At 68.2% G+C, this 110607-nt stretch carries 107 protein-coding genes (2 of these 107 running past the window's edge); 49 read left to right on the top strand and 58 right to left on the bottom strand.

The window, feature by feature from the left end; translation table 11 throughout:
- Positions 1-255 carry the 5' portion of a putative quinol monooxygenase gene (locus tag ACI766_RS07885; protein ID WP_003098690.1) on the bottom strand. 48 nt of this gene lie to the left of the window's left edge, so 255 of the gene's 303 nt are visible here — the first part of the coding sequence; the start codon lies at positions 253-255; its stop codon lies off the left edge, out of view.
- A gap of 59 nt (positions 256-314) precedes the next feature.
- Between ACI766_RS07885 and ACI766_RS07880 the strand changes: the two genes are divergently transcribed.
- The 7 genes from ACI766_RS07880 to ACI766_RS07850 all read left to right on the top strand — a co-directional run bounded on the left by ACI766_RS07880 (position 315) and on the right by ACI766_RS07850 (position 8621).
- Positions 315-728 carry a VOC family protein gene (locus ACI766_RS07880; RefSeq protein ID WP_003098688.1) on the top strand — a complete coding sequence of 138 codons (414 nt, stop codon included), beginning with the start codon at positions 315-317 and terminating at the stop codon, positions 726-728.
- Between the two features lie 227 nt (positions 729-955).
- Positions 956-3103 carry a transcriptional regulator NosR gene (nosR, locus tag ACI766_RS07875; RefSeq protein WP_087823943.1) on the top strand — a complete coding sequence of 716 codons (2148 nt, stop codon included), beginning with the start codon at positions 956-958 and terminating at the stop codon, positions 3101-3103.
- A gap of 42 nt (positions 3104-3145) precedes the next feature.
- Positions 3146-5056, top strand: a complete 1911-nt coding sequence (nosZ, locus tag ACI766_RS07870) for a TAT-dependent nitrous-oxide reductase (protein WP_003098686.1) — start codon at positions 3146-3148, stop codon at positions 5054-5056.
- Positions 5053-6339 carry a nitrous oxide reductase family maturation protein NosD gene (locus ACI766_RS07865; protein ID WP_003117558.1) on the top strand — a complete coding sequence of 429 codons (1287 nt, stop codon included), beginning with the start codon at positions 5053-5055 and terminating at the stop codon, positions 6337-6339. Before nosZ ends, ACI766_RS07865 begins: the two co-directional genes overlap by 4 nt.
- Positions 6336-7250 (top strand): ABC transporter ATP-binding protein, encoded by a 915-nt coding sequence (locus ACI766_RS07860; RefSeq protein ID WP_003098683.1) that lies wholly within the window; start codon positions 6336-6338, stop codon positions 7248-7250. Before ACI766_RS07865 ends, ACI766_RS07860 begins: the two co-directional genes overlap by 4 nt.
- Complete coding sequence (locus ACI766_RS07855) at positions 7241-8068, top strand: ABC transporter permease (RefSeq protein ID WP_003098680.1); 828 nt, start codon at positions 7241-7243, stop codon at positions 8066-8068. Before ACI766_RS07860 ends, ACI766_RS07855 begins: the two co-directional genes overlap by 10 nt.
- A 16-nt stretch (positions 8069-8084) precedes the next feature.
- Positions 8085-8621 (top strand): nitrous oxide reductase accessory protein NosL, encoded by a 537-nt coding sequence (locus ACI766_RS07850; protein ID WP_003091829.1) that lies wholly within the window; start codon positions 8085-8087, stop codon positions 8619-8621.
- 82 nt (positions 8622-8703) lie between these two features.
- Here ACI766_RS07850 and fpr read toward each other — a convergent pair whose 3' ends face one another.
- Positions 8704-9480 (bottom strand): ferredoxin-NADP reductase, encoded by a 777-nt coding sequence (fpr, locus tag ACI766_RS07845; RefSeq protein ID WP_003091832.1) that lies wholly within the window; start codon positions 9478-9480, stop codon positions 8704-8706.
- Between the two features lie 273 nt (positions 9481-9753).
- On the opposite strand from fpr, the gene ACI766_RS07840 reads away from it, so the two are divergent.
- The gene (locus ACI766_RS07840; RefSeq protein ID WP_003091833.1) at positions 9754-10680 is read left to right on the top strand and encodes a LysR family transcriptional regulator; all 927 of its coding nucleotides are present in this window, start codon (positions 9754-9756) and stop codon (positions 10678-10680) included.
- Between the two features lies 1 nt (position 10681).
- On the opposite strand, the gene ACI766_RS07835 is transcribed toward ACI766_RS07840, so the two are convergent.
- The 5 genes from ACI766_RS07835 to ACI766_RS07815 form a co-directional block, all read right to left on the bottom strand.
- Entirely contained in the window at positions 10682-11023 is a 342-nt protein-coding gene (locus ACI766_RS07835; RefSeq protein WP_003098676.1) for a YceK/YidQ family lipoprotein, read from the bottom strand.
- Between the two features lie 53 nt (positions 11024-11076).
- Entirely contained in the window at positions 11077-12210 is a 1134-nt protein-coding gene (locus ACI766_RS07830; protein ID WP_003098675.1) for an ABC transporter permease, read from the bottom strand.
- Positions 12207-13379 carry an ABC transporter permease gene (locus ACI766_RS07825; protein WP_003098671.1) on the bottom strand — a complete coding sequence of 391 codons (1173 nt, stop codon included), beginning with the start codon at positions 13377-13379 and terminating at the stop codon, positions 12207-12209. The genes ACI766_RS07830 and ACI766_RS07825 overlap by 4 nt, the downstream gene beginning before the upstream one ends.
- Before the next feature lie 3 nt (positions 13380-13382).
- Positions 13383-14354, bottom strand: coding sequence for an HlyD family secretion protein (locus ACI766_RS07820; protein WP_003091837.1), 972 nt, complete (start codon positions 14352-14354; stop codon positions 13383-13385).
- A gap of 100 nt (positions 14355-14454) precedes the next feature.
- Entirely contained in the window at positions 14455-14940 is a 486-nt protein-coding gene (locus tag ACI766_RS07815) for a phosphate-starvation-inducible protein PsiE (protein ID WP_003091838.1), read from the bottom strand.
- A 174-nt stretch (positions 14941-15114) separates the two neighbouring features.
- On the opposite strand from ACI766_RS07815, the gene ACI766_RS07810 reads away from it, so the two are divergent.
- A complete protein-coding gene (locus ACI766_RS07810; protein WP_003091839.1) occupies positions 15115-15402 on the top strand; it encodes a DUF3509 domain-containing protein in 288 nt (95 codons plus the stop codon).
- Here ACI766_RS07810 and ACI766_RS07805 read toward each other — a convergent pair.
- The 9 genes from ACI766_RS07805 to ACI766_RS07765 form a co-directional block, all read right to left on the bottom strand.
- On the bottom strand, positions 15395-16750 hold the full coding sequence (locus ACI766_RS07805; protein WP_015502553.1) for a TolC family outer membrane protein: 1356 nt from the start codon (positions 16748-16750) through the stop codon (positions 15395-15397). The genes ACI766_RS07810 and ACI766_RS07805 overlap by 8 nt on opposite strands.
- Positions 16747-18078, bottom strand: coding sequence for an HlyD family type I secretion periplasmic adaptor subunit (locus ACI766_RS07800; RefSeq protein ID WP_003098666.1), 1332 nt, complete (start codon positions 18076-18078; stop codon positions 16747-16749). The genes ACI766_RS07805 and ACI766_RS07800 overlap by 4 nt, the downstream gene beginning before the upstream one ends.
- Entirely contained in the window at positions 18075-19865 is a 1791-nt protein-coding gene (locus tag ACI766_RS07795; RefSeq protein WP_003453185.1) for a type I secretion system permease/ATPase, read from the bottom strand. The genes ACI766_RS07800 and ACI766_RS07795 overlap by 4 nt, the downstream gene beginning before the upstream one ends.
- 217 nt (positions 19866-20082) lie before the next feature.
- The gene (gene hasA / locus ACI766_RS07790) at positions 20083-20700 is read right to left on the bottom strand and encodes a heme acquisition protein HasA (RefSeq protein ID WP_003091842.1); all 618 of its coding nucleotides are present in this window, start codon (positions 20698-20700) and stop codon (positions 20083-20085) included.
- A gap of 85 nt (positions 20701-20785) precedes the next feature.
- Positions 20786-23461 carry a heme uptake receptor HasR gene (gene hasR / locus ACI766_RS07785; protein WP_017001280.1) on the bottom strand — a complete coding sequence of 892 codons (2676 nt, stop codon included), beginning with the start codon at positions 23459-23461 and terminating at the stop codon, positions 20786-20788.
- Positions 23462-23670: 209 nt separating this feature from the next.
- Positions 23671-24657, bottom strand: a complete 987-nt coding sequence (locus ACI766_RS07780; protein WP_023121977.1) for a FecR family protein — start codon at positions 24655-24657, stop codon at positions 23671-23673.
- Between the two features lie 64 nt (positions 24658-24721).
- On the bottom strand, positions 24722-25237 hold the full coding sequence (locus ACI766_RS07775) for an RNA polymerase sigma factor (protein WP_003453324.1): 516 nt from the start codon (positions 25235-25237) through the stop codon (positions 24722-24724).
- Positions 25238-25313: 76 nt separating this feature from the next.
- Positions 25314-25532: a hypothetical protein gene (locus ACI766_RS07770; protein ID WP_003091846.1), complete on the bottom strand. Its 219-nt coding sequence runs from the start codon at positions 25530-25532 to the stop codon at positions 25314-25316.
- Between the two features lie 119 nt (positions 25533-25651).
- A complete protein-coding gene (locus tag ACI766_RS07765) occupies positions 25652-25921 on the bottom strand; it encodes a DUF2790 domain-containing protein (RefSeq protein ID WP_003091850.1) in 270 nt (89 codons plus the stop codon).
- 209 nt (positions 25922-26130) lie between these two features.
- Here ACI766_RS07765 and ACI766_RS07760 point away from each other — a divergent pair, with 209 nt between their 5' ends.
- From ACI766_RS07760 to ACI766_RS07750, 3 genes are all read left to right on the top strand, one after another.
- Positions 26131-26397, top strand: a complete 267-nt coding sequence (locus ACI766_RS07760) for a YebG family protein (RefSeq protein ID WP_003091854.1) — start codon at positions 26131-26133, stop codon at positions 26395-26397.
- 35 nt (positions 26398-26432) lie between these two features.
- Positions 26433-27017, top strand: a complete 585-nt coding sequence (locus ACI766_RS07755) for a hypothetical protein (protein ID WP_003122204.1) — start codon at positions 26433-26435, stop codon at positions 27015-27017.
- Between the two features lie 93 nt (positions 27018-27110).
- On the top strand, positions 27111-27509 hold the full coding sequence (locus ACI766_RS07750; RefSeq protein WP_003453327.1) for a DUF2809 domain-containing protein: 399 nt from the start codon (positions 27111-27113) through the stop codon (positions 27507-27509).
- Here ACI766_RS07750 and ACI766_RS07745 read toward each other — a convergent pair whose 3' ends face one another.
- From ACI766_RS07745 to ACI766_RS07730, 4 genes are all read right to left on the bottom strand, one after another.
- Positions 27510-28622, bottom strand: a complete 1113-nt coding sequence (locus ACI766_RS07745; protein WP_003138213.1) for a dihydrolipoamide acetyltransferase family protein — start codon at positions 28620-28622, stop codon at positions 27510-27512. It abuts the gene before it with no gap.
- A gap of 17 nt (positions 28623-28639) precedes the next feature.
- Positions 28640-29641: an alpha-ketoacid dehydrogenase subunit beta gene (locus ACI766_RS07740; RefSeq protein WP_003106981.1), complete on the bottom strand. Its 1002-nt coding sequence runs from the start codon at positions 29639-29641 to the stop codon at positions 28640-28642.
- Positions 29634-30731 (bottom strand): pyruvate dehydrogenase (acetyl-transferring) E1 component subunit alpha, encoded by a 1098-nt coding sequence (gene pdhA / locus ACI766_RS07735; RefSeq protein WP_003106978.1) that lies wholly within the window; start codon positions 30729-30731, stop codon positions 29634-29636. Before pdhA ends, ACI766_RS07740 begins: the two co-directional genes overlap by 8 nt.
- 141 nt (positions 30732-30872) lie before the next feature.
- Complete coding sequence (locus tag ACI766_RS07730) at positions 30873-31898, bottom strand: Leu/Phe/Val dehydrogenase (protein WP_003091859.1); 1026 nt, start codon at positions 31896-31898, stop codon at positions 30873-30875.
- A gap of 245 nt (positions 31899-32143) precedes the next feature.
- On the opposite strand from ACI766_RS07730, the gene ACI766_RS07725 reads away from it, so the two are divergent.
- Positions 32144-32956, top strand: coding sequence for a SirB1 family protein (locus tag ACI766_RS07725; RefSeq protein WP_003162663.1), 813 nt, complete (start codon positions 32144-32146; stop codon positions 32954-32956).
- Positions 32957-32962: 6 nt separating this feature from the next.
- Here ACI766_RS07725 and ACI766_RS07720 read toward each other — a convergent pair whose 3' ends face one another.
- The 3 genes from ACI766_RS07720 to ACI766_RS07710 all read right to left on the bottom strand — a co-directional run bounded on the left by ACI766_RS07720 (position 32963) and on the right by ACI766_RS07710 (position 38780).
- Positions 32963-35446, bottom strand: coding sequence for a LuxR C-terminal-related transcriptional regulator (locus ACI766_RS07720; protein ID WP_003453331.1), 2484 nt, complete (start codon positions 35444-35446; stop codon positions 32963-32965).
- Between the two features lie 149 nt (positions 35447-35595).
- On the bottom strand, positions 35596-36966 hold the full coding sequence (locus tag ACI766_RS07715) for a DUF1329 domain-containing protein (protein ID WP_003111022.1): 1371 nt from the start codon (positions 36964-36966) through the stop codon (positions 35596-35598).
- A gap of 56 nt (positions 36967-37022) precedes the next feature.
- Entirely contained in the window at positions 37023-38780 is a 1758-nt protein-coding gene (locus ACI766_RS07710; protein ID WP_003102337.1) for a DUF1302 domain-containing protein, read from the bottom strand.
- Positions 38781-39064: 284 nt separating this feature from the next.
- On the opposite strand from ACI766_RS07710, the gene ACI766_RS07705 reads away from it, so the two are divergent.
- From ACI766_RS07705 to ACI766_RS07695, 3 genes are all read left to right on the top strand, one after another.
- Positions 39065-39808: an AraC family transcriptional regulator gene (locus ACI766_RS07705; protein WP_003119583.1), complete on the top strand. Its 744-nt coding sequence runs from the start codon at positions 39065-39067 to the stop codon at positions 39806-39808.
- 90 nt (positions 39809-39898) lie between these two features.
- Positions 39899-41305, top strand: coding sequence for an NAD(P)/FAD-dependent oxidoreductase (locus ACI766_RS07700; protein ID WP_003102335.1), 1407 nt, complete (start codon positions 39899-39901; stop codon positions 41303-41305).
- A gap of 34 nt (positions 41306-41339) precedes the next feature.
- Positions 41340-41684, top strand: a complete 345-nt coding sequence (locus ACI766_RS07695; RefSeq protein ID WP_003091873.1) for a cupin domain-containing protein — start codon at positions 41340-41342, stop codon at positions 41682-41684.
- A gap of 19 nt (positions 41685-41703) precedes the next feature.
- Here the strand turns inward: ACI766_RS07695 and ACI766_RS07690 are convergent, their stop codons facing one another.
- The 7 genes from ACI766_RS07690 to ACI766_RS07660 form a co-directional block, all read right to left on the bottom strand.
- A complete protein-coding gene (locus ACI766_RS07690; RefSeq protein WP_003091874.1) occupies positions 41704-42474 on the bottom strand; it encodes a crotonase/enoyl-CoA hydratase family protein in 771 nt (256 codons plus the stop codon).
- A gap of 105 nt (positions 42475-42579) precedes the next feature.
- Complete coding sequence (locus ACI766_RS07685; RefSeq protein ID WP_003111019.1) at positions 42580-43491, bottom strand: SDR family oxidoreductase; 912 nt, start codon at positions 43489-43491, stop codon at positions 42580-42582.
- A 115-nt stretch (positions 43492-43606) separates the two neighbouring features.
- Positions 43607-43900 (bottom strand): hypothetical protein, encoded by a 294-nt coding sequence (locus ACI766_RS07680; RefSeq protein ID WP_003114489.1) that lies wholly within the window; start codon positions 43898-43900, stop codon positions 43607-43609.
- Between the two features lie 98 nt (positions 43901-43998).
- Positions 43999-44895, bottom strand: a complete 897-nt coding sequence (locus tag ACI766_RS07675) for an alpha/beta fold hydrolase (protein WP_003102328.1) — start codon at positions 44893-44895, stop codon at positions 43999-44001.
- A complete protein-coding gene (locus tag ACI766_RS07670) occupies positions 44892-45671 on the bottom strand; it encodes a class II aldolase/adducin family protein (RefSeq protein ID WP_023121975.1) in 780 nt (259 codons plus the stop codon). The genes ACI766_RS07675 and ACI766_RS07670 overlap by 4 nt, the downstream gene beginning before the upstream one ends.
- Positions 45672-45799: 128 nt before the next feature.
- Positions 45800-46486, bottom strand: a complete 687-nt coding sequence (locus tag ACI766_RS07665; protein WP_003102323.1) for an LrgB family protein — start codon at positions 46484-46486, stop codon at positions 45800-45802.
- The gene (locus tag ACI766_RS07660; RefSeq protein WP_003091885.1) at positions 46473-46862 is read right to left on the bottom strand and encodes a CidA/LrgA family protein; all 390 of its coding nucleotides are present in this window, start codon (positions 46860-46862) and stop codon (positions 46473-46475) included. The genes ACI766_RS07665 and ACI766_RS07660 overlap by 14 nt, the downstream gene beginning before the upstream one ends.
- A gap of 95 nt (positions 46863-46957) precedes the next feature.
- Here ACI766_RS07660 and ACI766_RS07655 point away from each other — a divergent pair, with 95 nt between their 5' ends.
- Entirely contained in the window at positions 46958-47851 is an 894-nt protein-coding gene (locus tag ACI766_RS07655; RefSeq protein WP_003114492.1) for a LysR family transcriptional regulator, read from the top strand.
- Positions 47852-48354: 503 nt separating this feature from the next.
- On the opposite strand, the gene ACI766_RS07650 is transcribed toward ACI766_RS07655, so the two are convergent.
- The gene (locus ACI766_RS07650; protein WP_003102319.1) at positions 48355-48807 is read right to left on the bottom strand and encodes a flavodoxin; all 453 of its coding nucleotides are present in this window, start codon (positions 48805-48807) and stop codon (positions 48355-48357) included.
- Positions 48808-49086: 279 nt separating this feature from the next.
- Here ACI766_RS07650 and ACI766_RS07645 point away from each other — a divergent pair, with 279 nt between their 5' ends.
- The 6 genes from ACI766_RS07645 to ACI766_RS07620 all read left to right on the top strand — a co-directional run bounded on the left by ACI766_RS07645 (position 49087) and on the right by ACI766_RS07620 (position 52240).
- Positions 49087-49644: an antibiotic biosynthesis monooxygenase gene (locus ACI766_RS07645; protein ID WP_003102317.1), complete on the top strand. Its 558-nt coding sequence runs from the start codon at positions 49087-49089 to the stop codon at positions 49642-49644.
- Positions 49645-49754: 110 nt separating this feature from the next.
- The gene (gene folM / locus ACI766_RS07640) at positions 49755-50459 is read left to right on the top strand and encodes a dihydromonapterin reductase (protein ID WP_003091895.1); all 705 of its coding nucleotides are present in this window, start codon (positions 49755-49757) and stop codon (positions 50457-50459) included.
- Between the two features lie 17 nt (positions 50460-50476).
- Entirely contained in the window at positions 50477-51037 is a 561-nt protein-coding gene (gene folE, locus ACI766_RS07635; RefSeq protein WP_003091896.1) for a GTP cyclohydrolase I FolE, read from the top strand.
- Between the two features lies 1 nt (position 51038).
- Positions 51039-51410, top strand: a complete 372-nt coding sequence (folX, locus tag ACI766_RS07630) for a dihydroneopterin triphosphate 2'-epimerase (RefSeq protein ID WP_003091897.1) — start codon at positions 51039-51041, stop codon at positions 51408-51410.
- Between the two features lie 128 nt (positions 51411-51538).
- A complete protein-coding gene (locus tag ACI766_RS07625) occupies positions 51539-51850 on the top strand; it encodes a DUF1244 domain-containing protein (RefSeq protein ID WP_003091898.1) in 312 nt (103 codons plus the stop codon).
- 51 nt (positions 51851-51901) lie between these two features.
- Entirely contained in the window at positions 51902-52240 is a 339-nt protein-coding gene (locus ACI766_RS07620; RefSeq protein WP_003091899.1) for a HopJ type III effector protein, read from the top strand.
- 179 nt (positions 52241-52419) lie between these two features.
- Here ACI766_RS07620 and ACI766_RS07615 read toward each other — a convergent pair whose 3' ends face one another.
- From ACI766_RS07615 to ACI766_RS07570, 10 genes are all read right to left on the bottom strand, one after another.
- Positions 52420-52635 carry a TOBE domain-containing protein gene (locus ACI766_RS07615; RefSeq protein ID WP_003091900.1) on the bottom strand — a complete coding sequence of 72 codons (216 nt, stop codon included), beginning with the start codon at positions 52633-52635 and terminating at the stop codon, positions 52420-52422.
- A 40-nt stretch (positions 52636-52675) separates the two neighbouring features.
- Positions 52676-53500 (bottom strand): aliphatic sulfonates ABC transporter ATP-binding protein, encoded by an 825-nt coding sequence (gene ssuB / locus ACI766_RS07610; protein WP_003102311.1) that lies wholly within the window; start codon positions 53498-53500, stop codon positions 52676-52678.
- The gene (ssuC, locus tag ACI766_RS07605; protein ID WP_003102309.1) at positions 53497-54285 is read right to left on the bottom strand and encodes an aliphatic sulfonate ABC transporter permease SsuC; all 789 of its coding nucleotides are present in this window, start codon (positions 54283-54285) and stop codon (positions 53497-53499) included. Before ssuC ends, ssuB begins: the two co-directional genes overlap by 4 nt.
- Before the next feature lie 20 nt (positions 54286-54305).
- Positions 54306-55454 carry an FMNH2-dependent alkanesulfonate monooxygenase gene (ssuD, locus tag ACI766_RS07600; RefSeq protein ID WP_003091910.1) on the bottom strand — a complete coding sequence of 383 codons (1149 nt, stop codon included), beginning with the start codon at positions 55452-55454 and terminating at the stop codon, positions 54306-54308.
- A gap of 77 nt (positions 55455-55531) precedes the next feature.
- Positions 55532-56503, bottom strand: coding sequence for a sulfonate ABC transporter substrate-binding protein (locus tag ACI766_RS07595; RefSeq protein WP_003091913.1), 972 nt, complete (start codon positions 56501-56503; stop codon positions 55532-55534).
- A 118-nt stretch (positions 56504-56621) separates the two neighbouring features.
- On the bottom strand, positions 56622-57215 hold the full coding sequence (gene ssuE, locus ACI766_RS07590) for an NADPH-dependent FMN reductase (RefSeq protein ID WP_003091915.1): 594 nt from the start codon (positions 57213-57215) through the stop codon (positions 56622-56624).
- Between the two features lie 152 nt (positions 57216-57367).
- On the bottom strand, positions 57368-58117 hold the full coding sequence (locus tag ACI766_RS07585; RefSeq protein WP_031640504.1) for an ABC transporter ATP-binding protein: 750 nt from the start codon (positions 58115-58117) through the stop codon (positions 57368-57370).
- The gene (locus ACI766_RS07580) at positions 58114-58938 is read right to left on the bottom strand and encodes an ABC transporter permease (RefSeq protein ID WP_003102304.1); all 825 of its coding nucleotides are present in this window, start codon (positions 58936-58938) and stop codon (positions 58114-58116) included. The genes ACI766_RS07585 and ACI766_RS07580 overlap by 4 nt, the downstream gene beginning before the upstream one ends.
- 3 nt (positions 58939-58941) lie before the next feature.
- Positions 58942-59943 (bottom strand): aliphatic sulfonate ABC transporter substrate-binding protein, encoded by a 1002-nt coding sequence (locus ACI766_RS07575; RefSeq protein ID WP_003117540.1) that lies wholly within the window; start codon positions 59941-59943, stop codon positions 58942-58944.
- A gap of 250 nt (positions 59944-60193) precedes the next feature.
- On the bottom strand, positions 60194-60832 hold the full coding sequence (locus ACI766_RS07570; RefSeq protein WP_003091927.1) for a peroxiredoxin: 639 nt from the start codon (positions 60830-60832) through the stop codon (positions 60194-60196).
- 205 nt (positions 60833-61037) lie between these two features.
- Here ACI766_RS07570 and ACI766_RS07565 point away from each other — a divergent pair, with 205 nt between their 5' ends.
- Positions 61038-61247 carry a DUF6316 family protein gene (locus tag ACI766_RS07565; RefSeq protein WP_003102301.1) on the top strand — a complete coding sequence of 70 codons (210 nt, stop codon included), beginning with the start codon at positions 61038-61040 and terminating at the stop codon, positions 61245-61247.
- 202 nt (positions 61248-61449) lie between these two features.
- On the top strand, positions 61450-63021 hold the full coding sequence (locus ACI766_RS07560) for a malate:quinone oxidoreductase (protein WP_003102300.1): 1572 nt from the start codon (positions 61450-61452) through the stop codon (positions 63019-63021).
- Positions 63022-63244: 223 nt separating this feature from the next.
- Here ACI766_RS07560 and ACI766_RS07555 read toward each other — a convergent pair whose 3' ends face one another.
- The 4 genes from ACI766_RS07555 to ACI766_RS07540 all read right to left on the bottom strand — a co-directional run bounded on the left by ACI766_RS07555 (position 63245) and on the right by ACI766_RS07540 (position 67011).
- Positions 63245-63910, bottom strand: coding sequence for a YceH family protein (locus ACI766_RS07555; RefSeq protein ID WP_003091932.1), 666 nt, complete (start codon positions 63908-63910; stop codon positions 63245-63247).
- Positions 63911-64038: 128 nt separating this feature from the next.
- The gene (locus ACI766_RS07550; RefSeq protein WP_003102299.1) at positions 64039-65223 is read right to left on the bottom strand and encodes a thiolase family protein; all 1185 of its coding nucleotides are present in this window, start codon (positions 65221-65223) and stop codon (positions 64039-64041) included.
- Positions 65224-65375: 152 nt separating this feature from the next.
- A complete protein-coding gene (gene pap / locus ACI766_RS07545; RefSeq protein ID WP_003102298.1) occupies positions 65376-66866 on the bottom strand; it encodes a polyphosphate:AMP phosphotransferase in 1491 nt (496 codons plus the stop codon).
- Between the two features lie 25 nt (positions 66867-66891).
- Positions 66892-67011, bottom strand: a complete 120-nt coding sequence (locus ACI766_RS07540) for a hypothetical protein (protein ID WP_003091936.1) — start codon at positions 67009-67011, stop codon at positions 66892-66894.
- Here ACI766_RS07540 and mnmC point away from each other — a divergent pair.
- Complete coding sequence (gene mnmC / locus ACI766_RS07535; RefSeq protein WP_023085996.1) at positions 67010-68974, top strand: bifunctional tRNA (5-methylaminomethyl-2-thiouridine)(34)-methyltransferase MnmD/FAD-dependent 5-carboxymethylaminomethyl-2-thiouridine(34) oxidoreductase MnmC; 1965 nt, start codon at positions 67010-67012, stop codon at positions 68972-68974. The two genes, ACI766_RS07540 and mnmC, sit on opposite strands and share 2 nt — an antisense overlap.
- 100 nt (positions 68975-69074) lie before the next feature.
- Complete coding sequence (locus tag ACI766_RS07530) at positions 69075-69827, top strand: sulfite exporter TauE/SafE family protein (protein WP_003117537.1); 753 nt, start codon at positions 69075-69077, stop codon at positions 69825-69827.
- A 210-nt stretch (positions 69828-70037) separates the two neighbouring features.
- Here the strand turns inward: ACI766_RS07530 and ACI766_RS07525 are convergent, their stop codons facing one another.
- Complete coding sequence (locus ACI766_RS07525) at positions 70038-70511, bottom strand: MarR family winged helix-turn-helix transcriptional regulator (protein ID WP_003091943.1); 474 nt, start codon at positions 70509-70511, stop codon at positions 70038-70040.
- A gap of 142 nt (positions 70512-70653) precedes the next feature.
- On the opposite strand from ACI766_RS07525, the gene ACI766_RS07520 reads away from it, so the two are divergent.
- The 5 genes from ACI766_RS07520 (at position 70654) to ACI766_RS07500 (ending at position 78591) form a co-directional block, all read left to right on the top strand.
- Positions 70654-72423: an N-acetylglutaminylglutamine amidotransferase gene (locus tag ACI766_RS07520; RefSeq protein ID WP_003106635.1), complete on the top strand. Its 1770-nt coding sequence runs from the start codon at positions 70654-70656 to the stop codon at positions 72421-72423.
- A 40-nt stretch (positions 72424-72463) separates the two neighbouring features.
- Positions 72464-74221, top strand: coding sequence for an N-acetylglutaminylglutamine synthetase (ngg, locus tag ACI766_RS07515; RefSeq protein ID WP_003111433.1), 1758 nt, complete (start codon positions 72464-72466; stop codon positions 74219-74221).
- Positions 74218-75414, top strand: a complete 1197-nt coding sequence (locus tag ACI766_RS07510; RefSeq protein WP_003111432.1) for an osmoprotectant NAGGN system M42 family peptidase — start codon at positions 74218-74220, stop codon at positions 75412-75414. Before ngg ends, ACI766_RS07510 begins: the two co-directional genes overlap by 4 nt.
- 138 nt (positions 75415-75552) lie before the next feature.
- A complete protein-coding gene (locus tag ACI766_RS07505) occupies positions 75553-78309 on the top strand; it encodes a hybrid sensor histidine kinase/response regulator (RefSeq protein ID WP_014602640.1) in 2757 nt (918 codons plus the stop codon).
- A 51-nt stretch (positions 78310-78360) separates the two neighbouring features.
- Positions 78361-78591, top strand: a complete 231-nt coding sequence (locus ACI766_RS07500; protein WP_003091959.1) for a YheU family protein — start codon at positions 78361-78363, stop codon at positions 78589-78591.
- 357 nt (positions 78592-78948) lie between these two features.
- Here ACI766_RS07500 and ACI766_RS07495 read toward each other — a convergent pair whose 3' ends face one another.
- Complete coding sequence (locus ACI766_RS07495) at positions 78949-80274, bottom strand: phospholipase (RefSeq protein WP_003117534.1); 1326 nt, start codon at positions 80272-80274, stop codon at positions 78949-78951.
- 216 nt (positions 80275-80490) lie between these two features.
- Between ACI766_RS07495 and ACI766_RS07490 the strand changes: the two genes are divergently transcribed.
- Positions 80491-82206 carry an MFS transporter gene (locus ACI766_RS07490; protein ID WP_003103747.1) on the top strand — a complete coding sequence of 572 codons (1716 nt, stop codon included), beginning with the start codon at positions 80491-80493 and terminating at the stop codon, positions 82204-82206.
- Positions 82207-82327: 121 nt separating this feature from the next.
- Here the strand turns inward: ACI766_RS07490 and ACI766_RS07485 are convergent, their stop codons facing one another.
- On the bottom strand, positions 82328-83668 hold the full coding sequence (locus ACI766_RS07485; RefSeq protein WP_016852586.1) for a DEAD/DEAH box helicase: 1341 nt from the start codon (positions 83666-83668) through the stop codon (positions 82328-82330).
- Between the two features lie 185 nt (positions 83669-83853).
- Between ACI766_RS07485 and ACI766_RS07480 the strand changes: the two genes are divergently transcribed.
- From ACI766_RS07480 to ACI766_RS07465, 4 genes are all read left to right on the top strand, one after another.
- Positions 83854-85221: an MFS transporter gene (locus ACI766_RS07480; protein ID WP_412828493.1), complete on the top strand. Its 1368-nt coding sequence runs from the start codon at positions 83854-83856 to the stop codon at positions 85219-85221.
- 167 nt (positions 85222-85388) lie between these two features.
- Positions 85389-86717 carry a mechanosensitive ion channel family protein gene (locus tag ACI766_RS07475; RefSeq protein ID WP_003103754.1) on the top strand — a complete coding sequence of 443 codons (1329 nt, stop codon included), beginning with the start codon at positions 85389-85391 and terminating at the stop codon, positions 86715-86717.
- 19 nt (positions 86718-86736) lie between these two features.
- Positions 86737-87279, top strand: a complete 543-nt coding sequence (locus ACI766_RS07470) for a dihydrofolate reductase family protein (protein ID WP_003160806.1) — start codon at positions 86737-86739, stop codon at positions 87277-87279.
- Positions 87276-87734, top strand: coding sequence for an NUDIX hydrolase (locus ACI766_RS07465; protein WP_003113894.1), 459 nt, complete (start codon positions 87276-87278; stop codon positions 87732-87734). The genes ACI766_RS07470 and ACI766_RS07465 overlap by 4 nt, the downstream gene beginning before the upstream one ends.
- A 121-nt stretch (positions 87735-87855) precedes the next feature.
- Here ACI766_RS07465 and ACI766_RS07460 read toward each other — a convergent pair whose 3' ends face one another.
- Positions 87856-89550 (bottom strand): NAD-dependent malic enzyme, encoded by a 1695-nt coding sequence (locus ACI766_RS07460; RefSeq protein ID WP_003103761.1) that lies wholly within the window; start codon positions 89548-89550, stop codon positions 87856-87858.
- 456 nt (positions 89551-90006) lie between these two features.
- On the opposite strand from ACI766_RS07460, the gene ACI766_RS07455 reads away from it, so the two are divergent.
- Positions 90007-90603, top strand: coding sequence for a C40 family peptidase (locus tag ACI766_RS07455; protein WP_003103763.1), 597 nt, complete (start codon positions 90007-90009; stop codon positions 90601-90603).
- 20 nt (positions 90604-90623) lie between these two features.
- Here ACI766_RS07455 and rarD read toward each other — a convergent pair whose 3' ends face one another.
- From rarD to apbC, 9 genes are all read right to left on the bottom strand, one after another.
- Positions 90624-91523, bottom strand: a complete 900-nt coding sequence (gene rarD / locus ACI766_RS07450; protein ID WP_003091995.1) for an EamA family transporter RarD — start codon at positions 91521-91523, stop codon at positions 90624-90626.
- Entirely contained in the window at positions 91520-92380 is an 861-nt protein-coding gene (locus ACI766_RS07445; RefSeq protein WP_003092000.1) for a carboxylate/amino acid/amine transporter, read from the bottom strand. The genes rarD and ACI766_RS07445 overlap by 4 nt, the downstream gene beginning before the upstream one ends.
- 93 nt (positions 92381-92473) lie before the next feature.
- Positions 92474-93280: a cyclohexadienyl dehydratase gene (gene pheC / locus ACI766_RS07440; RefSeq protein ID WP_003092003.1), complete on the bottom strand. Its 807-nt coding sequence runs from the start codon at positions 93278-93280 to the stop codon at positions 92474-92476.
- 154 nt (positions 93281-93434) lie between these two features.
- Positions 93435-94040 (bottom strand): acyl-homoserine-lactone synthase, encoded by a 606-nt coding sequence (gene rhlI, locus ACI766_RS07435; protein ID WP_003111059.1) that lies wholly within the window; start codon positions 94038-94040, stop codon positions 93435-93437.
- Between the two features lie 179 nt (positions 94041-94219).
- A complete protein-coding gene (gene rhlR, locus ACI766_RS07430) occupies positions 94220-94945 on the bottom strand; it encodes a transcriptional regulator RhlR (RefSeq protein ID WP_003119559.1) in 726 nt (241 codons plus the stop codon).
- 124 nt (positions 94946-95069) lie between these two features.
- Positions 95070-96350 carry a glycosyltransferase gene (locus tag ACI766_RS07425; RefSeq protein WP_087823859.1) on the bottom strand — a complete coding sequence of 427 codons (1281 nt, stop codon included), beginning with the start codon at positions 96348-96350 and terminating at the stop codon, positions 95070-95072.
- A gap of 65 nt (positions 96351-96415) precedes the next feature.
- Positions 96416-97303, bottom strand: a complete 888-nt coding sequence (rhlA, locus tag ACI766_RS07420; protein WP_003092013.1) for a 3-(3-hydroxydecanoyloxy)decanoate synthase — start codon at positions 97301-97303, stop codon at positions 96416-96418.
- Positions 97304-97726: 423 nt separating this feature from the next.
- Positions 97727-98293 carry a dCTP deaminase gene (gene dcd / locus ACI766_RS07415; protein ID WP_003092017.1) on the bottom strand — a complete coding sequence of 189 codons (567 nt, stop codon included), beginning with the start codon at positions 98291-98293 and terminating at the stop codon, positions 97727-97729.
- A 100-nt stretch (positions 98294-98393) separates the two neighbouring features.
- Positions 98394-99488: an iron-sulfur cluster carrier protein ApbC gene (gene apbC / locus ACI766_RS07410; protein ID WP_003092020.1), complete on the bottom strand. Its 1095-nt coding sequence runs from the start codon at positions 99486-99488 to the stop codon at positions 98394-98396.
- A gap of 130 nt (positions 99489-99618) precedes the next feature.
- Between apbC and metG the strand changes: the two genes are divergently transcribed.
- From metG to nth, 11 genes are all read left to right on the top strand, one after another.
- A complete protein-coding gene (gene metG / locus ACI766_RS07405) occupies positions 99619-101652 on the top strand; it encodes a methionine--tRNA ligase (RefSeq protein WP_087823857.1) in 2034 nt (677 codons plus the stop codon).
- Positions 101653-101685: 33 nt separating this feature from the next.
- On the top strand, positions 101686-102486 hold the full coding sequence (locus tag ACI766_RS07400) for a DUF4349 domain-containing protein (RefSeq protein ID WP_003103776.1): 801 nt from the start codon (positions 101686-101688) through the stop codon (positions 102484-102486).
- A gap of 86 nt (positions 102487-102572) precedes the next feature.
- The gene (gene tse3, locus ACI766_RS07395; RefSeq protein WP_003092026.1) at positions 102573-103799 is read left to right on the top strand and encodes a type VI secretion system effector muramidase Tse3; all 1227 of its coding nucleotides are present in this window, start codon (positions 102573-102575) and stop codon (positions 103797-103799) included.
- Positions 103796-104233: a T6SS effector muramidase immunity protein Tsi3 gene (gene tsi3, locus ACI766_RS07390; RefSeq protein WP_003117529.1), complete on the top strand. Its 438-nt coding sequence runs from the start codon at positions 103796-103798 to the stop codon at positions 104231-104233. The genes tse3 and tsi3 overlap by 4 nt, the downstream gene beginning before the upstream one ends.
- Positions 104234-104369: 136 nt before the next feature.
- The gene (rsxA, locus tag ACI766_RS07385; protein ID WP_003092041.1) at positions 104370-104954 is read left to right on the top strand and encodes an electron transport complex subunit RsxA; all 585 of its coding nucleotides are present in this window, start codon (positions 104370-104372) and stop codon (positions 104952-104954) included.
- Positions 104951-105517 carry an electron transport complex subunit RsxB gene (gene rsxB, locus ACI766_RS07380; protein WP_003103780.1) on the top strand — a complete coding sequence of 189 codons (567 nt, stop codon included), beginning with the start codon at positions 104951-104953 and terminating at the stop codon, positions 105515-105517. The genes rsxA and rsxB overlap by 4 nt, the downstream gene beginning before the upstream one ends.
- Complete coding sequence (gene rsxC, locus ACI766_RS07375) at positions 105514-107838, top strand: electron transport complex subunit RsxC (RefSeq protein WP_023104608.1); 2325 nt, start codon at positions 105514-105516, stop codon at positions 107836-107838. The genes rsxB and rsxC overlap by 4 nt, the downstream gene beginning before the upstream one ends.
- Before the next feature lie 2 nt (positions 107839-107840).
- Positions 107841-108875 (top strand): RnfABCDGE type electron transport complex subunit D, encoded by a 1035-nt coding sequence (locus ACI766_RS07370; protein WP_023104609.1) that lies wholly within the window; start codon positions 107841-107843, stop codon positions 108873-108875.
- A complete protein-coding gene (gene rsxG / locus ACI766_RS07365; RefSeq protein ID WP_003092047.1) occupies positions 108875-109519 on the top strand; it encodes an electron transport complex subunit RsxG in 645 nt (214 codons plus the stop codon). Before ACI766_RS07370 ends, rsxG begins: the two co-directional genes overlap by 1 nt.
- The gene (locus ACI766_RS07360) at positions 109512-110228 is read left to right on the top strand and encodes an electron transport complex subunit E (protein WP_003092049.1); all 717 of its coding nucleotides are present in this window, start codon (positions 109512-109514) and stop codon (positions 110226-110228) included. Before rsxG ends, ACI766_RS07360 begins: the two co-directional genes overlap by 8 nt.
- Positions 110225-110607, top strand: partial view of an endonuclease III gene (gene nth / locus ACI766_RS07355; RefSeq protein ID WP_003092050.1) — the 5' portion only. It continues 256 nt past the right edge of the window; only the first 383 of its 639 coding nucleotides appear in the window; the start codon lies at positions 110225-110227; the stop codon falls past the right edge of the window. Before ACI766_RS07360 ends, nth begins: the two co-directional genes overlap by 4 nt.

Below are 110607 nucleotides of genomic sequence, written 5' to 3'. Positions count from 1 at the left end.
TTCGAGGATCAGCGGCTCGACCAACGGTCGGCTGTCGCGGAAATGCGCGGTGCGGGTGTGCGCCTCGTAGGCCGCGTCATCGCGATAGACCTCGTAGAGATAGACCAGGTCAGGGTCCTGTCGGTCGCGGGAAACGTCGAACACCAGGCAGCCGGGCTCGGTGGACACGGAAGCGGCGGCGTTGACCTGGATGGCATCGATGAAAGCCTCGGCGCAGCCGGGCCTGAGGCGGGTCTTGATAAAGATGCAGTACACGGAAACTTCCTTTTGTTTTAGATTTATAAAATTATTGTATACAAAAAGGAAGCAAACCCATGTCCGACCGCCCTGCCCGCCCCTCCCGCCTCAACGGCCTGCGTCACCTCGCCCTGCTGGTGCCCAACCTGGAAGAATGCGAGCGCTTCTATGTCGACGTACTGGGCATGGAAGTGCTGAACCGCGCCAACGAAGACCTGGTGTATCTCACCTGCGGCAACGACAACCTTTCCCTTGGCCGCGCCCACGCTGCCAGCAACGGCCTGCAGACCATGGATCACTACGGCTTCGTCGTCGACAGCGTGGAGGAACTGGAGGCCTGGTACCGTTACCTGAAGGCGCTGGGCGTGACCCTGCTCGACCAACCCTTCGACCACGGCGACGGCGCGCGCAGCTTCCACCTGCTCGACCCGGCGGGCAACAAGGTGCAGCCGCTGTACCATCCAGCGGTATCCGGGCAACGCCTGGCCTGAGCCTCGGGCAGCCCTCTCCCCTCTCCCTGAAGGGAGAGGGGCGACTCGGTACACTGAGTGCCAGCAACCTCGCTTGTTCCTCATCTCCACTTCTTGACTTTCATCAAGCGCGTTCCGCCCCCGCTCCTCCTAGCATCCGGCAACGGAAGCGATTCCACCGCCAGGCGCAGACCCCACAGCAGCGCGGCGTCCCTTTTTTCGCCGGTAGCCAGTAGTAGATGGAACCTATGCGCGCCCTTCGTTTTTCCGCCGGATCGTGGCGGTGTGTCTTCGCCTGGATGCTCCTGCTGGTCGGCCTCGCCGCCCAGGGTGCCGAACTCAGCGAGTTGGAGCGCCTGCGCATCGCCCAGGTATTCCCCGCGGTCGAGCGGATCGGCGACCCCGAAGGCGACTACGGCGTACGCCGCCTGAGCAAGGGCGAGGAAACCCTCGGCTACGCCTTCCAGACCCTCAGCGTCACCGACATCCCGGCCTACTCCGGCAAGCCGATCAACCTGCAGGTGATCCTCGATCCGCAGGCGGTTATCCGCGACGCCTACGTCCTCGAACACCACGAACCGATCCTGCTGATCGGCATCCCGGAAGAGAAGCTGCACGCCTTCAGCGCCAGGTACGACGGCGTGCGCGCCGACCAGCGGGTGGTGGTCGGCCGCTCCAGCGACCCGCAGGCGGTTACCGTCGACGCGGTGAGCGGCGCCACGGTGACAGTGATGGTGGTCAACGAGATCGTCATGCGCGCCGCACATACGGTGGCGGTTTCCCTCGGCCTGATCGAGGACCGCGGCAATGTGCGGCCCAAGCAGGCGCAGGTGCGCCAGCAACCGGCAGCGACGGCGAGCTGGAGCGAATTGCTCGGCAACGGCGCGATCCGCCGCCTGCAGTTGAGTCGCGGGCAGATCGACGACGCCTTCAAGGGCAGCGAGGCCGAAGGCATCGGCGAAGCCGACGCGGCGCACCGCGACGAGCCGTTCATCGATCTCTACAGCGCCCTGCTCAACCCTCCCGCGGTGGGCCGCAGCCTGCTCGGCGACAACCAGTACCGCGAACTGATGGCGTCGCTGAAGCCAGGCGAATACGCCTTCGTCGTGCTCGGCGACGGCGAGTATTCCTTCAAGGGTTCCGGCTACGTGCGCGGTGGCATCTTCGATCGGGTCCAACTGCGCCAGTTCGGCGACATCATCAGCTTCCGCGACCTCGACTACCAGCGCCTGTCGGACGTCTACGCCGAAGGCATGCCGGAGTTCCGCGAGATGGCGATCTTCGTCGCCCGCGCCAGCCAGCGTTTCGATCCGGGCTCGCCCTGGACCCTGGAGTTGCTCGTGCGGCGCCAGACCGGCCCGGTGGCGGGGGTATTCACCAGCTTCGAGCTGGCCTGCCAGACGCCCGAGGAATACCTGGAGCGGCCGCAGCCAACGGCCGAGGAACTGGCCGCCCTGGAAGAGGCTGCCCGGCCGCTGTGGCTGCGGGTCTGGTACCAGAAGAGTTTCCAGATCGGGGTCCTCTGTACCGCCCTCGTCCTGCTCCTGGCGATCCTCTTCCTCCAGGACCGCCTGGTGCGACGGCCGCGCCTGATGCAGCGACTGCGCACCGGCTACCTGGCGTTCACCCTGGTCTACCTGGGCTGGTACAGCCTCGGCCAGCTATCGGTGGTCAACGTGCTGACCTTCGTCCACGCGCTGTTCGAAGGCTTCCGCTGGGAGCTGTTCCTCAGCGACCCGCTGCTGTTCATCCTCTGGACCTTCACCGCAGCCAGCCTGCTGCTCTGGGGCCGCGGCGTGTTCTGCGGCTGGCTGTGCCCGTTCGGTGCGCTACAGGAACTGCTCAACGAACTCGCGCGCAAGCTCCGCGTGCCGCAGTTCCAGGTGCCGTTCGCCGTGCACGAGCGGCTCTGGGCGATCAAGTACATCATCCTGCTGGTGCTCTTCGGTCTCTCCCTGGAATCCCTGGCGCTGGCCGAGCAGGCCGCGGAGGTGGAGCCGTTCAAGACCGCCATCACCCTCGGCTTCGACCGCCAGTGGTGGTTCGTCGCCTACGCCGTCGCGCTGCTGGTGGTCAACCTGTTCACCCGCAAGGTCTATTGCCGCTACCTCTGCCCGCTGGGCGCGGCCCTGGCGATCCCGGCCAAGGCGCGCCTGTTCGACTGGCTCAAGCGCCGCGCGGAATGCGGCAGGCCCTGCCAGCTCTGTGCCCGCGAATGCGAGATCCAGGCGATCCATCCCGACGGCCGCATCGAGGCCAACGAATGCCACTACTGCCTCGACTGCCAGATGACCTACCACGACCAGGACAAGTGCCCGCCGCTGGTGAACAAGCGCAAGAAGCGCGCGAAGAGCGCGCCGGCGGACAACGCGCGGATACCCGCGGAGAACCTCTGACCTGGCTCCCTTTCCCCTGACTGCCCTTGAGGACGACACGAGATGAGCGACGACACGAAAAGCCCCCACGAAGAAACCCACGGCCTGAACCGCCGCGGCTTCCTCGGCGCCTCGGCGCTGACCGGAGCCGCCGCCCTGGTTGGCGCCAGCGCCCTGGGCAGCGCGGTGGTCGGCCGCGAGGCCCGGGCCGCGGGCAAGGGCGAGCGCAGCAAGGCCGAGGTCGCCCCCGGCGAACTGGATGAGTACTACGGGTTCTGGAGCGGCGGACATTCCGGCGAAGTACGCGTGCTCGGCGTGCCGTCGATGCGCGAGCTGATGCGCATACCGGTGTTCAACGTCGACTCGGCCACCGGCTGGGGCCTGACCAACGAGAGCAAGCGGGTCCTCGGCGACAGCGCGCGCTTCCTCAACGGCGACTGCCACCATCCGCACATCTCGATGACCGACGGCAAGTACGACGGCAAGTACCTGTTCATCAACGACAAGGCCAACAGCCGGGTCGCGCGCATCCGCCTGGACGTCATGAAATGCGACCGCATCGTCACCATTCCCAACGTCCAGGCGATCCACGGCCTGCGCCTGCAAAAGGTGCCGCATACCCGCTACGTGTTCTGCAACGCCGAGTTCATCATCCCCCATCCCAACGACGGCTCGACCTTCGACCTGTCCGGCGACAACGCCTTCACCCTGTACAACGCCATCGACGCCGAGACCATGGAAGTGGCCTGGCAGGTGATCGTCGACGGCAACCTCGACAACACCGACATGGACTACAGCGGCAGGTTCGCCGCCTCCACCTGCTACAACTCGGAGAAGGCCGTCGACCTCGGCGGCATGATGCGCAACGAGCGCGACTGGGTGGTGGTGTTCGACATCCCGCGCATCGAGGCCGAGATCAAGGCGAAGCGCTTCGTCACCCTCGGCGACTCGAAGGTGCCGGTGGTCGACGGCCGGCGCAAGGACGGCAAGGACAGCCCGGTGACCCGCTACATCCCGGTACCGAAGAACCCCCACGGGCTGAACACCTCGCCGGACGGCAAGTACTTCATCGCCAACGGCAAGCTCTCGCCGACCTGCACCATGATCGCCATCGAGCGCCTCGGCGACCTGTTCGCCGGCAAGCTGGCCGACCCGCGCGACGTGGTGGTGGGCGAGCCGGAACTGGGCCTCGGCCCGCTGCACACCACTTTCGATGGCCGAGGCAACGCCTATACCACGCTGTTCATCGACAGCCAGTTGGTGAAGTGGAACCTGGCCGACGCGGTGCGCGCCTACAAGGGCGAGAAGGTCGACTACATCCGCCAGAAGCTCGACGTGCAGTACCAGCCGGGGCACAACCACGCCACCCTGTGCGAGACCAGCGAAGCCGACGGCAAGTGGATCGTGGTGCTCAGCAAGTTCTCCAAGGACCGCTTCCTGCCCACCGGTCCGCTGCACCCGGAGAACGACCAGTTGATCGACATTTCCGGCGAGGAAATGAAGCTGGTCCACGACGGTCCGACCTTCGCCGAACCGCACGATTGCATCCTCGCCCGCCGCGACCAGATCAAGACCCGCAAGATCTGGGACCGCAAGGACCCGTTCTTCGCCGAGACGGTCAAGCGCGCGGAAAAGGACGGCATCGACCTGATGAAGGACAACAAGGTCATCCGCGAGGGCAACAAGGTCCGCGTCTACATGGTCTCGATGGCGCCCTCCTTCGGCCTCACCGAGTTCAAGGTGAAGCAGGGCGACGAAGTCACCGTGACCATCACCAACCTCGACGAGATCGAGGACGTGACCCACGGCTTCGTCATGGTCAACCACGGCGTCTGCATGGAGATCAGCCCGCAACAGACCTCGTCGATCACCTTCGTCGCCGATAAGCCCGGGGTGCACTGGTACTACTGCAGCTGGTTCTGCCACGCCCTGCACATGGAAATGTGCGGGCGGATGCTGGTGGAAAAGGCTTGATCCACGCAGCGCGGTCGCTGGCCGGGCGCCGGGCGGGGCCGCTCCTCGCCCTGCTCCTGCTCGGCCTCGCCACGGCCCGCGCGGAGCCGGTCGACGGCCTGCCGCTGCGGGCCGACGGCGATGGCCGCTGGAGCCTGGCGGCGGGCCGCTACGCCGGCAACTTCGTCATCGACCGGCCGCTGCACCTGCGCTGCGAGGCCGGCGCCGAACTGGACGGCGGCGGCCACGGCAGCCTGCTGACCCTGACCAGCCCCGGGATCACCGTCGAGGGCTGCCGGCTGCGCAACTGGGGGCGCAACCTGACCGAACTCGACGCCGCGATCTTCGTCGGCAAGGCCGCCAGCGGCGCCGTGATCCGCGGCAACGACCTGCGCGGCGCGGGCTTCGGCGTCTGGCTTGACGCCACGGCGGGCGCGCAGGTGCTCGACAACCGCATCGAGGGCGACGAAAGCGTGCGCTCCCAGGATCGCGGCAACGGTATCCACCTCTATGCGGTGAAGGACGCCCTGGTCCGCGGCAACCGGGTCAGCCACACCCGCGACGGGGTCTACATCGACACTTCCAACGACAGCAGCATCGAAGCCAACCGCTTCGAGGAGCTGCGCTACGGCGTGCACTACATGTTCACCCACAACAGCCGGGTGACCGACAACCTGACCCGGCGCACCCGCACCGGCTACGCGCTGATGCAGAGCCGCAAGCTGACCGTGACCGGCAACCGCTCCATCGACGACGAGAACTACGGCATCCTGATGAACTACATCACCTACTCGACCCTGGCCGGCAACCGCGTCGAGGGCGTGCGCAGCGGCAGCACCGGCGACGCGATGATTTCCGGCGCCGAGGGCAAGGCGCTGTTCATCTACAACTCGCTGTTCAACCGCATCGAAGGCAACAGCTTCGCCGACAGCGCCCTGGGCATCCACCTCACCGCCGGCTCGGAGGACAATCGCATCGCCGGCAACGCCTTCATAGGCAACCGCCAGCAGGTCAAGTACGTCGCCAGCCGCGAGCAGGAGTGGTCCGCCGACGGCCGCGGCAACTACTGGAGCGACTACCTGGGCTGGGACCGCGACGACGACGGTCTCGGCGACGTCGCCTACGAGCCCAACGACAACGTCGACCGGCTGATCTGGCTGTACCCGCAGGTACGCCTGCTGTTGAACAGCCCGAGCATCGAGCTGCTGCGCTGGGTCCAGCGCGCCTTCCCGGTGGTGCGCTCGCCCGGCGTGCGCGACAGCCATCCGCTGATGCGGATGCCCGCCGCGGAGCCGAGGCCATGAGCCTGGTCGAGATCGACGGCGCGACCCTGCGCTACGGCGCCCTCACCGCCCTGAGCGGGCTCGACCTGCGCCTGGAGCCCGGCGAGGTGCTCGGCCTGCTCGGCCACAACGGCGCCGGCAAGACCACCACCATCAAGCTGGTCCTCGGCCTGTTGGCCCCCAGCGAAGGCCGCGTGCGGGTCCTCGGCCACGATGCAAGAAGCCTGGAGGCGCGCCGCCAGCTCGGCTACCTGCCGGAGAACGTGACCTTCTACCCGCAGCTCAGCGGCGCGGAAACCCTGCGCCACTTCGCCCGCCTCAAGGGCGTGGCGCCGGCCGAAGCCGCGCGCCTGCTGGAACAGGTCGGCCTCGGCCATGCCGCCAGGCGGCGCCTGAAAACCTACTCGAAGGGCATGCGCCAGCGCCTCGGCCTCGCCCAGGCGCTGCTCGGCGAACCGCGCCTGCTGCTGCTCGACGAACCGACGGTGGGCCTCGACCCGCTGGCCACCGTCGAGCTTTACCAATTGCTCGACCGCCTGCGCGGCCAGGGCACCGGGATCGTCCTCTGCTCCCATGTGCTGCCCGGCGTCGAGACGCATATCGACCGCGCCGCGATTCTCGCCGGCGGCCGCCTGCAAGTGGCCGGCAGCCTCGCCGAACTGCGCCGCAAGGCGGCTCTGCCGACCCGCGTGCGCCTGGCCAGCCCGCATAACCCGCAGTGGCTCGAACGCTGGCACCGGGCCGGCCTGGCGGCGCGGAGACTGGACGGCCAGCGCATCGAGGTACTGCTGGACGATGCCGAGCGCGACGGCGTACTGGAAGCGCTGCTGGCCGCGCGCGAGTTCGACCTGGAGATCCTGCCGCCGTCGCTGGAGGACCTCTATCGCCACCACATGTCCCCCGCCCCCGCCGGAGCCACGCCATGCCCGTAGTCTGGACCATCGCCCGCAAGGAACTGGCCGACGGCCTGCGCAATCGCTGGCTGCTGGCGATCAGCCTGCTGTTCGCCCTGCTCTCGGTGGGCATCGCCTGGTTCGGCGCCGCCGCGGCCGGCCAGGTCGGCTTCACCTCGGTGCCGGCGACGGTCGCCAGCCTGACCAGCCTGGCCACCTTCCTGATGCCGCTGATCGCCCTGCTGCTGGCCTACGACGCCATCGTCGGCGAGGAGGAAGGCGGCACCCTGCTGCTGCTCCTGACCTACCCGCTGGGGCGCGGCCAGTTGCTGCTCGGCAAGTTCCTCGGTCACGGCCTGATCCTCGCCCTGGCCACCCTGATCGGCTTCGGCAGCGCGGCGCTGGCGATCCTCGCGCTGGTGCCGGAGGTCGAGGCGGCCATCCTGCTGGGCGCCTTCGGCCGCTTCATGGGTTCCTCGCTGCTGCTCGGCTGCGTGTTCCTCGCCCTGGCCTACGCCCTGAGCAGCCGCGCCAGCGAGAAATCCAGCGCCGCCGGGCAGGCGCTCGGCCTGTGGTTCTTCTTCGTCCTGCTGTTCGACCTGGCCCTGCTGGCGATCCTGGTCCTCAGCCAGGGTCACCTGAGCCCGCGGCTGCTGCCCTGGCTGTTGCTGCTCAACCCGACCGACCTCTACCGGCTGATCAACCTGTCCGGCTTCGACGCAGCCGCCGCCGGCGGGGTGGTTCCCCTGGCCAGCGACCTGCCGGTGTCCGCCAGCGCCCTCTGGCTGGCCCTGGCCCTCTGGGCCTGCGCTGCCCTGGCGCTGGCCCACGGCCTGTTCCGCCGCCGCCCCATCTGACTCACGAGGTTCCGCCATGCAACGTCATACCCTCCCCCTGCGCCCTCTGCTCGGCACGCTCCTGCTCGGCCTGCTGCTGGCCGGCTGCGATGCGTCGCGGGACGACGCCACGGCACTCGGCCCGGTGCCGATCGCCAGCGGCGACGAATGCCACGTCTGCGGCATGCTCATCGAGGAAATGCCCGGTCCCAAGGGCGAGGCGGTGCTTCCCGGCGCGGTGCGCAAGTTCTGCTCCACCGCCGAACTGTTCGGCTGGTGGCTGCAACCGGAAAACCGCCAGGGCCAGGCGCGCCTGTATGTCCACGACATGAGCCAGGCCGACTGGCGGCACCCCGACGATGCCCGCCTGATCGACGCCACCCGCGCCTACTACGTGGTCGGCATCCAGCGGCCGGGCGGCATGGGCGCCACCCTCGCCTCGTTCGCCGACGAAGAGGCCGCGACGCGCCTGGCGGCCGAGGAAGGCGGCCGGGTACTGCGCTTCGACGAGATCGACCAGGCGGTGCTGCAAGGCGTGGGCGGCGACCACCCGCACCGGCACCCGGCGCACTGAGCGGGGGCCGGAAAGCAGAAAGCCCCTGCCGCGGATACGGCAGGGGCTTTCTTCGCCTGGCGCGACGAGGCGCGGCGGAGGCCTACTTCTCGACGAAGGCGCGCTCGATCAGGTAGTCGCCCGGCTCGCCCATGCGCGGCGAGATCTTCAGGCCGAAGCTGTCGAGCACGGCGCTGGTCTCTTCCAGCATGCTCGGGCTGCCGCAGATCATCGCACGGTCGTCCTGCGGGTTCATCGGCGGCAGGCCGATGTCCTCGAACAGCTTGCCGCTGCGCATCAGGTCGGTCTGGCGGCCCTGGTTGCGGAACGGCTCGCGGGTCACCAGCGGGTAGTAGATCAGCTTCTCTTTCACCTGGTCGCCGAAGTACTCGTGTTCCGGCAGGACCTTGGTGATGAAGTCGGCGTAGGCCAGTTCGCTGACCCAGCGCACGCCGTGGACCAGGATCACCTTCTCGTAGCGCTCGTAGGTTTCCGGGTCCTGGATCACGCTGAGGAAGGGCGCCATACCGGTGCCGGTGCTGAGCAGGTAGAGGTGCTTGCCGGGCAGCAGGTCGTCGTGCACCAGGGTGCCGGTCGGCTTGCGGCTGACCATCAGCTCGTCGCCTTCCTTCAGGTGCTGCAGGCGCGAGGTCAGCGGGCCGTCCGGGACCTTGATGCTGAAGAACTCCAGGTGCTCTTCGTAGTTCGGGCTGGCAATGCTGTAGGCGCGCATCAGCGGACGACCGTCGACTTCCAGGCCGATCATCACGAACTGGCCGGTCTTGAAGCGCAGACCCGGGTTGCGGGTGGTCTTGAAGCTGAACAGGGTGTCGTTCCAGTGGTGCACGCTGAGAACGCGCTCGGTGTACAGATTGCTCATCAAAGACTCCTAGGAAAACGCGGGCGCACACCAACAGCAGCAGACGTGACGCAGTTGCGCGGCATTTTATCGGTTGCCAAAATATCCGCAAAATGAATTGTCTGGATAATGCTTATCCAGAATATGGATATGGGATAACACGATATCGGTCGGCCGCCGGCCGCCGAGGGCTCCCATCGCTCCCGCGGACGGGGCGCAAGGATAACCGAGCCAACCCCGCCGACGGAACGGCAAAATGTCGCGGGGCCTTTCGCTCTAGACGAGGAAGCCTGGATGAAATTCACCCTCCGCCAGCTCGAGGTGTTCGTCGCCGTGGCCCAGCAGGAGAGCGTCTCCCGTGCCGCCGAGGGGCTGTCGCTGTCGCAGTCGGCGACCAGCACCTCGCTCGGCGAGCTGGAGCGGCAGTTCGACTGCAAGCTGTTCGACCGCGCCGGCAAGCGCCTGACCCTCAATGCCCTCGGCCGCCAACTGCTGCCGCAGGCGGTGGCGCTGCTCGACCGCGGCGAGGAAATCGAGAACCTGCTCAACGGCAAGACCGCCTTCGGCTCCCTCGACCTCGGTGCCACCCTGACCATCGGCAACTACCTGGCCACGCTGCTGATCGGCGCCTTCATGCAGCGCCAGCCGGACTGCCGGGTGCGCCTGCACGTGCACAACACCGCCCAGGTGGTGCAGCAGGTCGCCCACTACGAGCTGGACCTGGGCCTGATCGAGGGCGACTGCCGGCATCCGGACATCGAGGTGCAACCCTGGATGGAGGACGAACTGGTGGTGTTCTGCGCCCCCCAGCATCCGCTGGCGCGGCGGGGCGGCGCCGACCTGGAACGGCTGACGCGGGAGGCCTGGATCCTCCGCGAGCAGGGCTCCGGCACCCGCCTGACCTTCGACCAGGCCATGCGTCATCACCCGCGGCCGCTGAACATCCGCCTGGAGCTGGAGCACACCGAGGCGATCAAGCGTGCCGTGGAGTCCGGCCTGGGCATCGGCTGCATTTCCCGCCTGGCCCTGCGCGACGCTTTCCGCCGCGGCAGCCTGGTGCCGGTGGAAACGCCCGGCCTGGACCTGCGCCGGCAGTTCTACTTCATCTGGCACAAGCAGAAGTACCAGACCGCGACCATGCGCGAGTTCCTCGACCTGTGCCGTAGCGAGACCGCCGGGATCAGCCGCAGCGACGAGATCGTGCTGCCGCTGATTCCCTGACTCAGTTGGCCAGGGACAGGTTGCCGTCGCGGTACTGGCGGTACGAGGTATAGGGCAGCGCGAGGGTGTCGATCACCCCGGACAGCGCGAAGTCGAGGGCCAGCACCTCGAGGATGCCGTCGGCTTGCGCCGGCGCCACCGGCGACCCGGTCTTCACGTTGAGCCGGCAGAAGGTGTAGCTGACCCCGCTGTACACCCGCGGCAGGCTGGTGCAGGCGGTCGCCTTCAGGCGCAGGTCGTGGGCGGCGCTGGCGTCGTCGCGCACCAGCGTGTTGACGGAACCGCACCCGCCGAGCGTGGCGAGCCCCAGAAGCACCAGCAAAGAAAGCCCCGAACGAAACATTCCTTCATCTCCCTGTGCGAACGCCAGCCGAGTATGGCCGGCCTTGCGCCGCTTCACCAACCCTTGACGTTGTCCCAGCGCCAGTTGCGGTACTGGTACAGCAGCGTACCCAGCAACGCATAGGTGGCGGCCATGCCCAGCAGCACCAGGGCATGGTCGCTGACTTCGCGCAGCGGCAGGTCCATCTGGTTCATCTCGGCGATGGCGCGAATCGCCCAGGTCGAGGGGATCGCGTCGGCCAGCCAGCGTACCCAGTCCGGCATGGCCTGTTCCGGCCAGCTGTAGCCGGCCATGTAGAACAGCGGCAGGGTGATGAAGGTCATGGTCAGGTACACCGATTCCTCGGTGGGCAGCAGCTCGGCGATGAACTCGCTGAGGGCGATCACCGCGATCAGGAACGGCAGGACGATCCCCAGCAGCATGAAGAACGAGGCCGACTGGCGATAGCCCAGCAGGTGCGGCCAGATCACGTAGAAGAGCATCGCCAGCACGGTCCAGATCAGCAGTTGCGCGCTGTAGCGGCCGAAGCGGGTCGACAGCGGCTGGCGCATGTAGCGCGGGGTGCCGCCGCGCAGCATGATGTTGCCGCGGGTGCAGCCGAGCAGCAGGCTGTGTTGCAGGATCAGCGACAGCAACCCCGGAAGGACGATGGCGGCGAAGCTGATGCCGGGGTTGAACAGGTCGGTCAATTGCCCTACCAGCGGGCTCAGCACCACCTGCGCCTGGGTCGCGGTGAAGCCTTCGCGTTCCAGCAGGGCAGCGTTGTAGCGGTTGGTCAGCGCGCTGTAGACCGCCGAGATGTCCTGCTGGATCTGGCCGTTGGCCATGCGGTTGGTGGCATCGCCGAAGTACGGGATCACCAGCGCCTCGCCGCGCAGCAGGCGCTTCTCGAAGTTCAGCGGGATCACGATGATCGCATACAGCTCGCGCCAGGCCAGGTCGCGCTTGGCCTGCGGCAGGCTGTCGTAGCCGACCACGGCGACCTTCGGCGCCGAATCGAGCAGCCGGACCAGCTCGCGCGACACGTCGCTGTGGTCCTCGTCGACCACCGCCACCGGCAGGTCGAGGGCGGTGTGGTTCATGTACGGCAGCGAGGTGATGCACACCGAGGCCACGACCATCAGCCACATCGGCTTGGACAGCATGGCCTTCAGGGTTTCCCGGAGGATCTGCAGGTAGTTCTTCATATCGGGCTCAGGTCCAGGCGGCTGCGCAGGCGCATCTTGGCGATCATGTAGGCGATCAGCGGGTACAGCGCCAGCTTGGCGCAGGTGTAGAGCGCCGAACTGGGCGGCGCCTGGCGCAGGAACTGGTCGAACAGGCCGTGCAGGGTGTGGGTCAGCGGCTCGGCCTCGGCGATCACCCGCGCCAGGGTCGGCATCGCCAGTTCCGGGATCAGCACTCCCGAGTAGGTCTGGGCAACGCCGATCAGCATGCCCACCAGCGAATAGGCGGTGAAGCGGTTGGCGGTGAAGACGAACAGCACCAACCCGACGCTCTGCGCGGCAATCACGTAGAACAGCGTGATCATCAGCATCGCCAGCGGGCTGCCGTTGATGCGCGCGCCGGAGAACGCCACCAGCAGGAAGATTTCCAGCATCAGCAGCGCGGTGAACAGCAGTGTGTAGGGCGCCAGTTTGCCCACCAGGCGTACGCCGAGGGCCTTGGCCCGCAGGATGTGCGGCGAGGAGGCGCGCAGTTCCGGCGCCTCGCGGGCCAGCACATGGACCATGGTGACGATCACGAACAGCTGTAGCAGGTGCACGATGGCGGCGAACTGCTGGTAATAGATGTAGTTGCCGCTGGCATTGAACAGGCTGTCGTAGGACACGCTGATGCTCGCCAGGTGCGGCAGCGCCGCCGGCATCCCGGCGGCCAGGCGCGGACGCAATTCGCCGTTGAGGCTGGCGACCAGCGCCGAGAAGTCCTGGGTGGCGGCATAGCCGGCCGAATACAGCAGCGCGTTGTAGTACAGCTCGGCCTTCGGCGCGCGCCCGCCGAGCACGTCGGCCTCGAAGTCCGGCGGGATGTAGAGCAAGGCGTAGGCATCGGCCCGACGGATCGCGTCGAGCCCCTCCTGGACGCCGGCGGGAACGGTGATCACCTGGGCGTGGGAGGTCGCGTCGAGTTCGCGGATCAACTTGCGCGACAGTTGGCTATGGTCCTTGTCGATCACCGCCAGCGGCATGTCCAGCAGGGTACCGGCCTGGTAGACGCCGCTGATCACGCCGAACAGCAGCAGCGGCCAGCACCAGCCGAGCCAGTGGATGGTCCAGCTGCGGCAGGCGATCCGTGTCTCGGTGTTGAACGCCTGGACGAAACGGCTGGCGTTGCGCTTCAGCGCGGCCCACGCCATCGCTCAGTTCGTCCAGCGCCACAGCGCGCTCATGCCCGGGCGCAGGCCGGGTGTCGGCTGCAACGGGTAGAAGCGGGTCTCGAAGGTCTTCAGGTCGAAATCGCCGGTGGCGCGGGTCGCGCGCCTGGTCGAGAAATCGCCCAGCGGGGCGATGTAGCGCAGCTCGGTCTCGACCTCGGCGCCGCCCAGGCCGGGCACCTGCATGACGATGCGGTCGCCCTTGCGCACCTTGGCCAGGATGTCCTCGCGCAGGTTGAAGACGAAGTAGCTGTCGTCCAGCCGCACCAGCGTCAGCAGCGGACTGTAGGCGTTGATCAGTTCGCCCTGTTCGGCGGGGATCGGCCCGACCTCGCCGTTGACCGGCGCGCGCACCTGCAGGTCGTCGATCTGCGCCTGTAGCTCGGCGATCTGCGCGTCGGCCCGGCGCACCGCGGCCTGCAACGCCTGGCGGCGCTCCTCGCGGTCGCCCTTGAGGCCTTCGTCGAGATTGGCCCGCGCCTCGGCGACGCGGTCGCGGGCGACATCGCGCTCACGCCGCGAGAGGTCGAACTGGGTCCGCGAGAGGAAGCCGCGCTCGACCATCTGCTGGTTGCGCTGGAAATCCGACTCGGCGTTGCGCAACTCGGCCTCGGCCTGTGCCAGGCTGGCCTTGAGCGCGCGGATGCTCTCCTCGCGGGTACCGTGGAGCGACTCGTCGAGCTGCGCCTGGGCCTGGTTGCGCGCCGCGTGCAGGGCATCGAGCTGGGCTTCCAGCTCGGGGCTGTCGAGGCTGATCAGCAGGTCGCCCTGCTTCACCTCGTCGCCGCGCCGCACGTGCAGCACCTGGACCCGGCCCTTGGCCTTGGAGGAAACGATGACGTTGGTGGCGTCCGCCTCGCCCTGCAACAGCAGGGGCGGATTGTGCAGGCGCAGGTAGAGGGTGATGGCGACGATCGCGAGGATCAGCAGCGGGGTAAAGAGTTTCCATCCCTTCATGGGGCAGGCTTCCTGAACACGACCGGGCGATGGTAGTACATTGCCAGGCCGTTGCGCTGGCCGGAAGCGCGCCGGAGACCGGCTCCGGCGCGGCGACGAATCAGGCTTCCCCTTCGGCGTCCTCGCTCGCCACCCGCCGCGCGGCGGCGCCGTCGGACTTCGCCGAAGGGAAGCGCGCCGAGGCGAAGCGCACCACCAGGATCGCCAGCGCCAGCAGCAGCAACGCCACCGAGACCAGGATGATGCCATCGTCCGGCGTATGGTTGTGCTGGATGTCGGCGATCATCAGGCGGGTCAGCGCGGTCATCGCCACGTAGATCAGGAAGCGTACCGGCATGTGGTTGGTCTTGAAGTAGATACCGACCATCGCGCCCAACTCGAGGTAGATGAACAGCAGGAGGATGTCGTCGATCGACGCATGCCCCTTGTTCACCATCCCCAGGAAAGCCGCGCCCGCCGCCCAGAACACCGTGGCGCCGATGGCGAACAGGGCCAGGTAGTGGAACGCCTCCACCAGCAGGTTGCCGAGGCTCTCCGCCTGGTGGTGCATACTTGCGCGCAGGCGCTCGGCCCAATTCTGTTTCATAGCTTCTCCCGACAAAGACGACGGCCACCTGGCCCGAAGCGTGCAAGGCCCAGGCCAAGGCACGTGCGCAGATAGACGTCCGCACGTCGGCGCAGGGTACAGCCCGGCGGTGACAAAGAACTTTCCGGGCGGCACCCAGTCCCAACCAGCACGACAGCATTCAGGTGGTCCGCCATGACCGACAGCAGCCCTTTCCAGCTCCTCACCGAGGCCTTCCAGGCCGAGTACCGGGTCAACCTCAGCCTGGAGCGGCCGGACGGCAGCATCGTCCTCACCCTCTCCAACGAACGCGGGGTCGCCGCCAAGCGCCTGATCCGACCGGCGCAACTGCATGACCTGGAGCAGTTGCAGCGGATGATCGAGAGCATCCGTTTCGGCATCGCCATCGAAAACGGCACCAGCGCGCCGCAACTGTTGCAGGCGATGACCCAAGGCAAGGCACGCTGGCCGATAGCTATCTGATGGCAGCGGCGACCTGCGCGCGTCCTTCGCCGGCGCCGAAATAGGCGGCCAGCACCGCCAGGTCGCGGTCTTCCAGCACCCCCGCCAACTGGCGCAGGCGCAGCCAGGCGTTGAGGTAGGCGTAGCGCGCTTCCGCCAGGTCGCGGCGGGCGCCGTAGAACTGCTGTTCGGCGTCCAGCACGTCGCGATTGACCCGCTCCCCGCCGGCGACGCTGCGCCGCGTCGCCGTCACCTGTTCGCGCGCCGCCGCCACCGCCATCTCATAGGCACGCACCTTGGCCAGGCTGCTGGCGGTCAGGTCGAACTGGCTGTGCAGGTCATTGATCACACTGGCCACCTGGGCATCCAGCTCGGCCTGGGCCTGAGCGTACTTGTCGCCGGCCTGGCGGGTCGCCGCCGACACCCGCCCGCCCTCGAACAGCGGCAGGCTGAGACGCAGGCCGACACTGTCGGTGTCGTATTTCTGCTCGTAGGTGCTTTCCGAAGCCGAGTGCGTCTTGCTGCTGCTGGCGTAGAGGCTGAGCCTGGGCAGGTGGCCGGCACGATTGCGCTCCACCTCGTAGGCCGCCGCCTCCAGCGCATAGCGCTGGGCGCCCAGCTCGGCGCTGCGTTGCAGGGCCACCTGGCGCCAGCCCTCGAAGGTCGCCGGTTGCAGGCGCAACGCCGGGAAACGCTCGATGGGCGCGGCCAGTTCGCGATCCTCCAGTGCCTGCCCGAGCATCGCTTCCAGCGTACGCCGCGCCGCCGCCGCACGATCGCCGGCGGCGATCTCCTCGGCGCGGGTCAGGCTCAGCCGGGCGCGGGTCTCCAGCAGGTCGGTGCGGGTGCCCTCGCCTTCCTCGAAGGCACGCTGGTTGAACGCCAGCTGGGTTTCCAGGGCGCGCCGCTGGGCCTCGGCCAGGACCACCTGCTCGCGGGCGAACAGGGTTTCGCTGTAGGCGGCGAACAGGCGCACCGCCAGTTCCTGGCTGCGCCCGCGGAACTGTTCGTCGGCGAACAGCGCCTGGGCCTCGCCCTGGCGGTAGCGCGCGTAGGCCTCGTAGTCGAACAGCGGCTGCTCCAGGCTGAGGGTCGAGGCGTAGCTGCGATAGTCGCGCTCGACGCGGGCGTCGCCCTGGCTGACGGTGGAGTCGTTGCGCGCCTTGTTGTAGTCGTAGCGCAGGCTCGGCAGCAGGCCGGCACGGCCGATGGCGCGGTTTTCGCTGCCGGCGCGGCGCTCGTGGAGCGCCGCCTGGAAGGTCGGGTCGTGGCGCACCGCCAGTTGGTAGGCGTCCAGCAGGCCCAGCGCCTGGGCCGAGGAGGCCGAAAGCAGCGCGGAGGACAGCAGGCAGGCTCGCAGGCGATTCATTCTTCCCCCAGCGCCAGGTGGGTACGGTCGGCCAGCGGCTTGAACAGGTAGTTCAGCAGCGAGCGCTCGCCGCTGCGGACGAAGGCCTCCACCGGCATCCCCGGGCGGATCTCCAGGCCGGCCAGGCGACGTACGCCCTCCTCGCCTACGCGGATGCGCACCCGGTAGTACGGCGCCTCGCTGCGCTCGTCCAGCAGGCGGTCGGCCGAGACCAGGGTCACTTCGCCCTCCACCCGCGGCGTAGTGCTCTGGTTGAAGGCGCTGAACATCAGCTCCACCGGCAGGCCGACGCGGACCTTGTCGACCATCTCCACCGGCAGCCGAGCGTCCACCAGCAGCGGCTGGCGCTCCGGGAGGATTTCCATCAGTTGCTGGCCGGGCGCGATCACGCCGCCCTCGGTGAACACTTCCTGGCCGACCACCAGGCCGGCGACCGGCGCCCGTACCTCGCTGTTGGCCAGGTCGAAGCGCGCGCTGGCCAGGCGATTGCGCAACTCCTCGGCGCGCACCTGGGCGTCGGCCAGGCTGGCGCGCACCTCTTCCTGGAACTTCTCCCGCCGCTGGGCCATGCGCAGGCGCAGTTCGAGGATCTGCCGGCGGGTACTGCCGAGGCTGCCGAGGTCGCCGGCGATCTCGCCGTTGACCTGGGCCAGCAGGCGCTCGCTGTCGAGCAGGCGGTTGCGCGGCACGTAGCCCTCGCTGGCCAGTTGGCGCAGGCCGCGCAACTGTTCCTCGAGGGCGGCGCGCTGCTGCTCCTTGCTGCGCAGCGCGGCTTGCAGGCCGTCCAGTTGCGCCTGGCTGCCGGCGACCGTCTCGGCGAGACCATCGAGTTCCAGGCGCAGCGCCCGCCGACGGCTGTCGTGCAACTGCCGCTGCTGTTCCAGCAAGGTCGGCAGGCGCGGGTCGTCCAGCGCCAGCAGCTCGGCGGGAAACTCGATCCGCGCCTTTTCATCGCGCTCGGCGCTCAGCCGCGCCAGACTCGCCAGCGCCGCCAGGTACTGGGCGAACAGGCCATCGGCCTGGGCCCGGGCCTGGGTAGCGTCCATCTCCAGCAGCACCTGTCCTGCCTCAACCCGCTCGCCTTCGTGCACGCGGATGTGCCTGACCAGGCCGCCGGTAGGGTGCTGCACGGCCTTGCGGCTACCGGCCACCATCACCGTGCCGGAGACCCCGACACCCTTGTCCAGCGGGGCCAACCCGGCCCACAGGAGAAAGCCGACGAAGCCGAGCAGCACCAGCCCCCAGCCGAGCCGGGAAAAACGCTTCTCGTCCAGTTCCAGCGCCGCGCCGCCGGCGCCGACTTCGCGCAACCGCGCCTGCCCGCTCATCGCGCCGCTCCTCCCGGCACACCGCCGACCGGCATCCCCGGTCCCGGCCGGTAGCCGAAACCGAACGCCGGCGTCGGCCGTGTCGGCGCCGGGGCCGCAGCGGCCGGCGGCGAGGCGCTGGCAAGCACCTCGGCGGTCGCGCCGAAACGCTGCAGGCGCCCGCCATGCAGCAACAACAGCTTGTCGGTCAGCGCCAGCACCGCCGGCTTGTGGGTGACCAGCACCAGGCTGCTGCCGTGCCGGCGCATCGCCGCGATGGCCTCGGCCAGGGCCGCCTCACCCGCCTCGTCGAGGCTGGCATTGGGTTCGTCGAGCACGATCAGCGCCGGTCGCCCGTACAGCGCGCGGGCCAGGCCGATGCGCTGGCGCTGGCCGCCGGAGAGTCCGGCGCCGCCGTCGCCAAGGCGCGTGTCGTAGCCCTGCGGGAGGCGCAGCACCAGGTCGTGCACGCCGGCCAGGCGCGCCGCCGCCACCACCTTCTCGGCATCCACCTCGGCGAAGCGCGCGATGTTCTCGGCGATGCTGCCGGCGAACAGTTGCACGTCCTGGGCCAGGTAGCCGATGTGCGGCCCCAGTGCCGCCGCACTCCACTGCCGCAGGTCGGCGCCGTCCAGGCGCACCGCGCCGGACAGCGGCTGCCAGGCGCCCACCAGCAAGCGCGCCAGGGTCGACTTGCCGGAACCGGACGGCCCGATCACGCCGAGCGCTTCGCCAGGCTCCAGGGCGAAACCGAGGTCCTGCAACAATGCCTGCTCGCGTCCCGGCGCGGCCGCGCAGAGCCGCTCGACGCGCAACGCGCCGCGCGGCGCCGGTAGCGGCATGCCCAGGGCGGCCGGCGGATTCTCCTCGAGCAGCCGCGCCAGTCGCTGGTAGGCCTGCCGCGCGCCGCTCCACTGGCGCCAGACCGCGATCAACTGGTCGATGGGGCTGAGCACGCGGCCCATCAGGATCGAGCCGGCGATCATCATCCCCGGGGTGATCAGGCCTTCCACCGCCAGCCAGGCGCCGAGGCCGAGCACCAGCGACTGCAGGGCCAGGCGCACGCCCTTGGAAGTCGCGCCGATCGCCGCGCTGCGCTCGCTGCCGAGGTTCTGCCGGGCAAGGAAGGCCTGGTGCTGGGCGAACCAGCGCGCGCGCATGGCCGGCAACATGCCCATTGCCGCCAGGGTTTCCGCCTGGCGCAGGTTGGCCGAGGCCTGCTGGGTGGCGAGGATCGACAGTTGCCCGGCCTCGGCCAGCGGTTCGCGCGAGCGGCTTTCGTTGACCCAGGCAAGCAGCACCAGCAGCAGCGCCCCAACCAGGGCGAGCAGGCCGAGCCAGGGACTGAAGAGGAAGATCACCAGCAGGTAGAGCGGGAACCAGGGCGCGTCGAAGAAGGCGAACAGGGCGTTGCCGGTGAGGAACTGGCGCAGGCTGGTCAGGTCGTTCAGCGCCTGCCCGACGGCCTGCTCGCCGCGCTCCAGGCTGGCGCGGAACGAGGCGTCGTAGATGCGCTGGTTGAGTTGCATGTCGAGCTGGCCGCCGAGGCGGATCACCACCAGGCTGCGCACCCACTCCAGGGCGCCGAGCAGCAGGTAGAGGCCGAGCACCATGAGGGTCAGCATCAGCAGGGTCATGTGGTTGCCGGACCCGAGCACCCGGTCGTAGACCTGCAGCATGTACAGCGACGGCGCCAGCATCAGCAGGTTGATCACCGCGGTGAACAGCGCGACGCTGCGCAGCGCCGGGCGGAAGCGGCCGAGGGTGGCGAGGATTTCATTGCGCGGCGAGGCCGGCCGGAGCTTCATCGGAGTCGGGTCCTGTGGGTGTCCGGGCCGCGAGCGGGCCCGGAGGACATTGCGGCAGTCTCCGCTTGCCGGGCACGGCCGGCGGAGGAACAATCCGGGGGCCGCCGTCGCCACGGGTGCGAGGCGCAGCGACGGCGGTTCGTGCGCCGGAGAGGAGCGCCAACTCCTCTCCGGCCTTTAGCGCAAGCAGTCCACGAACGCTATCGTGGACAGTTGCTCAGGCCGCCAGGGCCAGGTCGTGCGGCAGTTCCTGCACGCCGACCACGCCGATTTCCGCCGCTGCCGCAGCCGGGGTGGCATGGGCGACGCCGGCCGCGGCCAACTGGTCGAAGGTGGAGTTGATCGACAGGCTCGGGTCGACCGCTTTCAGCAACGCGTCGATCTGCCCCTGCAGGGCGCTGCTGTCACCGCTCATCAGGCCGTAGACCACCTTGTGCACGGTGCCGTCGCGGCCCTGGGCGATCGGCGAATCCAGGCCCAGGTTGCTGAAGCTCACCTCCTGGCTGTCCAGGGCGTAGCCACCGCTGGAGGCGCCGCCGGTCAGGGTGTCGCCGAGGGCGATGCTGTCCAGCTTGCCCCACAGGGTGTGGCTGGGGTTGCTGAAAAGGGTGTAGTGGAGGTCGCCGCCGGCGATGAAGGCCGCGTCGCTGGCGGTGCTCTTCAGCGCGTACTGGCTGCCGTCGAACGGACCGGGGTTGAAGCCGCCGGTATTGCTGCCGTCCACCACCTGGCCCGGACGATGGTTGACGTCGCCGAAGTAGGCCGACCAGTCCGCCAGGTAATCCGCTACGGTCCAGCCGCTGTAGGTGGTGCTGTAGGAAATCGAAATGCTCATGCCAAAACTCCAATTCAACGAGTGGTGAATGCCGGAGCGCACGGATGCCCGCTCCGGTTTTGCCCTTCACTGGGCAAAACGGGGGTCAGAACTGGTATTCGAGGGTGCCTTGCAGGGTCCGCCCGCGACCGAGGGTGAAGGCCAGCACGTCGCCCAGCGGCACCAGGTAGGCGCGGTCGGTGACGTTCTCCATGGCCAGGCGCAGGGTCAGTTCATCGCTCACCCGGTAGCTGCCGTACAGGTCGTAGACGGTGTATTCCTTCCAGTCCGCCGGGTACACGCCGGCCTGCGACACCGTGGCGCCGCCGGCCACCGAGTAGCCTTCGCTGTAGCGGGCACGGGCGCCGACGTCCAGCCTGCGGTCGAAGAAGCGCATGCCCAGGGTCAGCGAGCCGCGGTCCATCGGCATGTGTTCGGCGGAGCCGAGCACCGCGCTGCAATGGGTGGCGGCGTTGGCCTGCTCGTCCGGCCGCATGTCGATCACCGGCGGGCGGCGACCGCTGCCCTTCACCGTCTGGGTGACGCCGCCGAGCCAGGCGGTCTTCGAACAGAAGTCGTTGCTGCCGATCATGTGCGTGTAGGAGAGCTGCCCGTAGGCCAGCCCGGCATCGTAGTCGAGCTGGTACTCGACGCCACGGAAGCGCGTGCTGTCGAGGTTGTTGACGTAGGCGCTGTTGCCGATCCCGGCCATGCCGTAGCCCGGCGGCTGCATGCCCATGCCCATGAAGATGAAGTCGTCGACCCGGGTGTCGAAGTAGGCGACCTTCATGCCCAGGCGGTCGTCGCTGAACCAGAGGTTCTCCTTCAGCACGTTGAAACCGACTTCCCAGGCCTTCGAGCGCTCCGGACTGAGGAACGGGTTGGGGTACATGTTTTCCGCGCCGCCGCCGTGGGGGCGGCCGGTGATCAGGCTCTCGGTCACCGCCGGCGGGCGCCAGCCCTTGCCGTAGGTGGCGAACAACTGCAACCAGTCGACGCCGGGCTTGACCGACAGGCCGAAGGTCGGCGAGAAGCGCCCCTCCTCGCGGTCGACGGCGTATTGCAGCGGCATGTCGGTCTGCCGGGTGGTGCCAAGGATGAAGGTGCGCGCGTTGAAGCCGGTGTCGCCGCGCAGGCGGTAGCGGTCGTAACGCAGCCCGGCGTTGAGGTTGAGCCAGTCGTCGTAGTCGTAGTCGAGACGGGCGAACAGGCTACCGAGGGCGCGGTCGCCCTTGGGGGTCATGCCTTCGGCCGCAGGGAAGCCGACCGCCGAGGTGCTCGCCCGCGGCTGGCTGGAGTCCGGCCGCACCTTGTCGTAGAAGAACTCCAGGCCATAGTTGGCGCGCAGCGTGGAGAGATCGTCGAGAGCGAAGGTCGAGGTGTTCTGCGCCTGCGCGCCGTAGGTGTCGGTCTGGTAGGTGATCGAGTAGCCGGGGGTGATACCGCGTTGCAGGGTCTGCTGGCGGTTGCGGTTGTCGACGTAGTAGAGCTTGGCCTTGAAGTCCACCAGCGGGTTGTCCGGCGCGTAGCCGTAGTCGATGGCGAAGTTCTGCGCACGCACGTCGCTGCTGCCGAGCTTTTCCCAGAGCGCCTGGTTCTCGGTGTTGAGCATGTTGGCGTCGTCGTAGGACACCTGGGTGGTCAGGTAGCTGAACTGCAGGCGCTGGTCCTGCGGCAGGGCGACGCCAAGCTTGGCCAGTCGCGAGCGCATCACATAGCCGGAGTAGGCCACCGGCGAATGCTTGACCCGCTGCCCGGCCTCGGGATTGAACCAGGCGCCGGTGCGCAGCTCGCCAATGCTGCCCTTGGTCCCCGGGTCGTAGTCGCCCAGGTGGCGCTCGCTGGCGGCGACCAGCATGTCCCAGACCTCGGTGCCGATGGCGAAGGCCGCGCTGCCGATGAAGTGGGTGCCATTGGCGTCGCCGCCCAGGCCGCTGGTGAGGCGCACCCGGCCACCGACCTGCTTGCCCGGCCTGACCAGGTCGCGGGCCTCCAGGGTGCGGAAGTTGGCGATCCCGCCGATCACCCCGGCGCCGCCCATGGCCGAGCTGGCGCCCTTGTCGATGACCACCTCGCTGAGCAGCTCGGGATCGACGTAGAGCGTCCCGTTGCGCTGCTGGTGGCCGCTCTGCTGGTAGTTCTGGCGCATGCCGTCGACCGACATGTTGACCCGCCCGTAGTCCTGGATGCCACGGATGTTCACCGACAGGCCGGGGTCCTGCTGGCTCACCGAGGAGTACACCCCGGGGGTTTCCTCGAGCATGTCGGCGGCATGCCGCGGCGGGTTGCGCTCGATCTGCTCGCGGCCGATCACGCTGACCGAATGCGGCGTCTGGTAGACCCAGTCGTCCGGACGCGCGGCGGAGATCACCGAGGGCGACATCTGCACCAGGTCGTCCTGGCTGACGCGGATCAGGCTCAATTGGTCCTTGCCGGAGAAGCGGTATTCCACCGGGCTGCCCTGGAGCATCTGGCTCAGGCCGTCGGCCAGCACGTATTCGCCGTGCACCGCCGCGCTGCCGAGACCGGCGAAACGCTGGCTGTCGAAGAACACCTGAACCCCGGCCTGCTCGGCGAATCGCAGCAGGGCGCGGTTCAGCGGTTGTGCCGGGATGTCCAGCCGGACCCGGCGCAGCGCGGTCTGCTGCTGGCTCGCCGAGTCCGCCCCGTCTTGCGCATGCAGCGGTAGCGCGGCCGTTCCCAGCAGGACCAGGCCCAGCCCCAGGGCCAGTTGCGCCCCCTTGCGACCGCCTCGCACGGCACTCCATCCACGATGTTTCATGACAGCGCCTACACTCCATCGTTTTGTGTAATAAGAATCAGTCTCGTTAAGAGAACGATGGAGGCAGGGAAAGTCAGTAACGGAAATCGAGAAAATTTTTCGCCGGCGGGATCCACGGCTCGAAAATGCGCTTCCCGGCCCCTGCCGGAACAAGCGCGCGGGGCGACTGCCCGGCCCGTGGTCGAGGCTCTCGGAAGCGATCGCGCCGCTCAGTACAGCAGCGTCACTCCCGCCAGGCCCAGGCTGCGCACTCCCAGCTCATCGCTGATCGACTGCAACGAGGCCTCCAGGTCGGCGACCCGGAATACGCCGCTGACCCGCCGCTGCGCCAACGCACCGGGAGCCACCAGCAAATGCCCCGGCCGGTAGCGATTGAGCCGCGCCACCACCTCGCCCAGCGGCTGCTCGTCGAAGACCAGCAGGCCGCGCCGCCAACTGGTCAGGTCGTCGAGGCGACCGCCCAGCGGCGCCTCGACGCCGCCCTCCGCGCTGTAGCGCAGGCTCTCGCCCTCGCCCAGCTCGCGGCGCCCGACGGTCCCCGTGCGCGGATGCGCCAGGGCCACCGCGACGCGGTGTTCGAGCACCCCGACCTGGACGCTGCCGTCCTCGTTGCGGCTGACCAGGAACCGAGTACCCAGCGCGCGAGTGCTGCCGCCGGCGCTTTCCACCACGAAGGGCCGTGTCTCCCGCCCCGCGCGGGGGGCGGCGCGGAAGATCGCGCTGCCTTCGAGCAGGCGCACCCGTCGCTCGCGGCTGTCGTAGGCGACATCGATGGCACTCTGTGCGTCCAGCTCGACCTCGCTGCCATCCACCAGCCGCAGGATGCGTACCTCGCCCTTGCCGGTAGAGTGGTCGGCCAGCCAGGTCACGCCGGCGTCGCGTTCGCTCCAGGCGCTGCCCAGGGCCAGCAGCACCGCCGCCGCCGCGGCCCAGCCGCGCCAGCCCTTGCGCCGCCCCCCGGCGCGGCGCGGCGCGCTGGCGACCGGCGTCTGAACCATCGTCCGCGGTTCGGTCAGCGATCCCAGCTGTTTCCAGGTCCGTTGCGCCAGCGCCAGCGCGGCCGGGTGCCGGGGGTCGGCCGCCAGCCAGCCGTCCAGCGCTTCGCGCCGGGACCGGTCGAGGTCGCCGCCGTCCAGGCGGATCGCCCATTCGGCGGCCTGCTGGCGGATCTGCTGTTGTTCCTGGGGGCTGTTCACGTGCGGCTCTCGTTGGTCGTTATAGAGGTTCAGACGCGCGAACCGGCAAGACTCGGTAATCCATTCAGCGGGACTCCTCGAGTGCCTGCATCACATGGGCCAGGGCGCGGGCCAGGTGCTTCTGCACCGAGCTATCGGAGATTTCCAGGCGTCTCGCCACCTCGGCATGGGTCAGCCCCTCCAGACGGTTGAGACGGAAGATCTCACGGGTGCGCGGCGGCAGTTCGGCGACTATCTCGCGCAGGCGGGCAAGCGCATCGGCATCCACCGCGGACTCCTCGGGGCCGGGCTGGTCGGCGACGAACCCGGCGAGGTCGTCGTTGGGCCGGGTCTCGGTGCGGCGCCGCCGTTCCTGCCGGTAATGGTCGATGGTGAGGTTGTGCGCGGTGCGGTAGAGATAGGCGTCGACATGCTCGATCGGCTCCTTGTGCCGCTGCTCGGCCAGGCGCAGGAAGCTTTCCTGCGCCAGGTCCGCCGCCAGGTGTGGATCACGGGTCTTGCGCAACAGATACGACTGCAACTGCCGGGCATGCCTGAGAAACAGTGCCTTGAGATCCTGCTCCGCCAACGGCGCATCCACCCACGTCCTTTCAGAAGGACAGCAGCATATTTTTTATGATAATGATTTTCAATCGTATTATTGTGAGATGCCGGGCTCAGCCGAACACCGAGCCGCCGCCGAGGTAGGCCAGGCCCGCGCCAAGGGCCGCCAGCGCCAGCGGCGGGCGCATCGGCGCGTCGTTGATGGCGAAGGCCAGTTGCGCCAGCGGAAACAGCAGCAGGCAGAGCAATGCGCAGGGGATCGAACGGCGGCCGCCGCTGGCCACGGACCAGACGTAGCCGATGAGCAGGAGGGCGAAACCGAGGTCTTGCATGCCGGGCATCCTTGCGGGGCGGAAGGTATGCGCCGCGCAACGGGCGGCAGGCGCGCAACCTTAGCAGAAGCGCGGGAGCCGAGGAAAACCCGGCGCGGCCCGTGCCGCACCGGGTTCGCTCAATTGCCGCTGCAGCCGCTGCCCCAGGCCTTGTACTCGACGGTATGCCGCTCGCCCTGCGAGTCCTCGTAGACCAGGCGCGCCGGGACGATCCCACAGGCGCTCCACAGGTCGGTCTTGTAGATCACCCGGGCGATGTCCAGGCGCCCTTCCACGTAGTGCTGGCGGAGCGATTTCGAGTCCGGGTTGGGTCCGTAGGGCTGCTGCTGCGCCTGGGCCAGCGGCGCCAAGCCGAGCAGCGCGACAAGTGCCAACGGGATCACTCTCATGAGGATGTCTCCTTGGTAGAACGTTCAGCCTGAAACTACGCTGCGGAGACTGTCAGGCTCATGAGCCCGGCGTGACATTTCTGTCAGACGACGACCGCCCCGGCAATGCGCCGGCAATCCTGGCGCTATCCACGGACGGCAAGACGCCATATACTGGATGGATAACCAGTCAAAGCAACCTTGCGACTCAGAAGGCACAGAGGTGATGAATGGCCGTCGAAGTGGTGTACCGCAGCAGCCGGGATCAGGAGCGTTTGTTCATGGACAAGGCTGAAGCCGATCGTTACGACAAGATGCTGGAGCTGGCGGAAACGCTGGCCGAGGTGCTGCAGAAGGCGGTGCCGTCGCTGAAGGAGGAACAGGTGGAAGAACTCGGCATCTTCATGGCGAAGAACCGCGACGCCTTCGCCCGCGCCTTCAAGAACCAGCCGGACGCCCTCAACGAACTGTTCGAGGAAAACGCCGCGGACGAATGAGCCGCCGCTGCAAGCAAAGCGCAAGGAGCCGAAACATGCCGCGACAACTTGCCGGCCTGCTGTGCGTCCTCCTCGGCCTCGCCGGTGCCCCTGCCCTCGCCTGCCCGTTCCGGGCCACGGACGCCGAGACACCGGCAGCCTCTGCCGGCGCCGCGCAGGTCCTGGCCCTGGGCGGCGCCGGCAGGCTGCAACTCGACCTGCAACGGGCCCCCGCCACCCTGCTGCACAGCGGCGACCTGCTGATCGCCCGTTACGCCGAGGGTCACTACCTCGCCCACCGCCTGCTCGAAGGCAACGAGATGGGCGCGGACGAGGGCGAACGGCTCGACCTCCCGCGACAGGTTCGCCTGCTGTTCGGAGCCCTGCCGCTGGACGGCCTGCCCGACGCCGAGCGCGAGCGTCTCCAGGCGCAGCGCCAGGCCCTCGGCCTGTGCGACCGGCGCGCCAGCGCCAGCCGCTACCGCGTAGCCGGCACCGAGGTCTATCGCCTGCGCGGCAGCCAGGCCGGCAAGCCCTACCACGCGCTCTACCTGCTCGACGGTCCCCAGGTGCACTACCTCGACAGCTCCGGCAGCGACGCCTTCGTCGAACAACTGCTCGCCAGCCTGCGACGCCGCTGAGTCCGCGCGGCGCTTGTCCGACCCGCGCCCGGCTTGCCGGAAACTGGCGCTTGCCGTACAACGCCCGGCAGCCCCATCGACCAGGAAGGTCCCATGCCCGCTCTCCCCGCCTCCCCCGTCCGCTCCCGACGCTGGCGCCTGGACCGGCGCAGCCTGCTGCTGGCAATGCTGCTGTTCGGCCTGCTGGTCCTGCTCGCCACCCTGGGCCGGCATTGGGGCTGGATACGCAGCTTCGGCGGCGACCTGCTGGCGGTGGTCTGGCTCTACTACCTGATGGGCAGCGCGCTCAGGGCGCCGGCCGCCTGGCTGGCATCCGCCGCCTTTGCCGTCGGCGCGCTGCTGGAACTGGGCCAGTACCTGGCGGCGCAACTGCATTGGCAATTTTCCAGTCCCGTGCTGCGCATCGTTCTCGGTAGCTCCGCCGACGGCTTCGACCTGCTCGCCTATGCCCTCGGCGCGCTGCTGGCATGGTGGCTGGAGCGCCGGCGCTGATCAGCCGTCGGGCTGCTCCAGGGCGTTCACCAGTACCTTGAGGAAACGCGCCGCCTCGCCACCGGTGGCGGCGCGGTGATCGAAGCTCAGCGAGAGCGGCAGGATCGGGTGGATCGCCATCTCGCCGCGCCAGGCCACTACTTCGTCGCGGATGCCGCCGGCGCCGAGGATGGCCACCTGCGGCGGCACCACCACGGGGTTGGCGTAGCGGCCGAACAGGGTGCCGAAGTTGGATAGGGTCAGGGTCGCGCCGAGCATTTCCGCCGGCGGGATCGAGCGTGCCTGGACGTCTTCGCGCAGGCGCCGCATACCGGCGCGCAGGTCCTCCGCCGAACGCGCACCGACGTCGCGCAGCACCGGCACGAACAGGCCGTCCGGGGTGTCCACGGCGATCCCCAGGTCGAGCCGCTCATGCAGTTTCAGCGACAACGAGGCGCCATCGAACCAGGCGTTGAGGGTCGGCTCGGCGCGACAGGCCTCGGCCAGCGCCTGGGCCAGGCGGATCAACGGGTCGCGTGCGGTCTTCCAGCGATGCAGGTCGGCGTCGCCGTAGATCGTCACCGGCACCACCTCGGCATGCGAGCGCGCCATGTTCAGCGCCATGCTCCGCCGTACCCCGCGCAAGCGCTCGCCGCCGAAGCGTTCGCGGGCGCCCTGGGCGGCGGCCTCGACGTCGGCGCGGGTGATCAGGCCATCCGGGCCGGAGCCGCTCAGGCCGGCCAGTTCGACGCCCTGCTGGCGGGCGAACTGGCGCACCGCCGGGGTCGCGCGCGGTGCCAGGTGTTCGCGGGTGGACGGTGCGGCGCCGATGAAGAAACGGTCCTCCAGGGCGCTACCGCCGCCCTCCAGGCGCCCCACCACGGTACCGGCGTCCGCCTCCTCGCCCTCGAAGCCCACCAGCGGTTCGCCGACGTGGAGGATGTCGCCCTCGGCGCCGAACAGCTTGCCCACCACCCCATCGTAGGGCGCAGGGATGTCCACCAGCGCCTTGGCGGTTTCCACCGAGACCAGGCGCTGGTCGGCGCGCACGCTGTCGCCGGCCTTGACGTGCCATTCGACGATTTCCGCTTCCTGCAGGCCCTCGCCCAGGTCGGGCAGCTTGAAGTGCTTCATGGTCGTCTCCCCTTGGCTCAGGCGTAGCCGAGCACGGTGTCGCAGGCCGCCAGGATGTCCTCCACGGCGGGCATGTACAGCGCTTCCAGGCGGTACAGCGGCGGCGGGATATCGGCCGCGGCGACCCGCTGGATCGGCGCCCGCAGGTCGAACAGGACACGCTCGTAGAGGCTCGCGGCGATTTCCCCGCCGAGGCCGCCACTCTTCGGCGCCTCATGGACGATCACGCAGCGACCGGTCTTGCGCACCGAGGCTTCGAGGGTGTCGAGGTCGAGCGGCTTGAGGCAGGCGACGTCGATCACTTCGGCCTCGATGCCGCGCTGCGCCAGGCGCTCGGCGGCCTGCTGGGTCTCGTGGACGCTGGCGCCCCAGCTGACCAGGGTCAGGTCGCCGCCTTCGCGAAGGGTGAAGCAACTGTCCAGCGGCAGGCGCCGGGCGTCGTCCGCCAGCGGCTGCGGGTTCATCCGGTAGAGCCGGGTCGGCTCGAGGAAGATCACCGGATCGGGATCGTCGATCGCCGCCAGGAGCAGGCCGTAGGCCCGCGCCGGCGACGACGGCACCAGCACGCGGACGCCGGGGATGTGCGCGAACATCGCCTCGGTCGCCTCGCTGTGGTGCTCCGGCGCGCGGATCCCCGCGCCCATCGGCGTGCGCAGCACCAACGGGCAGGCCAGGCGGCCGCGGGTGCGATTGCGCAGGCGGCTGGCATGGGACACCAGTTGCTCCATGGCGGCGTAGATGAAGCCCATGAACTGGATCTCCATCACCGGCTTCAGGCCCTGGGCGGCCATGCCGATGGACAGCCCGGCGATCATGTTCTCCGCCAGCGGCGTATCCAGCACCCGCTTGAAGCCGAAGCGCTCGCGCAGGCCGAGGGTGGCGCGAAACACCCCGCCGTTGACCCCGACGTCTTCGCCCAGCACCACCACCGTCTCGTCCTCGGCCATGGCCCGGTGCAACGCCAGGTTGACCGCCTCCAGAAGGGCCAGGCGTTTCGCTTCGCCGTTGCGCTCATTCATGTTCGGCCCCTCCCTGCCGCCGCGCGGCGCGCTCCAGCAATTGCTCGCGCTGCTCCTCCAGGACCGCCGGCCAGCGCGCGTAGACATGCTCGAACAGTGCCTGCGGCGCCTGCGCGGCGAACGTCTCGAAACGCTCCACCGCCTCCTGCACCCGCGCCTGGCACTCGCCCACCAGCGCCTGCTCGCGCTCCTCGTCCCACTGGCCGCGGCCGGCGAGGAAGGCGCGCAGGCGCTTGATCGGCTCCTCGCGCCAGGCCTGGTTGACCTCCTCGGCGGAACGGTAGCGGCTGGCGTCGTCGGCCGTGGTGTGGTCGCACAGGCGATAGCTGATGCACTCCAGCAGGGTCGGCCCCTTGCCCTGGCGCGCGCGCTCCAGGGCCGCGCGGACGCGTTCGGCGACCGCCAGCACGTCGTTGCCGTCCACCTGTTCGCCGGGGAAGCCGGCACCCACCGCCTTCTCCGCCAGGGTCGGCGCGCCGCACTGGATGCGCCGCGGCACCGAGATCGCCCACTGGTTGTTGTTGACCACGAAGAGCACCGGCAACTGCCAGGCGCCCGCCACGTTCAGCGCCTCGAGGAAATCGCCCTTGCTGGTGGCGCCGTCGCCGCAGGTGGTCACCGCCACCCGGTGTTCGCCGCGGATGCGGAACGCCGAGGCGACCCCGCAGGCATGCAGGGCCTGGGTGGCGATCGGCACGCAAATGGGAAAGTCCTGCGCCGCCAGCGGTTCGGCGTAGTCGCTGCCGCGCTCGTCGCCGCCCCAGTAGAGGAGGATGTCCTCCATGCGCACGCCGCGCATCAATTGCACGGCGGTATCGCGGTAATACGGCACCAGCACGTCCTCGGCGCGCATCTGGCTGCCGATGGCCACTCCGATGGCTTCCTGGCCGAGGGTTGGCGCATAGGTGCCGATCCGCCCGGTACGCTGGAGGGCCACCGCCTTCTGGTCGAACAGGCGGGTCAGGAGCATCTGCCGGTAGAGGCCGACCAGCGCATCGCTGTCGCCGGCCCAGGCGGGCAACTCGCCGAGGGGCCGACCGTCGCTGTCGAGGTAGCGGGTGAAAGGCGGGTCGATCCGGTTGTGAACCATCGCAAACCTCCTCCGCACGCCGGGTAGGCGTGCCGCTCAGGGTCGCGCCGCGGGTGGCGGCGTGCACGCGCGGCGCGGCGGGGGTGGCCCGCACTGCCGCTGGCGAGGCCCGCTGGCGGCCTCGCCGGAAACGCCGGCCCGTCACTGCGGGCCGTAGAGAATCCGTTCCGCCAGACGGTCGGCGATCCGCGCCGGCGACTGGTGGTCGGCCTGGGCATGGGCATAGATCTCGGTGAGCCGCGCGGGAATCCGCGCCAGGTGCGCGGTGATGCTGTGCGGGTCGGCGCCGCGGTGCTTGAGGGCGACGTAGATCAGGCCGCCGGAGTTGATCACGTAGTCCGGCGCATAGAGGATGCCGCGCGCCTCCAGCTCGTCGGCGACCTCCGGCCGCTCCAACTGGTTGTTCGCCGCCCCGGCCACCGCCGCGCAGCGCAACTGGCTGACGCTCTGGCTGGTGAGCACGCCGCCCAGGCCGCAGGGCGCGAGGATGTCGCAAGGGGTGGAGAGCAATGCCTCCGGCGCCAGCGGATGGGCACCGAGCTGCTCGACGGCCAGTTGCACCCGGCCGGGATCGAGGTCGCAGACCAGCAGCTCGGCGCCGACCGCCGCCAGTTGCTCGGCCAATGCGTAGCCGACGTGGCCGAGCCCCTGCACCGCGACCCGCAGGCCTTCCAGGTCGTCGCTGCCGAGGCGCGCCTGGGCGCTGGCGCGAATCCCGGCGAACACGCCGAGGGCGGTATGCGGCGAGGGGTCGCCGGCCTGGGTGGTGCTGGTGACGTGGCGGGTCTGCTGGGCGATGCAGTCCATGTCGGCGCTGGAGGTACCGCTGTCCACCGCAGTGATGTAGCGTCCGCCGAGGCTTTCGATGAAGCGCCCGAAGGCCTCGAACAGCGCGCCGCGATTGTCCAGGTGCGGCGGGCGGATGATCACCGCCTTGCCGCCGCCCTGCTCCAGCCCGGCCAGGGCCGCCTTGTAGCTCATGCCCTGGGCCAGGCGGATGGCGTCGCCGATGGCGGCTTCGTCGTTGGGGTAAGGCAGGTAGCGACAACCACCCAGCGCCGGGCCGAGTCGCGTGCTGTGGATGGCGATAATGGCCTTGAGTCCCGTGGCCGGGTCTTGGGCGAGGTGGAGACCCTCGAGCCGGGCCGCGTCCATCATGTCGAACATGCTGGGGCTCCCCTGCTTGCTGCTTGTTGTCCGGGCCGGGCCGTTGCCGCCCGGCACCTTCAGTATAGGCAGGCGTCGGCGAAACGCCCGCAAGGCCGACGACCAGGCGGCGGCGCTCGCCGAGCCGGGTACTGGACGAAGCTTCGGCGGACGGTTACAACCTTGGGGTCCGCCCGCTCGAAACCGGCCCCGGCGTGCTCCGAACGGCCCGTCCGCAGCGATCCAGGCGCACCAGGAGGAAAGCCATGGACCCGCGTCAAGCCTGCCTCGATTGTCTCGCCCAGGAACCGCCAGCGCTGTTCGAGGCGGCCCTGTGGATCGCCGCGGAGCACCTCCCGGCGTATTCGCCCGCCCACGCCCTGCGCGAGCTCGACGAACTCGTCCGGCAGATCGGCGCCAGCCTGGACGACCGCGCCTCGGCCAGCGAGCGCGCCCAGGGGTTGCTGCGGCGAATGAGCGAACAGGGTTTCTGCGAAGACGACGACTTCCCCCTGCAACCGCGCTCGGCCCTGCTCCCGCTGGTGCTGCAGCGGCGCCAGGGACAGCCGTTGTCGCTGGCGCTGGTGGCCATGGAACTGGCGCGGCGGCTGGACATTCCGCTGGTCGGAGTGAACTTCCCGGGACGCTTCCTGCTGCGCGTGCCGCAGGCCGACCATCTGCTCGACCCGGCCACCGGGCGACGCCTCTATACCCCCGACTGCCGCGAACTGCTGCTGCGCCTGCAAGGGCCGAAGAGCGAACTGCAGGCCGCCTACCTGAAGCAGGCCTCTCCCGGGGAAATCCTCCAGCGTCTGTCGCGCAACCTGCGACAACTGCACAGCGCCGCCGGCGAGCCGCTGGCCGCGCTGAAGGATGCCCAGCGGGTGATCGAACTCGGCCCGGTGGGCGCCGCCGACCACGAGGCCCGCGCCGGCCTCTATCGGCAACTGGATTGCCCGCAGGCGGAACGCTACGACCTGGAACGCGCGCTCTTGCTCAGCGACGATCCCACCGAGCAACTGCGCCTCGGCCAGCGCCTGGGCGAACTCGCCCCGCCGACCGGCCGCGCCCTGCACTGAGGCCGCTCAGGCGAGCAGGCCGAGGGCCTTGGCCCTCGCCACCGCCTGGGTCCGACGGGCCACCCCGAGCTTGCCGTTGATCCGCCGGGCGTGGGTCTTCACCGTGTGCAGGGAAATGAACAGTTGCTCGCCGATCTCCTGGTTGGAGCAGCCCTGGGCGATCAGGCCGAGCACCGCCAGCTCCCGACAACTGAGCGGACTGAGCCCCTCCTCTTCTTCCCCCGGCAGGGCGGCGAACAGTTGCGGCTGGCGATCCCGCAGTCGCCGCTGCGGCAGTTGCAGGCCTAGCCGCTCCGCCAGCTCCAGGCCGCTGCGCAGGGTCTGCTGGGCCTGGGGCAATTGTCCGGAGAGGAACTGGCACTCGGCGATACCCATGCGCACTTCGCAAAGCAGCGTCTGCCGCCCCTGCGCCTCGAGAATGGCGAGCAGCCCGCGCAGCCGCGCTTCGGCGGCGGCTGCCTCGCCGCTGTAGAGTTCGGCCAGTGCCAATTGGTGCTCTACCCGCGCTTCCAACTCCGGTTCGGAGGGCGGCGACAGGCGCGCCCGTCCCGGCTGGAAGTAGGCGCGGACCCGCAGCAGGATCTCCCGCGCCTGCGCCGGCCTTCCCTGCTGCAGGGTCAGGGCGGAGCTGACCAGCAGCAGCGCGCCGCGATACAGCGGATCGGGGACATGGCGCTGCTGCATCAGCCGCTCGACCTCCAGCAGGCGGTTGAACGCCGCGTCCAGGTCGCCCTGCCCGGCTTCCAGCAAGGCCAGTCCCAGGTAGCCGTAGAGCGCCCAGGGATCGAGATTCTCCCGTGCCTGCTCCAGCCCCAGCCGATACCAGTGCCCGGCGTCGACCTCGCGGCCCTGCTGCAGGCACAGGCGCGCGCGGCGCAGGGCGATCCGGCCGAGCATCGGGCTGCCCTGCTGGCCGAGGTCCTCCAGGTAGCGCTGGGCGCGATCGAGGACGCCTTCCGCGCGCAGCAGTTCGCCGCGCTGCTCCAGCCACTGCGCCCGCTCCAGTTCGATCAGCGCCTCGAAGATCAGGCTGTCGTGCTCGCGCGCCAGGCGCAAAGCATCGCGGCCGATCAACCGCGCCTGGTCCATCCGCCCCTCGATCATCGCCAGTTGCATCAGCGCCGAGCGGCAGATCAGTCCCTGCGACCAGGCGTCCTCCGGCAGTTGCTCCAGCGCCTCGCGCAGGTAGTCGGCGGCGCCGCGCTCGCCGCGGCAGTGCAGGAGGATCCCGAACAAGCCCTGCCATTGCGCCAGCAGCACCCGCTGGCGGGACGCCGAGGGCATCGGCAGGAAGCGCGCCAACTGGCCGATGCAGTCCTCGGCTTCGGCCAGGCGTCCGGCGTAGAGCAGCGTCCAGGCATTCAGGATCACCAGGCGCGGCGTGCTGGCCAGCAGCGCCGCCGGCAGTTCGTCGCGCAGGGCCAGGACCATGCCGATGTTGTGGCCGTGCAGCAATTGCTCCTCGGTGAGCTTCTGCAACAATCCGGCGGCGGTTTCCGGTTCGTCGGCGGCCAGCGCCTGGTCGACCGCCTCGCGGGTCTCGCCGTGTTCGGCGAACCATTCGCAGGCTTCCCGGTGGAAGTCCCGCTGCGGGCGCTGTGGCGCTTCGCGCCAGGCCTCGCGGATCGCCGGCGGCAGGCTGTAGCGCTGGTTCGCATCGGCCAGCAGGGGGAAGCCCCGCGCCAACAGGTCGTCCAGCCCGTGGGGCAGCTCCTCGAACAGCCGGCGGAACAGCTCCGGACCGACTTGCGGCAGCCAGGCCAGGGCACGCGCGGCGTCGGCCAGCGGCGGCGGCAGCTCGTCGAGCAACTCGTGCTGGAGGTATTCCTGCAACAACGGTCCGGCCGTCTCTTCGCCGACCAGCAGGCGCAAGCGCAACGCGGCGCACCAACCGCCGCTGCGTTCCAGCAGTGTCCCGGCCGTAGCGGCATCGGCGCTGCGCCCGTGCAGGCGGAGCAGTTCGGCGACCTCGTCGGCATCGAACGCCAGCAGGCCGCCGTCGACCTCCAGCAACTCCCCTTCCAGCAGCAACCGCGCCAGGTTGCACTGCGGCCGCCGCCGGCTCGCCAGCCACCAGCCCACCCGTGGCGAGGCCGCGCTCAACAGGCGATCGAGGCAGGCGTCGAGGGCGGGGTCGGGATGCCGTGGGTAATCGTCGAGCAGCAGCCACAGCGCGGAAGCGTTGCGCAGCCGCCGGCACAGCTGCGCTTCGTCGCTGTCCTCGGCCAAGCCGAGAGCGCCGGCCAGGCGGCGGCGGAAGGTCGCGGGGTCCAGCGCTTCCCCGCCCAGCGCCAGCCAGACCACCTGCACGCCAGGCGGCGCCCGCCGTGCGCATTCTCCGAGGAGGACGGTCTTGCCGCTGCCGGCGGGCGCGCAGAGCAGTCGCAGGCGGCATTCGCCGCGCAGCAGCGGCTGGTGCAAACGGGGCCGCGGCAGGTGCTGCGGCGGCAGCCGCGGCAAGGCGGCGGGCAGCTCGGTCGGCTCGGTCATGGCAGTGCTCTTGTTCTGTCGAAGCGCCTTGCCGGGAGCCTAGACCGCGCCTGCCCCGCTGCTGAACGATGATTGCGCCGGGTGATGGGCCGTCATAACGCACGAGCGCGTCGGCACAAGCCGACGCGCTCGTCGCGACTGGCCGGGACTCAGCGTACCCCGGCGTTGCGCAGGGCGGCCGGCGTGTAGTCGGCGGACGAGGCCTTGAAGCCGAACTCGTAGCCGCGCTTCTCCTCGTTGTTCATGCCCAGCGCCAGGTAGCGACCGGCGATCACGTCGTAGAGCGCCTCCAGGGTGTAGCCGGCGACCTTCTGGTCGTAGTGGTACTGCGCGTGGCCCTCGCCGACCCGCCAGAGCTGGCCGCGACCGTCGTAGTGGTCGACCAGGGCGATCTGCCAGCTGTCCTCGTCGATGTACATGTGGCGCTTGGCGTAGATGTGCCGCTCGCCCGGCTTCACCGTGCCGACCACTTCCCACACCCGGTGCAGCTCGTAGCGGGTCAGGTCCTGGTTGATGTGCCCGGCCTTGATGATGTCGCCGTACTTCAGGGTCGGGTCGTTGAGCTTGTAGGCGTTGTAGGGGATGTACATCTCGCGCTTGCCGACCAGCTTCCAGTCGTAGCGGTCCGGGGCGCCGGAGAACATGTCGAAGTTATCCGAGGTGCGCAGGCCGTCGGCGGCGGTGCCCGGGCCATCATAGGCCACCTGCGGGGCGCGCCGCACGCGGCGCTGGCCGGCGTTGTAGACCCAGGCCAGGCGCGGCTCCTTGACCTGGTCGAGGGTCTCGTGGACCAGCAGCACGTTGCCCGCCAGGCGCGCCGGCGCGGTCACCTGCTGCTTGAAGAAGGTGAGGATGTTGGCCGCCTTGCTCTGGTCGAGGTCGGGCATGTTCTGCGGGAATGCCACCGACTCCTCGAAGCGGATCGGCGTGAAGCTGCCGTTGGTCTGCGGGGTGGCCTGGACGATGGTGCGCTTGAGGTTGCCGCCGCGGTAGCGGGTGATGTGGTTCCAGAGCACTTCGACACCGTTCTTCGGGATGGGGAAGGCGTAGTAGCGGCTCTTCTCGAAATTCGACAGGCCGTTGCCGTCGTTGATCGGCTGCACGTTCAGCGCGCTCTGCCTGACCGCCTCGTCGATCTCGGCCGGCAGGGCCACCGTGCGATGGGTCTTGTACACCGGGATCCGGTAGGTTTCCGGGTAGCGCTTGAACATCGCCAACTGGCCGTCGGAGAGCTTGTCCTTGTATTGCTCGACGTTCTGCGCGGTGATGGTGAACAGCGGCTTCTCGTCGGCAAAGGGATCGGAAAGGAAGCCCTTGCCATCGACCTTGCCGGCGCTGGCCGCGAGGCCGCCGGTCCAGGCCGGGATGCTGCCGTCGGCGTTGCCTTCCTTCTGCGCGCCGATGGGGGTCAGGCTGCTGCCGAGCTTGGCGGCCTCGTCGGGCGAAACCGCCGCCGTCACCGAACCGGCCAGCAGGCTGAGGGCCAGCGCCCCGGAGGACAGGAGTCGTGCTGTTTTCATGCGTCGTTATCCTTGTTCGTATCCGCGAAAGCGGCCGCCCCGAGGGGCGGCGGACCTCAGAAGTTCACCCCGAAGCTCACCGCGAGGAAGTCGCGGTCGTTGATCGGGTTGTAGTTGCCGCCGAAGAAGTCGGTGTAGCTGATGCTGGCGGTATAGGTGTTCTGGTAGTCGGCATCGAGGCCGACGCTGACGGCCTTGGCGCCCTCGCTGAAGTTCGGCCCGTAGCCCTCGACGTCGTGCGACCAGGCCAGGTTCGGCTTCAGGTTGACCCCGGCGAACACGTTGGGATATTCGAGGATCCCGCGCAGGCGATAGCCCCACGAGTTGCGGGTGTAGAAGCCGTGGCTGTTGCACTCCTGCGGGTTGGCCACGTTGAGCGCGCCGGTGCACAAGGCGTTGTTCGGCAGTTCGCCGATGCCATAGATGGCGTCGCGGCCGTAGCGCAGGTCGTCGCCGTCGACCCCGCTGAGGTGGTTGTAGCCGACTTCGCCGACCACGGTCAGGCGGTCGGCCGCCAGTACCCGGTCGAAGAACTGGGTGACGGTCACCTGTGCCTGGGTCACCGGCTTGCGCACGTAGCCGTTGATCACCTCGCCGGCGCGCGGGGTGGCGAAGCCGCTGTCGTAGATCGGGTTGCCGAACAGGGTGGTCGGGTAGATCGCGGCGATCGACATGTCGGTGCTGTTGATTTGTAGCGGCATGTTCGGCCGGTAGCTCAGCTCGCCGGCCACCGAGGTGCTGCCGATGTTGGTCTGGAAGCTCAGGCCGTAGAGGCGGATGTCCTCGGGATAGTCGATGAAGTAATAGCCGGTGGAGCGCCCGGTGACCGGGTCGGAGGTGGCCAGGCCGTTGCCGGCGATCACGCTGTAGTACGGGTTGCGACTGTGGTAGTTCATCGCGTACAGGCCGAACTCGGTGTCGTTCAGCTCCGCCGCGTACCAGCGCAGGGCCAGGCCCCACTGGCCGCTGTCGCGGGCATCGCGATCGCCGGCGCGCGGCAGGTAGCGGTAGCCGTTGGCCGGGTTCGGGTCGAAGTCGCTGCCGGCGTAGACCATCCGCTCGCAGCCATCGGCGACCACGTCGGTGGTAGAGAAGAAGGTGCCGCAGTTGTCGATCACCGTCTGGTCCCACTCCAACTGGTAGAAGCCTTCGACGGTCAGCGCGTCGCTGATGCCCTGGGACAGGTAGAGCATGTTCACCGGGATCAGGCCTTCCTTGATCTCCGCGCCGGGCCGGCGGAACGCGGCGACGTCCATCGGGTTGATGCTGTTGATCGAGTTCTGGATGAACGTGCTCTCGCCCCAGCTCACCACCTGCTTGCCGACCCGCACGCTGCCGGGCAGGTCGCCGATGCTGTAGTTGTGGTAGAGGAAGGCATCGAGCAGCTGCGCCCCGGAGGACTTGGCGCCCTCCTTGCGATTGTGGTCGTCGATGTCGTAGAGCAGGCGGTGTTCGTCCTTCAGCTCGAAGTCGTACCAGTACTTGCCACGGAAGAACGCGCCGGTGTCGCCGTACTTGAGTTCGAGATCGTGGATGCCCTTGAAGATCTTCGAGAAGGTTTCGCCCTTCTTGAAGTTGAGCCGGCCGTCGTCGGAGGTCTGCGACGAGGCGTGGCCGCCGTTGCGGGTGCCGATGTAGTCCTTGTCGGCGGAACGCATGGACCAGCTGGCCCCCACCGACAGCGACGAGTCGAATTGCCCTTCGATCTCCCCGATGTTGAATGACACGGCCGAGGCCTGGGTGGCGCAACCCAGGGCTGTGGCCGCAGCGAGTGCGTGCAGAGGGAAGATTCCGCGCCTTTTTGTTGTTGTCATGCGGCTCTCCTGACAGGGTCGAGGTGGCTACACCCTACCCAGCGGCCCGAACGGCGGTAAGCGCACCAAGGAGGTATTCCGGCTGTCGCCCGAAAGAGTGAACAGGGGCCCTGGAAAGCGCCTCGGCGAACGCCATATGCAGGATGGATACGCCGTCATCCAGTGCATGGATGACAGCGCGGCACTGTTCCGCCGGCGGCGGCGATGGCATCCTTCGCTGCATGCAGCCCGAACAGACCATTCCCGCCGACCGCGATCTCGCCGACGCCACCCGCGAGACGGTCATGCGTTATCACCTCAGCTGGAAGCACCGCGACATCGACGCGGTGATGGCGCTCTATCATCCCGAGGTCGAATACAACGACTTCTTCCAGAACCGCCGGATGCGCCTGGCCGATCTCCGCGAGTACGTCGAGGCGACCATGCCCAAGGGCCCCGACGAGTCGCTGGAGCACACCGACCGTATCCGCTTCGACGGCGATACCGCCTTCATCCAGTACCGCCTGCGGGTGACCCTCAGCGGCCGCCTGGCTTCGTTCCGCGCCAGCGAGGCGATCACCGTGCGCGACGGCCTGATCTGGCGCATCAACGAATACGCCTCGCTGGTCCACGAAAGCGGCGGCGGAGCCCAGGCCGGCGGCGACGGCCGGCCGCCGGCCAGCCGCCTGGGGCTTTCGGCCAAGCAGCTGAGCCTGCTGGCACGCGACCTGGAGCACTACTTCCAGCAGGCCCAGCCCTATCTCGATCCGGACCTGGACCTGACCCAGGTGGCCAATGCCACCGGCTATACGCGCAACCAGATTTCCTACCTGCTCAACCAGGTGCTCGGCCTGAGCTTCTACCAGTACGTCAACCAGACCCGCCTGCAACACCTGCTCGGCCAGCTTTCCGGCGAGCTGCCCGGACGGGTCGACGAACTGGCCTTCGCCGCCGGCTTCAATTCGCTGTCGGCCTTCTACCGCTGCTTCCGCCAGCACACCGGCCAGTCTCCGCGCGAATACCTGAAGCGCCTGTCGTCGCGCCGCTGAGATTTCCCAGCGGACCCGCGCGCACGACAGGCGCACGGCATCTTCCTACTCTCGCCGCATTCCCCCTTCCCTCTCGCTATGGAGCCCTCTATGTCGGCCTGGCGCCACCTCAGCCTGTGGATGAATCAACTGGACGATCCGCTCGAAGCGCGCCCGTCCCTGGAAGAATCCCTCGAGGTCGACGTGGCCATCGTCGGCGCCGGCTACACCGGCCTCTGGACCGCCTATTACCTGAAGCGCCGGGCGCCGCAGTTGCGCGTCGCCATCGTCGAGGCAGAAACCGCCGGCTTCGGCGCCTCGGGGCGCAACGGCGGCTGGCTGATGGGCAACCTGCTCGGCGAGGACGGCCTGCTCGCCGGCTTGCCGCCGGAGCGGCGCCGGGCCGGCTACGACCTGCTGCACGGGATTCCCGACGAAGTCGCGCGGGTGCTGCAAGAGGAAGGCATCGACTGCGACTACCGCAAGGGCGGCGTGCTCTACTGCGCGGCGCGCTACCCGGAACAGGAACGCCGCCTGCGCGCCTATCTGCATGATCTCTATGCCGAAGGCCTGGACGAAAGCGACTACCGCTGGCTGACGCCGCAGGAACTCGACCAGCAGTTGCGCATCCCCGGCAGCTACGGGGCGATCCATTCGCCGCACTGCGCCACCATCCAGCCGGCCAGGCTCGCGCGCGGCCTGGCCCGCGCGGTGGAGCGCCTGGGCGTGCGGCTGTTCGAGAAGAGCCGGGTGCTGCACTGGCAACGCGGCCTGCTGCGCACCGAGCGCGGCGAACTGCGCGCCGAATGGATCGTACCGGCAGTGGAAGGCTACGCCGCCAGCCTGCCGCCGCTGGGCCACTACCAGTTGCCGGTGCAGAGTCTGCTGGTGGCCACCGAGCCGCTGCCGTCGTCGGTCTGGGCGGAGATCGGCCTGGAGCGCGGCCAGGCCTTCAGCGAATTCAGCCGCCAGGTCACCTACGGCCAGCGCACCGCCGACGACCGCCTGGCCTTCGGCGCGCGGGGCGGCTACCGCTTCGGCGGCAAGCTGCGCAGCGACTTCAGCCTCGACGACGAGGAAGTCGGCCTGCGTCGCTACCTGTTCGGCGAACTCTTCCCGCTGCTCAAGGACGCCAGGATCAGCCACACCTGGGGCGGCAACCTCGGCATGGCCCGGCGCTTCCGCCCGCACATGTTGCTCGACCGCGCCAGTGGCATCGCCCTCTCCGGCGGCTACGGCGGCGAAGGGGTCGGCGCCAGCAACCTCGGCGGCCGCACCCTGGCCGCGCTGATCCTCGGTGAGGACAGCGAGCTGCTGCGGCAGCCCTGGGTGCTGGGCGAGCGTCCGCTGGACAGCCTGGCCCGCTGGGAACCGGAACCCTGCCGCTGGCTCGGCTACAACGCGATCATCCGCAGTTTCGTCCATGAGGACCGGGTCCTTGCCGACCCGCACAGCGCGCCCTGGCGCCGAAGCCTGGCGCAAACCCTCGCGGCCGGCATGGAAAGCCTGATGCGCTGAGAATCCCCTCCACCTCCCACAGAGGAAAAACCGCATGGCCCTGACCCTTCTGAAAAATACCGCCGGCGCCGATCTTGGCGCCGCCAGCCCGGTCGCGGTGCCCCTTGGCGAGCCGGTCGCGCAGACCCGCGCCTACGCCGTGGAGCGCACCGACCAGGTGGAAACCGGCATCTGGGAATGCACCCCCGGACGCTGGCGGCGGCAGATCGTCGAGCAGGAGTTCTGCCACTTCCTGCAAGGCCGCTGCACCTTCACCCCGGACGGCGGCGAGACCATCCGCATCGAGGCCGGCGATGCCTTGCTGCTGCCGGAGAACAGTCTCGGCGTGTGGGATGTGCAGGAAACCGTGCGCAAGAGCTACGTGATCATCCACCGCTAGCCCGGGCGGCGCGACGGCGTCACTCGAAGCGCCCGTGGCGCCCCTCGCCGTCCTTGAAGCGCTGCGCGCCCTCCAGGGTCTCGCCGCTCTCGATCACCGCCAGCCCGCCCTGGAATTCGTTGGCCAGGGCCACGTCGAAGGACAGTTCCCACTGCGCGTATACGCTGGCGCGATCGGCGAGCATGCAGGTCTGCGGGAAGGCGGCGAGTTCCGCCGCCAGCTCCTCGGCCTCGGCTCGCGCCGAACCGCTCGGCACCACCCGGTTGGCCAGGCCGATCTGCAACGCTTCGTCGGCCTTCACCGGACGCCCGGTGAGGATCAGGTCGAGCGCCCGGCCCTGCCCGACGATCCGCGGCAGGCGCACGCTGCCGCCATCGATCAGCGGCACCCCGAAACGCCGGCAGAACACTCCGCAGATGGCGTCCTCGGCCATCACCCGCAGGTCGGCGAGCAGCGCCAGCTCCAGCCCGCCGGCCACCGCATAGCCTTCGATGGCGGCGATCAGCGGCTTGCCGAGCTGCATGCGGCTCGGCCCCATCGGCCCGTCGCCCTCCGCCTCCAGACGATTGCGCCGCTCGCCATCCTCGGCTACCGCCGCCAGGTCGGCGCCGGCGCAGAAATTGCCGCCGCTGCCGGTGAGTACCGCGACCCGCGCCGTATCGTCCGCTTCGAACTCGCGCAGGGCGTCGGCCAGGGCCTGGGCGGTCGGCCGGTCCACCGCATTGCGCCGCTCCGGGCGAGCGATGACCAGGGTGGTGACCGGGCCGTTGCGTTCGACGATGACACTCATGACAGACTCCCTGCGGAAAAAGCGAAAAAAGACACCGGCCGGATGGCAGAAGACCGGCGTCAGCCGGTCTTCACCTTAGTCCTTTTCCCGCATCCGCCGGGCGTCTCAGAGCGCGTGCTTCTGCAGGTTGGCCATCATTTCACGGAGCGCCTCGACGTTGTCCGCCGGGTGCGCGGCGTTCTCGAAGTCGCAGATCTGCTGCCAGTGCGCGGCCACGTCCTCGGCGTCGAAGCCGGCCTTCGGATCGAAGCCGAAGCCCAGGCTGCGTTCCCAGCGTACCTTGCCGATCCAGCCACCGCCGACCTCATAGAGCCCCGAGGTATCCTCGCAGGCCGAGCTGCCGAGGTAGACCACCAGCGGGCTGACCAGCTCCGGCTTGAGCTGCTCGAAGACCTGCGGCGGGATCAGCCCCTCGGTCATCCGCGTACCGCCGGTGGGGGCGATGGCGTTGACCAGGATATTGTTCTTGCGCCCTTCCAGGGCCAGGGTGCGGGTCAGGCCGTAGAGGCCGAGCTTGGCCATGCCGTAGTTGCTCTGGCCGAAGTTGCCGTAGATGCCCGAGGTCGAGGAGGTGAACACCACCCGCCCGTAGGCCTGCTCGCGCAAGTGCGGCCAGGCGGCGCGAGTGACCTTGTAGGCGCCTTCGACATGCACCTGGTAGACCAGGTCCCAGTCGGCGTCCTCCATCTTGTGGAAGGTCTTGTCACGCAGGATGCCGGCATTGTTGACCACCACGTCGACGCGACCGAAGGCGTCCAGCGCGTTCTCCACGATCCTGCCGCCGTCCGTGACCGAGTCGTGGTTGGCCACCGCGGTGCCGCCGGCGGCACGGATCTCCGCCACCACCTTGTCCGCCGCCGAGGCACTGGCGCCTTCGCCATGGGTGCTGCCGCCGAGGTCGTTGACCACCACCCTGGCGCCATGCTTCGCGAACAGCAGGGCGTGGGCGCGGCCAAGGCCGCCGCCGGCTCCGGTGACGATCACGACTTGGTCGTCGAAACGCAGGGCATCGCTCATGTTCGGGACTCCAGGGCAGTAGGAAGGATTGCCCGAGTGTCGGCCAGCCCGCCGGCGGGGACAAGGCTTCGCGCCGCCATGAATGGCGCCCGATAAGGCAGCGGGATGTTCCGCTTCAGTCGAACGGAATGTACAGCCGGCCACGCGGGCCGAGCTTGAACAGCCACCAGTCGTAGTTGTGCCGGACCACCACCAGCAGCAGGCTGCCGAGCAACGCGAGGCCGGCGCCGACGGCGTACCAGCGACTGCCTTCCTGCCAGCACAGGTAGCCGAGCCCGAGCGCCAGCAGCAGGCCGAGTTCGGCGAGGACCATCCCGGACTGGCGGATGAACGGTTGCGCCTGCACCATCTGGCGGAACAACCAGGAGCCCTCGTCGAACGCGCGCAAGGGAGAAACGGGATCGTGCATGGAGACCTCCATGGGTGACGAAACGCCTCGTCCAGCGAGGCGCCAGCACCCTAGCCCCGATCCTTGCGCGATGGCACTTGCTGCAATCTCAAACTCGCTTAAGAAAACTCTGAATCATCCAGTCGGGCGCGAAACGCCAGGTAATGTTCGAGCACCGCCGCCGGCGCTTCGATCTGCGGATAATGGCCGATGCCATCGAGCAGCACGCAGTCGGCATCGGCGACCAGTTGCCGGTAGCGCTCGACCATGTGCGCCCCGGAGATCGGGTCGACGGCGCCGTCGATCACCCGCAACGGCACCCCGCCGTGCTGCAACGCCGCCACCCAGCGCTCACGCTGCTCGCGGCGGTCGACGATGTAGCGGATCAGGCGATGCATCACCCGCTGCCCCTGGTTGCTTTCGATCAGGCTCCAGAAGGCATCCAGCTCGGTCTCGCCGGGCTGGCTGCGCGGGCCGAAGACCTTGGCGAAGTTGCGCGCCAGGGCGCGGCGGTCGAACAGCCGGCCGAACAGCCCGCCCAACGGGCTCAGCAACAGCTTCTGGCTGAGCACCGGGCGGTGCGTTTCCGGGAACAGCCCACCATTGAGGAACACGCAGGAGGCGAGCCGCAGCCGGCCTTCGTGATGGCGGGCGAGCAGTTCCTGGGCGACGCTGTCGCCGTAGTCGTGGGCCAGCACGTGCAGCGGCTCGTCGATTCCCAGGCGGCCGAGCAGCGCCTGTTGCAGGTCGGCCTGCTCCAGCAGGCTGTAGCGATGGGCGCGCGGCTTGGCCGAATCGCCGAAGCCGAGCAGGTCGCAGACCAGCACGCGGTAGCGCTGCGCCAGCGGCTCCCAGAGGTAGTGCCAGTCCCAGGCGGCGCTGGGAAAACCGTGGATCAGCAGCAACGGCCGACCCTGCCCGGCTTCCCAGTAGCGGATCGGGAAGCCCTTGAAATCCAGGGTGCGGCCGCGCCTCCGCCAGGCCTCCAGTGGAATGCCGGGCAGCGCCGCGGTCACTGGCGGTAGCCCGGGTTCTGCTGGTCGAGCTTGCGCAGCAGCGCCGGCCAGGCGAGCTGGCCGCCCATGCCGGTCTTGCTGCGCATCACCCCGGCGATCATGTCGCGCGCGCCGGCGAGGATCTGCCCCGGGATGTGGATCAGCTCGGCGCCGCCGCTCTGCGCCATCACCTGTACCTCGCAGGCGCGTTGCAGGGTGAACATCATGAGGAAGGTATCGGCGATGGAACCGCCGCAGGTGAGCAGGCCGTGGTTGGGCAGGATCAGGAAATTGCTGGCCCCCAGGTCGGCCTGCAGGCGGGCCTTTTCCTCATGGTTCAGGGCGACGCCCTCGTAGGCGTGGTAGGACAGGCTGGAGAGCACGAACAACGATTGCTGCGACAGCGGCAACAGGCCCTGCTTCTGGCAGGACACCGCGATCCCCGCGGCGGTATGGGTGTGCAGCACGCACTCGACGTCGTGGCGGACCTCGTGCACCGCGCTATGGATGGTGTAGCCGGCCGGGTTGATCTCGTAGGGGCTGTCCATCAGCTTCTTGCCGCTGGCATCCACCTTCACCAGGCTGGAGGCGGTGATCTCGTGGAACATCAGGCCGAACGGGTTGATCAGGAAGTCCTCGGTGCCCGGCACCTTGGCCGAGATGTGGGTGAAGATCAGGTCGTCCCAACCGTACAGGGCGACCAGCCGGTAGCAGGCAGCGAGATCGACGCGGGTCTGCCATTCGGCGGCGGAGACCTGGGCTTGCACATCGGCGGGCAGGGAGTGAACGGCGGTCACGGCGGCATCCTCTTTTGTCGTTATCGGATGCCCGCAGTCTAGCCCCGCCCTCCTCCGGCGACTGTCGCCGGGCTTACACTCGCGCGCCGGCTGAATGGCGGAGGATTCAGCCGGCCTATGCGCGCAGGCTACAGGCAGTGGGCGACCAGGGGCGCGACCAGCAGGTTGAACAGCCCGGTGAGAACCATCAGCAGACCGGCCGCCGAACCTTCCTCGCCGCCGAACTCGTAGGCCCGACTGGTGCCGGCGCCGTGCGCGCCGACGCCGAACAGCGCGCCGCGGGCCAGCGGCGTGCGCAAGCGCAGGACGCGCAGCAGGGTGCCGCCGATCACCGCGCCGAACACCCCGGTGATCATCACGAAGGCGGCGGTCAGTTCCGGCACGCCACCCAGGTCGTGGGACATCTCCATGGCGAACGGCGTGGTGATCGAGCGCGGCAGCAACGACAGCGTGACCTGGCCGTCCAGCGCCAGGGCCTGGGCCAGCGCCCAGGAGCTGCCGATGGCCACCGCGGTGCCGGCGAACATCCCGGCCAGCAGCGCCGGCCAGTGGCGCATCAGCAGCTCGCGCTGCTGCCAGATCGGGATGGCGAAGGCCACCGTCGCCGGACCGAGCAGCGCCACCAGCCAATTGGTGTCGCGGGCGTAGTCGGCGTAGCGGGTATGGGTGGGAATCGCCAGGGCGTAGAGCAGCACCGGGACGAACACGATGGGCGACAGCCAGTACCACTTCACCCGGCGGTACAGCTGGCGGCTCAGCAGGTAGCCGCCGACGGTCGCCGCCAACCAGAACAGGGCTTGCTTATCGAGACTCATGGCGCGCCCTCCAGCGGCACATCCACTCCACCGACACCGCGGTGACCAGCATCACCAGCAGGGTGCTGAGCATGATCACCAGGAGGATGCGCCAGCCCTCGCTGCGTAGCAGCGCGCCGTAGTCGAGCAGGCTCATCAGCGCCGGGATGAAGAACAGCAACATCTCCGCCAGCAACAGGCCGGCCCCGGCCTGCAGCCAGGCCGGACGCAGCAGGCCGCTGGCGAACAGCAGCAACAGCGCCGCCAGGCCGACCACCCCGCCCGGCAGCGGCAGGCCGATGGCCTTCGCCAGCCAGCCGCCAGCCCACCAGAAGGCGATGAGTACCGCCAGTTCGGCGGCAAGGCGGGACAGACGGCGGACGAGCGGGGGCAACATGGGAAAGGCCTTGGCTGGGAAATCGGGGATGGAGAAAGGATAAGGCCCGGCCTATCATCCCCAAAGCGAATTGTCCGCATGAGAGCCATTCCAGAATGGAATTCCGTCAACTCCGCAGCTTCGTCGAAGTGGTCCGCCAGGGCAGCTTCACCCAGGCGGCTCAGGTCCGCCACGCCAGCCAGTCGACCATCAGCAAGCAGGTCGCCCAACTGGAGCAGAGCCTTGGCGTGCAGGTATTGGAACGCAACGGGCCGCACGTGCGCCTGACCGACGCCGGCGCCGTGGTGTTTCGCCGCGCCGAGGAGATGCTGCGGCTGCGCCGCGACCTGCTCAGCGAATTGGACGACCTCAGCCAGCTCAACCGCGGCGAACTGCGCCTGGGCCTGCCGTTGCTCGGTGCCGACGCGCTGTTCGCCCAACGCTTCGCCGAATACCGGCGGCGCTATCCGAACATCGCCGTGCACCTGGTGGAGGGCGGCAGCAAGACCATGGAGCAGGCGGTGCTGGCCGGCGAGCTGGAATTGGCCGGCAGCCTCACCCCGGCGGACGACGGCTTCGACTACCAGCCGTTCTGCAACGAACCGCTGGACGTGCTGCTGCCGGCCGGGCATCCCAAGGCCGCTGCCGCCAGCGTCGCCCTCGGCGAACTGGCGGACAGCCCGTTCCTGCTCTACCAGCAGAGCTTCACCCTCAACGACCGCCTGCTGCGCGCCTGCCTGGAGGCCGGCTTCAGCCCGCGCGAAGGCGGCCGCAGCGGCCAGGCCGACTTCCTCGGCGCGCTGGTGGCGGCCAACCAGGGAGTGGTGCTGCTACCACGGGTGATCGCTCGCGAGATCGAACGCCCGGGAGTGGTGCGGGTCCTGCTCAGGGAGCCGGACCTGCGCTGGGACATCGCCTTCATCTGGCGCCGTGGCGGCTACCTGTCGCGGGCGGCGCAGGCCTGGCTGGAGCTGCTGCGCGAGCAGCCGCTGGAGGAAAGCCCGGCGTAGGGCGAATAACCGCCACGCGGTTATCCGCCGCCTCGGCAGGCGTTTCGGCGGATAACGCCTGGGGGCGTTATTCGCCCTACCGCTTGCTCCCTCCCCGTGTAGGGCGAATAACCGCCACGCGGTTATCCGCCGCCTCGGCAGGCGTTTCGGCGGATAACGCCTGGGGCGTTATTCGCCCTACCGCTTGCTCCCTCCCCGTGTAGGGCGAATAACCGCCACGCGGTTATCCGCCGCCTGGGCAGGCGTTTCGGCGGATAACGCCTGGGGCGTTATTCGCCCTACCGCTTGCTCCCTCCCCGTGCAGGGCGAATAACCGCTACGCGGTTATCCGCCACCTCGGCAGGCGTTTCGGCGGATAACGCCTGGGGCGTTATTCGCCCTACCGCTTGCTCCCTCCCCGTGTAGGGCGAATAACCGCTACGCGGTTATCCGCCACCTCGGCAGGCGTTTCGGCGAATAACCGCCACGCGGTTATCCGCCGCCTCGGCGGGGTACGCCCGGGATCAGCCCTTGAGGGCGGCGGCGAACTCGGCCAGCCAAGGCTCGGCGTCGGTCTCGGGGGTAACGGTTTCGCTGGCATCCAGGCGCAGCATCGGCAGCACTTCGCGCACGCCCAGTTCGCCGAACAGTTCGCGAACCTGCTCGCCGCCACCGCAGAACGTGTCGCCGTAGCTCGAATCGCCCAGGCCGATGACCCCGCCCGGCAGGCCGTGCCAGGCCGGCAGTTGGTCGCGGATCGCGTAGTACAGCGGTTGCAGGTTGTCCGGCAGTTCGCCCATGCCGGTGGTCGAGGTCACCACCAGGAATGCCTCGGGGGCGAAGGCCTTGAGTTCGTCGAGGCTGGCGCGGGGCAGATGGGAGGCCTCGAGGCCGGCCGCGGACAGCAATTTCTGGGCGTGCCGGGCGACTTCTTCGGCGGTGCCGTAGACCGAGCCGGAGAGAATGGCGACTTTCATGAACACTCCGTAAGCCAACAGGGGTAAGCCGGGCATTATGCCGCATGCGTACGCCGAGCGGGACGCACCGAATCAATGCAGACAGGCCGCAAAAGCACCATTTCGGTGCGCGCCCTGTCATCGGGATGTCATCGCGCTGCCGTAGACACGGCAGCGAACCTTCGCCACCACGGCGGGAACGATCCTTGCCTGTCCTCCGACGCAGCCCACCACCCCCGGCGCTGCGCCGTTGTCCGAGGGCGCCCACGAAGCGCGCTCAACCGTTCCAGGAGATACACGATGTCTACCGCTCCCGTTACCCTGCTGGTGGCCCGCCGCGTCGCCGCCGGCCGTTACCGCGACTTCCTCGCCTGGCAGCGCGAAGGCGAAGCCCTCGCCGCCGACTTCCCCGGCTACCTCGGCTCCGGGGCGCTGGCGCCGCCCGCCGGCGGAGACGAATTCCAGATGATCTTTCGCTTCGCCGACGACGCCACCCTCGCCGCCTGGGCCCACTCCGCCTCGCGCCAGGCCTGGCTCGAACGCGGCCAGGGACTCTTCGACGAACCGCGCGAGCGCCGCGCCCACGGACTCGCCGCCTGGTTCGACGACAACCGCAAACCGCCGCGCTGGAAGCAGAGCGTGGCGATCTGGCTGGCGTTCTTCCCGGTCTCGCTGGCCTTCAACCTCGGCGCCGGCCCCTACCTCGGCGAGCTGTCGCTGGCCGCGCGGGTGCTGCTCAGCACCCTGGTCCTCACCCCGTTGATGACCTACTGGTTCATCCCTCTCTCCAGCCGCCTGCTCGCCCCCTGGCTGCACCGCCGCCCGCAGCGCGCCGCCAGCCTGCCGGAAGCGCACTGACGGCTTGCCGCCCACCCCGGCGGGGTGGGCCGTAGCGCAAGGCTTTGCCCGACTGGCTCAGTCGGGTACCCTGCATCCATCCGATTCCCTTCGCCTGCTGTGAGAGTCCCATGGCGACAGCCCCGATCCTGATCACCGGCGCCAGCCAGCGTGTCGGCCTGCATTGCGCCCGCCGCCTGCTGGCCGACGGCGAGTCGGTGATCGTCAGCTACCGCAGCGAACGCCCGGCGCTGGACGAACTGCGCCAGGCCGGCGCGCTGACCCTGCACGCCGACTTCGCCAGCGAGGCCGGCATCTTCGCCTTCATCGGGGCCCTCCGACAGCATACCGACAGCCTGCGAGCGATCGTCCACAACGCCTCGGACTGGGTCGCCGAGACGCCCGGCCACGAAGCCGAGGCGTTCCAGCAACTGTTCAGCGTGCACATGCTCGCGCCCTACCTGATCAACCTGCACTGCGCCGAGCTGCTGGAACGCTCGCAGCCTGCCGACATCGTCCACCTCACCGACGACGTGGCGCGCAAGGGCAGCGCCCGGCGTATCGCCTACTGCGCGAGCAAGGCCGGGCTGGACAACCTGACCCTGTCGTTCGCCGCGCGCTTCGCGCCGAGGATCAAGGTCAACGCCATTTCACCGGCACTGGTGATGTTCAACGACGGGGACGACGCCGAATACCGCGCCCGCACCCTGGCGAAATCCGCCCTCGGCATCGAACCGGGGCCGGAAGTCATCTACCAGAGCCTTCGCTACCTGTTGGACAACCCCTACGTCACCGGGACCACCCTGACCGTGAACGGCGGCCGCCACGTCAAGTGAGGCGCCAAGGACCCCTTATGAACCCAGCACTTTCCCAGCATTACCGGGAGATCCTCGTCGGTCTCGGCGAAGACCCGCAGCGCGAAGGCCTGCTCGACACCCCGAAGCGCGCGGCCAAGGCCATGCAGTACCTCTGCCACGGCTATGGCCAGACCCTGGAGGAAATCGTCAACGGCGCGCTGTTCGCCTCGGACAACGATGAAATGGTCATCGTCCGCGACATCGAGCTGTACTCCCTGTGCGAACACCACCTCCTGCCCTTCATCGGCAAGGCTCATGTGGCGTACATTCCCACCGGCAAGGTGCTCGGCCTGTCGAAGGTGGCGCGGATCGTCGACATGTTCGCCCGCCGCCTGCAGATCCAGGAGAACCTCACCCGGCAGATCGCCGAGGCGGTCCGCCAGGTGACCAGCGCCGCCGGCGTGGCGGTAGTGATCGAGGCCCAGCACATGTGCATGATGATGCGCGGGGTGGAGAAGCAGAACTCGCAGATGTTCACCTCGGTGATGCTCGGCGCGTTCCGCGACTCGAACACCACCCGCCAGGAATTTCTGCAATTGATCGGAAGGAGCAAGTGACATGCCGCGACTGGAACCGGGAATGGCGCGAATCCGCGTCAAGGACCTGCGCCTGCGCACCTTCATCGGGATCAAGGAGGAGGAAATCCTCAACAAGCAGGACGTGCTGATCAACCTGACCATCCTCTACCCGGCCGCGGACGCCGTGGAGGTCAACGACATCGAGCACGCGCTGAACTACCGCACCATCACCAAGGCGATCATCCGCCACGTCGAGGAGAACCGCTTCGCCCTGCTCGAACGGATGACCCAGGAAATCCTCGACCTGGTGATGGAGAACCCGGCGGTGCGCTACGCCGAGGTGGAAGTGGACAAGCCGCACGCGCTGCGCTTCGCCGAGTCGGTCTCGATCACCCTCGCCGGCCATCGCTGAGGCGGCCGACGAGCGAACCGCGCGAAGACGCGCACAAGCGTTGCCCGCCGGCCGCGCCAACTCTTATCATCGCCGGACCTGGCCCTGTGCCTTCACCCTGCCCCGAGCCATCGTCGAGAAACACCGCCATGACCGCAGCCAACCTCACCGAACAGCAACGCCTGGAACTCGAAGCCGCCGCCTTCCGCACCCTGGTCCATCATTTGCAGACCCGCAAGGACGTGCAGAACATCGACCTGATGAACCTCGCCGGTTTCTGCCGCAACTGCCTGTCCAAGTGGTACAAGGCCGCCGCCGACGACCTCGGGGTGGAAGTCAGCAATGACCAGGCCCGCGAAGAGATCTACGGCATGCCCTATGCCGAGTGGAAAGCCAAGTACCAGAAAGAAGCGAGCCCGGAACAACAGGCCGCCTTCGCCAAGAGCCAGGGCAACGCCTGAGGCCACCGGGCCCCTTGCCAACCCTGCCCCAGACACCATGAGCCTGTTTCGATGACCCTGACCGACTTCCGCGCGCGTCTGCGCAGCGAACACCACCTGTTCACCGACACCCTGGCGTTCATCGCCGAGCACTACAGCTACACGCCGAGCGCCTTCGACAACGGCAGCGTGAGCAACCCGGCCGGGCAGAACGAAGGTTCCTGCAAGACCCTGGGCTTCGCCATCCTCGAGGGCCTCAGCCTCGAGGAAACCCTGCTGGCCTTCGGCGAGCACTACCGTGCGGTGCGCGACAACCCGGAAGGCGACGACCACGCCAACATCCGCGCCCTGCAACAGACCGGCCTGGCCGGCGTGCATTTCGAGCGCCAGCCCCTGTCGCGCCGGGGCTGAGAAGTCCCGGTCGCCCCCACGGCGGATAACCGCGAGCGGTTATTCGCCCTACCGACCGCTCCATAGCGACCCACGCCAGCCGTCGCCACCGGCCGGCCTTGCCGATACGCGACGAAAAAAGGCGGGGCCCCATCGGGGTCCCCGCCCTTCTCGCCACCGCAAGCGCGGCGCAGCCAGCGTCACAGCTTGGCGATGGATACCTCGGTGGACTTGACGAAGGCGATCACTTCGCTACCGATGGCCAGCTCCAGTTCCTTCACCGAACGCGTGGTGATCACCGAAGTGACGATCCCGGCGGCGGTCTGCACGTCGATCTCGGAGAGCACCGGCCCTTCGATGATTTCCTTCACGGTGCCCTTGAACTGGTTACGAACGTTGATGGCTTTGATGGTCATGGCGTTTCTCCTGGGGGGATTCGGAACGAGGCATGGTTGGTTAGAGCGCCCAGCGCAGTTGCGTGGGCAGGGGTGAAACGGGCTCGGGTTGCGGCGGCAGCTCCGGCTGCGCCAGCACCCGGTTGAGCACTTCGGCTTCCAGCGCGGCCAGTCGCGCCGAGCCACGCGAGCGCGGCCGGGGCAGTTCCACCGGCAGGTCGAGGCCGATCTCGCCGTCCTCGATGAGGATCACCCGGTCGGCCACCGCCACCGCCTCGCTGACGTCGTGGGTGACCAGCAGGACGGTGAAACCGTGTTCGCGCCAGAGTCCTTCGATCAGTTGCTGCATCTCGATCCGGGTCAGCGCATCGAGCGCGCCGAGCGGCTCGTCGAGCAACAGCAGGCGCGGCTCGTGGATCAGCGCGCGAGCCAGCGCGACGCGCTGCTTCTGCCCGCCGGACAGGGCCGCCGGCCACTCGTTGGCACGCTCGGCCAGGCCGACCGCCCGCAGCGCCTGCAGGGCCTTCGCCCGCCAGTCGCCGCGCAGGCCAAGGCCGACGTTGTCGATCACCCGCTTCCACGGCAGCAGGCGCGAGTCCTGGAACATCAGCCGGGTGTCCTCGCGGGCCTCGGCCAGCGCCGCCGAGCCGGCCAGCAACTCGCCGCGGCTGGGCTGGTCGAGGCCGGCCAGCAGGCGCAGCAAGGTGCTCTTGCCGCAGCCGCTGCGGCCAACGATAGCGACGAACTGCCCGGCCGGAACCAGCAGGTCGATGTCCTTGAGCACCTCGCGCTCGCCGAAGCGCCGCGCCACTCCGCGCAGGGCCAGCGGGATACCGCGCTTGAGGCGCTGCGGAGTGCCGCCAAGGGCGGCGTTGTGGGCATTCATGCGCCACCTCCCTTGACCTGGTAGGCCGGGTGCCAGCGTAGCCAGACGCGTTCCAGGCCGCGGGCGGCGAGGTCGGCGAGCTTGCCGAGGACGGCATAGAGCAGGATCGCCAGGACCACCACGTCGGTCTGCAGGAACTCGCGGGCGTTCATCGCCAGGTAACCGATGCCGGAGCTGGCGGAAATGGTCTCGGCGACGATCAGGGTCAACCACATGAAGCCGAGGGCGAAGCGCACCCCGACCAGGATCGACGGCAGCGCGCCGGGCAGGATCACCTGGCGGAACAGGGCGAAGCCGGACAACCCGTAGCTGCGCGCCATCTCCAGCAGGCCGGGGTCGATGCCGCGGATGCCGTGGTAGGTGTTCAGGTAGATCGGGAACAGCGTGCCGAGGGCGACCAGGAAGATCTTCGCCGACTCGTCGATGCCGAACCACAGGATCACCAGCGGGATCAGCGCCAGGTGCGGCACGTTGCGGATCATCTGCACCGAACTGTCGAGGAAGCGTTCGCCCCACTTCGACAGGCCGGTGACGAAGCCCAGCACCAGGCCGATGGCGCCGCCGATGAGAAAGCCGATCGCCGCGCGCCAGCCGCTGATCGCCAGGTGCTGCCAGATCTCGCCGCTGCGCAGCAGCGCCCAGCCGGCCTCGAGTACGGCGCTGGGCGCGGGGAGGATGCGGCTGGACAGCCAGCCGAACTCAACCGCCGCCTGCCACACCGCCAGCAGGACCAGCGGCAGCGCCCAGGGCGCCAGGCGCTCGGCCAGTCGTTTGGAAATGCTCATGTCGTTCGCTCCGACCGCTCTCAACTCTGCGCGGCCTGCCGGGGCAGGATGTCGTTGGCCACCATCTCGCCGAACGGGCTGACATAGCCGCGTCCCTCGGGCTGCGCCGGGCGCTGCACGTCGAGGTGCGGGAACAGCAGTTCGGCGACCCGGTAGGACTCTTCCAGGTGCGGATAGCCGGAGAAGATGAAGGTATCGATGCCCAGCTCGGCGTACTCCCTGACCCGCGCCGCCACCGTCGGCCCGTCGCCGACCAGCGCGGTACCGGCGCCGCCGCGCACCAGGCCGACGCCGGCCCAGAGATTGGGGCTGACTTCCAGGTTGTCGCGCGAACCGCCGTGCAGCGCGGCCATGCGTTGCTGGCCGACCGAGTCGAAGCGCGCCAGGGAGGCCTGGGCGCGGGCGATGGTGTCGTCGTCGAGGTGCGCGATCAGGCGATCGGCGGCCTGCCAGGCTTCCTCGCTGGTCTCGCGGACGATCACGTGCAGGCGGATCCCGAAGCGCACCTGGCGGCCCTGGCGGGCGGCCTTCTCGCGTACCTGGGCGATCTTCTCGGCAACCGCCGCCGGCGGCTCGCCCCAGGTCAGGTACAGCTCGACCTGCTCGGCGGCGAGGTCCTGGGCGGCCTCCGAGGAGCCGCCGAAGTACAGCGGCGGACGCGGCTGCTGCAACGGCGGATAGAGCAGTTTGGCGCCCTTCACCTGGATGTGCTTGCCGGCGTAGTCGACGGTCTCGCCCTCCAGCACACGACGCCAGATGCGGGTGAATTCGACCGACGCCTCGTAGCGTTCGGCGTGGCTCAGGTGCAGGCCGTCGCCAGCCAGTTCGTCGGGATCGCCGCCGGTGACCAGGTTGAACAGCGCGCGGCCGTTGGACAGCCGGTCCAGGGTCGCCGCCTGGCGCGCGGCGACGGTCGGCGAAATGATCCCGGGACGCAGCGCGACGAGGAACTTCAGGCGCTGGGTTACCGGGATCAGCGAGGCGGCGACCAGCCAGGAGTCCTCGCAGGAACGTCCGGTGGGGATCAGTACGCCGCCGAAGCCCAGGCGGTCGGCGGCCTGGGCGATCTGCTGCAGGTAGCCGTGGTCGACGGCACGGGCGCCCTGGGTGGTGCCCAGGTAGTGGCCGTCGCCGTGGGTGGGAAGGAACCAGAAAATCTCGAGGCTCATCGCAATTGACTCCAGGGTGAGCGCGCCGGCGTGGCGTAGCCGCGCGATGATCGTGTCGGTATGTGGGCGGTACGGGCTCAGGGTGCGCTGGCGACCTTGCCGGCCGGTGGCGTCCAGATCACGTCCTTGATGCTCAGCGGTTTGGGAATCAGCTTCAGCTGGGTGAAGGTGTCGGCGATCTTCTGCTGCGCCTCGACCACCGCCGGGGTGATCAACTGCGCGCCGTAGCCCTGGCGCTTCACCGCGGTCAGGGTGATGTCGGCGGGCAGCCCGAGCAGCGGCGCGACCTGCTCGGTCACCTGCTGCGGGTTGGCCCGCGACCAGTCGCCGACCTCGCGGATCTCGTCCACTAGCTTGTCGAGCACCTGCGGATGCCGTTGCGCGTAAGTCCGGGTGGCGAGGTAGAACTGGTGGTTGTCGACCAGCTCGCGACCATCCACCAGGACCCGCGCGGACAACTGCTTCTCGGCGGCGGCCTGGTAGGGGTCCCAGATCACCCAGGCGTCGACGCTGTGACGCTCGAAGGCGGCGCGGGCGTCGGCCGGCGGCAGGTAGACGGGTTGGATGTCGCTGTACTTCAGGCCGGCCTGCTCGAGGGCGCGGACCAACAGGTAATGCACGTTGGAGCCCTTGTTCAGGGCGACTTTCCTGCCCTTCAGCTCGGCCACCGACCGAATCGGCGAGTCCTTCGGCAGGAGGATCGCCTCGCTGGTCGGCGCCGGCGGTTCGTAGGCCACGTAGAGCAGGTCGGCGCCGGCGGCCTGGGCGAATACCGGCGGGGTTTCCCCGGTCACGCCGAAGTCGATGCTGCCGACATTGAGTCCCTCGAGCAATTGCGGGCCGCCGGGAAACTCGGTCCATTGCACCTTCACGCCGTCTTCGGCGAGACGTTTCTCCAGGGTGCCGCGGGCCTTGAGCAGGACCAGGGTGCCGTATTTCTGGTAGCCGATCCGCAGGGTGTTGGCCGACTTCTCGTCGGCCTGGACGCCGTAGGACAGGGCCGCCACCAGCAGGGCCGCCAGTCCACGACGCAAAGCGATGGTGCGCATGGCGCTCTCCTTTGTCGTTGTGGGTGCCGAACCTGCCGCGCCGTTGACGGAACAGTGAGGTCGTCGTGTGTGCGTTGTGCAATCGGGCCGCGGCGCGCGTGCGCTGGCGGCGGACGGATCAGATGCTCCAGCGGGCGTTCACCAGGCGCTCGTTGAGCAACTGCGGGTCGATCGGCTGCGGCCGTCGCGAGAGGGCCAGGTGGAAGGTTTCCAGGGCGTTTTCCAGGCGCTGCTCGAGGACCGGTTCCAGGCGCGCCGGGTCGCTCTCGGTGGCGTAGGCGATCTGCTTGTCCACGGCGAATACGCCATGCAGTACCTCCTGGGCCTTGAGCGCGGCCAGGACCGGCTTCAATGCATAGTCCACGGCCAGCATGTGCGCGCTGCTGCCACCGGTAGCGAACGGCAGCACCACCTTGTGCTCCAGGGCGCGCTCGGGCAACAGGTCGAGAAGGACCTTCAGCGCGCCGGAAAACGAGGCTTTGTACACCGGAGTGGCGACCAGCAGGCCGTCGGCGCGGCCGATCTGCTCGGCCAGCGCCAGTACCGGCGGACTGTCGAGGCGGGCACGCAGCAGGTCCTCGGCGGGAAAATCCAGCACCTGGTGGCTGGCCACCTCGACGCCGCGACGGCTCAGCCAGTCCCTGGCACGCTCCAGCAACACCCCGGAGCGGGAGCGTACGCTGGGACTTCCGGCGATGGAAACGACGAGCATGGGGGGATTCCTTATAACCGGAAAACAGAATATTCGTTTGGCTTGCTAACCAGGTTGCATAGACCTTAACAGGCGGCCTCATATTCCAATAAATGTTTTTTATTCATTTATTTATTCCATAAAGCATATAAGAACCCGGTCGGGGTCTTGCCTCAGAACACGTGCGCCCGCTGCATTTCGGTCAGGGCCTCGCCGCGCAAGTAGGCCAGCTCCACCGCCCGGCGATCGCGGGGACGCGCCAGCGGTACGTGGAACTCGCGGCGGATGTGTCCGGGACGGCCGCCCATCAGCAGCACGCGGTCGGCGAGATAGAACGCCTCGTCGAGATCGTGGGTGACCAGCAGGACGCTGATCTCGTAGTTCTGCACCACGTCCTGCAGCAGGTCCTGGAGGCGCATGCGGGTGAAGGCGTCGACCGCGCTGAACGGCTCGTCGAGCAACAGCACCTGCGGCCGTCCGTAGAGACCGCGGGCGATCGCCGCGCGCTGCGCCATGCCGCCGGACAGTTGCTTGGGCAGCAATCCTCCGCAGCCGGCCAGTCCGACATCGGCGAGCAGGCGCTCGACCCAGTGCTCGTCCTCCAGCCAGCCGTCGGCGAAACCGACGTTCTGCGCCACCGTCAGCCAGGGCAACAGGCGCGGCTCCTGGAACACCACGCCGATTCCGCCGCTGCGGCCGTTCTCGCCGTCCGGGCCGAAGCCGAGGATCGGGTTGCGTTCGACAGTGCCCTGGAAGTCATCGTCCAGTCCGGCGGCGATCCGCAGCAGGGTGCTCTTGCCGCAACCACTGGGGCCGAGCAGGCTGACCACCTCGCCGGGCGCCAGCGACAGCGCCACGCCCTCCAGCACCCGCGTATCGCCATAGGCCTTGCGAATCTCCAGCAGGTCGAGCAGGCCGCTCATGCGCCGCCCTCCCCGTCGAAGCTGTCGCGCCAGCGCAGGGCCCGGCGCTCCAGCGAGCGGAGCAGGCCATCGCTGAGCTTGCCGAGGGCCGCCAGGACCAGGATCGCGGCGATCACCAGGTCCGGACGCGAGGTTTCCCGACCGTCACTGAGCAGGTAGCCGAGGCCCTGGGTGGCGGCGATCAGCTCCGCCGCGACGAGGAACATCCAGCTCAGGCTGAGCGCCCCGCGCAGGCCGGTGAACAGGTTCGGCAGCGCCGCCGGAAGGAGGATGCGGCGGACCAGGGCGAAGCGCGACAAACGGTAGAGCCGCCCCAGTTCCACCCACTTGCGATCGACCCCGCGTACCCCGGCGACCAGCGCGAGGTAGACCGGGAAGAAGGCGCCGAGGGCGATGAGGACGATCTTCGGCGTCTCGTCGATGCCGAACCAGAGCAGCAGCAGGGGCACCCAGGCCAGGCTGGGGATCGCCCGCAGGGCCTGGAAGCTCGGCTCCAGGTAGGCTTCGGCGCGACGACTGAGACCGACCCAGGTACCGACCACCAGGGCCAGGCCGCTGCCGATCGCGAAGCCGGCGGCGACCCGCGCCAGGCTCGCGCCGACATGCCCCCACAGCTCGCCGCGAGCCAGTTCCACCAGGGTCAGCAGGATGCCGCTCGGCGCCGGCATCTGGTAGGCCGGCAGCCAGCCCAGGCGCACCAGCGCCTCCCACGACGATAGTGCCAGCAGCGGCAAGGCCCAGGCCCGCCAGGCGCCCGGCACGCGCAGTCGCCACGCCCGGCGCGAGACTCGCCGGGCCAGTCGCAGGCTCTGGCTGACCATGGCTCAGGGCTCCGTGCGCGCCAACGGGACACCGCCGATGACCTCGGCGGCCCACTGAGGCGCGATCAGTTCGTCGACCACCTTCTGCACGTCCACGCCCGGCCGCACCAGGCGCTCGTCCGCCAGGATCGGCGCCGCGGCCTTGAGCGCGGCGACCTGTTCGGCGCCCGGCAGCGGCTGGCTGAAATCGGTGCGCGACAGTTGCAGGCGAGCCACTTCCAGCGGCAGGCCGGCTTCCTCGGCAAGCAGTTGCGCGGCTTCGTCGGGATGCCCGATCACCCAGTGGCGCGCCTGCTCGTAGGCCGCCAGCACCTGGCGGATCAGTTGCGGATGGCGTTCGGCGAAATCCTCGCGGACATTGAGCACGCCGTAGCTGTTGAAGCCGAGGTTGCGGTAGAGCAGCCGCGAGCCGGCCTGCAACTCGCTGGCCGCCATGTGCGGATCGAGTCCGGCCCAGGCGTCGACCTGGCCCTTCTCCAGGGCTACCCGGCCGTCGGGATGCTGCAGGTGGACGATACGCAGGTCGTTCTTGTCCAGGCCCACGCTGTGCAGGCTGCGGAGCAGGAACAGGTAGGGATCGGTGCCCTTGGTGGCAGCCACCTTGCGCCCCTTGAGCTCGGCGAGGCTGCGGATCGGCGAATCCTTGCGCACCAGCAGCGCGGTCCACTCCGGGCGGCTGGCGACGTATACGGTACGTACCGGGCTGCCGTTGGCCCGCGCGAGTACCGCGGCGAGGCCGGCGGTCGAGGCGAAATCGACGCTGCCGGCGTTAAGGTACTCCAGGGAACGGTTGCTGCCCTGGCTGAACACCCAGCGCACCCGGGTGCCGCTGCCGTCCAGGCTTTTCTCCAGCCAGCCGAACTTCCTGAGCGCCAGGCTGGTGGGGGCGTAGTAGGCATAGTCGAGACGGATTTCAGCGGGGGCGGCGGCCTCTGCCGCGGGAAACACGGCAAGAACGGCGAGCAGGGCCAGCCAGGCCCGGCAGCGACGGAGAGCGGCGATCATGCGTCTGCTCCTGGAAGGAGGTGGATGAGCGAGCCTTCTCCCCGTCTGGCGGGCAAGTCAGAGCCGGTTTCGGAAATGGATGGCGGATAAAAAGCGTCGCGGCGACGCGCTGGCGCACATAAAAAAGAGGGCCGGTCGAAACCGGCCAAAAACCCTGCTCGTGGCTAAACAGCGTTGCATGACGGCACGCACCGTCGAATAAAAGGTCCCGCCTGCCGTGCCTGCCCATGCAGGCGGGACGAATCCGGCCTCAGCGGTTGGGCTGGGGCGTCAGGCGCAGGTAGGGCTTCACCGCGCGGTAGCCTTTGGGGAAACGCCGCTTGATCTCTTCCTCGTCCTTCAGCGAAGGCACGATTACCACCTCGTCGCCGTCCTCCCAGTTGGCCGGCGTGGCGACCTTGTGCTCGTCGGTCAGTTGCAGCGAATCGATCACCCGGAGGATCTCGTTGAAATTGCGCCCGGTGCTCGCCGGGTAGGTGATGATCAGGCGCACCTTCTTGTTCGGGTCGATGATGAACAGCGAACGCACGGTCAGCGTGTCGTTGGCGTTCGGGTGGATCAGGTCGTAGAGTTCGGAAACCTTGCGGTCGGCGTCGGCGATGATCGGGAAATTGACCCGGGTGTCCTGGGTCTCGTTGATATCGTCGATCCACTTCAGGTGCGAGTCCACCGGGTCCACCGACAGCGCCAGGACCTTGACCCCGCGCTGGGCGAACTGGTCCTTGAGCTTGGCGGTGAAGCCCAGCTCGGTGGTGCACACCGGGGTGAAGTCGGCCGGGTGGGAGAACAGCACGCCCCAGCTGTCGCCCAGCCATTCGTGGAGGCGGATGCGCCCTTCGCTGGAATCCTGTTCGAAATCGGGGGCGATGTCGCCGAGTCTGAGGCTCATGGGGTCACTCCTTGTTCGTGTTGGAGCCCACTATGCCCAAGGCCGGCTGACGTTAAAAAGAATAAATTCAGATTTTCTTATAACAAAAAATAGAATACCCAACCCTTCGCCTGGAAATCCGTCTCCTTTCGTCCGCCGGCCTGCCGCCCGGCCAACCCCCGCCTACACTGAAAACACCTTGGCCCGCTATCCAGGAGTCGCCGTCATGTTGGGGAAACGTTCCACCGATCCCACCCCGGCCACCCGCTTTCGCAGCGATCGCATAAGTTCGGTGAATGGGCAGTACTTCTTCTCCACCCGCGAAGGGACCCTGGAAGGTCCCTATTTCACCCGTTTCGACGCGGAGCGGGAAATCGACGCGTATATCCGCAGGATGCGCCAATCGGCGGAAATCCACGCGCCGGGTTCCCGCTGAAACGATACAGGCGCTGAATTTATTTCCCGGCGGCTGAAACGTTCAAGAAAGGGAAGGCAGGTATTCTCGGCGGAACGCCGAGGCAAATGTCACCGCATGTGAACGCACTCACATCGGGGGTGAGTTCCAGTATCATTCACCCGGTGAATACCTGCCATGTCGTGCGTATCCACGCTTCTCCACGTTTTCTAGCGGTAAATCCATGAAAAAAATCTTATTGATGCTTTTGTGCGTCAGCGTGCTGGGTTGCTCCAAAAACAGCGTCGAATCGGAAAAACCGGTCGACGTGCTCCTGATCGGTGGCGGCATCATGAGCGCCACCCTGGGTACCTATCTGAACGAACTGGAACCAGGCTGGACCATCGAGATGGTCGAGCGCCTGGACAAGGTCGCCGAAGAAAGCTCCAACGGCTGGAACAACGCGGGCACCGGTCACTCGGCGTTCTGCGAACTGAACTACACCAGCGAGGCCGCGGACGGCTCGATGGATATCAGCAAGGCGGTGGCGATCAACGAGAACTTCGAGATCTCCAAGCAGTTCTGGGCCTACCAGGTCGACCGCAAGGTGCTGAACGATCCGAAGTCGTTCATCAACAACGTCCCGCACATGAGCTTCGTCTGGGGCGACGACAACGTCGCCTTCCTCAAGAAGCGCCACGCCGCCCTGCAGCACAGCTCGCTGTTCCGCGGCATGGAGTACTCGGAAGACCCCGAGCAGATCAAGCAGTGGGTGCCGCTGGTGATGGAAGGCCGCGAGCCGGGGCAGAAGATCGCCGCCACGCGCATGTCGATCGGCACCGACGTCAACTTCGGCGAGATCACTCGCCAACTGGTGGGCTCGCTGTCGGCCAAGGACACCTTCAAGCTGCGCCTGCAACATGAGGTCCGCGACCTCAAGCGCAACGACGACAACACCTGGACCGTGACCATGGCCGACCTGGCCAATGGCGACAAGGAAACCAGCGTCAAGGCCAGGTTCGTCTTCATCGGCGCCGGCGGCGGCGCGCTGAAGCTGCTGCAGATGTCCGGCATCCCCGAGGCCGAAGGCTACGCCGGCTTCCCGGTGGGCGGTTCGTTCCTCGCCACCACCAACCCGGACGTGGTCAAGCGCCACCTGGCCAAGGTCTACGGCAAGGCTTCGGTGGGTTCGCCGCCGATGTCGGTGCCGCACCTCGACACCCGCATGATCGACGGCAAGCCGGTTCTGCTGTTCGGTCCGTTCGCCACCTTCTCCACCAAGTTCCTGAAGAACGGCTCGCTGTGGGACCTGCCGGGCTCGGTGACCAGCGGCAACATCGGCCCGATGTTCAACGCCGGCATCGACAACTTCGATCTCAGCCAGTACCTGATCGGCCAGTTGATGCTCAGCCAGGACGACCGCATGGCCTCGCTGCGCGAGTACTTCCCGGAAGCCCGCGACGAGGACTGGAAGCTGGTGCAGGCCGGCCAGCGCGTGCAGATCATCAAGAAGGACGCCGAGAAAGGCGGCGTACTGCAATTCGGCACCGAAGTGGTGACCGCAGCGGACGGCTCCGTCGCCGCCCTGCTCGGCGCCTCGCCGGGCGCCTCGACCGCCGCGCCGATCATGCTGTCGGTGCTGGAGAAGGCCTTCAAGGACAAGGTCGCTACTCCCGAGTGGCAGGCACGCCTGAAGGAAATCGTGCCGTCTTACGGGCGCAAGCTGAACAACGACATCGAGCTGACCAACAGCACCCGTGCCTGGAGCAGCGAGCGCCTGCAACTGATCCACGTGCCGGTACAGCCGGAAGCCTGATCGGCCACCGACGCGCGCGCATGAAAAAGCCCGGCAATAGCCGGGCTTTTTTGGGTTGGCGTTCGCCTTGCGGGGCGGCGCATCGGCGGATAACGCCGCTGGCGTTATCCGCCCTACCCGACAGGCAGCGCCGCCCACAAAGTCACTGCGGGCCGTAGGGCGAACAACCGCTCGCGGTTATCCGCCGGAACCTGCATGTCACCGATTGCGCCCTCCCGCGATATCACGCCCCTCCTTCGAGCCTGGCCAGGCGCTCCTCCAGCGCCGCCAGGCGCGTCTCCAGCTCGGCGATCCGCGCTTCCGCATCGGCCGACAGAGCGGCCGGCGCGGCGCGTTCCGGGTCGCTGCCCATCGCCTCCACGGCGGCCTCGAGGTCGGCCTGGCTGCCGAGCAGGTGCATGTAGCGCTCCTCGCGCTGCCCGGCGCGACGCTCCAGGTGCACGGCCAGGCCACGGCCGGCGAGGCGTTCCAGGTGGTGGCGGATCTGCTCGACGTCGTCGAAATCGTGCAGGCGGTTGCTGCGGGTGAGCAGTTCGTTGAGGGTCTGCGGACCACGCAGGAACAGCAGGCCGAGCAGCGCCACCTGTGGCGCCACCAATTCCAGGCCCTTGCCCAAGGTGTGCTCCCAGCGGTCGGCGCGGCTGCCCATCACCAGCCTGACCAGGCCGCGCCCCTCGAGCTGGCGCAGGCTCTGGCCGACCTGGCCGGGCGTGAGGTTCATCACCGGATCGCGGCTGGTCTTCTGGTTGCAGGCGAGGACCAGGGCATTGAGGGTCAGCGGATAGGTTTCCGGGGTGGTCGCCTGCTTCTCGACGAGGCTGCCGAGAATCCGTGCATCGACGGCGCTCAGCGGGTCGTCGACGAACGGCGAGTTGGGCTCGGTGGACATCGCTACATCCCTATGCAAGGAAAAAGGCGCCTAGCCTAGCGCGAGTCGCCGGGGATGGCACGGAGCGTCATGTAAATAAAACCCATGAGGCGAGCCCCGACCTGCGGGGCCCGCCGTCGCGCACGGGCTCAGCGTACGGCTTCGAACAGCCCGCTGGCGCCCATGCCGCCGCCGACGCACATGGTCACCACGCCGTAGCGCAGGTTGCGCCGGCGCAGTTCGCGGACCAGATGACCGACCTGGCGCGAGCCGGTCATGCCGAACGGGTGGCCGATGGCGATGGAGCCGCCATTGACGTTGTACTTCTCGTTGTCGATCTCCAGCCGGTCGCGGCAGTACAGGCACTGCGAGGCGAAGGCTTCGTTGAGTTCCCAGAGATCGACGTCGGCGATCTTCAGCCCCTTCGCCTTGAGCAGCTTCGGCACCGAGAACACCGGACCGATGCCCATTTCGTCCGGCTCGCAGCCGGCCACGGTGAAGCCACGGAAGAAGGCCTTCGGCTCCAGGCCCAGCGCCAGCGCTTTCTCCAGGCTCATCAGCAGGGTCATCGAGGCGCCGTCGGAGAGTTGCGAGGCGTTGCCGGCGGTGACCGAACCGTCCTCGGCGAACGCCGGCTTCAGCGAGGCCAGGCCTTCGAGGGTGGTGTCCGGGCGGTTGCAGTCGTCGCGGTCGACCACTCCGTCGAGCACCTGCTTCTCGCCGCTGGCCTTGTCCTCCACCGCGTAGCGGGTGGTCATCGGCACGATCTCGTCGGCGAACAGCCCGTCCGCCTGGGCTCGCGCCATCCGCTGCTGGCTCTGCAGGGCGTAGGCGTCCTGGGCCTCGCGGGTGATGCCGTAGCGACGGGCGACGATCTCGGCGGTCTGCCCCATGGGGTAGTAGATGCCCGGCACCTCCCTTTGCAGCAGCGGGTTCACCAGGTGGTCGGTGTTGACGCTCTTCAGGGTCAGGGTGATCGACTCGACGCCGCCGGCGACGATCACCTCGCTGCAACCGGAAGCGATCTGGTTGGCGGCGATGGCGATCGCCTGCAGGCCGGAGGAACAGTAGCGGTTGAGGGTCATCCCCGGCACCTGGATGCCGAGGCCGGAGAGCACCGCCACGTTGCGCCCGATGTTGTGGCCCTGGGCGCCTTCGTTGGAGCCGGCGCCAACGATGCAGTCATCCACCAGCAGCGGGTCGAGGTCGTTGCGCGCCAGCAGCGCGTCGACGCAGTGGGCGGCCATGTCGTCCGGCCGGGTCAGGTTGAACTTGCCGCGGAAGGACTTGGCCAGGCCGGTCCGGACGCTGTCGACGATCACCACTTCACGCATGGGGGTACCCTCGCTGTTATTGTCGGTCGGCCGCCGGGGCAGCGGCCGGATCGAGCGAGGATAAGGCGAGGCAATCGCGCGAGGCACCGATCATTCATCCGGCGTATGCGTCGCCATCCCCTGGAGAGGACGGCGCCGCATTCCGGCGGGCCTCACTTGTCCTTCTTGTACGCCGCTTCGATGGCGTCGTTGATGGTGCGCAGCACCTTGACCCGGGCGAAGCGCTTGTCGTTGGCTTCGACCAGGGTCCAGGGCGCGATCTCGGTGCTGGTACGGTCGACCATATCGCCCACCGCGTCCACGTACTGGTCCCACTTGTCGCGGTTGCGCCAGTCTTCCTCGGTGATCTTGTAGCGCTTGTAGGGGGTTTTCTCGCGTTCCTTGAAGCGCTCCATCTGGGTCTGCTTGTCGATCGCCAGCCAGAACTTCACCACGATGATCCCGTACTCGCTGAGCTGCTCCTCGAAGTCATTGATCTCGCCATAGGCGCGTAGCCAGTCGGCCGGTGCGCAGAAGCCCTCGATGCGCTCCACCAGCACGCGGCCGTACCAGGAACGGTCGAAGATGGTGAACTGGCGACGCGCCGGAATGTGCCGCCAGAAGCGCCAGAGATAGGGCTGCGCACGCTCCTCTTCGGTCGGCGCGGCGATCGGCACGATATGGTACTGGCGCGGGTCCAGCGCGTCGGTGACACGGCGGATGGCGCCGCCCTTGCCGGCCGCGTCGTTGCCCTCGAACACCGCGACCAGCGAATGCTGGCGGAAGCGCTTGTCGCGGATCAGCCCGGCCAGGCGGGCCTGCTCGGCGGCGAGCTGCTCCTTGTAGGCGTCCTTGTCCAGGTACTGGCCCAGGTCCAGGGAGTCCAGCAGGCCGCGGTTGTCCAGGCTCGACACCAGCGGCGCGGCGTGCGGCTGGCGCTTGGCGCGCTCCTTGGTGGCCAGCGCGGCCTGCAACCCTTCGAGGAGGATGCGACCGACGGTCAGGGCGCGGTAGCGCTCGTCCACGCCTTCCACCACGTACCAGGGCGCGTAGTCCCGGCTGGTGCGGCGCAGCACGCGCTCGCCGTAATGCACGAAGCGGTCGTAGACCTCGCTCTGCTTCCAGTCCAGCGGACTGAGCTTCCAGCTGTGCTGCGGGTCCTTTTCCAGCGCCTTGAGGCGTTCCTTGAGCTGTTTCTTGGAGAGGTGGAACCAGAACTTGAAGAGCAGCGCGCCTTCGTCGCAGAGCATGCGCTCGAAGCGTTCGGCGGCATCGATGGCCTGATCCAGCTTGGCCTCCTTGATATGCCCCTCGACCCGCGCGTAGAGCATCTGGCTGTACCAGTTGCCGAAGAAGATACCGGTCCGCCCCTTGGGCGGCAGGCGCCGCCAGAAGCGCCACTGCGGCGGCCGCTCCAGTTCCTCGTCGGAGGGACGGAGGAAGCTCTGCACTTCGATCAGGCGCGGGTCCATCCACTCGTTGAGGAGCTTGACCGTCTCCCCCTTGCCGGCGCCCTCGATGCCGTTGATCAGGATGATCACCGGGAAGCGCGCCTGCTGCTTGAGCTCGAACTGCGCCTCGAGCAGCGCTTCGCGCAACTCGATGACGGCCTTCTCGTAGGTGTCCTTGTCGATGCTGTGGCCAACTTCCGCGGATTCGAACATGGAGGTCTCCCTTAACCTGAGTCCTTCAAGGTAGCGGATCGGCGTGCGGCTGTCTGCGCGGCGCCGCGGCATGTTCGCGCAGCGCCTCGCCGCTGGCCGGCAAAGCCCCGTAAAATGCGCCATCCGCTTTTTCAGGTTCTGCCATGTCCGACTTCCAGCATGCCCAGCTCGACTGGGACGAAAACGGCCAGCCGCTATCCCGCGCCTTCGGCGACGTATATTTTTCCCGGCATTCCGGGCTCAACGAGACGCGCCATGTGTTCCTCGCCACCAACCGCCTGGCCGAGCGCTTCGCCGCGCTGGGCGACGGCGAGGTGCTGTGTATCGGCGAGACCGGCTTCGGCACCGGACTGAACTTCCTCTGCGCCTGGCAGCTGTTCGAGCGGGTCGCGCCGGCCGGCGCGCGCCTGGAGTTCGTCAGCGTGGAGAAATTCCCCCTCGCCGCCGCCGACCTGCGCCGCGCCCTGGCGCTATGGCCGGAACTGGCGCCCTGGAGCGAGGCCCTGCTGGGCCAGTACCTTGCCGTGCACCCGGGCTTCCAGCGCCTGGCGTTCGCGGGCGGAAGGGTCGGCCTGACCCTGCTGCTGGGCGATGCCCTGGAGTGCCTGCCGCAGCTCGACGCGCGGGTCGACGCCTGGTTCCTCGATGGCTTCGCCCCGGCGAAGAACCCGGACATGTGGTCGCCCGTACTGTTCGCCGAACTGGCGCGACTGTCGGCGCCGCAGGCGACCCTGGGCACCTTCACCAGCGCCGGTTTCGTTCGCCGAGGGCTGATCGAGGCCGGTTTCGCCATGCAACGGGTACCGGGCTACGGACAGAAGCGCGAGATGCTCAGCGGCACCTACCAGGGGCCGCCGGCGAACGCCGGCAAGCCCTGGTACGCACGCCCCGCGCCCCACGCCGGGCGCCGCGCGGCACTGGTGGTCGGCGGCGGCCTGGCCGGCTGCGCCAGCGCCGCCAGCCTCGCCGCGCGCGGCTGGCAGGTGACCCTGATCGAACGCCATCCCGGCCTCGCCCGGGAAGCCTCGGGCAACCCCCAGGGCGTGCTCTACCTGAAACTCTCGGCCCACGGCACGCCGCTGTCGCGCCTGGTGCTCAGCGGCTTCGGCCATACCCGCCGGCTGCTCGAACGCCTGCGGCGCGGCCACGACTGGGACGCCTGCGGCGTACTGCAACTGGCCTTCGACGCCAAGGAAGCGCAACGCCAGGCGCAACTGGCCGCAGCCTTCCCCGCCGACCTGCTGCACGGCCTGGAGCGCGAGCAGGCCGAGCGCCTCGCCGGCGTCGCCCTGCCCGCCGGCGGCCTGTTCTATCCCGAAGCCGGCTGGGTCCATCCGCCCGCGCTGTGCCAGGCCCTGGCCGCCACCCCCGGGATCACCCTGCTGAGCGGCCGGGCAGTACGCTTGCGCCGCGAGGGCGACGACTGGTGCGCCTACGCCGGCGACGAATGCCTGGCCCGCGCGCCACTCGCGATCCTCGCCACCGCCGCCGACATCCGCGACTTCCCGCCCGCCGCCGAGCTGCCGCTGAAGCGCATTCGCGGGCAGGTCACCCGCCTGCCGGCCACCCCGCAAAGCCGGGCGCTGCGCACCGTGGTCTGCGCCGAGGGCTACGTCGCACCGCCGCGTGGCGACGAACACACCCTCGGCGCCAGCTTCGACTTCAAGAGCGAAGACCTGGCGCCGACCCTCGCCGAACACCAGGGCAACCTCGAACTGCTGCGGGAAATATCCCCCGACCTGTTGCAGCGCCTGGGCGCCGACGACCTGCCGCTGGAGCGCCTGGAAGGCCGCGCGGCATTCCGCTGCACCAGCCCCGACTACCTGCCCCTGGTAGGCCCGCTGGCCGAGCGCGCGGCCTTCGACGAGGTCTACGCGGTGCTCGCCCGCGACGCCCGCCAGGTGCCGGAGCGTGCCTGCCCCTGGCTGCCAGGCCTGTACCTGAACAGCGGCCACGGCTCGCGCGGGCTGATCAGCGCGCCGCTGTCCGGCGAACTGCTGGCGGCGTGGATCTGCGGCGAGCCGCTGCCGCTGCCGCGCGCGGTGGCCGAGGCCTGCCACCCGAACCGCTTCCTGCTGCGCGACCTGGTGCGCGGGCAGCGCGGCTGAAGCCCCGGGCGCACCGATTTGCGCTACCCTTCGGGCCTGCCGCACGCGCAGGCCATACCGGACCACCGGCTGGCTCACCCGCGGAAATAGTTGATCGACGATGGATGTACTGCTCTTCGAATCCCTGGGCATCGGCGCCGTTCTCGGCCTGCTGCTCGGCCTCACCGGCGCCGGCGGCTCGCTGGTCGCCCTGCCCCTGCTGCTCAGCCTGCACCTGCCGCTGCGCGACGCCATCGGCGTGAGCCTCGGCGCGGTCGCCCTGTCGGCGCTGATTGGCGCCATTCCGCGCGCGCGCCAGGGCCAGGTGGCCTGGCGGCCGGTGCTGGTCCTGGCGCTGGCCGGCCTGCCGAGCAACGCCGTCGGCCAATGGCTCGGCCGCTTCGTCCCGGAAGGCGTGCTGATCGTCGCCTTCTGCCTGCTGGTGCTCTGGTCGGCCTGGCGCATGTGGCGCGGCGCCGGGATGAAACGCGAGGCCAGCGACCAGGCACGGAGCCTGCCGCTGCTCGGCATCGGCCTGGCGGTCGGCTTGCTGTCGGGATTGATGGGCGTGGGCGGCGGCTTCCTGGTGGTGCCGGGGCTACTCTGGTTCACCCCGCTGTCGATGATGGCCGCCACCGCCACCTCGATGGCGGTGATCGCGCTGGTCTCCGGCGGCGGCTTCCTGATCTACCTGACCGGCGCCCACCCGCCGCTGCCGCTGCTCGGCGGCCTCGCCGCCGGCGGCGCGGTCGGCGTGCTCGGCGGCAACCTGCTGGCGCAGCGCCTCGGCGGCCCGACCCTGCAACGCCTGTTCGCGCTGATGCTGGTGGCGGTGAGCTTCTCCCTGGCGGCGCAGAAGCTCTACGGCGGGTAGCTTTCCTCGGCGGCCGGGGCACCGGGGAAGCGGCGTTATGCGCCCTGCTCGACGGTCATGCCATGTCGTCTGGCGGATAACGCCGACGGCGTTATCCGCCCTACGCATAGGTCACGCCATGGCGTACAACGCGCTTGTCCACCAGGCATCGGCAGGTTCGCCAGGTAAAGACCGCCGACGCGACTGTCTTTCGTAGCGAACCTGGCGCCCTCACTCTTCTTCGACGTCCTCTTCCGGCAAGCCGAACAGGTCGGCCGCGCGCAGCAGCGCGGCCAGCAGGCCGTGGCGCTCCCACTCGGGCAACGCGGCGAAGCGCTCGATCACGTACTCCGGCAATAGCGGCGGCGCCTCCGCCAGGGCTTCGTGGCCGGCCGGGTCGAGGTGCAGCCAGGACTTGCGCCGGTCCTGTTCGTCGCGCCGACGATAGAGCAGGCCGCGTCCTTCGAGGCGGTCGAGCACGCCGGAGAGCGATGCCTGGGACAGGCTGACCAGCTTGGCCAGTTGCGTCGCGGTCAGTTCTCCCTCCACCGCCAGGACATGCAGGATCAGCAATTGCAGCGGGGTCAGGCCACCGTATCGGCTGAGACGCTTGGAGTGGATTTCGGCGGCCTGCTGGAGACGGCGGATGGCGCGGAAAATAGCGAGCGAATAGGTATCGGCAGCGGTCTTATTACTTTCAACCATAATAAATTCTTCGTTAAGGGTCCTGATAGGCCCGGAAAATTCGTATAGAACTCCTTCCAACTGTAACGGTCCTCTGTTAGGTAAGTCATGTACCCGGAAGGGGTACGCAACCCACTTCCCCAACGGAGAACCGGTAAGGAATATGTGCGGCATATCAGGAGAGTTTCGTTTCGACAACCAGGCAGCCGACCTCGCAGCGGTCGAACGCATCACCCACCACCTGGCCCCTCGCGGCCCCGACGCCTGGGGCTTCCACGCCCAGGGTCCGATCGCCCTCGGACATCGACGGCTGAAGATCATGGACCTGGCGGAAGCTTCCGGCCAACCGATGATCGATCCCGATCTCGGCCTGGCCATGGTGTTCAATGGCGCCATCTACAACTACCCCGAACTGCGTGGCGAACTGGAAAGCCTTGGCTATCGGTTCTTCTCCGGCGGCGACACCGAAGTTCTCTTGAAGGGGTACCATGCCTGGGGCGCCGATTTATTGCCCCGGCTCAATGGGATGTTCGCCTTCGCCGTCTGGGAGCGCGATCGCCAGCGGCTGTTCCTGGCCCGTGACCGACTCGGCATCAAGCCGCTCTACTACAGCCTCGACCGCTCGCGCCTACGCTTCGCCTCGAGCCTGCCGGCCCTGCTCAAGGGCGGCGACATCGCCAGCGACCTCGATCCGCAGGCGCTGAATTTCTACCTCAACTTCCACGCCGTGGTTCCCGCCCCGCACACCTTGCTGGAGGGCGTGAAGAAGCTGCCGCCGGCGACCTGGATGAGCGTCGACCTCGACGGCAGCTGCGAGCAGCGCACCTGGTGGACGCTGGACTACGGCCCACGCCCGGACGAGCGCGAGCTGACGCTCGACGACTGGCAGGAGCGCGTCCTCGACGGCCTCCGCGAAGCGGTGGCGATCCGCCAGCGCGCCGCCCGCGAGGTCGGCGTGCTGCTCTCCGGCGGGGTCGATTCGAGCCTGCTGGTGGGCCTGCTGCACGAAGCCGGGGTGGACAACCTGCTGACCTTCTCCATCGGCTTCGAGGATGCCGGCGGCGAGCGCGGCGACGAGTTCCAGTATTCCGACCTGATCGCCGAGCGCTATCACACCCGCCACCATCGCCTGCGCATCGGCGAGCACGAAGTGATCGAGCAGTTGCCGGCGGCCTTCCGCGCCATGAGCGAGCCGATGGTCAGCCACGACTGCATCGCCTTCTACCTGCTCGCGCGGGAAGTCTCGAAGCACTGCAAGGTGGTGCAGAGCGGCCAGGGCGCCGACGAGCTGTTCGCCGGCTACCACTGGTATCCGAAGGTGGATGGCGCCGACGACGCCTTCGCCGCGTACCGCGCGGCGTTCTTCGACCGCGACCACGAGGAATACCTGGCCACCGTCGGCGAGCGCTTCCGCGTCGAGGACGTCGCCGGGCGCTTCGTCCGCGACCACTTCGCCAGCCCCGGCGCCGAGGCCGCGGTGGACAAGGCGCTGCGCCTGGATAGCACGATCATGCTGGTCGACGACCCGGTCAAGCGGGTCGACAACATGACCATGGCCTGGGGCCTGGAAGCCCGCGTGCCGTTCCTCGACTACCGCCTGGCCGAGCTGTCGGCGCGCATTCCCGCCCGCTTCAAGCTCGGCGACGGCGGCAAGCAGGTGCTCAAGGGTGCCGCGCGCAAGGTGATTCCCAGCGAAGTCATCGACCGGCCCAAGGGCTACTTCCCGGTGCCCGGCCTCAAGCACTTGCAGGGCCGCACCCGCGAATGGGTACGCGAACTGCTGCTGGACCCGAGCCAGGACCGCGGCCTGTTCCAGCCGGCGATATTCGATCGCCTGCTGAGCGATCCGGACGGCGACCTCACACCGCTGCGCGGCTCCAAGCTGTGGCAGCTGGCCGCCCTCAACCTCTGGCTCAGCGAACAGGGACTTTGAAAATGGGCCCCCAACGCAGGGGCCCGAACCAGGAGCGATCATGAAAGGCCACTTGCATCTGCCTCACCCGCACAACCAGCGCCTGCAACGTATCCAGGCGCCCACCTACGAACGCCTCCAGGCGCGTCTCGCCGAAGATCACAGCGAGCCCACCGAGAAACCGCTGAGCATCCACTGCGGCTGGGGCCGCCTGCTGATCGGGCAGACCTACCCGGACGCCGAGGAACTGGCCCGCGACCTGTTGCAGGAAGCCCCCGGCGAACGCGACATCGCGCTCTACGTGGCGGCGCCGCAGCAGGTCCTGGCCCACGCCCCGCAGCAGCTCTTCCTCGATCCCTCGGATACCCTGCGCCTGTGGTTCACCGACTACCGCCCGGCGCGCCGTCCGCCACGCGGTTTCCGCATCCGCCGGGTGCATACCGAGGAGGACTGGGCGGCGATCAACCGCCTGTACCTGGCGCGCGGCATGCTTCCGGTGCAGACCGAGCGCCTCAGCCCGCGACACCAGGGCGGGCCGATCTACTGGCTGGCCGAGGACGCCGACACTGGCGTCGCGGTAGGCACGGTGATGGGCCTCAACCACGCCAAGGCGTTCCAGGATCCGGAGGGCGGCTCCAGCCTCTGGTGCCTGGCGGTGGACCCGCAATGCAGCCGGCCGGGCGTCGGCGAGGCGCTGGTACGGCACCTGGTCGAGCACTTCATGAGCCGCGAACTGGCTTACCTCGACCTCTCGGTGCTGCACAACAACCAGCAGGCCAAGGCGCTCTACCGCAAGCTCGGCTTCCGCGAACTGGCGACCTTCACCATCAAGCGCAAGAACGGCATCAACCAGTCGCTGTTCCTCGGCCCCGGCCCGGAGGAAGACCTCAACCCCTACGCCCGGATCATCGTCGACGAAGCCCACCGGCGCGGCATCGAGGTGCGCGTCGACGACGCCGAGGGCGGCCTGTTCACCCTGACCCAGGGCGGCCGGCAGATCCGCTGCCGTGAATCGCTCTCCGACCTGACCACGGCGGTAAGCATGACCCTCTGCCAGGACAAGGTCCTCACCCACCGCGCCCTGCAGCACGCCGGCCTGCGCCAGCCACAGCAGCGCCTGGCCGGCAGCGCGGAGGAAAACGCCGCGTTCCTCGCCGAGCACGGTTCGCTGGTGGTCAAGCCGGTGGACGGCGAGCAGGGCCAGGGCGTGGCGGTGGACCTGCGCACCGCGGAAGAGGTCGAGGAGGCCATCGAGGCCGCCCGCCATTTCGATTCGCGCGTGCTGCTGGAGAGCTACCACGCCGGCCACGACCTGCGCGTGCTGGTGATTGGCTACGAGGTGGTGGCCGCCGCCATCCGTCGTCCCGCCGCGGTGATCGGCGACGGCCGGCACAGCATCCGCGAGCTGATCGAGGCGCAGAGCCGCCGGCGCCAGGCCGCCACCGGCGGGGAAAGCCGCATCCCGCTCGACCACGAGACCGAGCGCACCCTGCGGGCCGCCGGCTATGGCTACGACGACGTGTTGCCCAGCGGCGAACACCTGGCCGTGCGGCGCACCGCCAACCTGCACACCGGCGGCATCCTCGAGGACGTCACCGACGCCCTCCATCCGGCCCTCCGCGAGGCCGCGATCCAGGCCGCGCGGGCCCTGGAAATACCGGTGGTGGGCCTGGACTTCCTGGTCGAGGCCGCCGACCAGCCCGACTACGTGATCATCGAAGCCAACGAGCGCGCCGGCCTGGCCAACCACGAGCCGCAGCCGACCGCCGAACGCTTCGTCGATCTTCTCTTCCCCCTCAGCCGCGAGGTGCCTTCATGACCCCTCTGCCACAACCGGACCTCAACTACCTGCAACGGGTGCTGCTGGAGATGCTCGCCATCCCCAGCCCCACCGGCTTCACCGATACCATCGTGCGCTATGTCGCCGAGCAGCTCGACGAACTTGGCGTGCCCTTCGAGATGACTCGCCGGGGAACCATCCGGGCGACCCTCCAGGGCCGCCTGAATACCCCCGACCGGGCGGTTTCCGCGCACCTCGACACGATCGGCGCGCTGGTCCGCGAGATCAAGCCCAACGGCCGCCTCGGCCTGGCCCCGGTAGGCTGCTGGTCGAGCCGCTTCGCCGAGGGTAGCCGGGTCACGGTGTTCACCGAACAGGGCGTGTTCCGTGGCAGCGTGCTGCCGCTGCTGGCTTCGGGCCACGCCTTCAATACCGAGGTGGACAACCTGAAGATCAGTTGGGACAACATCGAGCTGCGTCTCGACGCCTATACCGCCAGTCGCGCCGACAGCGAGAGCCTGGGCATCTCGGTGGGTGACTACGTGGCCTTCGATCCGCTGCCGGAGTTCACCGAGAGCGGCCATATCAGCGCCCGCCACCTGGACGACAAGGCCGGGGTCGCGGCGCTGCTGGCGGCGCTGAAGGCGGTCAAGGAAAGCGGCCAGGAGCCGCCGATCGACTGCCACCCGCTGTTCACCATCACCGAGGAAGTCGGCTCCGGCGCCGCCGGCGCCCTGCCCTGGGACGTCAGCGAGTTCGTCGGCATCGACATCGCCCCGGTGGCCGAAGGCCAGAATTCCAACGAGCACAGCGTCAGCGTGGCCATGCAGGACTCCGGCGGGCCCTACGACTTCCATCTGTCGCGGCACCTGCTGCGGCTCGGCGAGCGCCACGACATCGCCCTGCGCCGCGACCTGTTCCGCTACTACCACAGCGACGCGCAGTCGGCGATCGCCGCCGGCCACGACACCCGCGCCGCGCTGCTGGCGTTCGGCTGCGACGCCACCCACGGCTACGAGCGCACGCACATCGACAGCCTCGCCGCGCTGAGCCGCCTGCTAACCGCCTACATCCTCAGCCCGCCGGTCTTCGCCAGCGACGCCAAGCCCCGGGAAACCTCGCTGGAACGCTTCAACAAGCAGCTCGAGCATCCGGTGCACATGGAAAGCTGCACCCACGTCCCGCCGGTGGACGAAGTGCTCGACAGCAGCAACAACAGCGACAAGGGCTGAGCCCGCGCCGGCCTCCCCGCCCCCCCGGGGAGGCCGCCCTCCTCTCCAGCCAACTGCTAGGCTGATGGCAGGTTCCCTCGCCTGTCTCGTTTCCTCCGTAGCATCATGCGTGCCGACTCGTGTCCATGGAGTAGTTGCATGTCTCGACTCTGCCTGGTCCTGCTGTTGCTCTGCTGCGCGCTGCCGGCCCGGGCGCAGCCGCCCGCACCGCTGGACGGAGAGGACCTGCGCCTGTCCCTGGGCGAGTACGCCGAGTACTACCGCGACGCCGGCGGCAAGGCGCGCCTGGGCGACATCCTCGCCTTGCCGGCGCAGGCCTTCGCCGCCCTGCGCGGCGACCACGCGAACTTCGGTAAGAACGCCGCAGCCTGGTGGTTCAGGGTGCGCCTGGACAACCGCAACGGCACCGACCTGGCCGGTTTCCTGGAGATCAACTACCCGCTGCTGGACGACCTCAAGGTCTACCTGCTGACCGCCGATGGGCGCATCGAACAGCAGGAGAGCGGCGACCTGTTCGCCTTCTCCCAGCGCCCGGTGCAAGTGCGCAACTTCTGGTTCCCGCTGCGACTGCCGCCCGGCGAGAGCACCCTGCTGCTGCGCGTGCAGAGCACCAGCACCGTCTACGTGCCGCTGTACTTCAGCACCTACGCGGCCAGCGCGGCCAGCCAGGAAACCCTGATGGGCTTCAACGGGGCCTTCTACGGGGTGCTGTTCGGGTTGTTCTGCTACAACCTGTTCCTCTTCGTCTCGCTACGCGAGGCCACCTATGCCTGGTACCTGCTGTACAACCTCAGCCTCGGCCTGTTTTCCGCCAGCTTCGACGGCCTGCTGTTCAAGCTGCTGCCCGGACATGTGGCGCTGGAGTCGGCCGGCATCTACCTGCTGATGTACCTGAGCTGCCTGGTGTCGATCCAGTTCAGCCGCGGCTACCTCTACACCCGCCGCGACTTCCCGCGCCTCGACCGCTTCCTCCGCGGCCTGCTGCTGGCCTGCGTGGTCCTGTTGGCCAGCGAGCCGCTGGTGGGGCTGCGCGCCTGGAACGTCCTCGCCAGCCTGACGGTGATGCTGGTCTCCCTCAGCCTGCTGCTGGCAGGCGTCCACGTCTGGCGCCAGGGCCTGCGCTACGGCCTCTACTACATCCTGGCCTGGGGCGCGCTGCTGCTGTCGTTCCTGGTCACCACCGCCGCCTCGCTGGGCTTCGAACTGTTCGGCCTGTTCGGCAGCAGCGTGGTCAAGATCGGCATGACCGTGGAACTGGTGACCCTGTCCATCGGCCTCGCCGACCGCATCAATGCGCTCAAGGAGGAAGGCTTCCGCTCGCGCCAGGCGGCCGAGCAGGCGCGGGTGGAGAACGAGGCGAAGAGCCGCTTCCTGGCGAAGATGAGCCATGAGATTCGCACCCCGCTGAACGGCGTGCTGGGCATGCTGCAACTGCTCCGCGACACCCCGCTGGACCGCGGCCAGGCGGCCTACGTGGAGACCATCGCCAGCTCCGGCAGCGCGCTGATGTCGGTGATCAACGATATCCTCGACTACGCTCGCATCGAGTCCGGCAAGCTGCACCTGGAGCGCATCGACTTCGACCTGGAGGAACTGCTCTCCGACACCCTGGCGCTGTTCAGCGCCCAGGCCGTGGAAAAACGCCTGCGCCTGCATCTCGGCCTGGACAGGGGCGTGCCGCGCCGCCTCAACGGCGACCCGACGCGGTTGCGCCAGGTACTGATGAACCTGCTCAGCAATGCCCTCAAGTTCACCGCCGAAGGCCATGTCGCCGTGCGCGTGCAGCGGCGCTTCGACGAGGGCGGACGCGAGCGCCTGCTGTACAGCGTCAGCGACAGCGGCATCGGGATATCCGCCCAGGCGCAGAAGACCCTGTTCGAATCCTTCTCCCAGGCCGACTCCAGCACCACCCGCCGCTACGGCGGCAGCGGCCTGGGCCTGGCGATCAGCAGGGAGCTGGTGCAGATGATGGGCGGGCGCATCGAGGTGAGCAGCGAGCCGGGCAAGGGCACCCGGTTCAGCGTCGACCTGCCGCTCAGCCCCGCCCTCGACGCCGGCGAAGCGGATGAACTGGCGCAACTGCTGCAACACCGCCCGGCCCTGCTGGCCAGCGAGGACAACCTGACCCTGGACTGCCTGCAGGCATTGCTGGAGCGTTGGGGGCTGCGGGTCGAACGCTGCCTGCAGCCGAGACGGCTGAACGCCTACCTGGAGGACTTCAGCGCACCGCCCCTGCTGGTCCTGGCGGCGCCCTGGCCGGGGCCGCCGTCGATCTGGCTGGACACCCTCTATGCGCAACTGGAGCAAGGCCAGCGCATCCTCCTGCTATGCCCGCCGCAGCACTGCCAGGACCTGCCGCCGCACGAAGGCCTGCGCCTGCTGGCCCTGGCCCAGCCGGTGGCGGTGAAGGCCCTGCGCGAAGCCCTGCTGGAACTGTACCGGGAGCGGCGCCGACAGCCAGGGCGGAGCAGCGAGGCGGCCCCGGACGAACGCCTGGACGCCCCATGCATCCTGGTCGCCGAGGACAACCCGGTGAACCAGCTGGTGGTGCGCGGCTTCCTCGCCAAGCGCGGCTACGCGGTGCGCCTGGCCGGCAACGGACGGCTCGCGCTGGACGAGTACCTGCGCGATCCGAACGGCATCCAGTTGATCCTGATGGATGGCGAGATGCCGGAAATGGACGGCTTCGAGGCGACCCGCCTGATCCGCCGGGAGGAGCGTGCCCAGGGCTGGCCACGCGTACCGATCGTCGCCCTGACCGCGCACATCCTCGACGAACACCGCCGGGCCGGAATCGAGGCTGGCATGGACGCCTACCTCGGCAAGCCGGTGGACCGGGCGGAACTCTATGCCACCCTCGAACGCCTACTCGGCCAGCCTTCGCGACAGGCATGACAGTGCGCGATGCGTCGCGCTAGCATTCGCCGCCATCCCGGAGTACCGCCAATGCTGATCCCCCACGACCTGCTCGAAGCCGACACCCTGAACAACCTGCTGGAAGACTTCGTCACCCGCGAAGGCACCGACAATGGCGACGAGACCCCGCTGGACGTGCGTGTAGAACGCGCCCGGCATGCCTTGCGGCGGGGCGAGGCGGTGATCCTGTTCGACCCGGAGAGCCAGCAGTGCCAGTTGATGTTGCGCAGCGAGGTGCCTGCGGAGCTGTTGCGCGACTAAGTCTCGGCATCGCCCCGCCTGGCGGGGCGGGTTCGCCGCCCTGCACACCCCGGAAACGCCGGACAGCGCCCCTGCTCCGCAGGGCGAATAGCCGCTCGCGGTCATCCGCCGCTCATCCGCGACATCGGCGGATAACGCCCATGGCGTTATTCGCCCTACACACCCCGGAAACGCCGGACAGCGTCCCCGCTCCGTAGGGCGAATAACCGCTCGCGGTCATCCGCCGCTCATCCGCGACATCGGCGGATAACGCCCATGGCGTTATTCGCCCTACACACCCCGAAAAAGCCGGACAGTGCCCCCGCTCCGTAGGGCGAATAACCGCTCGCGGTTATCCGCCGCTTATCCGCCGCCCCCTCACTCCTTCGCCCCACCCTCCTCCGTCTCCAACGCCGCCCTGACGATGTTCCGGCTATGCGCGCCGAAATGCCCGATCAGCTCGATCAGTTGCGCGTTCAGCCCCGCATTGTCGTGGGCCTCGGGGCGTGGCTGGTTGCTCTCGCTGAAGTCCTGCGCGGCGGAGGCCGGGCGGGCGGCCAGCCATTCGCCGATGGCGGCGTCGAAGGCCGCGGCGTGGGCGTTCGACTCGGCGGCCACCACCTCGCGCAAGTAGGTCGGCGAATAGGCCGGATAGGCACCGTCGCGGCGGGTGTCGGCGTAGGCGTCGAGCATCGGCTGCGGGCGGCCGTCGCGGAGCAGTTGGCGCAGCCAGTCGAACTGGTATTTCTCCACCGCGGTATGGCGGTTCGCGACACGCTCGATGGCCGCCTGCTTTTCCTCCGGGTAGCCGAGCAATGCCTTGCCCTCCATCTGTAGCATCGCCGCCAGGCTGGCTCCGGGCAGCGGCGTGGAGTGGTAGGGCTGGGTGATGTCCTGGATGTAGTGCATGCCCCAGCCAAGGAACCGGTAGCCCCAGTAGGGATGACCGTTGGCGAAGGCGAAGCGGGACAGACCGAAGTACTGGTAGGCACGCCATTCCGGCCAGGCCCGGGCGAGGAACGGCGCGCCGCTGTAGATCACCGCCGCCTCGTGATAGAAGCCCATGTGGAACGGCGCCTGGGAGCTGAACTCGAAGCGCGGGTCGCCGAATGGCTGGGTGCCGAAGCCGTAGCGCTGGCCGGCTTCGCCGGGGTTGTCGCTGAACAGGTTGATGTCGTGGCCGTAGTCCGGTTCGTCGGCGGCGGTGGCCAGCACTGCCAGGGGCGCGACTCGCTCGCCGGGCTCCAGGCGGATGAAACGCCAGGCGGTCCACGGCGAGAGGTTCTGGAACACCAGCACCTCCTGTGGCTTGAGGTGCGGACGCTGCGGCTGGTCCTGCCCGGGAAGCGGCTGGAGCGCCAGCGCCAGGCGGATCTCCGGGTTGACCCGCAGCGCCGCGAGGAACGCCTGACGCAAGTCGCCGGCCTCGCCCTCGGCAGCGAAGCGCAGGGCGTCCGGACGCGCCGGGTAGTTGCCGATATGCGCGCGGGCGTAGGCTTCCTGCTCGTCCAGCAGGGCGGCCAGTCCGCCGCGCTCGGCGGCGAGGAACGCCTCCAGCGGCTCCACCTCGACTTCCGGCGCCTCGCGGATGGCCGCCAGCTCGCGCAATGCCAGGTAGCTGCCCACCGTATGGTTGGACCAGGCCCACAGGCTCGGCGAGACGACCCACGCCCCCAGCAGCAGGCAACGCAACAGCAACTTCATCGGCTTTTCGCTCTTGTCTCGACTCGGTGCCGGCAAGCCTACCAATGCGGGACACCCAGGGCACTGTCCTGCCTGGACATCGGAACTCTCCGATAGCGCCATCGGACCAATGTCTATCCACGCCGGGCCGGCCCCATGACCGCCATCAATGGCGCCCAGGCGCCAGGCGGCTAGACTTTCCCGACATCAGGCACGCTGATACAAGGCACCCATCTGATGCTCCAGTCCGTTTCGCCCAAGCACGACCTGCCCCTCAAACCCGAAGGCCAAGCGGCCAAGCCAGAACGCACCGGCACCTGGGCGCCGTTCTCGATCCAGGCCTTCCGCATCATCTGGATCTGCAACCTGTTCGCCAACCTCGGCACCTGGGCCCAGTCGGTGGCCGCCGCCTGGGTGGTCACCGACGCCCACGCCAGCCCGCTGATGGTGGCGATGATCCAGGTCGCCGCGGCACTGCCGCTGGTGCTGCTGTCGATCCTCTCCGGGGTCATCGCCGACAATCACGACCGGCGCAAGATCATGCTCTGGGGGCTCAGCTTCGAGATGACCGGAGCGATGTTCGCCACCCTGCTGGCCTTCCTCGGCTACCTCGACCCGGTGCTGCTGATCATCTCCATCCTCTGGATCTCCCTCGGCGGCTCGGTGACCATCCCGGCCTGGCAGGCGGCGGTCAACGAGCAGGTGCCGGCGCGCATGGTCAGCGACGCGGTGCTGCTCAACAGCGTCAACTACAACGTCGCCCGCGCCGCCGGCCCGGCCCTCGGCGGCCTGTTGCTGAGCGCGGTGGGACCGGCCTGGGTGTTCCTGTTCAACAGCTTCTGCTACATGGCCCTGATCTGGGCGATCTGGCAGTGGCGGCGCGACGTGCCCAAGCGCAGCCTGCCGCCGGAAGGCATCCTCGAAGGCGTCACCGCGGCGCTGCGCTTCACCCAGTACTCCACCGTCACCCGCCTGGTGATGATGCGCTCCTTCGCCTTCGGCCTCTCTGCCAGCGCGGTCTGGGCCCTGCTGCCGCTGCTGGCGCACCGCAACCCGGACGGCGACGCGGCGATCTACGGCTACATGCTCGGCGCCCTCGGCCTCGGCGCGATCCTCGGCAGCACCCAGGTCTCGCGCCTGCGCCAGCGGATCGGCAGCAGCCGGCTGATCAGCCTGGCCGGCTTCACCCTGGCGCTGATCCTGCTGACCCTCGGCCTGGTGGACAACCTCTGGGTCCTGTTCCCGGTGCTGATCCTCGGTGGCGGCTGCTGGATCGGCGCCCTCGCCACCTACAACTCGGCGGTGCAGATCCTCGTCCCCGACTGGATCAAGGCGCGCGCCCTGGCGCTGTACCAGACCGCGCTGTACGGTGGCCTGGCGCTGGGTTCGTTCCTCTGGGGCCATCTCGCCGAGACCATGACCGTGCACGGCGCGCTGCTGGCCGCCGGCTGCCTGCTGCTGGCCTCGGTGATCCTCCTGTACAACTCGCGCCTGCCGGAAATGGACGCCGCCAGTATTTCCCGCGCGCCGGCGAGCATGCCCGGGCAGCCGAGCTTCGTCTTCAACACGCGGCGGGGCATGGTGCTGGTCTCCATCGAATACCGGATTCCCGCCGAGCGCACCCGCGACTTCGTTCGCGCCGCCCAGCCGCTGCGCCGCCTGCGCCTGCGCAACGGCGCGGAGCGCTGGTCGCTGTTCCGCGACGTGAGCAACCCGGAGGTCTGGCAGGAACTGTTCCTGGTGGACAACTGGATCCAGCACCTGCGCATGCTCGACCGCATGACCCTGGCCGACAAGATCGTCATCGACAACGTCACCGCCCTGCATGCCGGCGACGGTCCGCCGCAGATCCGCCATTGCGTGAGCTACGAGGCGAGCAGCTACGATACGCCGCTGGTGAAGAGCGCCACGCCGCCGGCCAACGACGAGGCGGGCGCGACGGCGGGGAGCTGAGAACGGGGCCAGGCAGTCCCCCGGGGCGGACAGCGCCAGCGGCGTTATCCGCCATCCAACGCCGGCGCGGCGGATAACAGCAAACGGTTATCCGCCCTCCGAAGCGGTCGGCGGCGCGCGATCACTCCGCCGTCGGCTTCTTGCGCTTGAGCGGCGCCATGCCGTCGGCGCTGACCACCGCCGACGGCCCGGCCTTCGGCCGCGCGGCGGGCTTGCGCTTGGCCGCGGGCTTGGCGGCGGCGCCCTTCCTGTCCTGCTTTTTCTTCTTGCTGCCGGCGGCCTTGCCCGACGCCTTGAGTTTCTTCGGCCCCTGGTAGGCGGCCTTCAGTTCCTTGATGTTGCGTCGTTCGAAGTTCTGCTTGAGGTAGCGTTCGACGCTCGACATCAGGTTCCAGTCGCCATGGCAGATCAGCGAGATCGCCAGGCCCTCGGCGCCGGCGCGACCGGTCCGGCCGATGCGGTGCACGTACTCGTCGCCGCTGCGCGGCATGTCGAAGTTAATCACCAGGTCCAGGCCTTCGACGTCCAGGCCGCGTGCGGCGACGTCGGTGGCGACGAGGATCTTCACCGCGCCCTGCTTCAGGCGTTCGATGGCCAGCTTGCGGTCCTTCTGGTCCTTCTCGCCATGCAGGACGAAGACCTTGTGCTGGTTGGCGATCAGCCGCCCGGTCAGGCGATCGGCGGAGACCCGGGTATTGGTGAAGACGATGGCCTTGGTGTAGGTCTCGTTGCTCAGCAGCCATTGCAGCAACTGTTCCTTGTGCGCCACGTCGTCGGCGGTGATGACCTGCTGGCGGACATTCTCGTTCAGCTCGCCGACCTGGTTCAGGCGCAGCACTTGCGGCTCGCGCAGCACCTCGGCGATCACCTTGTTCAACCCGGCGCCGCTGTGGGTGGCGGAGAACAGCAGGGTCTGGCGCTCGGCCGGGCAGGCATTGGCCAGGGCCAGCACGTCGTCGGCGAAGCCCATGTCGAGCATGCGGTCGGCCTCGTCCAGCACCAGCACCTCGATGTCCTGCAACGGCAGGTTGCCGGCGTTGCGCTGCTCGAGCAGGCGGCCGGGGGTGCCGATGATGATCTCCGGGTTCTTGCGCAGGCGCGCGCCCTGCACCTTGAAGTCCTCGCCGCCAGTGATCAGGCAGGCCTTGATGAAGGTGAACTGGGCGAAGCGCTCGACTTCCTTGAGGGTCTGCTGGGCCAGCTCGCGGGTCGGCAGGAGGATCAGCGCGCGCGCCAGGGAGCGCGGCTTGTCCTCGGCCAGCAGGCGGTGCAGCAGCGGCAGCAGGAAGGCCGCGGTCTTGCCGCTGCCGGTCTGCGCCGTGACCCGCAGGTCGTGCCCCTCCAGCGCCTTGGGAATGGCCGCGGCCTGGACCGGCGTCGGCTCGCTGAAGGACAGGCTTTCCAGTGCCTTCAGCAGGCGTTCGTGGAGGGGAAATTGGCTGAACAAGGGAAACCTCGGCATTGCACGTGAAAATGGACAGGTGCATAGCCTAACGGTTGCCGCGCCGGCGCGCAGGCTTTATTCGCGCGGCGCGACGGCCAGCGCCGGCGTCGCAATCGGCTCGACGCCGGGTCGCCGCCAGGCAAGCACGGCGCGGGCGGCGATCGCAGACTCGTTCGACGCCCGCCGCCCAGAGGAACCAGGTCATGCCCGACGCGCCCGCATCCGCCGCCGAACGCCTCGAACGGCTGCCGCTGAGTCCGTATCACCGACTGGTCTTCGTGATCATCGCGCTGGCGTTCTTCTTCGACTCGATGGACCTGGCGATGATGACCTTCCTGCTCGGCTCGATCAAAGCCGAGTTCGGGCTCGACTCGGCGCAGGCCGGGCTGCTGGCCAGCTCGAGCTTCTTCGGCATGGTGATCGGCGCGGCCCTGTCGGGCATGCTCGCCGACCGCTTCGGGCGCAAGCCGGTATTCCAGGCCAGCATCGTCCTCTGGGGCCTGGCCAGCTACCTGTGCTCCACCGCCGGCGACCTCGACAGCCTGACCTTCTACCGGGTATTGCTGGGGATCGGCATGGGGATGGAGTTTCCCATCGCCCAGTCGCTGCTGTCGGAGATGATCCCGGCCAGCCGCCGCGGCAAGTACATTGCGCTGATGGACGGCTTCTGGCCGCTGGGCTTCGTCGCTGCCGGCTGCCTGTCCTACTTCCTGCTGCCGCTGACCGGCTGGCGCAGCATTTTCCTGGTGCTGGCGCTGCCGGCGGTGTTCGTCCTCGCCATCCGCTTCCTGATTCCCGAGTCGCCGCGCTGGCTGGAGCAGGCCGGCCGGCGCGAACAGGCGAACCGGGTATTGCGCGACATAGAAGCACGGGTGATGCGTTCGCTGGGCCTGACCGAGCTGCCGCCGCCGCTGCGCCAGCCACAGCGGGAACGCAGCCGTCCGGGCTTCTTCAGCGCCTTCGCCGAACTCTGGTCGCCAGCCTACCGGCGCCGCACCCTGACCGTCTGGGGCCTGTGGTTCTTCGCCCTGCTCGGTTTCTACGGCCTGACCTCCTGGCTCAGCGCGCTGCTCCAGCAATCCGGCTTCGCCGTCACCCAGTCGGTGTACTACACGGTGCTGATTTCGCTGGCCGGGATACCCGGCTTCCTCTGCGCGGCCTGGCTGGTGGAAAGCTGGGGCCGCAAGCCGAGCTGCGTGCTGATGCTCCTCGGCGGCGGCGCGATGGCCTACGCCTACGGCCAGACCGCGGTGTTCGGCGGCAGCCTGGCGCTGCTGATCGGCTTCGGCCTGGCCATGCAATTCTTCCTGTTCGGCATGTGGGCGGTGCTCTACACCTATACCCCGGAACTCTATCCGACCTCCGCGCGCGCCACCGGCTCGGGCTTCGCCTCGGCGGTCGGGCGGATCGGCTCGCTGCTCGGCCCGCTGGTCACCGGGCTGGCCCTGCCGCTCACCGGCCAGGGCGGGGTGTTCACCCTCGGCGCCCTCTGTTTCGGCGTCGCCGCCCTGGTGGTCTGGGCCTTCGGCATCGAGACCCGCGGGCGCACCCTGGAGGAGCTTGCCGGCTGAGCCCGCGCGTCGGCGGAAAACCTTTGTAGACACGTCGGGGATGCGATCCGGCGCCCGATGGGGCACTCTTGGTTCCTTTGTGCGTTCCTGGCCCCCGCGTCGGGATCTCCGTTCAACCGCGGGGCCGGCCCGTCCCCCCCGCCCGCTACAAAGGAAGTCGCCTGTCCATGGACTCCACATCCCTTCTCGACCAGCTCTCCGGGTACTGGTCGGCGCTCGACCAACACCCTATCCTGCACGCCGGCCTGGCCTTCGGCCTGCTGCTGGTGGGCGCCCTGATCCTCGGCCGGGTGGCCCGCTACATCGTCCTCTACGCCGCCAACCTGCTCGCCCGCCAGCCCGCGCTGCACTGGCTCGGCGACCTGATCCGCAACAAGGTGTTCCAGCGCCTGGCGCAAACCACGCCCTCGCTGCTGGTGCAATTCGGCCTGCCGTGGATCCCGGAGATGCCGGACAAGGCCGCGCACTTCCTCGGCAACCTGGCACTGGCCTTCACCGTGCTGTTCCTGATCCTCGCCCTCACCGCGCTGCTGAATGCCCTGCTGGACATCTACGCGCGTACCGAGCACGCCCGCACCCGCTCGATCAAGGGCTACGTGCAACTGGCGAAGATCGCCGTGTTCGTGTTCGGCGCGATCATCATCGTCTCGATCATCATCGACCGCTCGCCGCTCCTGCTGCTGTCCGGCCTCGGCGCGATGTCGGCGGTCCTCCTGCTGGTCTACAAGGACACCCTGATGTCCTTCGTCGCCAGCGTGCAGCTCACCAGCAACGACATGCTGCGAGTCGGCGACTGGATCGAGATGCCGCAGGTCGGCGCCGACGGCGACGTGGTGGACATCACCCTGTACACCGTGAAGGTGCAGAACTTCGACAAGACCATCGTCTCGGTGCCGACCTGGCGCCTGATGTCGGAGTCGTTCAAGAACTGGCGCGGCATGCAGCAGTCCGGCGGACGGCGGATCAAGCGGGCGATCTACGTCGACTCCAGCCAGGTGCGTTTCCTCGACGAAAAGGAAGAGCGGCGCCTGAGCCAGGTGCGCCTGCTCACCGAATACATGGCCCGCAAGCAGACCGAGTTGCAGGAGTGGAATGCCGCCAACGGCGGGGTCGCCCCGCTGGCCGCCAACCGCCGCCGGCTGACCAACATCGGTACGTTCCGCGCCTACGCCCTCGCCTACCTGCAGAACCATCCGGACATCCATCCGCACATGACCTGCATGGTCCGCCAGTTGCAGCCGACCGCCCAGGGCATCCCGCTGGAGATATACTGCTTCACCCGCACCACCGCCTGGGTCGACTACGAGCGCATCCAGGGCGACGTGTTCGACTACCTGCTGGCGGTGATGCCGGAGTTCGGCCTCGGCGCCTACCAGCAGCCCAGCGGCCAGGACCTGCGCCAGGGGCTGCAGGGCATGCTCGAAGGGCGTGACGCCGAGGCCCGTTCGTTCGAGGCGTTGGCCGCACCGAGCCGCAGCGACGAAGCCACTGTCTGAAGCGAGGGGAGCGCCGTCCATGAAACCGCACCTGATCTACTACGTCGCCACCAGCCTGGACGGCTTCATCGCCCGTCCCGACGGTAGCGTCGACTGGCTCGACCGTTTCGCCGAGGGCGGCAACGACCATGGCTACAACGGCTTCTACCAGGGCATCGACGGGCTGCTGATGGGCCGCGGCACCTACGATATCGTGCGCGGCTTCGGCGACTGGCCGTATCCGGGCAAGCCCTGCCAGGTGCTCACCCGCAATCCCCGGGAGAGCGCGGTGGAAGGCGTCGAGTTGCGCCATGGCACGCCCCAGGAAGGCCTCGCACGCCTCGGCGAACAGGGCTGCCGGCGGGTCTGGCTGGCCGGCGGCGGCAGCCTCGCCGGTAGTTGCCTGGCGGCCGGGCTGCTCGACGAGGTGATCGTCAGCGTCATTCCGCAGCTGCTCGGCGCCGGCATCCCGCTGTTCGCCGGCGGCTGCGAGCGGCGCCTGCAACTGCTGGAACAACATGGCTACAACAGCGGCATCGTACAGATGCGCTACCAGGTGATCGCCGAGGACGACCCGCAATGACCGACAACCTGCTGAGCATTTCCGCCGCCTGCCTGTTCGACGACCAGGGCAACCTGTTGCTGGTGCGCAAGCGCGGCACCCAGGCCTTCATGCTCCCGGGCGGCAAGCGCGAGCCGGGCGAAACGCCCCTCGCCGCGCTACAGCGCGAACTGCTGGAGGAACTGCGCCTGCCGATGGGCGCCTCGACCTTCGAGCACCTCGGCAGCTTCCAGGCGCCGGCGGCCAACGAGGCGAACACCCGCGTCGATGCCGATATCTACGTCGCCCGCTTGCCCCACGCCGTCTGTGCGCAGGCGGAGCTGGAGGAACTGGCCTGGCTGGTCCCCGGCCAAGCGCAGCCGGACAATCTCGCGCCGCTGCTGCGCGATCATGTCCTGCCGGCCCTGGCGCGGCGCGCGGCGGAAAACCCGGAAACCCAGGCCGAACACCGGACGCGCCCCGATCATGTGCGCTGAGCGCTAGCGCTACCGTCAACGAAAAAGGCCACCTCGGGGTGGCCTTTTCGCGTTCTCGCACCGATCGCGCGGAATATCGGCGGTTAACGCCTCTCCCCCGTGCGCAGCCTGCGGCTGAGCCTCAGAACGAAGTCCGGCGGTAGGCACGGTAGCGCGGGAACCAGAAGTTCGCCTCGATGGCGTCGTTCAGTACCTCGTCGCTGGTATGCAGGGCCTTGCCCTCGGCCTGGGCCTGCTTGGCCACGGCGACGGCGATGCGCTTGCTGACCTCGCGGATGTCGCCCAGCGCCGGCAACACGGCGCCCTCGCCCTGGGTAACGATCGGCGAGCAGTTGGCCAGGGCGTTGGCCGCGGCCATCAGCATGCCTTCGGTGACCCGGTTGGCCCGCGCGGCGATCACCCCCAGGCCGATGCCGGGGAAGATATAGGCGTTGTTGCACTGGGCGATGGGAATCCGCTTGTCGCCCACCTGCACCGGTTGGAACGGGCTACCGGTGGCGACCAGCGCCTGGCCGTCGGTCCAGTTGAGGATTTCCTGCGGAGTCGCCTCGACCCGCGAGGTCGGGTTGGACAGCGGCATCACCAGCGGCTGCTTGCAATGGCTGTGCAGCTCACGGATGACCTCTTCGGAAAACAGCCCGCGCTGCCCGGAGACGCCGATCAGCACCGTCGGCCGGGCATTGCGGATCACTTCCAGCAACGCCAGGTCGTCGCCCTGCTGGCCGCCCCAGGCACCGAGATCGGCGCGCTTCTGCGCCAGGCGGTGCTGGAAGTCGAGCAGGTTGCTCATGTCGTCGGTGAGCAGGCCCCAGCGGTCGACCATGAAGATGCGCCGACGCGCCTGGGCCTCGTCCAGGCCCTCCAGTTGCATGGCGGCGATGATCTGTTCGGCGATGCCGCAACCGGCGGAGCCGGCGCCGACGAAGGTCACGGTCTGCTCGCTGAGCTTCTCGCCCTTGGCCTTGCAAGCCGCCAGCAGGGTGCCCACGGCCACCGCGGCGGTGCCCTGGATGTCGTCGTTGAAGCAGCACAGCTCGTCCTTGTAGCGCTCCAGCAACGGCATGGCATTGGTCTGGGCGAAGTCCTCGAATTGCAGCAGGACGTTGGGCCAGCGGCGCTTGATCGCCTGGATGAACAGGTCGACGAACTCCTCGTACTGCGCCCCGCTCACCCGCTCGTGGCGCCAGCCCATGTACATCGGGTCGTTGAGCAGGTCCGGGTTGTTGGTGCCGACGTCCAGCACCACCGGCAGGGTGTAGGCCGGGCTGATACCGCCGCAGGCGGTGTACAGGGACAGCTTGCCGATCGGGATGCCCATCCCGCCGATGCCCTGGTCGCCCAGGCCGAGGATCCGCTCGCTGTCGGTGACCACCACGATCTTCACGTTGTTCTTGGTGGCGCTGCGCAGGATGTCGTCGATCCGCTCGCGGTCCGGGTAGGAGATGAACAGGCCGCGGTGGGTCCGGTAGATCTTCGAGAACTCCTGGCAGGCCTGGCCGACCGTGGGGGTGTAGATGATCGGCATCATTTCTTCCAGGTGCTCCTCGAGCAGGCGGAAGAACAGGGTCTCGTTGTTGTCCTGGATCGAGCGCAGGAAGATGTGGCGGTCCAGATCGGTGTTGCACAGGTTGTACTGGCTGTAGGCGCGCTCGGTCTGCTCCTCGATGGTCTCGATGTTGTGCGGCAGCAGGCCCTGCAGGTTGAAATCGATGCGTTCCTGGGTACTGAACGCGCTGCCTTTGTTCAGCAGCGGCATCTCCAGCAGCGAAGGGCCGGCATGGGGAACGTACAAGGGACGCTTGGCTGTTTCGGTCATATCTGGACTCGCTTCTACGGGCTTCACTCGGGTACGGGGACCACGAACATACCCCCGGCGCAGAGGCTTTCCAAGGCCACGGCGAACAACAGGTCATTGCCGGACCCGCAAGTATCGCCACTTGCACGGCGAAACCGGCGCGTCACATCCGGAACCGATCATTCGACGAATGGTCAGAAGGCCGGCGTCAAAATAGGTCACAATAGCCGCCGCTTTCGTAGGGGAATACGCTGGGAACGCCGATGAGTCCCCGATTTTCCTTCGTGAAGCCCGTTATCGCCGGGACAACCTGAATGCATCCAGGCCCGGAAGCAGTTGGCCGTTTCGTTTGACGGCCTGGTCGGAAGAGTCAGGAGGGCTCGTTCCGGTCACCCAGAAGACACTCCGATGAACAGAGAGTAACCACGAACCAGCGGAAGCCTGGACCGTTATTCACGCACGCGAAGACATGCCGAAATGCGTTCACCCTTTTTGACATGCCTGTCTGTAGGCTTCGCGGCCCTTCTGGCCGCCCTCTCGACGCCCAGCCTGGCTTCCAACCAGGTCACCCACACCTTCAAGCCGTCGAAGAATTCCACCCTGTCGCCCAGCCGGGTCGTCAGCACCCGCCAGTCCGCCAACCGCTCGGTGGTCGCGGCCGCCGCTTCCGAAGTCACCGACCGCGCCTTCAGCATGATCGGCACCCCCTACCGCTGGGGCGGCACCACGCCGAAGAAAGGCTTCGATTGCAGCGGCCTGGTCAACTATGTGTTCCAGGACGTCGACGACGTCGACCTGCCGCGGACCGCCCGCGCCATCTACAACATGGACAACAACAAGGTCTCCCGCGGCAAGCTGCAACCGGGCGACCTGGTGTTCTTCCGGATCCGCAGCCGCAGCGTCGACCACGTCGGCATCTACGTCGGCAACGACCGCTTCGTGCACGCGCCGCGGCGCGGCAAGAAGGTCCGCGTCTCCGACCTCAACAGCAGCTACTGGAAACGCCACTACCTGGCCGGCAAGCGCATCCTGCCGACCACCCTCGCCCAGGTCGAAAGCACCCGCAAGCGCTGATTCCGGCGCCTGCGGCTCGCTCAGATGCCCCGCCGCGCCTGTTTCCTCAGCAGGCGCGCGCTGTCCCAGCCGGTCAACAGCACCGCCAGCCAGATCGGCGCGTAGGTCCATAGCTGCTCGGGACGGAACGCTTCGCCGAGGAACAGTACCGCCACCAGGAACAGCAGCACCGGTTCGACGTAGCTGAGAATCCCGAACAGCCCCATCGGCAGCAGCCGGCTGGAAGCCATCATCGCGCCGAAGGCCAGCGCGCTGATCAGCCCCAGCATCGGCAGCAGCAGCCACAGGCGCGGCGCCTCGCGGAAGGCCTGGCTCTCGTCGCCCAGCCAGTACAGCGCGGCCAACGCCAGCGGCAGCAGGAAGAGCATCTCGAAGACGAACCCGGACAGCGCGTCCACGCCCATCCTGCGCCGCAGCATGAAGTATGGGGGATAGCCCAGCGCGGTGACCAGGGAGACCCAGGAGAACGCGCGGGTCAGCCAGAACTCGTGGAGCACCCCGGCCAGCGCGCAGGCCACGGCGATAGCCTGCAGCGGCGTCAGGCGCTCGCCGTAGAACACCCGCCCCACCAGCACCATCGCCAGCGGCAGGAGGAAGTAGCCCAGCGACAGTTCAAGGGTTTTCCCGGCCAACGGCGCCCAGATGAAGATGCCCCATTGCAGCAGCATCATCGCCGCGGTCAGCGGGAAGCAGGCCAGCAGCCAGGGCTCGGCGAACAGCCGGCGCCAGGCGGCGCGCAGGGTCGGCCACTGGCGGGTGGCGACGACCAGCAGGAATACCATCGGGATCGACCAGACCACCCGATGCGCCACCACCTGCAGGCTGTCCAGCGGCTCCAGCAGGTGGACGTAGCCCGGCAGGGTAACGAACAGCACCGAGGCGGCCAGCGACAGCAGCACGCCCTGTCCGGAAATCCTCATGCACGCACCTCGCGCCGGCCGAGCCGGTTGACCCACAGCGAAGCGACGATCACCGCGCCGCCCAGGGCCAGGCGCGGCAGGTCGGCGTGCTGGTTCCAGATCAGCAGGTTGAGCAGCAACCCGACCGGCACGTGCAGGTTGTTCATCACCGCCAGGGTACCGGCGTCCACCTCGGTGGCGCCCTTGTTCCACCAGAACTGGCCGAGGGCGGTGGCCAGCAGCCCCATCCATACCAGTACGCCCCATTGCAGCTCGCCGGCCGGCAGGCGCTGCGGATCGCCGAACAGCAGCCAGGCAGGCAACGCCACCAGCAGCGCGCCAACGAAGAAATAACCGAAGCGCTGGCGCTGCGGCAGCTCGGACGGGTACTTGCGCACCAGGCGCTTGTACAGCACCTGGCCGGCGGCGAAGGTGGCGTTGGCCAGTTGCAGCAGCAGGAAGCCCTGGAGGAATTCGCCGGTGATCCCGTCGTAGCGGATGATCGCCGCGCCCAGCACCGCCACCAGCGCGGCGGCCAGGGCCCAGAAGTTGAAGCGGCGGTTGAGCAGGTCATCGAACAGGGCCACGTGGACCGGCGTCAGCACGGTGAACAGCAGCACCTCGGGCACCGTCAGCACGTTGAAGCTCAGGTAAAGGCAGACGTAGGTGATGCCGAACTGCAGCGCGCCGACCAGCATCACCCCGCCGACGAAACGCGGTTCGACGCCGCGCCAGCGGGTCAGCGGGAGAAACACCAGGCCAGCGAGAAGGACCCGGGTAAGCACGGCGAAGTAGCTGTCGACCTGGCCGGCGAGGTACTCGCCGATCAGGTTGAAGGAGAACGCCCAGAGGACGGTGACGAACAGTAGATAACGCATGGACCAGGCACCAGGATGGGGCGCCGACCATAACGTTTTTGCCGCCGCCAAGGAAGGCCGCGCGGGCCCGCGGCCACCCTCGCCGGCCCTGTATTACTTGCCGTGCGCGGTGGGCCAGCGGTATTCGAGCCAGTGCTCCATGCGCTGGCGCAACAAGCCGCTCTGCTCGGCGATGTGCAGCCACTGGTCGACGTAGCGCTTGAAGGCCTCGTCGCGCGGCAGCAGGTAGGCCTTCTCGGCGAAGTCGAAGGGTTGCTGCGGATGCACGGCGCAGAGTTCCGGGTGCAGACGCGACTGGAGGCGGGCCTCGATGGCGTCGGTCATCATCAGGTCGGCCTTGCCGTCGACGATCTGCTGGAAGATCGTCACGTTGTCCGGATGCACCAGGATCCGGGCCTTCTTCAGGTTCGCCCGGGCGAACTTCTCGTTGGTGCCGCCGGGGTTGACGATGGCCGTCACGCCCGGCTGGTCGATCTGCTCCAGGGTCTGGAAACGCGCTTCTTCGCTACAGAGGGTGATCGGCGTCTTGCCGTCGCGCAGGTAGGGAATCGAGAAATACGCCTGGCGCTGGCGCTCCAGGTTGATCGAGATGCCGCTCATGGCGATGTCGAAGCGGTCGTCGGCGAAATCGCGCATCAGGTTCGGCCAACTGGTCGGCACCACTACCAGCTTGGCCCCCAGGCTCTCGGCCAGGCGCTGCGCCATGTCCACATCGAAGCCAGCATAGCCGCCCTCCTCCGTGCGGTAGCTGAAGGGCTTGTAGTCGCCAGTGGTGGCGACGCGCAACACGCCGCTCTCGAGGATGCGGTCGAGGCGGCTCTCCTGCGCCTGGAGGCTGGCGCTGGCCAGCAGCGCAAGGCAGGCCAGGGCCTGGACGAGATGGCGGAATGACTTCGGCATGGCGACTCCTCGGGATGGCGGACCGCAGAGAGACTACGCAAGTCGGCAGCCGCGGCCAAATCCCGGAATGCAGGGGAACGCCCGATGACGCCGGGGCGCGGGCCGAGCATGCGGCAGGAGAAGCGGAAAAAAGTGCGCGAAACGGCTGACGACCTCACACCGCCATCGACAGCGGTACGCCCTGCAGCCATTCCGGGTGGTAGCGCAGCAGCATCTCCAGGCCGCGCTCCTGGTAGGCCGGGAAGCTGATCGCGACCAGCGTCTCGCCCTTGACCTTCTGCGGCGGGCCGAGGCGCTGGAGGATCACGCCGTTGCGAACGAAATAGCGCTCCATGGCCGTGGTGGTCACCGCCACCACCGAACTGGCGCCCAGGTACCAGGCGCATTGCAGGCTGGACCAGAATATCTTCATCGCCAGTTGCGGATCGTCCGCCGCGCTGGCGGCGTAGCGCGAAAGCTCCCATACCGACGGATCGCTGGGCGGGGTTTCGCTGCACAGGTAGGCGAAGACTTCCTTGAGCAGGTAGGCGTCGGTCGTCGGCAACAGGCGGGCGCAACCGCAGATACCCTGGCGGCCCATGGCGACGATGTAGCGGGTTTGCGGATGGTCGAACTGGTCGAACTCCTGGTCGCGGACCCTGGAGGTGGAGACCACGTCCCAGCCCAGCTTCTCGATGAAGACCTGATGCCGGTAGCGTCCCAGCTCGGCGATCATGGCGGCGGAAAGCCCTTCCAGCGATTCAGAGAGCAATTCGATCATGACCAAGTCCCCGTGTCGTGCCGGCCGAGAAAAAAAGGCGGCATCCCTACCCTGATACTCCTGGGCCCTCTCAGTCGGAGGACATACCAGCACACACATGAGGGGGAAGACTAAAGGAGGATGAACGGCAGGCAACCTGCCAGATCTGGTAGGGCGCGCCGGCCGGCGCGCCCTAAGCATCAGATGAGGCCCAGCGCCGCGGCGTAGGCGGCAGCCAGCGTCTTGTTCGGCGCGTCGAACTTCTTCTGGATGTTCTTGTGGTGGAAGTTCACCGTGCTCTCGGAAATGCTCAGGATGATGGCGATTTCCCCGGAGCTCTTGCCGTCGGCGGTCCATTGCAGGATCTCGCGTTCGCGATGGCTCAGGCAGACCGGGTTGGACATCAGCATCGGATGCTCCAGGTCGGTCAGCTTCTGGGTCAGCAACTCGATCATGCAACGCAGCCGCAGGCGTATTTCCTCGCGCTCGAAGCTGGAGATGTTCTGCTGGTCGCGCGCCACGGAAAGCACGCTGAGCAAATTGTTCGGCGCGCGGATCGGCAAGGTCGCGCCGACACAGAGGCCCCAATCGCGAGCCTCGTTCCAGAGCATCCGGCTCTGGTCGAACAGGCTGTCGCTCCAGACCACCATTTCCGAGGAGCGCAGGCCGTTGAGGATCGCCGGATCCACGGCCCCGTAGTTCTGCATCTGGTATCGCTCCAGCCAGGCCTTGGGATAGGTGCCATGGACCTCGGTCTTCGGCCGGGTGAAGGGAATCGTATGGCGCACACCATAGGCGTAGTAATCGAAGCCCAGGCGCCGCACTTCCTTTTCCAGGACGGCGAACACGCCCTGGCTGTCGTGGATCGGCTGCATCTCGCTACGCAAACCGTCCCACCACAGCAAAAAGCCTCCGTCATTCCTCATTGCAGTAAGCCCTGATCGATAAAATGCATCACAGCAGAATTGGCCCGGGGTATGACGCTGTCAAGCGCGCAGCCTTGCCGATACGGCAAAATCATGGCAACCCTATCTGTTATGCCAGCACCGTTCAGGACGCAGCCTTCAGCCATCGAGCATCCCCCTCCCTATGACAACGTTCGACCACCTGGGCCGCTTTACCGCAAGCGATACTGTGCGGTTGTGACAATTCCATGAAACGCCGACAGGCCGCCGCCATGGCCGGGTCCTCGAGCAAGCGCCACAGCGCCCCGCGCAACTCCTGCTCGCGCAACGGCACGCCCAGGCGCATCCCGCAGCCGAGCCGGACCAGCCGTTCAGCATTGTCGAACTGGTCGTGGGCACAGGGCAGCAGCACCTGCGGCACCCCCGCCGCCAAGGCCAGGCTCATGGCGCCGATACCGCCCGGATGGACCAGCCCGGCGCACGATGGCAGCAAGGCTCCCAGTGGCGCGTAGGCGCGCTGCAGCACGTGGTTCGGCAAGCCGCGCAGCGGTTCCTGGCCGGCGCTGGTGAGGAAGATCCCACGCGCGCCGAGGCGTTCCAGCGCGCGCAGGGCCATGGCGTAGAAGTCGCCCTGCAGGTGTTCGGTCGAGCCCTGGGTGAACACCAGCGGCCGGCTGCCCTGATCGAGAAAGCGTTGCAGTTCGTCGTCGAGCGGGGTTCCCGGGATACTGCCGTCGAACAGCGGGAAGCCGGTCATGTGCAGGGGTTGCGGCCAATCCTGCTGGGGTGGCGCGAACCAGGCCGGGAACAGGCAGACCACGCCCTGCGGCGAATGCATCCATTGGGTGAAGATGCGCTTCACCGGCGTTTCCAGGCCGACCTTGCGGCGCACCGCGTTGATCTCCGGCGCGCAGGTGCGATCCAGCTTGAAGCGCTCGATGCAGCGCCAGAGCAGCTTGCGCATCGCCAGCGGCATCTGCTCGGGCACGTTGAACTTGGGGTGTACCGGCGGCAGGTGCGCCGACAGCAAGGTCGATGGCGAGACCTGCGCGGACAGGTAGGGAATCCCGTACTTCTCGTGAGCGATGCGTGCGCCCAGCGCCCAGAGCGAGCCGACCACCACGATGTCGTCATGGCGCTGCGCCGAGACGTACTCGTAGACCGGCTCGATCATCCCGGCGATGGCTTGCCAGAGCACGCCGAAGGACGTCTTGGGGTCCCACAGGCGCGGATCGCCCATGGTCCGGCGGTAGGTCAGTTCGTCGCTCAGCGGGACGAACGCGATGCCGTGCTGCTCCACCGCGTCGCGAAACACCGGGATGGTGCAGAGGCTCACGCGGTGCCCGCGCAATTTCAGGGTCCGGGCCAGGCCGATGAAGGGAAATACGTCGCCGGCCGAGCCGATGGCGATGAGGATGGCGTGCATGGGGCTACTCCGTGCGTTATGCAACCGCAAAGCCCGGCCAGGCCGGGTCTTCGCAGGTCAAGGGTTCAGGCGTAGCCGATGGCCATCTCGTGGAATCCCGCCGCGCGTTCCGCCCGCTGCGGCTCCGGTTGCTTCAGCAGGTGCTCGAGCAGGGCGCGGTGCACGCGTACCGCGGCCAGCTTGGACTCCAGGTCGAGGAAATGCCCGGTGCCCTCCACCCGCGAGAAACTGCAGTGCGGCAGGTAGTCGCGGAACTGGCGGGCGTCCTCGGCGGTGGTGTATTCGTCCCAGCTGCCGTTGATGAAATGCACGTGGCTCTGGATCCGCTCCAGGCAAGCCAGGTAGCCCCGATCGTTGAGCGCCAGCACCTGGTCGATGTGAAAGCGCGCCTGCTCGTATTCGCCGGTGGCCAGCGAAGCCATGTGCTGATGGTTGCTGGCTTTCAGGCGCGGCGGCAGGTATTTGCCGACGGTCTCGTTGAGCAGATGGCCGATCGCCGACTTGTCGTCCAGCTCGATCAGCGCCTGCGCCCGCCCGACGTAGTCGAGCATCGCCTGGTTCAGTCCAGGGGCGAATGCCATCACCACCGAGCTGCGGATGCCGCGCGGATTGCGCGACAGCGCCAGCAGCGTGGAGATACCGCCCCAGGACGCGGAGACCAGGTGATTGACCTCGAAGCGCTCGATCAGCGCCAGGAGGATTTCCACCTCGTCGTCCTTGGTGATCAACCCGCGCTGCGGGTTGTGCTGACGCGACTGCCCGGCGAAGGGCAGGTCGAACAGCACCACGTTGAAATGTTCGGCCAGGCACTTGCAGGTCCGGGCGAACGAGGCGGTGGTCGCCATCGCGCCGTTGACCAGCATCACCGTGCTGCGCCCGGGATCCTGCCCAACGCGCTCGACATGTACCCGCAGGCCCTTGCAAACCGATACCAACAGACTTTCGCGCCGCATTTCACACCTCCCAAAAATTTTCGAACAGGCAAACAGCTATCGCTGCCACGGGTATCCCGGCATTACGTAGAGTTCGTTCTTATTGTTCGAACGGCAGACAAGTAACTCAGCGGCCATCCGCGCGGACCAGCCACGGCGGATGCGTACCCCTTCAGGCGAGGGGCTTGTGTGGGTCTTGCAGATCGGCCTGCGCAAACGATTGGCGTCCGTGTTCACGCGTAACCGATGAACACTTTTTAGCCAATTCGAAAGCTAACGGTAACTGCCAGATTTCACAGGACGGGCGGCCGCCTGCGCATAAGCCCCTGCCCGCCCGCGATAAGGCGTGCCAGAGCGGCCGGCGGGGAACAGCGAGGGGTTGGCGGAAAAGGCATGAAAAAACCGGGCGCCAGGCCCGGTTTCCGGTGTCGAAACGCTCTGGCGTCAGGCTTTTGGCAGGGTCACGCCGCGCTGGCCCTGGTATTTGCCGCCACGGTCCTTATAGGACACTTCGCAGGCCTCGTCGGATTGCAGGAAGAGCATCTGCGCCACGCCTTCATTGGCGTAGATCTTCGCCGGCAGGTTGGTGGTATTGGAGAACTCGAGGGTCACATGGCCTTCCCACTCCGGCTCCAGCGGGGTGACGTTGACGATGATGCCGCAACGCGCGTAGGTGCTCTTGCCCAGGCAGATGGTCAGGACGTCGCGCGGGATGCGGAAGTACTCGACGGTGCGCGCCAGGGCGAAGGAGTTCGGCGGGATGATGCAGACGTCGCTGTTGATGTCGACGAAGCTTTTCTCGTCGAAGTTCTTCGGATCGACCACCGCCGAATGGATGTTGGTGAACACCTTGAATTCGGCGGCGCAGCGCACGTCGTAGCCGTAGCTGGACACCCCGTAGGAAATCACCCGGCTGTCGTCCGCGCCGCGCACCTGGCGCTCGACGAACGGCTCGATCATGCCGTGCTCCTGAGCCATGCGGCGAATCCACTTGTCCGATTTGATGGTCATGGAGGGTGTCCTGTCGAAAGCTGCGAAAAATGATCGCGAATCTTACCGGGGCCGCCGCCCCAGGGCAAAGGCAGCCGTCGCCGACGGCTGCCCGAGCGCCTCAGTCGTCGCTGATGCTGATGTTCGGCAGGCCGACGCTGGCCCGCTCGCTGAGAACGATGCGCGCGCCGACATGGCGGGCGATTTCCTGGTAGAGCATCGCCAGTTGGCTTTCCGGGTCGGCGATCACCGTCGGCCGGCCGCTGTCGGCCTGGGTGCGGATGGCGATCGACAGCGGCATGGACGCCAGCAGCTCGACGCCGAACTGCGCCGCCAGCTTCTCGCCGCCGCCCTCGCCGAACAGGTGCTCGGCATGGCCGCAGTTGGAGCAGATGTGCACCGCCATGTTCTCCACCACGCCGAGCACCGGGATGTTCACCTTGCGGAACATCTCCACGCCCTTCTTCGCGTCGAGCAGCGCCAGGTCCTGCGGGGTGGTGACGATCACCGCGCCGGCCACCGGCACCTTCTGCGCCAGGGTCAGCTGGATGTCGCCGGTGCCCGGCGGCATGTCCACCACCAGGTAGTCGAGGTTGTCCCAGGCGGTCTGGGTGATCAGTTGGATCAGGGCACCGGAGACCATCGGCCCGCGCCAGACCACCGGCGTGCTGTCGTCGGTGAGGAAGGCCATCGACATCACCTGCACCCCGTGCGCCTCCAGGGGCTCGAACCACTTCTGCTCACGGACCTTCGGCCGGGTGCCTTCCGGCAGGCCGAACATGATGCCCTGGCTGGGTCCGTAGATGTCCGCGTCGAGGATGCCCACCCGCGCACCCTCGCGGGCCAAGGCCAGGGCCAGGTTGGCGGCGGTGGTGGACTTGCCGACGCCGCCCTTGCCGGAAGCCACCGCGACGATGTTCTTCACGTTGCCCATCACCTCGACCTGCGGCTGTGCCTTGTGCGGCTGGATCACGCAGTCGACCCGGACCTCGGCGCGAGCGACGCCGTCGAGCGCCTCCAGGGCCATTTGCAGGGTTTGCGCCAGGCCGTTTCTGAACAGCCCGGCGGCGTACCCCAGTTCCAGGCGCACCCGCACGCGGTCGCCCTGGATCTCCACCTCGCGCAGGCAGCCGGCGCTGACGGGGTCCTGGTTCAGATAGGGGTCCTGGTACTGGCGGAGGGTGGCTTCCACCGTTTGGCGAGTGATAGCGGACATGGGGGATTTCCTGAGGGTTAAGCGGGGAATCGATGCCGGTCATCCTACCCGAGTGGCGCGCGGATGAAAAAAAACCGCCGCTTCTTTATAGTGACCGATCCGTTTAGCTCTCAGCCGATAAGCCGAACCCATGTCCGAACCACGCAAGATCCTCGTTACCAGCGCCCTCCCCTACGCCAACGGTTCCATTCACCTGGGACACATGCTGGAGTACATCCAGACGGACATGTGGGTGCGCTTCCAGAAGATGCGTGGCAACCAGGCCGTCTACGTCTGCGCCGACGACGCCCACGGTTCGGCGATCATGCTCCGCGCCGAGCGCGAGGGCATCACCTCCGAGCAACTGATCGACGCCGTGCGCGCCGAGCACATGGGCGACTTCGCCGACTTCCTGGTGGACTTCGACAACTACCACTCGACCCACTCGGAAGAGAACCGCGAGCTGTCCAGCGCGATCTACCTGAAACTGCGCGACGCCGGGCACATCGACACCCGCCCGGTGACCCAGTACTTCGACCCGGAAAAGCAGATGTTCCTCGCCGACCGCTTCATCAAGGGCACCTGCCCGAAGTGCGGCACCGCCGACCAGTACGGCGACAACTGCGAGGCCTGCGGCGCGACCTACGCCCCGACCGAACTGAAGGACCCGAAATCGGCGATCTCCGGCGCCACCCCGGTGCTCAAGGAATCGCTGCACTACTTCTTCAAGCTGCCGGACTTCGAGGCCATGCTCAAGCAATGGACCCGCAGCGGCGCCCTTCAGGAGTCGGTGGCCAACAAGCTCGCCGAGTGGCTGGACAGCGGCCTCCAGCAGTGGGACATCTCGCGCGACGCGCCGTACTTCGGCTTCGAGATTCCCGACGCTCCCGGCAAGTACTTCTACGTCTGGCTGGACGCGCCGATCGGCTACATGGCCAGCTTCAAGAACCTCTGCGCGCGGCGTCCCGAGCTGGACTTCGACGCGTTCTGGGGCAAGGACTCCAGCGCCGAGCTGTACCACTTCATCGGCAAGGACATCGTCAACTTCCACGCGCTGTTCTGGCCGGCCATGCTCGAAGGCGCCGGCTACCGCAAGCCGACCGCGCTGAACGTGCACGGCTACCTGACCGTGAACGGCCAGAAGATGTCCAAGTCGCGCGGCACCTTCGTCAAGGCGCGCACCTACCTCGACCACCTGGAGCCGGAATACCTGCGCTACTACTACGCGTCCAAGCTCGGCCGCGGCGTCGAGGACCTCGACCTGAACCTCGAGGACTTCGTGCAGAAGGTCAACTCCGACCTGGTCGGCAAGGTCGTCAACATCGCCAGCCGCTGCGCCGGCTTCATCCACAAGGGCAACGCCGGCGTGCTGGTCGGCGCCGATCCGGCGCCGGAGCTGCTCGCCGCCTTCCGCGAGGCCGCCCCGGGCATCGCCGAGGCCTATGAGGCCCGCGACTTCAATCGCGCCATGCGCGAGATCATGGCCCTCGCCGACCGCGCCAACGCCTGGATCGCCGAACAGGCGCCCTGGGCGCTGGCCAAGCAGGAAGGCCAGCAGGACAAGGTCCAGGCCGTCTGCGGCCTGGGCATCAACCTGTTCCGCCAGTTGGTGATCTTCCTCAAGCCGGTGCTGCCGAAGCTGGCCGCCGCCGCCGAAGCCTTCCTCAACGTCGCCCCGCTGACCTGGGCCGACCACCAGACCCTGCTGGCCAACCACCAGTTGAACCCGTTCCAGCCCCTGATGACCCGTATCGAGCCCGCGAAAGTAGAAGCCATGATCGAAGCCTCCAAGGAAGACCTCGCCGCCGCATCCCAACCCGCCGGCAACGGCGAGCTGGTCAAGGAACCCATCGCCGCGGAGATCGACTTCGACGCTTTCGCCGCGGTCGACCTGCGCATCGCCCTGATCGAGAAGTGCGAATTCGTCGAAGGCGCCGACAAGCTGCTGCGCCTGTCGCTGGACATCGGCGACGCGAAGCGTAACGTGTTCTCCGGGATCAAGAGCGCATATCCCGACCCGAGTGCCCTGGAAGGCCGCCTGACGCTCTATGTGGCCAACCTGGCGCCGCGCAAGATGAAGTTCGGGGTGTCCGAGGGCATGGTCCTGGCCGCCGGCCCGGGTGGCGAGGAGATCTACCTGCTGAGTCCGGACAGCGGCGCCAAGCCGGGCCAGCGCGTCAAGTAACGCAGACCACGAAGCCACGGAGGGCTCGATAGAATGAACGCATGGAAGCTTGCCGCCGGCGTCCTGCTGGCGGCGCTCTACGGATGCTCCGCCGAACACGCCGAAAGCGTCTCCGGCAATGCCGGTTTCCAGGGCGAGACGGGCAAACCCGGCACCGCCCTCGCCTACGAACACCGCGTCGGCATCCGCCTTCCCGCCGCGCGTATCGACGCGCAACTCGCCGCCAGCCGCGACGCCTGCAACAGCGAGCGCTTCGGCCAGTGCGACGTGCTCGCCATCGAACAACGCGGCGGTATCGGCCATTACGCCGAACTCACCGTGCGCATCGTCCCGGACGGCGTGGAGAAGCTGGTCGCGGCCGCTGCCCAGGGCGGCACGCTGGAAAGCCGGCAGACCCGCGCCGAGGACCTGGCCCAGGCGGTCGCCGACACCCGCCAGCAACGCGAGCGCCTGCAACGCGAGTACCAGACCCTGCAGCAATACCAGGGGCGCAAGGACATGAGCGTCGGCGACCTGCTGGCCCTGGCCAAGGAAATCGCCGCGGTGGAAGCCCAACTGGCCGACAACGCCCAGGCCGGCGCCCAGCAGCAGCGGCGCATCGCTACCAACCTGCTGACCCTGAGCTTCAGCAGCGAGGCGCAGCCGGACAGCCGCCTCGGCCAGCTCGCCACGGCCGCCGGGCAACTGCTCGACGACCTTGTCGATGGCACCATCGCCGCGATGAAGTTCTTCGCCTACAGCCTGCCGTTCCTCGTCGTGCTGCTGCCGCTGGGCCTGTTGCTGCGCGGCCTGTGGCGCTGGCTGCGGCGGCCCGGCAAGAACGAGGCGCGCTGAGCCCAGGCATACGGGCGGACCGGGAGGGTCCGCTCTTTCGCCCAGGACCGCCTGACGGGCCTGGCAACTCACAAGGAGGAAGACCGATGACCGCCACCAGCGACCTGATCGAGTCACTGATTTCCTATAGCTGGGACGACTGGCAGGTGACCCGCCAGGAAGCCCGCCGGGTGATCGCCGCGATCCGCAACGACAACGTGCCCGATGCGACCATCGCCGCACTCGACAAGAGCGGCTCGCTGATCAAGCTGTTCCAGCGGGTGGGCCCGCCGGAACTGGCGCGCTCGCTGATCGCCAGCATCGCCGGGCGCACCACCATGCAGCGCTACCAGGCACGCAATGCCTTGATCCGCAGCCTGATCAACAATCCCCTGGGCACCCAGACCGACAACTGGATCTACTTCCCCACCATCACTTTCTTCGACATCTGCGCCGACCTCGCCGACGCCGCCGGTCGCCTGGGCTTCGCCGCGGCCGGCGCCACCGGGGTGGCCAGCCAGGCGATCCAGGGTCCGTTCAGCGGGGTCGGCGCCACCGGCGTCAATCCGACCGACCTGCCGTCCATTGCCTTCGGCGACCAGCTCAAGCTGCTCAACAAGGACCCGGCGACCGTCACCAAGTACAGCAACCCGCTCGGCGACCTGGGCGCCTACCTGAGCCAGCTGTCGCCGCAAGACAAGCTGAACCAGGCACAGACGCTGGTCGGCCAGCCGATCAGCACGCTGTTCCCCGACGCCTATCCGGGCAACCCGCCGTCGCGGGCCAAGGTCATGTCCGCGGCCGCGCGCAAGTACGACCTGACGCCGCAACTGATCGGCGCGATCATCCTCGCCGAGCAGCGTGACCAGACTCGCGACGAAGACGCCAAGGACTATCAGGCGGCAGTCAGCATCAAGAGCGCCAACACCTCCATCGGCCTCGGCCAGGTAGTGGTCTCCACCGCGATCAAGTACGAGCTGTTCACCGACCTGCTCGGCCAGCCGGTGCGCCGCGGCCTGTCGCGCAAGGCGGTCGCCACCCTGCTGGCTTCCGACGAATTCAACATCTTCGCCACCGCCCGTTACATCCGCTACGTCGCCAACCTCGCGTCGCAACAGGACCTGCGCAAGCTGCCGAAGACCCGCGGCGCATTTCCCTCCATCGATCTCCGCGCCTACGCCGGCAATCCGCGCAACTGGCCGCGGGACAATGTCCGCGCGCTGGCCTCGGAATACACCTCGCGGCCCTGGGACGACAACCTGTCGCCGGGCTGGCCGATGTTCGTCGACGATGCCTACGCCACCTTCCTCGACCCTGGAATGAGGTTCCCATGAAGACAGTCGCCCTGATTCTCGCCAGCCTCGCCCTGCTGGCCTGCACCGCGGAGTCCGGGGTGGACTTCGACAAGACCCTGACCCACCCGAACGGGCTGGTGGTGGAGCGCCCCGTCGGCTTCGACGCGCGGCGCAGCGCCGAGGGCTTCCGCTTCGACGAAGGCGGCAAGCTGCGCAACCCACGCCAACTGGAGGTCCAGCGCCGGGACGCGCCGCCCCCGACCGACCTGGCGAGCAGGCGCCTGGGCGACGGCGAGGCGCGCTACAAGGTAGAGGAAGACGACGGCGGCTCCGCAGGCAGCGAATACCGCCTGTGGGCAGCCAAGCCGGCGGGCGCGCGGTGGATCGTGGTCAGCGCCAGCGAGCAGAGCGAGGATGGCGAACCGACCTTCGCCCTGGCCTGGGCGCTGCTGGAGCGGGCCAGGTTGCAGTGAGCGCGACCCCGGGAGACGCAACGGCAGTCCGTCTCCCGGTCTTTCGTACGTGTTTGCGCTAGCCTTGCAGGGCAATCCCACCCGATAATAGGGGATTTCCCCCGACGGCCCCGGCCCTGCAACGAATGCTTCGCGTATGACTGAACTCGCCCTGATCCTGGTCAGCGCCATCCTGGTCAACAACTTTGTCCTGGTGCAGTTCCTCGGCCTGTGCCCGTTCATGGGCGTGTCGCGGAAGATCGAGACGGCCATCGGCCTGTCCCTCGCCACCACCTTCGTCCTGACCCTGGCGGCGATGTGCAGCCATATCCTGCAACGCTACGTGCTGCGCCCGCTGGACCTGGAGTACCTGCGCACCATCGGCTTTATCCTGGTGATCGCGGTGGTGGTGCAGTTCACCGAGATGCTGGTGAAGAAGACCAGCCCGCTGCTGTACCGGGTGCTCGGCATCTTCCTGCCGCTGATCACCACCAATTGCATCGTCCTCGGCGTCGCCCTGCTCAACGCCAACAAGGCTGAATACGGCTTCCTCCAGGCCACTACCCAGGGCTTCGGCGCCGGGCTGGGCTTTTCCCTGGTACTGGTGCTGTTCGCCGCCCTGCGCGAGCGCATCGCCATCGCCGACGTGCCGGCGCCGTTCCGCGGCGCGGCCATCGGCATGATCACCGCCGGCCTGATGTCGCTGGCGTTCATGGGCTTCAGCGGGTTGGTCCGGCCATGAACGGCGTGTTCCTGGCGATCGGCGCGCTGCTGCCGATCTGCCTGGCCGGCGGTGCGCTGCTCGGCTATGCGGCGGTGCGCTTCCGCGTCCAGGGCGATCCGGTCGCCGAGCAGGTCAACGCCCTGTTGCCGCAGACCCAGTGCGGCCAGTGTGGCTACCCCGGCTGCAAGCCCTACGCCGAGGCGATCGCCGCCGGCGACAAGATCAACAAGTGCCCGCCGGGCGGCGAAGCGACCATCCGCGCCCTCGCCGACCTGCTCGACCTGGAGCCCGAGCCGCTCGACGCCGCCGAGGAAACCCCGCCGCGGGTAGCCTACATCCGCGAGGCCGAATGCATCGGCTGCACCAAGTGCATCCAGGCCTGCCCGGTGGACGCCATCGTCGGCGCCGCACGGTTGATGCACACGGTGATCGCCGACGAATGCACCGGTTGCGACCTGTGCCTGGAGCCCTGTCCGGTGGACTGCATCGAGATGCGCGAGATACCGGACGACGTGCGCCACTGGAAGTGGCCCCAGCCGTCGCCGCGACTGATCGCCAGCGACCGGGAGCGAGCGGCATGAGCGCCCTGCACGCCTTCCCCGGCGGCCTCTGCCTGCCGGCCAACAAGGAGCGCTCCACCGCCCTGCCGATCCAGCAGGCGCCGCTGGCGCAGCGCTACATCGTGCCGCTCGGCCAGCACATCGGCGCGCCGGCGCGACCTTGCGTGGAAGTCGGCCAGGCCGTACTCAAGGGCCAGACCATCGCCCTCCCGGACGGCACCGTCAGCGCCGCGCTGCATGCCCCGACCTCGGGTACCGTGGTGGCGATCGGAGCACACCCCTATCCGCATGCCTCCGGTCTTCCCGCGCCGGCCATCGTCATCGCCAGCGACGGCCTGGAGCGCTGGACCGAGCTGCATCCCTGCCCGGACTTCCGCGCCGAAAGTCCGCTGGCGTTGCTCGAACGCATCCGCGCGGCCGGCATCGGCGGTCTCGGCGGCGCCGGCTTCCCCACCGCGGCCAAGCTCGCCGCGCGCCCGGCGGAAAAGATCCATACGCTGGTGGTGAACGGCGCCGAATGCGAGCCCTACATCAGCGCCGACGACCTGCTCATGCGCGAGCGCGCCACGCAGGTGCTGGGCGGCATCGATATCCTGGTGCAGATCCTGTGCCCCGAAGAGGTGCTGGTCGGCATCGAGGACGACAAACCGGAAGCCATCGCCGCCCTCGGCGCCGCCCTCGGTGAACGGCCCTATCGCATCGTCGCCCTGCCGACCCGCTATCCCTCGGGCGGCGAGCGCCAGCTGATCCAGTTGCTCACCGGCAGGGAAGTCCCGGCGGACGGCCTGCCGGCGGACATCGGCATCCTGTGCCAGAACGTCGGCACCCTGGCCGCCGTGCACGATGCCGTCGTCCTCGGTCGGCCGCTGATCTCGCGGATCACTACCCTCGCCGGCGGCGCCCTGGAGCGGCCGATGAACGTCGAGGCGCTGATCGGTACGCCGGTACACGAGTTGCTGGCGTTCGCCGGCCTCGCCGAGGGACGCCTGCAACGCGTGCTGATGGGCGGGCCGATGATGGGCTTCGCCCTGCCCGATCTCTCGGTGCCGCTGATCAAGACCTGCAACTGCCTGCTCGCCGGCGATGCCACGGAGCTGCCGGAACCAGTGCCGGCCATGCCCTGTATCCGCTGCGGCGACTGCGCCCGGGTCTGCCCCGTCAGCCTGCTGCCACAACAACTGCATTTCTTCGCCCTGGGCGACGAGCACGAGCAATTGCTCGCCCACAACCTGTTCGATTGCATCGAATGCGGCGCCTGCGCCTACGTCTGCCCGTCGAGCATTCCCCTGGTGCAGTACTACCGCGCGTCCAAGGCGGAGATCCGCGAGCAGCGGCAGAAGCTGCTGAAGGCCGAACAGTCCCGTGAGCGTTTCGAGCAACGCCAGGCTCGCCTGCGCCGCGACGAGGAGCGCCGGGCCGCAGAACGCGCCCAACGCGCGGAGAAGGCCGCGCTGGTGCGCGCCGCCCAGGCCGAGCGCGAGGAAGCCGCCCCCGCCACGGCGGTCGACCCGGTGCAGGCGGCGATCGAGCGGGCCAGGGCGCGCAAGCAGGCCGGTAGCGGCAGCGAACGACTGAAACGGCTGAAGATCGAAGCGAGCATGGCGCGGGTGGCCCTGAAGAAGGCCGAGAAACAGTTGCTCAGCCACGACACCCCGGAACAGCATGGCCTGGTCGCGGAACTGCGCGCCGCCGCCGAGGCCGCCGACAAGGCCCTGGCCGATGCCGAAGCCAGCCTGCCGCGCGACCTACCCAGCGCACCGCCTGCCGCGCTCGACGACGAAGCCGAACTGAAGAAGGCCAAGGCCCAGGCCGCCATGGCCCGCGCCCAGCTCAAGCGCTCGGAAAAGGCCTTCGGCGAAGCGCCCGGCGCCGAGCAGCGGGCGACCCTCGACGAACTGCGCGCCGAGGTCGAGCGTTGCGAAGCCACCCTGGCCCGCCTCGAGCGTCACGCGCCGAAGCCCGCGGCGCCCGGCGACGACGGCCAGGCGGCGCTGAAGCGGGCGAAGATCGCCCTGGTCGGCAAGCGCGCGGCCTTGAAGAAGGCCGAGCAGGCCGGGGTGATGGACAGCGAGCTGGAACGCCTGCGCGGCGAGCTGCAAGCCGCCGAGCGCGACCTGCATGCCGCCGAGGACGCCTGCGGCAAGCCGGCGCCGGAGCTGGTGCGGATCGACAAGCGCCCGGTCGACCCACGCACCCGCGAGCTGAAGACCGAGCTGGCCTACGCCCGCGCCGCCCTGAAGAAGCTCGAACGCCTGGCGAACGCCGACCCCGCCGCACTCGCCGCCGCCCGCGCGCGCCTGAGCGCCGCCGAGCGCGCCCTGACCGAACACGGCACGGAGTGACCATGGCCCTGCCCCGCCCCACCTCGCCCCACGCCCGCGGCCCCAACCGTACCCCGGCGATCATGCGCCTGGTGCTCGGCGCCTGCGTCCCCGGCCTGCTGACGCTGACCTGGCTGTACGGCCCGGGCACCCTGCTCAACCTGGCCTGGGCCAGCCTCGTCGCGCTGGCCTGCGAGGCCGCCATGCTGGCCCTGCGCAAACGTCCGCCGGGGGTGTTCCTCAAGGACGGCAGCGCGCTGGTCACCGCCCTGTTGCTGGCCGTCGCCCTGCCGCCCTACGCCCCCTGGTGGCTGACCCTGGTGGCGACCTTCTTCGCCCTGGTGTTCGGCAAGCACCTGTACGGCGGCCTCGGACAGAACCCGTTCAACCCGGCGATGCTCGGCTACGTCGTGGCGCTGGTCTCGTTTCCCCTGGAAATGACCCGCTGGCCCTCGCCGGACAGCGCCCTCGGCCTGCCCGACAGCCTCCGCGAATTCCTCGGCCTCGCTACCCGGCCGGACGCCTGGGCCCACGCCACCGCCCTCGACGTGCTGAAGACCGACCGCAGCCTGACCGTCGACGAGCTGTTCGCCGGCAACCCGGCCTTCGGCCATCTCGGCGGCGCCGGCAGCGAGTGGGTCAACCTGGCGTTCCTCCTCGGCGGCCTGTTCCTGCTCTGGCGCCGGCTGTTCAGCTGGCACGCGCCGCTGGGCATGCTCGCCGGCCTGTTCGCCATGAGCCTGCTGTTCTGGAATGGTTCCGGCTCCGATTCCCATGGCTCGCCACTGTTCCATCTGTTCAGCGGGGCGACCATGCTCGGCGCCTTCTTCATCGTCACCGACCCGGTGTCCGGCGCCACCAGCAATCGCGGGCGGCTGGTCTTCGGCCTCGGCGTCGGCGTCCTCACCTACGTCATCCGCGCCTGGGGCGGCTATCCCGATGGCGTGGCGTTCGCCGTGCTGCTGATGAACCTGGCGGCGCCGACCATCGACTACTACACCCGGCCGCGCACCTACGGCCATCGCAAGGCCGAGCGCGGCTTCAAGGCAGGCGACTGATGGACGCCGCGACTCGCCGTTCGATGCTGCGCAATGCCCTCCTGCTCGGGCTCTTCGCCCTGGTCGGGGTGGGCCTGGTGGCCCTGGTGCAGCAATTCACCGAAGCGCGCATCGCCGAAGCCCAGCGCGAGGCGCGCGGCCGCGCCCTGCTGGAACTGCTGCCGCCGGGCAGCTACGACAACCATCCGCTGGACAGCCAGGTGCCAACCTTCGCGCCGAAGCTGCTCGGCCTGGATGCGCCGCGTCCGGCCTATGTCGCCCGCCTGCACGGCCAGGCCAGCGCAGTGATCCTCCAGGCCAGCGCGCCGGATGGCTACAGCGGCGCCATCCAGCTACTGGTCGGGGTCACCGCCCAGGGCCGGCTGCTCGGCGTACGGGTCGTCGCGCACAAGGAAACCCCCGGCCTCGGCGACCGCATCGAACTGGCCAAGAGTCCCTGGGTGCACGGTTTCGACGGCAAGAGCCTGGGCGATCCGGCGGACGCCGGCTGGGCGGTGAAGAAGGACGGCGGTACGTTCGACCAGTTCGCCGGCGCCACCGTCACCCCGCGCGCCGTGGTCCGCGCCGTGCACAAGGCGCTGCGCTACTTCGACGCCAACCGCGAACGCCTGCTCGCCCCCGAAGAGGCTGCCGGACATGAGTGAACAAGATTTCCGCGAGATCGCCCGCAACGGCCTGTGGCGCAACAACCCGGGTCTGGTCCAGTTGCTCGGCCTGTGCCCGCTGCTGGGCACCAGCAACTCGACGGTCAACGCCCTCGGCCTGGGCCTGGCCACCATGCTCGTGCTGGCCTGCTCCAATGCCGCGGTATCGTTGGTGCGCGGCGCGGTGAGCGAGGCGATCCGGCTGCCGGCGTTCGTCATGATCATCGCCGCGCTGACCACCTGCATCGAACTGCTGATGCAGGCCTGGACCTACGAGCTGTACCAGGTCCTCGGCATCTTCATCCCGCTGATCACCACCAACTGCGTGATCCTCGGCCGCGCCGAGGCCTTCGCGGCGAAGAACGGCGTGCTGCGCGCCAGCTTCGACGGACTGCTGATGGGCCTCGGCTTCGCCCTGGTCCTGCTGGTCCTCGGCGGCCTGCGCGAGCTGCTCGGCCAGGGTACCCTGCTGGCCGACATGCACTTGCTGTTCGGCCCGGCGGCGGCGGACTGGAAGATCCAGCCGTTCCCGCAGTACCAGGGCTTCCTGCTGGCGATCCTGCCGCCGGGCGCGTTCATCATGCTCGGCCTGCTGATCGCCCTGAAGAACCGTATCGATGAAAGCCTGGCGGAACGCGCCAAGGTGCAGGCGGGCGACGTACCCGCCACCCAGCGCCAGCGCGTCCGCGTCACCGGAGTGATTGAATGAATGCCGCCAAGCGCGCGGAGATCTTCCGCCGACTGCACGAAGACAACCCCGAGCCAAGGACCGAACTGGCCTACACCACCCCCTTCGAACTGCTCATCGCGGTGATCCTCTCCGCCCAGGCCACCGACGTCGGGGTGAACAAGGCCACCGCCCGCCTCTATCCGGTGGCCAACACCCCCGAGGCGATCCACGCCCTCGGCGTCGAGGGGCTGTCGGAGTACATCAAGACCATCGGCCTCTACAACAGCAAGGCGAAGAACGTCATCGAAACCTGCCGCATCCTCATCGAAAAGCACGGCGGCCAGGTTCCCGACAACCGCGAGGACCTCGAAGCCCTGCCCGGGGTTGGCCGCAAGACCGCCAACGTGGTGCTCAATAC

Origin of the sequence: Pseudomonas sp. DL, assembly GCF_047199225.1 — a bacterium.
Lineage (GTDB): Bacteria > Pseudomonadota > Gammaproteobacteria > Pseudomonadales > Pseudomonadaceae > Pseudomonas > Pseudomonas aeruginosa.
The sequence above is the reverse complement of the archived record's forward strand: the minus strand, read 5'-3'. Positions and strand labels throughout refer to the sequence as shown.

What these genes read in the sequence shown, in the direction of transcription:
- ACI766_RS07880 (WP_003098688.1), top strand. Translation starts at nt 315, where the DNA reads ATGTCCGACCGCCCTGCCCGCCCCTCCCGCCTCAACGGCCTGCGTCAC.
- nosR (WP_087823943.1), top strand. Translation starts at nt 956, where the DNA reads ATGCGCGCCCTTCGTTTTTCCGCCGGATCGTGGCGGTGTGTCTTCGCC.
- nosZ (WP_003098686.1), top strand. Translation starts at nt 3,146, where the DNA reads ATGAGCGACGACACGAAAAGCCCCCACGAAGAAACCCACGGCCTGAAC.
- ACI766_RS07860 (WP_003098683.1), top strand. Translation starts at nt 6,336, where the DNA reads ATGAGCCTGGTCGAGATCGACGGCGCGACCCTGCGCTACGGCGCCCTC.
- ACI766_RS07855 (WP_003098680.1), top strand. Translation starts at nt 7,241, where the DNA reads ATGCCCGTAGTCTGGACCATCGCCCGCAAGGAACTGGCCGACGGCCTG.
- ACI766_RS07850 (WP_003091829.1), top strand. Translation starts at nt 8,085, where the DNA reads ATGCAACGTCATACCCTCCCCCTGCGCCCTCTGCTCGGCACGCTCCTG.
- fpr (WP_003091832.1), bottom strand. Translation starts at nt 9,480, where the DNA reads ATGAGCAATCTGTACACCGAGCGCGTTCTCAGCGTGCACCACTGGAAC.
- ACI766_RS07840 (WP_003091833.1), top strand. Translation starts at nt 9,754, where the DNA reads ATGAAATTCACCCTCCGCCAGCTCGAGGTGTTCGTCGCCGTGGCCCAG.
- ACI766_RS07835 (WP_003098676.1), bottom strand. Translation starts at nt 11,023, where the DNA reads ATGTTTCGTTCGGGGCTTTCTTTGCTGGTGCTTCTGGGGCTCGCCACG.
- ACI766_RS07830 (WP_003098675.1), bottom strand. Translation starts at nt 12,210, where the DNA reads ATGAAGAACTACCTGCAGATCCTCCGGGAAACCCTGAAGGCCATGCTG.
- ACI766_RS07825 (WP_003098671.1), bottom strand. Translation starts at nt 13,379, where the DNA reads ATGGCGTGGGCCGCGCTGAAGCGCAACGCCAGCCGTTTCGTCCAGGCG.
- ACI766_RS07820 (WP_003091837.1), bottom strand. Translation starts at nt 14,354, where the DNA reads ATGAAGGGATGGAAACTCTTTACCCCGCTGCTGATCCTCGCGATCGTC.
- ACI766_RS07815 (WP_003091838.1), bottom strand. Translation starts at nt 14,940, where the DNA reads ATGAAACAGAATTGGGCCGAGCGCCTGCGCGCAAGTATGCACCACCAG.
- ACI766_RS07810 (WP_003091839.1), top strand. Translation starts at nt 15,115, where the DNA reads ATGACCGACAGCAGCCCTTTCCAGCTCCTCACCGAGGCCTTCCAGGCC.
- ACI766_RS07805 (WP_015502553.1), bottom strand. Translation starts at nt 16,750, where the DNA reads ATGAATCGCCTGCGAGCCTGCCTGCTGTCCTCCGCGCTGCTTTCGGCC.
- ACI766_RS07800 (WP_003098666.1), bottom strand. Translation starts at nt 18,078, where the DNA reads ATGAGCGGGCAGGCGCGGTTGCGCGAAGTCGGCGCCGGCGGCGCGGCG.
- ACI766_RS07795 (WP_003453185.1), bottom strand. Translation starts at nt 19,865, where the DNA reads ATGAAGCTCCGGCCGGCCTCGCCGCGCAATGAAATCCTCGCCACCCTC.
- hasA (WP_003091842.1), bottom strand. Translation starts at nt 20,700, where the DNA reads ATGAGCATTTCGATTTCCTACAGCACCACCTACAGCGGCTGGACCGTA.
- hasR (WP_017001280.1), bottom strand. Translation starts at nt 23,461, where the DNA reads ATGAAACATCGTGGATGGAGTGCCGTGCGAGGCGGTCGCAAGGGGGCG.
- ACI766_RS07770 (WP_003091846.1), bottom strand. Translation starts at nt 25,532, where the DNA reads ATGCAAGACCTCGGTTTCGCCCTCCTGCTCATCGGCTACGTCTGGTCC.
- ACI766_RS07765 (WP_003091850.1), bottom strand. Translation starts at nt 25,921, where the DNA reads ATGAGAGTGATCCCGTTGGCACTTGTCGCGCTGCTCGGCTTGGCGCCG.
- ACI766_RS07760 (WP_003091854.1), top strand. Translation starts at nt 26,131, where the DNA reads ATGGCCGTCGAAGTGGTGTACCGCAGCAGCCGGGATCAGGAGCGTTTG.
- ACI766_RS07755 (WP_003122204.1), top strand. Translation starts at nt 26,433, where the DNA reads ATGCCGCGACAACTTGCCGGCCTGCTGTGCGTCCTCCTCGGCCTCGCC.
- ACI766_RS07750 (WP_003453327.1), top strand. Translation starts at nt 27,111, where the DNA reads ATGCCCGCTCTCCCCGCCTCCCCCGTCCGCTCCCGACGCTGGCGCCTG.
- ACI766_RS07745 (WP_003138213.1), bottom strand. Translation starts at nt 28,622, where the DNA reads ATGAAGCACTTCAAGCTGCCCGACCTGGGCGAGGGCCTGCAGGAAGCG.
- ACI766_RS07740 (WP_003106981.1), bottom strand. Translation starts at nt 29,641, where the DNA reads ATGAATGAGCGCAACGGCGAAGCGAAACGCCTGGCCCTTCTGGAGGCG.
- pdhA (WP_003106978.1), bottom strand. Translation starts at nt 30,731, where the DNA reads ATGGTTCACAACCGGATCGACCCGCCTTTCACCCGCTACCTCGACAGC.
- ACI766_RS07730 (WP_003091859.1), bottom strand. Translation starts at nt 31,898, where the DNA reads ATGTTCGACATGATGGACGCGGCCCGGCTCGAGGGTCTCCACCTCGCC.
- ACI766_RS07725 (WP_003162663.1), top strand. Translation starts at nt 32,144, where the DNA reads ATGGACCCGCGTCAAGCCTGCCTCGATTGTCTCGCCCAGGAACCGCCA.
- ACI766_RS07720 (WP_003453331.1), bottom strand. Translation starts at nt 35,446, where the DNA reads ATGACCGAGCCGACCGAGCTGCCCGCCGCCTTGCCGCGGCTGCCGCCG.
- ACI766_RS07715 (WP_003111022.1), bottom strand. Translation starts at nt 36,966, where the DNA reads ATGAAAACAGCACGACTCCTGTCCTCCGGGGCGCTGGCCCTCAGCCTG.
- ACI766_RS07710 (WP_003102337.1), bottom strand. Translation starts at nt 38,780, where the DNA reads ATGACAACAACAAAAAGGCGCGGAATCTTCCCTCTGCACGCACTCGCT.
- ACI766_RS07705 (WP_003119583.1), top strand. Translation starts at nt 39,065, where the DNA reads ATGCGTTATCACCTCAGCTGGAAGCACCGCGACATCGACGCGGTGATG.
- ACI766_RS07700 (WP_003102335.1), top strand. Translation starts at nt 39,899, where the DNA reads ATGTCGGCCTGGCGCCACCTCAGCCTGTGGATGAATCAACTGGACGAT.
- ACI766_RS07695 (WP_003091873.1), top strand. Translation starts at nt 41,340, where the DNA reads ATGGCCCTGACCCTTCTGAAAAATACCGCCGGCGCCGATCTTGGCGCC.
- ACI766_RS07690 (WP_003091874.1), bottom strand. Translation starts at nt 42,474, where the DNA reads ATGAGTGTCATCGTCGAACGCAACGGCCCGGTCACCACCCTGGTCATC.
- ACI766_RS07685 (WP_003111019.1), bottom strand. Translation starts at nt 43,491, where the DNA reads ATGAGCGATGCCCTGCGTTTCGACGACCAAGTCGTGATCGTCACCGGA.
- ACI766_RS07680 (WP_003114489.1), bottom strand. Translation starts at nt 43,900, where the DNA reads ATGCACGATCCCGTTTCTCCCTTGCGCGCGTTCGACGAGGGCTCCTGG.
- ACI766_RS07665 (WP_003102323.1), bottom strand. Translation starts at nt 46,486, where the DNA reads ATGAGTCTCGATAAGCAAGCCCTGTTCTGGTTGGCGGCGACCGTCGGC.
- ACI766_RS07660 (WP_003091885.1), bottom strand. Translation starts at nt 46,862, where the DNA reads ATGTTGCCCCCGCTCGTCCGCCGTCTGTCCCGCCTTGCCGCCGAACTG.
- ACI766_RS07655 (WP_003114492.1), top strand. Translation starts at nt 46,958, where the DNA reads ATGGAATTCCGTCAACTCCGCAGCTTCGTCGAAGTGGTCCGCCAGGGC.
- ACI766_RS07650 (WP_003102319.1), bottom strand. Translation starts at nt 48,807, where the DNA reads ATGAAAGTCGCCATTCTCTCCGGCTCGGTCTACGGCACCGCCGAAGAA.
- ACI766_RS07645 (WP_003102317.1), top strand. Translation starts at nt 49,087, where the DNA reads ATGTCTACCGCTCCCGTTACCCTGCTGGTGGCCCGCCGCGTCGCCGCC.
- folM (WP_003091895.1), top strand. Translation starts at nt 49,755, where the DNA reads ATGGCGACAGCCCCGATCCTGATCACCGGCGCCAGCCAGCGTGTCGGC.
- folE (WP_003091896.1), top strand. Translation starts at nt 50,477, where the DNA reads ATGAACCCAGCACTTTCCCAGCATTACCGGGAGATCCTCGTCGGTCTC.
- folX (WP_003091897.1), top strand. Translation starts at nt 51,039, where the DNA reads ATGCCGCGACTGGAACCGGGAATGGCGCGAATCCGCGTCAAGGACCTG.
- ACI766_RS07625 (WP_003091898.1), top strand. Translation starts at nt 51,539, where the DNA reads ATGACCGCAGCCAACCTCACCGAACAGCAACGCCTGGAACTCGAAGCC.
- ACI766_RS07620 (WP_003091899.1), top strand. Translation starts at nt 51,902, where the DNA reads ATGACCCTGACCGACTTCCGCGCGCGTCTGCGCAGCGAACACCACCTG.
- ACI766_RS07615 (WP_003091900.1), bottom strand. Translation starts at nt 52,635, where the DNA reads ATGACCATCAAAGCCATCAACGTTCGTAACCAGTTCAAGGGCACCGTG.
- ssuB (WP_003102311.1), bottom strand. Translation starts at nt 53,500, where the DNA reads ATGAATGCCCACAACGCCGCCCTTGGCGGCACTCCGCAGCGCCTCAAG.
- ssuC (WP_003102309.1), bottom strand. Translation starts at nt 54,285, where the DNA reads ATGAGCATTTCCAAACGACTGGCCGAGCGCCTGGCGCCCTGGGCGCTG.
- ssuD (WP_003091910.1), bottom strand. Translation starts at nt 55,454, where the DNA reads ATGAGCCTCGAGATTTTCTGGTTCCTTCCCACCCACGGCGACGGCCAC.
- ACI766_RS07595 (WP_003091913.1), bottom strand. Translation starts at nt 56,503, where the DNA reads ATGCGCACCATCGCTTTGCGTCGTGGACTGGCGGCCCTGCTGGTGGCG.
- ssuE (WP_003091915.1), bottom strand. Translation starts at nt 57,215, where the DNA reads ATGCTCGTCGTTTCCATCGCCGGAAGTCCCAGCGTACGCTCCCGCTCC.
- ACI766_RS07585 (WP_031640504.1), bottom strand. Translation starts at nt 58,117, where the DNA reads ATGAGCGGCCTGCTCGACCTGCTGGAGATTCGCAAGGCCTATGGCGAT.
- ACI766_RS07580 (WP_003102304.1), bottom strand. Translation starts at nt 58,938, where the DNA reads ATGGTCAGCCAGAGCCTGCGACTGGCCCGGCGAGTCTCGCGCCGGGCG.
- ACI766_RS07575 (WP_003117540.1), bottom strand. Translation starts at nt 59,943, where the DNA reads ATGATCGCCGCTCTCCGTCGCTGCCGGGCCTGGCTGGCCCTGCTCGCC.
- ACI766_RS07570 (WP_003091927.1), bottom strand. Translation starts at nt 60,832, where the DNA reads ATGAGCCTCAGACTCGGCGACATCGCCCCCGATTTCGAACAGGATTCC.
- ACI766_RS07565 (WP_003102301.1), top strand. Translation starts at nt 61,038, where the DNA reads ATGTTGGGGAAACGTTCCACCGATCCCACCCCGGCCACCCGCTTTCGC.
- ACI766_RS07560 (WP_003102300.1), top strand. Translation starts at nt 61,450, where the DNA reads ATGAAAAAAATCTTATTGATGCTTTTGTGCGTCAGCGTGCTGGGTTGC.
- ACI766_RS07555 (WP_003091932.1), bottom strand. Translation starts at nt 63,910, where the DNA reads ATGTCCACCGAGCCCAACTCGCCGTTCGTCGACGACCCGCTGAGCGCC.
- ACI766_RS07550 (WP_003102299.1), bottom strand. Translation starts at nt 65,223, where the DNA reads ATGCGTGAAGTGGTGATCGTCGACAGCGTCCGGACCGGCCTGGCCAAG.
- pap (WP_003102298.1), bottom strand. Translation starts at nt 66,866, where the DNA reads ATGTTCGAATCCGCGGAAGTTGGCCACAGCATCGACAAGGACACCTAC.
- mnmC (WP_023085996.1), top strand. Translation starts at nt 67,010, where the DNA reads ATGTCCGACTTCCAGCATGCCCAGCTCGACTGGGACGAAAACGGCCAG.
- ACI766_RS07540 (WP_003091936.1), bottom strand. Translation starts at nt 67,011, where the DNA reads ATGGCAGAACCTGAAAAAGCGGATGGCGCATTTTACGGGGCTTTGCCG.
- ACI766_RS07530 (WP_003117537.1), top strand. Translation starts at nt 69,075, where the DNA reads ATGGATGTACTGCTCTTCGAATCCCTGGGCATCGGCGCCGTTCTCGGC.
- ACI766_RS07525 (WP_003091943.1), bottom strand. Translation starts at nt 70,511, where the DNA reads ATGGTTGAAAGTAATAAGACCGCTGCCGATACCTATTCGCTCGCTATT.
- ACI766_RS07520 (WP_003106635.1), top strand. Translation starts at nt 70,654, where the DNA reads ATGTGCGGCATATCAGGAGAGTTTCGTTTCGACAACCAGGCAGCCGAC.
- ngg (WP_003111433.1), top strand. Translation starts at nt 72,464, where the DNA reads ATGAAAGGCCACTTGCATCTGCCTCACCCGCACAACCAGCGCCTGCAA.
- ACI766_RS07510 (WP_003111432.1), top strand. Translation starts at nt 74,218, where the DNA reads ATGACCCCTCTGCCACAACCGGACCTCAACTACCTGCAACGGGTGCTG.
- ACI766_RS07505 (WP_014602640.1), top strand. Translation starts at nt 75,553, where the DNA reads ATGTCTCGACTCTGCCTGGTCCTGCTGTTGCTCTGCTGCGCGCTGCCG.
- ACI766_RS07500 (WP_003091959.1), top strand. Translation starts at nt 78,361, where the DNA reads ATGCTGATCCCCCACGACCTGCTCGAAGCCGACACCCTGAACAACCTG.
- ACI766_RS07495 (WP_003117534.1), bottom strand. Translation starts at nt 80,274, where the DNA reads ATGAAGTTGCTGTTGCGTTGCCTGCTGCTGGGGGCGTGGGTCGTCTCG.
- ACI766_RS07490 (WP_003103747.1), top strand. Translation starts at nt 80,491, where the DNA reads ATGCTCCAGTCCGTTTCGCCCAAGCACGACCTGCCCCTCAAACCCGAA.
- ACI766_RS07485 (WP_016852586.1), bottom strand. Translation starts at nt 83,668, where the DNA reads ATGCCGAGGTTTCCCTTGTTCAGCCAATTTCCCCTCCACGAACGCCTG.
- ACI766_RS07480 (WP_412828493.1), top strand. Translation starts at nt 83,854, where the DNA reads ATGCCCGACGCGCCCGCATCCGCCGCCGAACGCCTCGAACGGCTGCCG.
- ACI766_RS07475 (WP_003103754.1), top strand. Translation starts at nt 85,389, where the DNA reads ATGGACTCCACATCCCTTCTCGACCAGCTCTCCGGGTACTGGTCGGCG.
- ACI766_RS07470 (WP_003160806.1), top strand. Translation starts at nt 86,737, where the DNA reads ATGAAACCGCACCTGATCTACTACGTCGCCACCAGCCTGGACGGCTTC.
- ACI766_RS07465 (WP_003113894.1), top strand. Translation starts at nt 87,276, where the DNA reads ATGACCGACAACCTGCTGAGCATTTCCGCCGCCTGCCTGTTCGACGAC.
- ACI766_RS07460 (WP_003103761.1), bottom strand. Translation starts at nt 89,550, where the DNA reads ATGACCGAAACAGCCAAGCGTCCCTTGTACGTTCCCCATGCCGGCCCT.
- ACI766_RS07455 (WP_003103763.1), top strand. Translation starts at nt 90,007, where the DNA reads ATGCGTTCACCCTTTTTGACATGCCTGTCTGTAGGCTTCGCGGCCCTT.
- rarD (WP_003091995.1), bottom strand. Translation starts at nt 91,523, where the DNA reads ATGAGGATTTCCGGACAGGGCGTGCTGCTGTCGCTGGCCGCCTCGGTG.
- ACI766_RS07445 (WP_003092000.1), bottom strand. Translation starts at nt 92,380, where the DNA reads ATGCGTTATCTACTGTTCGTCACCGTCCTCTGGGCGTTCTCCTTCAAC.
- pheC (WP_003092003.1), bottom strand. Translation starts at nt 93,280, where the DNA reads ATGCCGAAGTCATTCCGCCATCTCGTCCAGGCCCTGGCCTGCCTTGCG.
- rhlI (WP_003111059.1), bottom strand. Translation starts at nt 94,040, where the DNA reads ATGATCGAATTGCTCTCTGAATCGCTGGAAGGGCTTTCCGCCGCCATG.
- rhlR (WP_003119559.1), bottom strand. Translation starts at nt 94,945, where the DNA reads ATGAGGAATGACGGAGGCTTTTTGCTGTGGTGGGACGGTTTGCGTAGC.
- ACI766_RS07425 (WP_087823859.1), bottom strand. Translation starts at nt 96,350, where the DNA reads ATGCACGCCATCCTCATCGCCATCGGCTCGGCCGGCGACGTATTTCCC.
- rhlA (WP_003092013.1), bottom strand. Translation starts at nt 97,303, where the DNA reads ATGCGGCGCGAAAGTCTGTTGGTATCGGTTTGCAAGGGCCTGCGGGTA.
- dcd (WP_003092017.1), bottom strand. Translation starts at nt 98,293, where the DNA reads ATGACCATCAAATCGGACAAGTGGATTCGCCGCATGGCTCAGGAGCAC.
- apbC (WP_003092020.1), bottom strand. Translation starts at nt 99,488, where the DNA reads ATGTCCGCTATCACTCGCCAAACGGTGGAAGCCACCCTCCGCCAGTAC.
- metG (WP_087823857.1), top strand. Translation starts at nt 99,619, where the DNA reads ATGTCCGAACCACGCAAGATCCTCGTTACCAGCGCCCTCCCCTACGCC.
- ACI766_RS07400 (WP_003103776.1), top strand. Translation starts at nt 101,686, where the DNA reads ATGAACGCATGGAAGCTTGCCGCCGGCGTCCTGCTGGCGGCGCTCTAC.
- tse3 (WP_003092026.1), top strand. Translation starts at nt 102,573, where the DNA reads ATGACCGCCACCAGCGACCTGATCGAGTCACTGATTTCCTATAGCTGG.
- tsi3 (WP_003117529.1), top strand. Translation starts at nt 103,796, where the DNA reads ATGAAGACAGTCGCCCTGATTCTCGCCAGCCTCGCCCTGCTGGCCTGC.
- rsxA (WP_003092041.1), top strand. Translation starts at nt 104,370, where the DNA reads ATGACTGAACTCGCCCTGATCCTGGTCAGCGCCATCCTGGTCAACAAC.
- rsxB (WP_003103780.1), top strand. Translation starts at nt 104,951, where the DNA reads ATGAACGGCGTGTTCCTGGCGATCGGCGCGCTGCTGCCGATCTGCCTG.
- rsxC (WP_023104608.1), top strand. Translation starts at nt 105,514, where the DNA reads ATGAGCGCCCTGCACGCCTTCCCCGGCGGCCTCTGCCTGCCGGCCAAC.
- ACI766_RS07370 (WP_023104609.1), top strand. Translation starts at nt 107,841, where the DNA reads ATGGCCCTGCCCCGCCCCACCTCGCCCCACGCCCGCGGCCCCAACCGT.
- rsxG (WP_003092047.1), top strand. Translation starts at nt 108,875, where the DNA reads ATGGACGCCGCGACTCGCCGTTCGATGCTGCGCAATGCCCTCCTGCTC.
- ACI766_RS07360 (WP_003092049.1), top strand. Translation starts at nt 109,512, where the DNA reads ATGAGTGAACAAGATTTCCGCGAGATCGCCCGCAACGGCCTGTGGCGC.